The following is a 115,343-nucleotide window of genomic DNA, read 5'->3' as shown; positions in this document are numbered from 1 at the left end:
TTGCTCACAAATGGCAACTTTATAACCTTTTTGCACAAGTGTTTCTATATAATTTTTCGCCGAGTGATGTGGCACGCCACACATCGGAATACGCTCCTTGGCACCTGCATCTCGACTCGTTAATGTAATTTCTAATAGTTGTGATGCATTAATGGCATCCTCAAAAAACATTTCGTAAAAGTCACCTAATCTAAAAAATAAAAAAGCATCCTGATAATCTTCTTTGACTTGCAAATATTGTTGCATCATTGGTGTATAGGTTGTCATATATAAATTCCCTCGCTCTTGCACTAAAATCAAATATGCTTTGGCATATTTACGTCTAAATCATTTTATGTGTTGCCTCTATGTGCACACCGTTTTCGTTACTTCCTTCATTGTGATAGCGAACCTTGACGCATCAGTACGTCTTCACCAGCGCTTATGCTTGGGGCTAAGTGTTTGTTTAGCAACGATTCTGTACGATCCAAAGTTTCACCCTCAACGATTTTCTTCAAAGACAAGTAGACGTCATCCTCTGATTGTTAGTTTTATTATAACAAAAGATACATGCGAAACGCTTATTTCACCTTTGTAAAGATGCTAGCATTTCGCATGTATCAAAAAAATATCATCTTGTGATTTATCTTGGTCGTTCATCAGGAAACGATGAGGACTCTAAAACAAACCTACCGTCACTGCTTGAGCTTGACGAGCTGGAACTAGAGCTAGACGAGGATGAAGAGGAAGATGAGCTTTCATCATTAAAGTTCCATTCCTCTTCGAAATCTAGCGGATGTACACTAATGCAAATTGTCATTTCACCCATTACCTCAACAACAGTCTCACGCTCTACTACAATTTCAAATTTCGTGCCACATGGAGAAATTATCGCTTCCATGCAATTTGGTTCTTGTATTACACGCACACGTACATCATCGCCAACTGTTACTTCGCCATCTCTAAAGTGCAGCTTTACCTTATCTTTATAGTGAACCGTTTCTGAAAACACTGCTGTTTTCGAATGATTACTATAAGCATACCATACATTGACATCAAACTTTCCTGACACTTCTACAAATTTACCGACTTTTTTTGCTGAACAAGTATGGTTGATTACCCAGCAACCGAGAATGCTCGTCGGTTTATTTGTTGGACATAACGTTACACGTTCTTCTGTTCTCTTCTTCCCTTTGGCAACTACTGCTTTCGTCACGATTTGTCGTAAACGTTTCAGCGCAATTCCTCCTTCGACTCTTTTCACTCCATCATATGCAGGTAGCGCCCATTGGGTGAACAGATTTCATAGAATCTAATTGATTTACTTTCTCCATTTTTGCATTCAACAGTGTTAAGAGGGGCTCTAATTCAGTACCGACGCCATCCTAAATTTCGGCATAAAAATAGCCCGAATGCTGTCATTCGAGCTGTTTCTTCTATTATTTATGAGCAACTACCTGGCTGTGTATTTTGTACATACGAACCCGTTTCACCACGTAACACATCGCCACCTGTTGAGCGTACAATTTCGTTCGTCACATTGTTAGCAATGGTATTTGATACTAATTGTAATAAGTCGTTGACATCACCTTGTGATTCTTTAAATTGCTGCACAACAGGAATATCATTAATTTCTTCTTCAATTTTTGCAATTTTGTCTTCAATCATTTTTAACGCTTTTTCTTTGCCTAGGTGTTGAAAGTTTACTGCTTGCTTTTGTAAGCTTTTTAAACTAGCAATACGTTCACGAACAAGTTGATTTTCATTAATTTGTGCTTCAGCTTTTTTGAAAAACTCAACTTCTGGTGTATTGGCAATCATATGCGCAATTTCATGGGATTTCTTAATTAAATCTTCTTTTGTATACAATACTTGAGTCATTTACGCTTCCACCTTTTCATTTTTTACTACTTCCACAAATTCACCAGTTAATGAATAAGAAGTAGCCTCTATTATTTTCACTTTCACTAACTGACCAATCAACTCTGAAGGTGCTTTAAAATTGACGAGACGATTTTTACGCGTATAGCCAGCAAGCACATCATCACGACGTTTACTTGTTCCTTCAACTAACACTTCAACCACTTCGCCCTTCAAGCCCTCTAGCGCTTTTCTAGAATATTCTTGTACGACAGCATTTAAACGATGTAGACGTTCCTTTTTCACCTCTTCAGGAACATTATCAACCATCTTCGCGGCTGGTGTTCCTTCGCGTGGAGAGTAAATATACGTAAAGGCCATATCAAAGCCTACTTCACGATATAAAGATAACGTCTCTTCGAATTGCTCTTCCGTTTCGTTTGGGTAACCAACAATAATATCTGTTGTTAATGTAACACCTGGGATTGCGGCTTTAATCTTATCTACTAAGCTAAGGAAATGCTCACGACTATATTTGCGCGCCATAATTTTTAATACATCATTTGAGCCTGATTGTACCGGTAAGTGAATGTGTTCAACTAAATTGCCACCTTTCGCCAATACCTCGATTAAATGATCATCAAAATCACGCGGGTGACTTGTTGTAAAGCGAATCCGTGGAATATCTATTTTTCGCAATTCATTCATTAAATCACCCAGTCGATAATCCATGTCCTCAAAATCTTTGCCGTAAGCGTTGACATTTTGCCCTAATAGCATGATTTCTTTATAGCCTGCAGCAGCTAGCTCACGCACTTCTGCTATGATTTCTTCTGGACGGCGACTACGCTCTTTGCCACGTGTATAAGGTACAATGCAGTACGTACAAAACTTGTCACAGCCATACATAATATTGACCCAAGCTTTTATGGAACCTAGACGTTTTTTCGGCAAGTTTTCAATAACGTCGCCCTCTTTCGACCAAACCTCTACAACCATTTCTTTTGACATGTACGCTTCTTTTAAAATATTTGGCAGGCGATGAATATTGTGCGTTCCAAATACCATATCGACGTGTGGATACGTTTTTAAAATTTTATTGACGACGGATTCTTCCTGTGACATACAACCACAGACGCCAATCAACATTTCTGGATTTTTACGTTTATATTTTAGCAGGAAACCAAGCTCTCCAAATACTTTGTTTTCTGCATTTTCACGAATCGCACATGTATTCAGTAACACCACATCTGCTTCTTCGATAATGTCTGTTGAAGTATAGCCAAGTTGCATAAAAATACCAGCCATTACTTCTGTATCATGCTCATTCATCTGACAGCCATACGTACGGATATAAAACGTCCGCCCTTCACCCATGCCAGCGAATTGTTCAGCAATTTGGAAGTCTTTATGATATTTCACTTCTTCTTTGCCACGTTTTTTTGCATCTTTTAATGAAGGTGCCGTAAAGACCTTCTCAAAATATTTACTATAATCCTTTTCAGGCTTGTCTTCTTTTTTTGGTTGATTGACTTGTTGACTTGTTAAGCGTTGTTCCTCATTCATTGCAGGTCAGGTAACTCCTTTCAAACGAAATCCGTGCATTCGAATTCCCATTTTACTATTATACTGAATGATTACTACTTCCTACAAGGTTTGCGTACTAAATGTCGTGGTTTTGACTTAAATACACTTTCTTAACCAGAAGAATTCGACATGTCCCCGTTTGTAACATCTAGTTGCCACTGCTTGAAACAGAAAAAATCACCGATGACAGGTATCAACGGTGATCTTCGTTAAAGCTCGATATATTTCTTGGTGCGTTGTTGGAAGCCTAAAAGCTTCTTAACACTCAAAGTTTTTAGCAAATCTGTGTTGGCAAATGTATAGTTTCCTAAATCATCTGGGAAGTGGGCGTCTGAAGATACGGTAAACTCGACACCTCGTTTCACGAGAACTTGCAAAAACAGTGGACCGGGGCACATTTCCTTAACCGGATAGCGATAATATAACCCTGCGTTTATTTCTGTAGCAGTTTGTGTTGCGACAAGCGCCTGTGCAATCTGTTCATACCATAAAAGATTAAACGCCTCATCCTGCACATGATAATTAAAAACTTTAAAATTATCCAAATGAGCTACAAAATCAAACATATTAGACTGAATCATTTGCACAACCGTGGTATAAAACTGAGTATACTTCATCTGTAAAATTGACTGGTCCATCTTTTTAAATAGATGCTCCGTTTGTGGATTATCAAAACCCCAGCCATCTATAAAATGAACCGAGCCAATAACATAATCCCACGGATGCCCTTGTAGGAGCGCGGTCAATTCTTCTTCACCGCCTACAAAATAATCCGCTTCAATCCCTAGCCTTAACTCAACACCGTGCTGACGCCATTTGTCCTTTGCCTTGCCAATTGCCATTACGAAATCGTCCATACTTTCTGTCATCACACTATTTAGCCAGTATCGTTGGAGTTGACCGATTTCTGTTGATTCATCCAATTGCATATAACGCTCAAAATAGGGGCGTGTTTCCTTAAACCGATACAAATGATCCACAATGCCTACCTCTCGTAAACCAAGTTGCTTTGCCCGTTGTAAATATAAATCGAGCCATTCTTCACTATAACAGCCATTATGCAATCTTTTAGCAAGCGTTGCCACTTGCCACTCCATTAGAGCTTTCGAGCCATTGTCAACATTTTTTAGGTCATGAAAATTGGCTATGGCTTGTGATGTTCGCTCCAACCAACGAAAAGAATATGGGCCCTCCTCTAAATGTACATGGTAATCAATTGTCATCAACTCTTCCCTCCACTACATACTGTCCACTGTTCTTCGTACGCTTGCCATTCCTCAGGACAAGCCATATCACACATGATTTCCGTACATTGTGCCAAATCACAAATTTGATAAAATGATTTGCCATTAAGCTTTGATGCATCCGCTAGTAATATACAATTCTTACTTTGTTGAAGCATTTTTTGGGAAATCAAGGATTCATCTAAATCATAATCATAGACAATGCCATCCTGGATGCCCCCGCATGATAAAAAGGCCTTATCAAAGTTCATATGACTTAACCACTCCAACGTCATCGCACCCGCAACTGAAGCTTGCCTTGGATTTGTTGTACCGCCTAGTAAAATAACTTTCCCTGTCATCCGTCTTTCTTCAATGGCGAGATTAAACTGTGCGGCGGCGGCAATAGAATTAGTCACAACCGTAATATCATCAACTGCCATTAAGTAATCCGCTATATGGACTGTTGTCGTCCCTGTATCAACGGCAATCGTATCTCCATCACAAATACGCTGTGCGGCCTGACGTGCAATAGCACATTTCGCCTCTTTATGCATTTGCAGTTTTCGCAAAAATGCTGGCTCCGTTCGAACGTTGGTATATTTGATTGCCCCGCCATGCACTCGAGTCAATAAATGTTGTTGTTCTAGCTCATCCAAATCTCGACGAACAGTTTCAGGTGCTACGAGCAGTGTCTCAGCAATATTCGCTACAATAATTTTGCCATCAAGCTCTAACTGCTTTAAAATAAATTCAAAACGTTCAATTTTTGCATATGTCATGACAGTGCAATCACATCTTCCTTCGCTACATAACAGTTGTAGTTTTTACCCACTTCAAGCGTATGCCCACGTTGATGTAACTGTTCCATTGTAAACATACAGTCACCTTCAAGCGTTGTACGGATAATATTGCCACTCATAAGTGACTGTGTCGCTACACCGCGAAGGCAAAGGTCACCTTCCATCATCTCTAAATGAAGAGCTTCTGGTCGTATGGCAAACTTCTTATTATCTCCAGGTAATTTTTCTCCAATCATTGTCTCTAACACTTGTCTAGGAATAACATTATAATGACCAATGAAATTAGCGATAAATTCACTTTGTGGATTTGTATAAATTTCTGTCGGTGTACCACATTGCGCAATTTGCCCATTGCTCATCACAAATATTTTGTCTGACACAGCCATAGCTTCATCTTGATCATGTGTTACTAAAATCATCGTCATGCCAAGCTTGCGTTGTATTGCCCGTAAATCGGTCTGCAATTTTTTTCGTATTTGGGCATCAAGTGCACTAAGAGGTTCATCTAAAAGCAATACTTTCGGTCGCACAATAAGCGCACGTGCAAGCGCTACACGTTGCTGTTGCCCGCCTGATAACTCCTTTGGATAAGCATTCGCTTTTTCTGTCAAATGAACGATATGGAGCATATCTTGTACACGTTGTTCTAGCTCTGTATTATTAACTTTTTGCATCCGCAAACCAAATGCTATATTTTCTTTAACAGTCATATTAGGAAATAGCGCATAAGATTGAAAAACCATGCCCACTTGACGCTCTTTCGGTTGGACACCGTTCATGTTTTGTCCTTCCAATTGAATTTCTCCTGCTGTAGCATTTGTTAAGCCCGCAATAATGCGCAAAATGGTACTTTTCCCACAGCCACTCGGTCCTAAAAGCGTAATTAATTGACCTTTTTCAATTGTCATATCGATATTGGATAAGACCGTTGTTTGGTCATATTTTTTATGAAGTCCTTCAATCACAATATAGCTCATAAATTCGTCGCACCTTTCGAACGTTTCGTTAATATCGCAATAGCGAACGTTAATATACCCATCAGAACGATATAAATAAAGACAACTGCGCTAGCAATATGACCGCTCGTACTTAGCTTTTTCATTAAATAAATTTGTACCGTTTCAAAGCGTGAGCCGACGACTAAGTTAATAAGTACAAATTCTCCAAATAGCACGGAAAACGATAATAATGCGCCCGCAAACAAGCCTGGATAAACGGTAGGCAACAGTATTTTTGTAAAAGCCTGTGTTTTCGTTGCGCCTAATAATTGCGCAGCATCCAATAACTGTCTTGCATCTACATTACGCAAGCTATTGCGCGTGCCTTGATAAATATAAGGCAAAATACCGATTACATAGGCACCCAATACGACCAAGATCATAGGTACACCTATTGTTGAATACACCCGAATTAAGCCAACAGCTAAAATAATCCCTGGAAATGAATAGACCATTACAACGGCAACTTGAATCCATTTCTCATACTTTGGAAAATACAAAACGATGACAAAAATCGCAGGGACAATAACGATTAGTGCAATGATAACCGCCCCTCCCGCAAGAAGGACAGAGCGGCCAAATGCTTGCATAAATGCCGTATCTTGAAACAGTGTAGCAAGCCACTTGAATGTTAGCCCCTCGGGAAAAATACTTTTATGCCACTTTGACGAAAAAGCATACAGCATTGTCGCTACAATCGGTAATAGCAAATACAACATTAAAAAGAGGAAAACGATATTAGCTAAACTTCTTTTTTTCACTATAATTTCCCCCTCGTCTTTTTAATGCTCCATTCACTTATCAGCATGGCGGTTACCATTGTTACCGCTAGCAATACAGCGATCGCACTTGCCAACTCGGGTTGTGCAAATATATCTCCTTTAATAAGTGCTCCAATACGAATGGCCACTAAATTGTAATTACTATTTGTCAAAGCATAAGCAGATGCATAGGCACCCATTGCATTGGCAAACAACACACTAAAGGTTCCAACAATCCCTGGTAACATAACAGGTATCCCTACTTTCAGCCAAAACTGTAAAGTAGAAGCTCCTAAAAGAGCGGCTGCTTCCTTCCATTGCTGCTGAATACCATCATAAATTGGATACAATAGCATCAATGCTAATGGCAGTTGAAAATAAATATAAATGAGTAATAGACCACTCCAGCTATAAAGGGAAAACGACGATAAAGCGCCAATTTCCCACTTATCAAAAAGCAAAGTAAATAATCCACTATTCCCAAGCAAGACAATAAACGCAAAAGCTAAAGGAATACCTGAAAAATTTGATGTTAAATTGGTAAGTATTAAAATTTTCTCTCGTACCGGCTGCGAAAAGTGCATAATAGCATACACGGCAAACAATGTAACGACGAGCGCAATCACAGCCGAAATAACGGATAATGTCAAACTATTTTTAAAACCTTGTAAAATATACGTGTTTGTTAATACAGATTTATATTGTGCTAACGTAAATCCTTCGCTATTACTAAAGCTCGTTATCAGCATATACAGTAAAGGCACAAGGAAAAATAACAGAACAAGTAATAAGAAAGGTGTAAGCCAGGCAAACGATTGCCGCTTGGAAATCAAAACAATCACTACTTTCTAACTTAAAGATTTTGAAATTTATAATGAATATTGTTCAAAATTCCCTGATACTATTTATTGTTTTATTTTACTGTCTGGACGCCCTCTAATAGTAATGGCACCATTTCCTCTGAAGGCGCTATATTTAGCAGGTGACAGCAAAGAGGTGCCACTTGTAGCTGTGATACTACACCGTCTTTTATACCTGCCTTCACGGTTTGAGAGATGACAAACATCGGTACATGTCGATCCTCTATCGTTGTCCCACCATGATTGCCATCACTTGTCATCCCATGATCTGCTGTCACAATGACATCATATCCTTGCGCCATGCATTTAGGTATAAACAACGACAATAGTGCATCCACAGCTAATACACGATTACGATATTGCGCTGAATTTGCTGTAAATTTATGCCCATCGTCATCTACATTCATCGGATGAATATATAAGAAATCTGGTTGTTTTTGATCCATTAACCATGCGGCATCTGCAAACAAATGGCTGTCAGGATAATGATCCTCAAAGTAAAACAAGCCATTTTCAATCGGAAGCTGTTTATCGAATTGTAAACGATCCTCCATATGCTGAAAGGGTGCACGATTATAAAGTTCACTTACCCAATAATAAGCAGCCGCTGCAGTCGATAAACCATTTGACTGTGCTAAATGGAATAAACTATTTTGTGTTGATAGGCGCACCGTCATATTACTCGTGACTCCATGAACAATTGGTGGAGTGCCCGTTAAAATCGTTTCATATAATGGTCTCGATAATGATGGTACTTCCGAACGAACCTCAAAACGCGAGGCCATTTTACGTTCTACTAAATGTTGCATAAAGCCCATATGTGTACAGGCAGTATCAAAACGAAGTGCATCAACAACAATGAGGACAACTTTGTTATTATTTGGCATGTATTAATACCTGCTCTTGATACATTTGTGGAATTTGCTTTGTTGTTTCCTCCCACTGCTTTTGGTCGCTAACAGGTTGCGCATTTTTATACATATCTGCTGGTAATAATAAATCCTTTACTTCTTGAGGTAATTGCACATTTTCACGAATTGGTCGAGCATAACCCTTTGCTAAGTTCTCTTGTCCTGCATCCGATAAAATATATTCTCGTGTTAACATTGCAGCATGTGGATTTTTCGCATATTTATTAATAACAGTTGCGTAGCCTGATGTGACAGAGCCTTCCGATGGGATGACTACATCAAAACGTTGCTCATCGATTTGATGACGATAACCTAGTGCATTGAAATCCCATAAAATTGCAACATCAATCTCTCCTTTTTCTAAATTAGCGACTGTTGGATCACCTTGTAGGCGTCCTTGTTTTGCTAATTCCGCAAAAAAGTCGATGCCCGGCTGAATATTGGATTCATCTCCACCGAAAGCCATTGCTGCAGCTAATATCGCAAATTGTGCTTGGTTTGCAGTTAATGCATCTCCAATGCTGACATGATAGTCGCCATTTTTAAGATCTTCCCAAGACGTTGGTGGATTTTTCACATTGTTTTTATCTGTTAGAAATGCAATGGTCCCTGTATAACCAACAATCCAATGGCCCTCTTCATCTTTTGCCCAGTCAGGAATATCATCCCAATAGGAAGTTTTGTATGGCAATGTAAGACCTTTATCTTTAGCGATTGGACCAAAGGCAATTCCTACGTCGCCAATATCGGCTGTCGCATCGTCTTTTTCTGCTTCAAACTTCGCTAATTCCTCTGCACTCGACATATCTGTGTCCTGATGTTTGAGAGTGTACTCTGTTTCAAGCTCTTGCCATGTCTCTACCCAGTTTGCCCATGTATCTGGCATACCGACTGAATTGACAGTACCTTCTTGTTTTGCCTTTTCTGTAATTTCATCAAGCGTTAAATCACTTTTGATGTCATTTGCATTAGGCGAACTGTCAGAACATGCTGCTAACATAGATATTGCTAATACACCAACTAAACTTTTCTTCCATAGCTTTTGAATTGCCATGAGTTGGACCCTCCATTTGTTTATGTTTATTTTTATTTGCTTACAACAGTAATCTTATAAAACAAACATTAAGCAAGTATGGATGGATTTAAAATATTTAGTAAAAAATATTGATTGTTTATAAATTTATGTGAAGTTTTTTAAGTCGTAGGGGAGTTATTTAAAAGATGCTATTCTATCAAGAAGATAAGGAGGAATCCAGTTACGTATGCGCACGTTTGTTTAGTTTTCAGACGTGCACACACCCTAGATGAATCAAGAAAGTCCTAGAAAATCTGCATATGTATGCGGTTCATTTTCCTTTAAAATCGTTAAAAATGTAAAAGCAAGTTGAACAACAGACCACCATTTCATATTGTAGGCCATTTCAAAACGGATAGGTTCTAATGTAAAAACGTCCTGAAAGATATGTAGTGGCTCGATTTGTTCATCTTTTAATATAGATAGAAAACCTAAAAACAATGTATGATCTTTCACTTCAATCATTTTCCCATCAACGAGTGCATCGATATTTTCTGGCTGATGAAATTTACAATGTGTTGCAACATAGCGTTCTAAATCTTGCGCACGTTGTCGTTCTTCTCGTTCCTTTTTTTTCGCAATAAAATCAATGATATTATTCACGAACATCGCCTCTTTTTTTCTTTTATTGTATCATTTTTTCATTTAATTTTACCCGCGCACGCCCCCTATTAATCATTGATGCATTAATTTCAGAATTGTTTGGGTGCCTGACACTCAAACAAAAAGACAGAAGGCGTTAAGATATTCCATCTTAATGCCTTCTGTCTTCATTTTGAAAGCCACAATCGAGCATAGTGGCTTTCAATGTTTTTATTTACATAAATTCCTGCACAAGTGCATCGAATTCATTTTCGCTCATTTTAATGTCGATATCCGTTAATGGCAACTCAGCGTAGCCAGGTACTTTTTCTTGATAAGAAGTTTTTTCTTTATCCTGATAAATAATACCTGTTACTAAGCCTTCATGCTCCATTACTGTGCGCATTGCCATGCCACGGTCAGCATTATCATAACCTTCAATATCAGCTAGCTTTGTTAAGTTTTCTTTAAACCAATCGTACGTATTCACTTTGTTGTAAGTAACACATGGTGAAAATACGTTGATGAAAGAAAAGCCTTTATGGTTAATGCCCGCTTCAATTAAAGCTGTTAATTCTTTAATATCCGTTGAGAAGCCCTGTGCCACAAACGTTGCACCACTAGTTAAGGCTACTTCTAAAGGTTTTAATGATGGCTCAATTGCACCACCTGGCGTTGATTTTGTAATAAACCCAGCGGCCGAGCGTGGAGATGTTTGCCCTTTTGTTAAACCGTAAATTTGGTTATCCATCACAACATACGTAATATCAATATTTCGACGGATGGCATGGATTGTATGACCCATACCAATCGCAAAACCATCTCCGTCACCACCAGAGGCAATGACGTTTAAATCACGATTGGCCATTTTCAATCCTTGTGCAATTGGTAATGCACGACCATGGATACCGTGGAAACCATATGAATTAATGTAACCTGAAATACGACCTGAACAGCCAATCCCAGAAATAACAGCTAGCTCGTTTGGTTCGATGCCTACATTTGCTGCTGCACGTTGAATCGCAGCCTGTACAGAGAAGTCGCCACATCCTGGGCACCAGTTCGGTTTCACTGTATTACGAAAATCCTTAAACGTTGCCATTAGCGAGTCAACTCCTTCACTCTATTTTCTAGTTCACCTGGTAAAAATGGTGTACCGTTATATTTTGTAATCATCTCAATTTTATCGTGACCACCAATATTCATTTTCATGATATTAGCCAATTGACCTGTGTAGTTGTTTTCCACAACGATTACTTTTTTCGCTTTCGCTACAAGAGGTGCCATCTCAGCAGAAGGGAATGGGTGAATTAAACGGATATGCGCATGGTTCACCTTCATGCCTTGTGCGTTTAAACGCTCTTGTACTTCTTCAATTGCTCCACGAGTTGAGTTAAAGCCTACTAATAATACATCCGCTTCTTCATGTGGTGCATTTTTGTAAACTGGTGTATCAAACTTCAGGGCTTCTAGCTTGCGGAAACGTTTGTCCATTTGTGCACGTCGATTGCCCGTTGCTTCAGATGGTTTCCCTGTTTCATCATGCTCAACACCAGTAACATGGTGGATTCCATTTAAGTGACCTGGTAACACACGCGGTGAAATACCATCTTCTGTATCTTCATAACGTTTGAAGTAAGCTTTATCTGCTGAAGCTTCAATATCATCCGTGACAATTTTACCGCGACGAATTTCAATTTTATTGTAATCGAATGGTTCAACCGTTTGTTTACCAAGTGATAATTGTAAGTCTGTCATTAAAATAACTGGCAATTGTAATTCCTCTGCAATATTAAACGCTTGAATAGTATCAAAGAATGCTTCTTCCATTGTAGAAGGTGCAATCACCACTTTTGGAATTTCACCATGCGTACCATAAAGCATTGCCATTAAATCAGATTGCTCTTGTTTCGTTGGTAAGCCAGTAGATGGGCCCCCACGTTGTGTATCAATCACCACTAGAGGCTGCTCAGTCATACCTGAAAGACCGATTGCTTCCATCATAAGTGAAAGACCAGGACCTGCTGACGCTGTAAATGAACGAACACCACCGAAGTTTGCACCAATCGCCATCGTCGCTGCAGCAATTTCATCTTCTGTTTGAATCACAGCACCACCGAATTTTGGCAATTTTTTAATAAGGTATTCCATAATTTCAGATGCAGGTGTAATTGGATAAGCTGCCATAAAGCGTGTACCCGCAGCTAATGCCCCAAGTGCTACTGCATCATTACCGATCATAAACATACGGCGTTTACCATCAGCTGGCGCTAATGCCCACTCACCAACACGATCGCCTAATAATTCATTCATCATGTCATGACCACGCGCAATGGCCTCCATGTTTTTCTGAACAACCTCTTCACCTTTTTTACCAAAGATGTCATCCACAACATTTTGGAACACAGCGTCTTCTAAGTTTAGAAGTGAAGCAGTAGCTCCAATAGCAACCATGTTTTTCATTAACGTTGTACCTAGTTCAGCTGCCACTTCTGTGAATGGTACGGCAAATAATGGCGCTTTTGAATCCTCTGGCTTTACAGGTTCAAATTTTGCATCGGCTAAAATAATCCCTTTTTCTGTTAATTCTTTATAATTGACGTCGATTGTTTCTTGATCGAACGCCACTAAAATATCTAAATCATCCGCAATGGAACGTACTTCTGTTGGACGAACTGTAATTTTATTATTAGTGTGGCCACCTTTTATACGAGAAGAGAAGTGACGATAACCGTATAGGAAATAACCTAGACGATTCATTGCCATCGAGAAAATCTCACCTGTACTCTCAATCCCTTCACCCTGTTGCCCACCGACTTTCCACGAAAGCTGATGTAACATCTCAACAACTCCTTAAATCCAATGTATACTATTATTTTTTTCCTTCATAAGTTTAACACGAAGAAACGGTCTACACTATTGTTATTCAATGAATTAGACGAAATTCAGACCTTTGACTGAAAATGTTGTTCAAAAAGTTGTAATTTTCAAATCAATTAAGTATAAAAAATTAACTCACTAATTTCAAGTGTAGAATAATTGTATGAGTGACTGGCACGTAAAAAAATCCACTTCGCTTTTTGCGGGCACGATACAAGCCGCAACCCCCGATTTTACGAGGCTTGTTGCGTCATACGTTGTGTGTCCCACAGGAGCAATCGTGGATTTTTACTTTATTCGCCCTACTGACAGAGCGATAAAAATTCAGAATTGTTTCGGTGACTGGCACTAATAATCGGTGGAGGTTTCCCCCCACCGATTAAAGTTCTACTTTATTATCGAACTCGTTTTTCTACTAGCAGCTTTAAGGCTGTACGTTCTTCGCCCGCAATCAAAATATCGGCAAACGCCGGAGCGCAAATTAAATCTGTGCCACTTGGCGCTACAAATCCGCGTGCAATGGCCACTGCTTTCACGGCTTGGTTAAGTGCACCTGCCCCAACTGCCTGCATTTCTGCTTGCCCTTTTTCTCTTATTACCGCGACTAATGCACCTGCAACTGAATTTGGATTAGAGCGTGACGATACTTTTAATGAATCCACAATTATTCCTCCCCGTTTCGCGAATAGTGTTTACGCTCAACAACTCATGTCCCCCTTTTTGGTCCCCAAGTTATTGTCCGTAGCTCATTTTATGCTCGGCAATATGAAAATAGACTATTTTTCAATTCTTATATATTGTAAAGCCTTAAAAAAACGAGTTATTTTCTTTCGTTAAAATAGCTCAACACAACAAAAAAACTACTGCACATAAAAAAATGCACAGTAGTTTATCTTACGCCTGAAACGGATAGTCCTCATTAATATAAATTCTTTCACAACGCAATGCCTTCCCTGTCTTGTCATCAATCTCAACAAAAAAGCCACTTAACACATCACGGCCCTTTTTCGGTACTTCAAAACGAGACGGCATATTTGTTTGGAACTTGTAAATCACACTTTCCTTTGTCATGCCTAAAATTTCATCATAAGGACCAGTCATACCTACGTCTGTAATATAAGCAGTACCGTTAGGATAAATGCGCGCATCTGCTGTTTGCACATGCGTATGCGTTCCAACGACTGCCGATGCCTTGCCATCCAAGTGCCAACCAAGCGCTATTTTTTCGCTTGTCGCTTCAGCGTGGAAATCTACAAATACAAGCGGTGACGTTTTACGAGCTTCTTCAATCAATTGTTCAGCCATTGCAAACGGATCTTCATGCGGTGGCAAAAATACACGACCGTGTAAATTAATAACTGATAATGTAACGCCATTTTTCGCAATTTGCACCATGCCTTTACCCGGTGCCTCAGACGAAAAGTTCGCAGGGCGAATTAAATAATCAGCATCATCAATAAAATCAAAAATATCTTTATTATCCCAAGTGTGGTTACCCATAGTAATAACATCTACACCCATTTGTAATAAATCATTATAAATATTACGTGTAATCCCACGACCTGCTGCTGCATTTTCACCATTTGCAATAACAACATCTGGACTAAACTTCTTTTTTAATCGTGGTAAATATTTTTCTACCGCATCTCGGCCAATTGAACCGACGATATCTCCAATAAAAATTACTTTCATTTTACAAAACCACTCTTTCTATCAATAACACTCATTAGAGTTTACCATTTTTTCTTCATCAATCGCAAAATATAAAGAAAAACCATCACTAAATTATATCCCTTGTTTGCATTTGCTTGCTTTCATTTCTCTTTTAAGCCAAAAGCATCTCGTCTAACTGGCGTTCATTAACGTTGATGAAGTACCTGTTTTGTTTTACCGGCAATTTTTTTGTCGTTCGCTAAGCTTTCTTCTGCATGTACTTGCCCTACTAAATAAGGACCAAACCGCCATTTATTCAGCAAATACGTAGCACAGATAGAACATATCGTGCTGCATAAAAATGTTGTGATAATAACAGTAAATACACTTACATCATCTATAAATTTTATAAAAATAGTTTTTAGTAAAATAATAAAAAGAGGATGTAGTAAATAAATTCCAAATGAGTATCGGCTAATAAAAGTCACAAACTTAGGCATGTGCTTTACTTTATTTGCCATATAAAACAATAGAAAGGCTATGCTCAATGTATAGGGGATTACATCAATCCTCTTAGAGTGAACTTCAGTAATCAAGCCAGACCATTGACTGGCGAGTAATATACCGAGTGTAAGTATACCTACATTCGGTAAGAAATAACGCAATCGTTGGAGTAACAATAAAAACTGCTCATAGTTTTTACCGCAATAATAGGCGACGACAAAATAGGCAATCCAAGCGGGAAACGGCATCTTATTTAACACATTCCATTCCACTTCTAGATAAGGAAGGAACGATAAATACCGAAAAGGATCGAAAAAATTAAAGACTGCAAGGTAAGAAAAATTAACAAGACATGCCGTCATAATCACTTGGTAAGCACGGTATTTGGGTACAACAAATTTCACAAATAATGGATGTAAAAAATAAAACTGAAAGACGATCACGATAAAATACCCGTGGAAATCACCTTCAAAAAAATTTAAAATAATCTTCTTATCAAATTCAACATTAGTCATGCTTATTGAATGAAAAGCCGCATCCAAAAAACCGATAAAAATAAACGGAAGAAAAATATAGTTCAATCGTTTTTTATAAAATTTTTTTGGCAGTTGATGTGGATAGGAATAAGCAATAACAAACTCCGAAATAAAAATAAAGATAGGTGTTCCAAACATTAATGCTAATTGAAGCGATGTCAGCACAATAAATATTGTACTTTTCTCTATATCGAACAAGTCCAATCCTAAAGTGACACTATGCATTAAAACAATTCCTAAACAGGCGACAAACCTTAGTAAAAATATTTCCTTCACAACTGGCTTCATTTTTCCACCTGCCATTTCTAAACAATCTATCTTATTTTCTCTAGCTTGTATGCTTCCTCACTACTAGAAAGCGTTGCTAATCATTGGAAATTACACGTTTAAAATGCAGCAAAATTTCTCGCATCGTTGTCGGTTGAAACATAAAATTTCCCAGCACAACTACTAAAATGGTCCATAAAGCAATGCATATAGCTGCTAAAAACCATGCCTTTATGCTCACGATATGTAGTTCGATGAAAAATAGAAATGGGGATGCCGCGATAGATGCCAAAACAAAATTCAGCACTATTTTTTTAACCGTAATACGTACGGAATTTTTTAATATTTTTTTAGATGTATAAAAGATTAGGTCACAAGTACGATAGGCATACGAACAAAGCCCGCCTATTAAAATACCTTCCACCCCTAAAAATTGAACTAAAACAAAGGACACAGAAAGATTAATGGCCGCTTCCATAATCGCTCTATTTTTCGTCTCTTTAAAATGCCCAGCCGAATTTACTAATGTATTCGCAGGAATTCGTATTGCATTAGCAATACCTACTATGACAAAGAGTGTTGCTAACCATGGTCTTATATAGTTTGCATCCTCAACACCTGCTGTATAAATTGTTATAAAAGGCAAAATTAACAGGGCTGTGCATGTATAACCGAAAGCAACGACTGCAAAAAAAATACATTCAAAATGATGAAAATGTCGTTGCAATGCCTCTCGCTCTTCTTTTACAAGTATGTCTCCAAAGGCTGCTAACATCGCACCGGAGAAAGCGGAAATAAATAATGTAATCGCATTAAATACCATATTGTATACAGTAAATACACTAACCTCTGCAAGTCCAAGAAAAATAGTAATGAACATAAACGGTGTATTAAAAACAACAAGCGAGGCGATTTGATGGATTAAAGCATCCCATCTTTTATTTATGGCTGATGTATTTGGTGTTCCTTTACTATTAAAATATGGGTATTTTTTTTGGACATATACTTTTAAAAAAAGAATATCTAATAATAATAGAATGCTAGAACTGCCAACTACAATAATGATTGAAAACCCCAGTGTTAATAAAGTCAAAGAGAGCATTGTACTAACAACCAATAAGCATGTTTGAATACGGAACACAATATAGCTTTTTTGATCTGCTGTTAGCAAAACGTAATATTTCCCAATCAAAAAATATTCCCATACACCACTGATACCTAAAATCAGCACCATATAAAATGCGGTTAGAGGTGACACATCTTCCTTTACCAACAGCGGATAGAGCATAGCCAACAAGGCTACTAATACAACAAAAACCATACCCGAACGTCGATAAAAATAGTGCGTGGCTGAAAGGATGCCATTTATCTGTTCTTTGTCGTTCATAGCTAATGGTTTGTAAAGTGCTGCGACGGATGCACTACCGATACCCGCTTCTACAATTTTTAAATAACCTAAAAATTGCTTAATCGATGTCACAAGTCCATTCGTAGCAGAACCGTAAGTCGTCATAAATAATCGAGGCAAAATAAAATTAATCACGGCGGTCACAACTTGCAACATGACATTGGAAAATAAGTTTAATAAAATTTTCCTTGTTCTCATTTCGCTCCTTTTATAGCCTTGCGAAAATTAGTTTTTTGTTTCATCCTAGCCAATACATATAGTAAAAAAATAGATTGTCTCTTTAATAATACAGTGATAATTTTCACTTTGAATGGCAATGTATTTGGACAAATTGCCTGTAACACCTCGTTAATGTCGCGATGTTTAAGCATTTTTTTGAGAAAGACTCTTTTTTCTCGTAAGCTCTTCTTATTCTCTCGATGAAATTCATTATGGACTCCTGCAATCACTAAATAGGTCAAATAATACTGTAGTTGATTTGCAAAATAAGGAGCTGGGGATAAACCTCTCAAATGTTTATATAAGACGAGTGTTTTCTCAAAAAATTTCTGATCATAGCTAGCTGTCATGGAAGAAGGATTTTGGCGATAATGATAAAGATACTGTTTGTCTAATAGATAGATACTTTTCGCATTAAGTAAGCTTGGATATGTACAGGCAACATCTTCCCCCATGCGTATTTGATCATCGACACGAAATTGAAATTTTTCAAGAAGTGACTTTTTAAATAGTTTATTTGAAACAGAAGGAAATAATCCAAACTGATAGTATTGCCCCGCATACAACATCATCGGGTAAACTTCTTTTATCATTCTATCCTTTCGATATAATCCAGGTTTCACAATTTGCGTACTTCTCACTTCATAATCTAGATAATTTTCTATAATATCGCAAATCACAATATCTACATTAAAAGCTTGTGCTGCATCACATAGTGCTTGATACATGTCAGCTTCAATCCAATCATCACTATCCACATATCCAATATATTTTCCTTTTGCAATGCTTAGGCCCGCTTTGCGCGCACTAACAAGGCCACCATTTTCTTTATGCACGACAATAATTCTTGCATCGCGTGTAGCATAATCGTCACATATGTTGGGACTATTATCCGTTGAGCCATCATTGACCAGTATTAATTCAAAGTCCTCAAACGTTTGTCTTAAAATGCTATCTACACATTGTTGTAAATACAGCTCCACATTATAAATGGGCACAATAATACTTAATAATGGCACTGCATCACCCCCCAACCTCATGCTCCTGCGTTTTATTAAGTGTTAAGGCAAACATAATCATCAATATATGAAAAGGGAAATAATCCATAACGAACGAATCAAGTACAGTATTAGCGATTAACATAATATAGAGAGGAATTGCGTTGATGGTTAGGTATTGAAGGTTTGTTTTACGATTACTACTATTTTGACGGAGAACTTTATTTAAAGAGAAGATGTATAGTAATGCAAGTGTTATTCCTAGTACCCCAAGATAATATGGCGTGGATAGATACATTGTGTGTGCCATTTTTGCAGTAGAGAAACTCGTGCCAAACCCCGCTCCAAAAACTACGATTTTCGTACTTTGTAAAATTTCTGTCGCAAACATATTCCAGCTACTTACTCGACCAGTCGTAATAGCATCTGTCGATGTTCCTGCGCCAAAAAAGCGAACCCAATAAATTTCGAATAGTCTCTCGTAAAAAAAAAATAACGAAACACTTACCATTACTACAATAAATGAAGCAAATTTAATCGCTGTTTTGACATTGTTCTTTATAAACATTATGAACGTTAATAAAATCAATGTGATCAATGTGATAATAAACATTTTAGAATAAGTAAATACACCAAATATAGATAAGATTAGAATAAGCACAATCGGTGTAACCTCTAATTTGTTGTTGTAATAATAAAGAACGACTAGGCACGCAATGGCTATTAGAATTTGCAAACTAAAATAATTCGGATCTAAATCTAAACCTGTAAACCGCGTATTAATGGTACTTGTTGTTTTTACTGTATTAACGATTGTCATGGACTCAATAAAGTGATTAATCGCTGGAACAGAAAAACTTACCCACCGTACGATAGCAGCGCATAATAAACCTGCTGCATAAACATACGTATATCTTCTATAATAAACATTGGAATCGATAAACAGAACAGCAAAAAAGATTACACTATAATTTAATACAAAGCCAAACGCTTCGATGACATTGCCGCTACTAAAAAGTGTTGCCCCAACAGCAAAAAACACAAAAAGAACATATGTTAAAACAAGCTGTGTTGAAATCCTCTTTTTGTGTAGAAAAAGCGTTCCTATACTTAACACAATATAAAAAAAGCTTAGCACGACAAAAAGTGAGTGACCTGTTAATTCAAACTTTATGACATATACCCAAGAAATAAAGAACAGTAAATAATCTAGTCGATGTTGTTGTTTAGCCAACAGCATCGCTGTCATTACAAATAAGATAAAAAACCAAAGAAAAAGAGGATTATCTGTATACATTTTGAACACAACAAAAATACTGGAAACAACACAAAGCAATATACTATAATTTTTCCTTTTTTCGATCATTTGCGATCAAACTCCAATACTAATTGCTCTCGTGCCTTTCGATTTGTATAACTATTTTCTTCAATATACTTTTTCATCTTGTCGAGGCAATCCTTACTTTGGATGATATTAGCTATGACCGCGTACATATCCTCTATATCCCCATCTGTTATCAATCCATTGAATCCATGTTGTATTTGTTCACCTGCTGCTGCAAAATTCGTCGTAATCACAGGCGTTTCTAATATTAATGCCTCGCCAACTACCATCGGATAACCTTCATACGCTGAAGTTAATATAAGGACATCGCTTTCTTTAATAAACGGATATGGATTATGACATTCCCCAACAAATTCAACTACATCATCTACACCTAATTGTAATGCTAATTGTTTATTAAAAAGTAAGTCCGGTCCATCGCCTATAATTCGCCAATAAAATTGCTTGATAGAAGACTCCTTTAAAAGCTTACATATATATGGAATAAGGTCGAATCTTTTTGTGGCATTGTCCATTCTACCAACAGATAATAAATCCATTGTTCCTTTTTCAAATGGCATATAATCTGTTGCTAACTCTTTTATTTCCGTTATCGGAAAAAAATTGTAGACAACGTGTATTTTATGTTGATATAGCGGGAGAAATTTCAGGAAATTTCCCTTACATGCTTCAGAAACACATATTAATCTATCAAAATTTTTATAGGTTTTGACACAAACTTTATAATTAAAATTTGCTCTTAATGGATCGGTATGTATCCATGCAAGCTTTTTATGTGCCTGTACAAATTTATCGACGAATAAATTTGTACCTCGGTTAAAATAACTATTTGGTGCGTCATTAAAATAAGAAATAGCTGTATGATAATGTTTTTTAGGACGATGTTTTTTTAAAAGTAATGTATAAAAGTTGTTAGAGCCAATAATGCGTACAAGCAACATACATACTAAGCGCAGCATAATATGCCAGCCGTTTTTTCTCTGTTTCACGACATAAAAGGGGGTAGCGATTAGTTGTAATAGTAAGTTGCCGATATTTACATTGACGTTAGGAGGGATGTCCTTTAAAAGCTCACCTTCACCGAATGTAAAAATATCAATTTCATATTGTTCATCAACACTAAGTTCTTTCAATGTATTAATTAATGCCTTTTGAATACCGCCCATCTGAAAATTTTGCGCAACAAATAATATTTTCATATCGTCTGAAATCCCCCTTGAAATGTAATATTATGTGCTGCTATAAATGGCTGTATAATGTAATAATTCGCTTTTCCATTTCGCTCCAGCTATAGTGGTCTTCATATAACAGCTTCATTTTACGAGATATTTCTGGCCATTCTTTTTTGCGCTCAATTAACTTTTCAATAGCTTGTTGTAAACTATGTTGATTATAATCAATTAACTCTCCTAGATTATGTGCTGCTACTACTTCCGACATTCCTGTATTTTTCACCATAATTAAAGGTTTTCCCAGCATCAGTGCCTCGTAAAATTTATTCGGTGCTGCATAATAGTGATTAGAAACTTCGGGGTCGTAAATCGCAGTCATAATGTCACAACTATTTTCTAAAGCGAGTGTTTTGTCATATGGAATCTTCCCGTAATAGAGGATATTGTCATACTTTTGTGCGAGTTCGGCCAATTCATCTGCATACTCGCCAAATCCACCTATATGCAATTCATAGTTTCCATTCGCTTTTACTATTTCAACTAGTTCTTTAATAAGTCTTTCCTTTGCTAATATGCCAACATAGACTATTTTTACTTTCTCATTGTTCAAATGAAAGTCATGATTTAACGGCATAGGAAGTGGCGTATTATAAATCACCTCTATTTTTTTAGGTGATGCATTCGCTATTTGACCTTTTCGTTTTTCTGTACAAATAATGACAGCATCCACACGATTCAACAGAGCGATATCTATTTTTTCAACAACTTTCCCTATCATTGCTGGTCCATGAAAGGGTGCAGTAACGGAATCAAACATATCATAAATAACTTTTTTATGGAGTAACTTCCCACATATCGTGCCGATAAATGCTGTATCAAAGTCACAAGCATGTATAATATCATAGGTATTTTTATGTTGAAGTAGCCATTGAAATAGTTTTATTTGAAAACGCAATAGTGGAAATAAATTTTTTTTAAATCCTCCACCAAAGGTAGCAGGGATGCCAAACCTTGTGATTTTAATGGCCTGTGTACGCTTTAAAAATTGTACCTTTTCCTTATATTTGCGATCTCTATCCCAAGCTACTATTTGTACATGCCAGTTATTTTTTATAAGGCTGTCCACTTCCTTTTCAACTCTAGGATCTGGAGATATTGGATTACTTCTCATAAAAACAACTCTCATCCCTACGGTCCCCTTATTTATTTAATACCTTCAATTAGTCATACAAGTTTGTGCCTACTTAAAATAAACGCCAACCTTTTTTTGTGAATTGATGATCAGGTTCATCTACTATGATAGGCTGATTGTTGATGATTCGTGCATTATTGGCTAAAAAATCATCCACTGCATCTAATTGTTTGTGCTTTTCTAAAAAACGAAGACCTTTTTCAAATAACAATGGGCGTGTCGTTCCATTATGCACATCCGAACCATATGTATGAATGAGGTTCGAGCGAACTAATCTCAAAGAGAGCTGTTGAATTGATTTGCCAAATAGACCAGCTAAACTGCCTGCGGTTATTTGTGCGAGTGCCCCCTCTCGTATAAGTTGCTCCAAGCAACTTGGATCTTCTGCTATGGCTGTATTGCGTTCTGGATGTGCAATGATTGGCGTGATACCTGCTGTCAATAAATCGTAAATCATTGTTCGTGTATACGTCGGCATGTAACCTGATGGAAGCTCTAATAATAAGTAATTCGAATGGGCTAATGTGTGCAACTGCCCACTCTCAAACAACGCTAAAATATTCCCCGCCAGTCTCACCTCGTGCCCAGGATAAAGTGTTAACGGCATGTTTCGGTTGTTAATTTCCTGTTGTAATTGTGCAATTTGTTCATTCACTTCATGAAAATGAACATTATATAATGGATGCAGAACATGTGATGTCGCTATCATAGCTGTAATGCCTTGTGCAATAGATTGTTCAAATAATTGGAATGTCTCCTCTACTGTTTCGGGACCATCATCAACATTCACTAAAATATGGCTATGCATATCGACCATTACATTTCACTTCCCTATCTATGCCCAGATACTACCGGTAATAGTGATCATAATATTCACCAAGTGGTGTTTTATAATTGTTTAAAACGACACCTAAAATATTCGCCTTTGACGCCTCAAGACTTAATTTTGCTTTTAGTACGCTTGTATTTTCCACAACACCACTATTGACAATTAATAGTGTGCCATGGCATTTATTAGACAAAATTTGCGCATCCGTGACCGATAGCAATGGCGGAGCATCAAAAATAATAATGTCAAAATCTTTTATCAATTGAACAATGACGCTATCCATCGTTTTAGAAGCTAAAAGCTCTGCTGGATTAGGAGGAATTGGTCCGCTTGTCAGAACAAAAAGATTCGGAATATCTGTACTGTGTAACACGTCTGCCATTTCATATTGTCTAGTCAGTAAATTTGATAGTCCTCTTATATTTGGTAAGCGAAACGTATAATGCATGGTTGGCTTACGTAAATCTGCATCAACAATTACTATCTTTTTGCCTTCTTGTGCAAAGACAACGCCTAAATTAGCGACATTTGTGGACTTTCCTTCGCCCGGTGTGGCAGATGTCACTAAAATCGTTTTGATTTCTTGGTCGGGCATTGCAAAGGTAATGTTTGTTCGGATTGTACGAAATTGTTCTGAAACAAAGGAATTACTATTAGCTACTGTCACAAGCTTCCTGCCCATTTTGGCTAGTTTTTTTTTATTTGCTCTTTTATGTTGAAACATCGTTACTCCCTCCTTCTGGTACGGGATTCCATCATATATTTTTATAGGTTGCATCGTTGATTTTGCTAATGATACCCATAATCGGCAAGCCAATGATTTCTTCAATATCTTGCTCTGTCTTAACTGTTGTATCAAAGCATTCTATCAATACAGCAAAGCCAGCACTTACGATGAATCCTAGCATCGCAGCAGCTACAATATATAAATTTTTGTTTGGCGCTACTGGCTCAGGTTTGCCATCTAATGTCGCTACTGACAAAATATTAATATTGTCTATCGTCATTAACACTTGAATTTCCTCTTGAAATACCTCTGCTACTGTATTGGCAATATTAACTGCCATATCGGGTTGCTTGTCTTGAACGGCAATATTCACAACTTGGGAATTACTCGCACTCGATACAGTAATCTGTTCTTTTAATTTCTCTGGTGTACTATCTAAATCGAGCTGGCTAATCACTTTCGATAAAATAGCAGGACTTTGAATAATGACATTATACGTATTAATTAAACGCAAATCCGTTTCCACCTGTTGTACGCCTAAACGTGCTTGTTGGTCGATATTTTTTTGATTTACTAATAGCTGTGTTTGCGCTTCATAGGTAGGCTTTATTATAAAAAAACTAAAGAACGCAATGACTAATGCTAAAAAAAGTGCAAAGCTCATAATATACAGCAATTGCTTTCGTACTATTCTCAATACATCCTGCAAGGTGATAGATTCTTGCAACGCCCCTCACTCCTTGACATTACATATGCTAGCAATACTCATTTTCGTTATTTCCTCCGATAATTTTTTCGGCAAAAAGTTTTATTGCCTATTATATTATCGATTTCCCTCTTTTATTCATCTTGGAAAAGAGCTAATACGGCGGTTTTCTTATATAAAATTGGACACAAAAAAAGTGTTCCCATCTTTAGGAACACTGCACAATGCCAAATGTTGTTGTTCATTTCTTATTTGAGCTAAATGTTAGCTCTTTTGAAAAGACAAGACACTGCTTGATTCGTTCATACACATAAAAAAAGCCCCCCTTGCTTGTAGGCAAGAGGAGCCATTTATTTTATTATTTCGCGTACTCCACTGCACGTGTTTCGCGGATAACAGTTACTTTAATATGTCCTGGATAATCTAGTTCTTCTTCAATGCGCTTACGAATATCACGCGCAAGTCGATGAGAAGCTAAATCATCAATTTTTTCTGGTTGAACAATAATACGGATTTCACGCCCTGCTTGGATGGCATATGATTTTTCAACACCATCGTAACTTTCAGAAATCTCTTCTAATTTTTCTAGTCTGCGAATATAGTTTTCCAGTGTCTCACTTCGAGCACCAGGACGCGCTGCAGATAATGCATCAGCTGCAGCTACTAATACTGCAATGACAGATGTTGCTTCTGTATCACCATGGTGAGAAGCGATACTGTTAATAACAACAGGATGTTCTTTATACTTCGTTGCTAATTCCACGCCGATTTCAACATGGCTTCCTTCAACTTCGTGGTCGATTGCTTTACCTATATCATGCAATAAGCCAGCACGACGAGCTAACGCTACGTCTTCACCAAGTTCAGCAGCTAGTAAGCCTGCTAAATGTGCGACCTCCACCGAATGTTTTAGGACATTTTGCCCGTAGCTTGTACGATATTTCATACGGCCCAAAATCTTCATTAAGTCAGGATGTAGATTGTGGATGCCGATTTCAAATGTCGTTTGTTCCCCTGTTTCACGAATTTGTTCATCTACCTCGCGACGAGATTTTTCAACCATTTCCTCGATGCGAGCAGGGTGAATACGACCATCCTGTACCAGCTTTTCAAGTGCAAGTCGAGCCGTTTCACGACGAATTGGATCAAAACCAGATAAAATAACGGCTTCTGGCGTATCATCGATAATTAAATCGATACCTGTTAACGTTTCGAGTGTACGAATATTTCGACCCTCTCTACCAATAATACGACCCTTCATTTCATCATTTGGCAAGTTCACAACAGAAACAGTTGTTTCTGCTACGTGATCTGCTGCAAAGCGTTGTAGTGCCAATGATAAAATTTCACGCGCTTTTTTATCAGATTCCTCTTTCACGCGCGTCTCAGATTCCTTCGTCATCACAGCAATATCAGTTGCTAGCTCTTTTTCTACTTCACTTAAGATAATAGTCTTAGCTTCATCTCTTGTTAATGCAGAAATGCGCTCTAGCTCTGTTTTTTGCGCTGCAACGAGCTCGTCCACTTTGCTTTCCATCTGTTCAATATGCTGTTGTCTTTCAGCTAGAGCTTGTTCCTTACGCTCTAAGCCGGCTTCTCTCTTATTTAGAGCATCATCCTTGCGATCAAGATTCTCTTCTCTTTGCAATAAACGGTTCTCTTGTTTTTGAAGTTCTAAACGACGGTCACGAATGTCATTTTCTGCTTCAGTGCGAAATTTGTGAGTTTCATCTTTGGCTTCAAGTAGTGCTTCTTTCTTTAATGCCTCCGCTTCTCGTTTTCCTTCTTCAACGATTGTTTCAGCGACATGTTTAGCACCAGTGATTTTTGAGTCATTCACTTTTTTCATGTAGATATAGCTAACAGCGGCACCAACGATGAGTCCAAGCAAAGCGGAGATGATAGTAATTCCATCCATATGAACACCTCCTCTTGCTATTTGGGTAATACAGTTTCAGTCGGCGCATACAAAAATTGTACTGCCTATTTTAAAGTCATAATTCAGAAATTATACATATTTAATTGTATAGCTAGCCCCAAGCTCTGTCAAGGATAGACGGGCATCTGTTCGCCTATCTGACAGAAAAAAAGTAAGTCATATCCATAAGGTCTATAAATTTACTGCACCTTTTGTGCTAGATAAAATACCTGTGCTCCTTAAAAATTTATTTATTCGGGACAAAGGTTATAATACAATTATTACCACAATTGCGTACATCTTAATACAATTATTTTCACTTTCTTTGACAAAACGAAGACTTCTTTCTTACTGGCTATATTTTGCAGACGGTCAATCGTAATTCATACCTATCAATGAAAACAAAAAAATCGTCCTCACCCCTTTAGAGTGAGAACGATGCATTATTATTTTTCATCTTCAAGAAGAAGCATTAACTCTTCATCCATTTCCTCGTCATCATGTGCAGCAATTGTATACGATTGTGCAGCAATGCCGTAAGACGAACGAATTTTATTTGCGATTTCATCTAAAACAGCAGGGTTTTCTTTTAAATATTGTTTTGCGTTTTCACGACCTTGGCCTAGACGCTCATCGCCATACGCATACCAAGATCCACTTTTTTGAACGATATCTAATTCTACACCTAAATCAACCGTTTCGCCTTCTTTAGAAATCCCTTCACCATACATAATATCAACTTCAGCAGTACGGAATGGTGGTGCCACTTTATTTTTAACAATTTTAATTTTCGTACGGTTACCCATAATGTCATTACCTTGTTTGATTGCTTCAGCACGACGTACTTCTAAACGGACGGAACTATAGAATTTTAGCGCACGACCACCAGGAGTTGTTTCTGGGTTACCGAACATAACACCAATTTTTTCACGAATTTGGTTAATGAAAATAGCAATTGTTTTTGATTTATTGATAGCACCTGAAAGCTTACGTAATGCTTGAGACATTAAACGAGCTTGTAAACCAACGTGAGAGTCACCCATATCGCCTTCGATTTCAGCTTTTGGTACGAGCGCTGCAACAGAGTCAATAACGATAATATCAATCGCACCACTACGCACTAATGCTTCTGCAATTTCCAGCGCTTGCTCACCTGTATCTGGTTGAGATAATAATAGTTCATCAATATTTACGCCTAATTTTTGTGCGTAAATTGGATCTAATGCATGCTCAGCATCGATAAATGCAGCTTGTCCGCCCTTAGCTTGTACTTCCGCAATAGCATGAAGCGCAACGGTTGTTTTACCTGATGATTCCGGACCATATACTTCAATAATACGTCCACGTGGATAGCCACCAACACCTAATGCTGCATCAAGTGCTAGCGAACCACTTGAAGATGTAGCGATTTCTAAATCTGTTTTTTCGCCCAGCTTCATGATAGAGCCTTTACCGAAATTCTTCTCAATTTGTTTTAACGCCTGTTCTAAGGCTGCTTTACGATCACTCATTATTTTTCCTCCTTCGAAACTGTTCACTGTTTTTGTCTATCTCTACTATACTTGTTTTTGAGAGAACACGCAAGAAAAAAGCGAACATTTATTCGATTTTTGTGCAAAATAAAAATTTGGATAAGTTTTTCCTACCCAAATTCCCATTTTGAACTATTGTAATCTATCTATCCTATTTCAGCGTAATAGCTTCACAACCTATGCGTCTTAGCATTCCTCTTACACTTTTAGAAGTGATAGACTTGTGAAGCAAGTTACATACGTTTCTTGTAACCTCGTACTTCCAATTGCTGCATTAAATAGTGACAAGTAAACTTCACGGCACGCAATCGGTTTGTATTGCGCATACCGGATAAGTGAAGTAAATACGTAATTGGCTCTTCGTCACCTATTGCAATACCAATCCATACCGTTCCTACCGGCTGATGGTCATGTGCCGTAGGACCAGCCGCACCTGTTAGCCCGATACCGATACTTGTACCAAATTTTTGACGTACTGCACTAGCCATTGCCGCTGCACATTCACTGCTCACAATACCATGCGTATCTAGTAATTGTTGAGAAATGCCAAGCTGCTTGACCTTCGCATCTTCGGTATAGGTCACTACTCCTCCAATGAGCACATTGCCTACCCCTGGTATTTCAGCCAGCTCTGATTGAAATAAACCAGCTGTTAAACTTTCTGCCGCAGCAATCGTTAAATTATTGTCCTGCAACATTTCCACCGTTTTTGAGGCAAGTGAGTCATCATTTACGCCATATTGATAGTCGCCAACAATAGCACGAATTTCTGCCACTTTTGCAGCAATCAACTGATGCGCTTCGTGCTCTGATTGAGCCTTTGCTGTTACGCGTAAAGTGACCTCTCCATCAGCTGCTAGCGGGGCAACCGTTGGATTGGTTTGTGTATCTAAAATATCCTGCACACGCACTTCTAACTCTGCTTCTCCAATACCATAAAAACGCATTACGTGAGACACAATCACTCCGCCATCGTTGAGCATTTTACCAAGCTTTGGCTTCGCTTCAAATTGGAACATCGGCTCTAATTCTTTTGGTGGGCCCGGAAGTAAAATATAAGTGCAATTATCTTTTGTTAAAATCATTCCCGGTGCCATACCATGATGATTAGCAAGCACCTCACTACCTGCTAATACTAGCGCCTGCTTGCGATTATTTTCCGTCATTGAACGGCCTCGTTTAGCAAAAAACTCCTCAATGTATGTTAATGCAACTTGATCGAATACAAGGTCTACCCCAAGATGACGAGCAATCGTCTCCTTCGTCAAATCATCCTTCGTTGGACCTAAGCCTCCTGAAAAAATAATGAGATTAGCGCGCGCTTCCGCTATGCTAATGGCTTCTTCTAACCGTTTTGAATTGTCACCAACAACGGTATGATAAAACACATTAATTCCTAATTCAGATAGCTGATTTGAAATAAATTTTGCATTTGTATTTGTAATCTGTCCAAGTAATAACTCTGAGCCAACTGCAAGGATTTCAGCATTCATACTCCACAAGACCTTTCTTATTTAGACTCAAGTAACACACGTCGATTTAGATAGAAATAATCCCATCCAGACCAAAGTGTAAAGAATAATGCAATATATAACATTATTTTATCAAACGGAATTCCAAAATACACAAATATTGTATTGTGTAAAAGGGCTGCTGCAATCGCAACAATTTGTGCCCATGTTTTAATCTTACCAAGCTGATTGGCTGCTACCACTTCTCCACCGCCTGCAAGAATTAAACGTAAGCCAGTTACAGCAAATTCACGGCTAATAATAACAATAATAATCCAAGCTGGTGCCATACCAAGCTCTACCATTAGAATAAATGCTGCAGAAACAAGTAATTTATCTGCTAATGGGTCTAAAAATTTACCAAACGTCGTTACAAGATTATACTTTCTCGCATAGTAACCATCTACCCAATCCGTAGTCGATGCAATAATAAAAATAAGAGCTCCAACAAAATGATGGACTGGCATCTCTGCACTAAATAAGGTCATTGTTCCCCAGCCGAAATCAAACATCATAACAATGACAAAAAACGGAATAAGTAAGATACGTGAAATGGTAATTTTATTTGGAATGTTCATTTTTCTAACACCTTTCATGATGAAAGAAAGTAGTCATCATAGGATGACTACTGTTCTTTATTGAAATTGACGACAATATTTTGCGTTACGATTTGCTGTGCATACGTTAAAAGCTCGTCATTAATATAGACCTTAGCTTGCGTAGAATTACCTAAACGAATACGTGCATAGCTTTGTGCTGTTGCATCAAACTCTACAATTTCCCCGGCTTTATACACACGAGTATCAGTCAGTAATTCTTGCTGCTGTTGGTTACGAATACCAATAAATGTAGGTCCTGATACTTCAATTCGTATTTTAAATGTATCAGTACCCGTTAAAGTGTAAGATGTTGTAGCGCCATCTGCTTCGATTGTACCTGCTGAAATCGTTTGCTTAACCTCTTCGGTTTTACTATCATCTGGTGTTACATCTTCTGTCTGCTCTTTTTCTGTATTAGCTTGAGCTTTTTTATCTTCTTCCTCTTTTTCTTTTTCATTATCTATTGGTTTTGGTTTTTTATCGTACTCCACCATTGGTGTCGAATCATCAAATTCACTTGATCCTGTTTTACTTTTTGATTGTAACAGAACCCAAATTGCAACAATAATAACGATAATAAATAAAGCAACAATGACTTTTGGCATGGCCTCCATCATTTTGTTTGAAGGGCTTTTTGAAACCTTTCTTCTGGTTGAAGTTTGAGTCAATGATTGGCTAACTTGGTCGTTCGGTGTCCCTGGCAATTCGCTTTTAAATGTCTCTAAAATTTCCTCTGGATTTAACCCAACAGCCTCTGCATATTGTTTAATAAAAGCTCGTACATAAAACGAACCTGGCATAATTGAATAATTGCCTTCTTCAATACCTACTAAATAACGTTTTTGAATTTTCGTTATTTCTTGTAAATCGTCTAAGCTGTAGCCTTTAGACAGTCTCGCCTCTTTCAGTCGAGTCCCTAATTCCGCCACTAATAACACCTACTTTAATATCAAATTAAAAATTAAATCCTCCAAATGAATCGGATTCGGACATCATCTGATTTTTTTCCATTATTTCATAAGTAATTTCTTCATCTGGGTGATGCCGTAGTTCAATAATATAATCAAAATCCTCAATCTTATATTCAGAATGCTGAACAAACATATCCGGATGCTCTACAACTTTAATCGAAGGCATATTCATCATTTCACGCACTAATTGTAAATGTCGCTCATCAGCTGAACGACGCGTTACAATGCCGTCCAATATAAAAATATTATTGTCACTGAATTCATCGCCTGCAAGCTTATTACGAATAGTTTGTTTAATCATTGTAGATGATAAAAAAATCCACTTTTTATTGGCACAAACACTTGCCGCAACAATAGATTCCGTTTTACCAACCCGAGGCATCCCACGTATTCCAATGAGTTTATGACCTTCCTTTTTAAAGAGTTCTGCCATAAAATCCACTAAAATACCTAGTTCATCTCGGACGAAGCGAAAGGTATTTTTTTCATCTGCATCTCGAGGAATATAATGACCATGCCTAATAGCTAAACGATCACGGAGTTTTGGTTGTCGAAATTTAGTAACGTGGATATGTTCCATTGTCGAAACAATTGTACGAAAACGCTCAATTGCTTCATCATTGTCTGTATGCACTAACATACCACGCCTGTCTTCATCGACACCATTTATTGATATAATATTGACACGAAGCATCCCTAAAAGTGAAGCAATATCTCCTAATAATCCAGGGCGATTCACCTGAATTTCATATTCAAAGTACCAATCGCTCAAACACACTCGTTCCCTTCCTATTAGTTAACGTAAAAAATCTTTTATAAGTTCCATCATAGCTGATTTTTTATGTAATGGAAAGTTAGAATACATGGAATTATAGCGTTATTTTTAAATTCTTACTAAAATTTATTGTCCTACTGGAAATAGACTTACATACGTTCCCTTTTCCACGCAAATATCGATTTTTAATATAGAAAAAAGAGGAGAGTAGCTCTCCTCTTTTTTTACTGTACATGTTTATTTTGCACAAGTTTTACGACACAATTCGCCAACGCTTGCTTTTCATCATCAGAGGCAACGCCCCATAAATCCGACAGCACTCGTTCTTGTTCATTTTTAGGGTCGATATTTGTCGCCAAATATTCGCCAATTTGTACAGCAGCTTGTTGAATCATTTTCTTTGGCATACCACTTGATTCAGCCTGCATAACATTTTGTCCTAAAAAAGATGTCCATTTTTGCCAGTTTTCTAAAATGGTCATATGTTTCCTCCTCCTTTACACATGTAGTATGTGCAAAAAGAAGAGATATTATATGTACCAACCACCATTTAATCGAATTATTTGTCCTGTCACATAATTTGCTTTTCCTGACAGATAAAAACGAACCATTTCAGCTACATCTGTTGTATGACCGACTGAACCTAATGGAATATCTTCTAAAATGTATTGCAGTTCTTCATTACTTAAATGGTTATTCATCGAAGTATTGATAAAGCCTGGGGCAATGGCATTAACACGAATTCCAGATAATGCGGCTTCTTTGGCATAGGACTTCACAAAAGCATGCTGCGCACCTTTCACCGTAGCATAAAGCGCTTCTCCAGCAGATCCTGCTTCGCCCCAAATAGAACCGATAAAAAGCACATAACTGACATCATGAGTCCGTAGTTTTGAAGATAATAAAGCAGTTAATTGCATCGGGTTTTGCACATGAACACGCCATAATGCATCCATTTCCTCCGCTGTTGTATCCTCCAACAAGGCATAATGTGCTTGCCCGTTCGCAAAAACAATTGCTTGGACACTAAATATTTGTGAAGCCAATTTTTGCGCTGCATGTATATTTGTAAAATCTCCTTGTACAAGCATAAATTCCTGCGCTGGAAAATCGCCTGAAAGCGTATCACATAAAACTTGAGCCATTTGCTTGTTATGAGCATAATGCACATAGAGAGACCAGCCGTCTTGTGCCAAACTTCGACAAATAGCACGACCGATCTCACCCGATGCACCTACTATTAGGGCAAACTTTTTCATTATGCGCCCTTCTCTGTTGGTAACACTTTGAATACAGTTTGTTGCGATTCACCTTGGATAGAAGCAAACGCTTTAGTTAAATCTTCAATTGTTAATTCTTCTAAGACAGGGACAACATCGAATAAATTCATCTCATTAAAAGAATAACGTGTAAATTGATTCGCAATAAATTCGATTGAATTTAATGCACGTAAGAAAAAGCCAATTTTTTTACGCTTGATGCGTTCTAAATCTGCACTGGCAAATTGCGCACCTTGTTCGTATTTTTCTAATTCCGCTTTAATAGCTTTTGCTAATGCATCAGGTTCTGTAGAATCAGAGCCAATCAATGCAAAGCCAAAACCTTTTTCTAACGTAAAGTCAAACGCATACGATTCATCAATCAAGCCTTCATCATAAACGCGTTCATAAAAGCTTGAAGTTCGCCCAAAAATAAGCTCTAATGCAATTTGTACGGATAGCTCATGTTGTAACATTTCACGGCCAGACAAATTCGTGTCTTTCGCTTTTAAGCCCATGTAGACCTTTGGTTTTTGCACATCCATGTGCAATGTGCGTTCTTTTACAGCAACATCTGTTGGCTCTTCCTCAAAGAAACGCTGAATTGGTGTAGGCTCTGGGAACTCTTTTTTACCTTGATTTTCACGTATAAACGCCATCATTTCTTCAGGCTCCACGGCTCCAATAGCAAATAATAACATATTAGATGGATGATAAAACGTATTGTAGCACGTATATAGATGGTCAGCTGTAATGCCATCAATCGATTCGATTGTCCCCGCAATATCAATTTTCACTGGGTGAGTATGATACATGTTTTCAATTGTGCCAAAGTATAGGCGCCAATCCGGTTGGTCATCATACATTGTAATTTCCTGACCAATGATCCCTTTTTCTTTATTAACCGTAGCCTCTGTAAAGTATGGCTCTTGAACAAAATTCAATAAAGTTTCAGTGCTTTTATAAATATTATCTGTTGATGAAAATAAATACGCAGTCCGTGTGAAAGAAGTAAAAGCATTGGCTGAAGCACCATATTCGCTAAATTTTTGGAACACATCGCCATCTTCTTTTTCAAACATCTTATGCTCTAAAAAGTGCGCAATGCCATCCGGTACTGTAATGCTTTGCGATTCTCCAAGCGGTACAAATGTGCGGTCAACAGAACCGTACTTTGTTGTGAACGTTACAAATGTTTTTGAGAATCCTTTTTTCGGTAAAATATAGACATCTAAACCATTTTCTAGTTTTTCATAGTAAAGTGTTTCATCTAATTGTTTGAATTCAATTGTTTTCATTGTGCGGCTTGCTCCTTTCCACTTAAGAAATAGACCGCTTCTAACTTCACTTGCTTCGCCATGTCGACAACATCTTCTTTTGTCACAGCTTGCCACTTCGTTGCCCAAGCTTCGACAGAAAATTCCTCTGGTAAATCTTTGTATTGGTCAAAAATTTCAATTTGACCACGCGCAGAATCAAGCGATTCCTTTAACTGATTTGTCAGCATCGCTTTCGTTTGGTCTAATTCTAAATCGGTAATATTCCCTGCTTGTATTGCCACAAGTTGTTCTTTAATCAAATTTAGTGCTTTTTCTTCATTTTTCGCCTCAATGCCAGACACCACAAATAATAAGCCATAATGTGATGCATATGAGCTTGAAGCATAGTAGGCCAAACTTTCCTTTTCACGAACATTCATAAATAATTTGGCATGTGGATAGCCACCGAAAACACCATTAAAGATTTGCATTTTAGCAAAATCCGCATCACCAAATCGCACTGGTGTACTAAAGCCAATATGCAATTTCCCTTGCTTCATTTCCTGTTGTTCGCGTACATAATCATTTTGTGGGTGTTTTTGAGGCACAACAGTTGGAATTTCTTCAGGTATACGATCTTTAAAAGGCAGTGCCTTTTTCAGTTTTGCAACAAGCTCTTCTTCATTGATATCGCCTGCAACATAAATATCGATTTTGTCAGTAGTTAGCATTGATTCGTACGCTGCCACTAAAGATGCTGGTGTAATACTTTGTATGTCTTCCACTGTCCCATTTGCTGAAATAGAGGCAGGCTCATTTGGACGTAAAATTTCTTGAAGACGCATCTGTGCAAAGCGAGACTTATCATCAAAAATAGATTCAATACGTTGAATGACCATTTTCTTTTCGCGTTCTACAATGGATTCCTTAAATACACCGTTTTCAAAATTCGGCTCAAAAATAGCTGTATGCATGATACCTAGCACTTCATTTAATACACTTGTATTCGCCAAAAATTGATCATTTACGGTTTCCATATTCATCAATACCGTATGCTCGTTACCACGCTTTGATGTATCAAAATACAACACTGTCCCATAAAGGTCATCTAAAAAACTACGAAAAGCGGCAGTTGTTGTATATTTTGCATTGCTATGTTGCAACACATTGGTTAACACCGTACGTTCAGACGCACATTTGGCTGTTAATGCTCTTCTCCATTTTATCGAGAAATTTACTGTTTTAAATTGGGTCGTTTGTCGGATATGCAAATTGACACCTTTTGCAAAAGGTATTGTTTTAAACATATGAAACCCTCCTATCTTTCTTAATATAACAATGTACTACAAATACTATACATGTCTATTGTCTATAATTGCAAAAAGAATCCAAAGTATGTATGTGGAAAGTGAAAAAATTTACTGTATAAGGCAAAAGACTGGGCTTGGTTTGCCCAGTCTTTTTATTCGCTTCATTTCTTTCCAACCTCGTCCAGTCATTCAACGAATAAAACCTGTTGCCTGATACTTATCGTTTGCCTTTAATGTAAGGTTGACCACTTGCTTTTGGTGCATTCGCTTTCCCAATAAATCCGGCTAACGCTAAAATCGTTAAGACATAAGGTAAAATTTGTAAATATACTGCTGGAATATCTTGCACATACGGAATTTGATTCCCTGCAATACTTAATGTTTGGGCTAAACCAAAGAATAACGCTGCCCCTAACGCTCCGATTGGATGCCATTTACCAAAGATCATCGCCGCAAGTGCCATGAACCCTTGCCCAGCAATCGTTGCATGTGAGAAATTCCCTGTAATTGTTTGTGCATAAACCGCACCACCAAGACCACCAAGTGCACCTGAAAGAACAACAGCGATATAGCGCATTTTATTAACGTTTACACCCATTGTATCAGCTGCCATTGGGTGTTCTCCTACTGCACGTAAACGTAAACCAAATGGTGTTTTATAAATGATAAACCAAGCACCTATTGCCACAGCAAAGGCTAAAATCGAAGTACTATATACGTTATGGAATAATAATGGTCCAAAGAACGGAATATCCTCTAAGTAAGGAACAGCAAAACGACGAATTGGTTGTTCAATCATATCTGTCTGACCTTTATCATAAATCATTTTCACTAAGAATACTGTAACCGCTAAACCTAGTAAGTTAATAGCTACCCCAGAAACCGTTTGATCGGCACGGAATGAGATTGCCGCGACGGCATGTAGTAAGGAGAAAATTCCTCCGATAATCACTGCTACAAGCATTGCCACCCATACTGTTGCGGAACCTAATTGTGATGCATATTCTAAATTGACAAAAATACCAACAAATGCGCCGACAATCATTAAACCTTCTAGCCCGATGTTAACAACACCTGAACGTTCAGAGAATACACCACCGATTGCAGTGAAAATTAATGGTGTCGCATAAAGGATTGCAGAAGGGATGATGAAATATAACATTTCTAAAAAGCTCATGTTATTGTCCCTCCTTTTTCTTACTTAACTTTTGTAATCCTACTCGAATAACGTAGCCTGAAGCTACAAAGAAAATAATCAAGGCGATAATAATTGATACGATTTCCTCTGGAATCCCTGCAGCATTCGGCATATTAAGAGCACCATATTTTAACGAACCAAATAAAGAAGCCCCGAATACTACGCCAAGTGGTGTATTTGCCCCAAGTAAGGCAACAGCGATACCATCAAAACCAATCCCTGTGAAGCCTGCTTTAATGGATGCATTTTGGAAAGTACCAAGTGCCTCCATCGCGCCACCGAGACCAGCAAACATACCTGAAATCGTCATGGCTAAAATAACGTTTTTATTGACACTCATACCAGCATATTCTGCCGCGTGTTGGTTAAAACCAACTGCTTTTAACTCATAACCACGTGTTGTTTTTTCTAAAATAAACCACATTACCACTACCATCAGAAGTGCTATCAGAATCCCATAGTGAAGACTTGAGTTGTCTGTAAGCTCTCTTAAAAACGGAGAACGTAATGAAGCCGATTCAAGTACACGTTCTGTTTTAAAGCTACCATCTGACAATTTTTTAATAACAGCGTTCGCAATATAAAGCGCTGTATAGTTTAGCATAATTGTCGCAATTACTTCATGAACTTTAAATTTCGCTTTTAAGAAACCTGCAATAAAGGCCCAAAATGCACCTGCTGCTGCTGCAGCGAGTAATGCCAATGGCAAGTGAATAATTTTTGGTAGTTCAAAAGCATAGCCTACCCATGCTGCTGCAAGCCAACCTAAAATTAACTGACCTTCAACCCCGATGTTGAATAAGCCAGTACGGAAGGCAAATGCTACCGCTAGACCTGCTAAAATATACGGTGTTATTTGACGAATTGTGTTCCCGATTGAATATGAATCTCCAAAAATACCTGTCCAAAGAGCACTATAACCTTGGATTGGGTCATAGCCGCTGACTACCATTACGATAGCACCAACAATTAAACCGATAATGATTGAGATGATAGGAACGAGTATATTAATGACACGATTTGACATTAGTCGTTCCCCTCCTTCGCTATATTTGTGCTATTTTTTTTACTTTGTCCCGCCATTAATAGACCAAGCTCTTGCTCTGTTGTTTCTTTTGGATTTAGCTCATCCACAATTTGACCGTCATAAATAACAGCGATTCGGTCTGAAACATTCATTACTTCATCTAATTCAAACGAAATTAATAATACGGCTTTCCCTTTATCACGCTGCTCGATTAGTCGAGAGTGAATAAATTCAATTGCCCCTACGTCTAGCCCACGTGTCGGAAGTGCTGCAATCAGTAGATCTGGATCTCGGTCAATTTCACGACCAATAATCGCTTTTTGCTGGTTACCACCCGAAAGTGCTCGTGCAGGCGTCATCTCGCCATTCCCTGTTCGCACATCATATTCTTGAATAACTTGTTTCGCTTTTTCCGATACCTTTTTATAATCCATTACAAAGCCTTTAGCAATCGGTGGTTGATAATATGTTTGGAATGCAATATTGTGACCGATTGGGAAATCTAACACTAGTCCATGCTTATGACGGTCTTGTGGAATATGCCCTACACCTTGTTCTGTAATTTTACGTGGTTTCATGTTTGTTACATCTTTGCCGTTAAGCTTTACCGTACCGCTTTTCACTTTACGTAAACCCGTAATTGCCTCGATTAACTCTGATTGACCATTACCATCAATACCAGCAATTCCGACAATTTCACCTTTACGAACATTAAGGTTAAGACCTTTTACTTTATCGATATTACGGTAGTCTGTTACGACTAACTGTTCAATCGTTAGTACTTCCTCGGTTGGATTAGCATCTATTTTTTCTGTTTTAAACTCAACCTGACGACCAACCATTAATTCAGCTAATTGGTCAGGGTTTGTTTCAGCCGTTACAACTGTACCAATCCCTTCCCCTTTACGAATAATTGTCACTCGATCAGATACATCCATAATTTCTTTCAGCTTATGTGTAATTAAAATAATCGATTTACCTTCAGCGATTAATCGGCGCATAATTTGAATAAGCTCTGTAATTTCTTGTGGCGTTAAAGAAGCAGTCGGTTCATCGAAAATTAAAATTTCTGCGCCACGATATAGCGTTTTTAAAATCTCAACACGTTGCTGCATTCCTACAGTGATGTCTTCGATTTTTGCATTTGGATCTACATCGAGCCCATACTTCTCAGAAAGCGCTTGCACCTTTTTCGCTGCATCTTTAATATTGACTACACCCATTTTTGTAGGTTCTGAGCCTAAAATAATGTTTTCTGTTACTGTAAAGTTTTCCACCAACATAAAGTGTTGATGCACCATGCCAATCCCCAAATCATTGGCAACATTCGGGTTTGTAATTTTAACAGCTTTCCCACGAACACGAATTTCTCCACCCTCTGGCTGATACAGACCAAAAAGGACGTTCATTAAAGTCGATTTACCTGCACCATTTTCTCCTAGCAGTGCATGAATCTCGCCTTTTTTTAGTTGGAGGGTGATGTTATTATTTGCTACGAATCCACCAAACTCTTTGCGGATTCCAAGCATCTCAATCACGTATTCCAATATTGTCACTCCCTTATTAGGCAATTTTCTCTAAAATAATTTTTATTCACTGGTGTATTTCTTCCTGCCTCTATTGCAATACAGCACAACCCTCACCTAAAGATAAGGCATTTTCTAAATGAAAAATAAATTAATACAGGAAAGGTCATCGTTAGAAACCTTTCTTCTATTAACTTGTTACCATCATATATTAAACTTACGATAATCTAATATAATAATTCTATTTATATATAGAAAAAATATATAAAAATAAAATGTATCCAAACAGAGTATTACAAATAGTCGAAATATAACGATAGATTGAAAAATCATCATAAGGGCAGTTGTAAAGCCCTTATGATGATTAAGAGATGAATTATTTTTCCACTTTTTCTGGAACTACGATTTCACCGCTAGCAATTTTTTCTTTATATTCGTCAATAACAGCTTGTACATCTGCTGGGATTGCACCGCGAGAATCAGCCAGTTTTACACCGTCTTCAGCAAGACCGTAAACAACTGTTGTACCGCCTGGGAATTCACCATTTTTCGCTTTGTTTGAGAAATCTACTACTGCAGCGTTAACACCTTTTAACATAGAAGTTAAAGTCACGTTTGTTTTATCATCTACTTTACCTTCATCATATTGGTCAGCATCTACACCGATTACCCATACGTTTGCCTTAGGGTCTTTTGCTTTACGCTCTTTTGCTTCAGAGAATACACCGTTACCAGTTGCACCAGCAGCGTGGAAAATAATATCTACGCCTGAAGAGTACATGCTGTTAGCAGCAATTTTACCAAGGTCCGCTTTATCAAATGCACCTGTATAGTTGCGTTGAATTTCGATATCAGGGTTAACAGCTTTAGCACCTTCAACGAAACCAGCTTCAAAACGATTGATAACTGGGATATCTACGCCACCTACGAAGCCGATTTTACCTGTTTTAGACATTTTAGCAGCCGCTACACCTGCTAAAAATGCACCTTCTTGTTCTTTGAAAAGAATAGAAACAACGTTGTCAGCTTTTACTTCAGCATCGATTAATGCGAAGTGTTTGTCTGGGTTGTCAGCAGCTACCGCTTCAACAGCATCAGCCATCATGAAACCAATACCAAATACTAGGTCAAAGTTACGACGTAGTAAATTGTTTAAGTTCGTTTCGTAGTCAGCGTCAGATGATGATTGTAAGTAGTCGAAACCACCCTCACCTTTTTTAAGGTTGTGTTCTTTACCATAAGCTTGAACACCTTCCCATGCTGATTGGTTGAATGATTTATCGTCAACGCCACCAACGTCAGTAACCATTGCTACTGAGAAAGTTTCTTCTGTGTTGTTATCACCTGATGAAGCATTGTCTTTTGCAGGTTTTTCTTCGTCTTTCGTACCACATGCACCTAAAATTGCACTTGCAGCTAAAACTGATGATAATACTAAACCAAATTTACGTTTTTTCATTTTGTTAACCCCCCAAGGTATTGTAATTAGCAGGAAAATAATTTAGAAATGTTCTACACCCGTTTACGTACTACATGGAAGCTGAATTTATCAGCTCGGAAATAATTTTTTGAATACAGCACTACTTGATCATTGTCATCGTAATGGAGCTGTTTCAATACTAAAAGAGCTGTTTCACGACCACAATTTAAAATCGGTGATGCTTGTTCATGATACCCAACCGGATCAATATACGTTACAGCATAGGCAACATGAATTTTACCCGATTGCTCAAGTGCCGAGAAAAGGGAAACTTCTTTTTTGTCAACAAAGTCAGTAGGCAGGAAGCTAGCTGGTAATTTATCTATACAATAAACTACTGGCTCACCATCTGCTGTTCTGACGCGTTCAATCGTGAGTATTTTATCTTCGCCATCACATTGGAAGCGTTTTAAATCTTCATCAGAAGGGATATTCTCAGTTGCCTTTAAAAACTTAGACCCTGGTTCCATACCTGCTGTTTCGATCATAGAAGAAATACTGGATAAATGCTCGATGCCTGATGTAAACAACGGCTTAGGATTGACAAATGTACCAACCCCATGTCGACGCACTATCACATTTTCCTCTTCCAACAGTCGAAGCGCCTCTCTAAGTGTTGCTCGACTTACTCCTAGTGATTTCGATAATTCAAATTCTGATGGAAGTTTTTCATTTTCTTTGAAAACGCCCGTCTCGATGTCAGATTTTAAACGATCAATTACTTGAAGATAGAGATGACGATGATCTGCTTTAATAGTCACATAAATCACCACCAAAATCAGAGATCAGACATCTGATGTACAACATTCCTACTAATCGTTCATAAATATAACATTTTTGCAGAATGAAATAAACTATTTTGAGCAAAATCAGTAATAGAAATCATCCTTTCCTTACTTTCAGCGCAAACATTTGGACATAAATTCCGCAATGACCCCATGTTTTTTCCTTAATTATCATATTGATGAATTAACACCTGTCGAGGCTTACTTCCCTCTGGAGGCCCTACAATACCGCGTTGTTCCATCTGATCGACAATGCGCGCAGCACGAGAATAACCAATACGGAAGCGACGTTGTAGCATTGATACCGAAGCAGTCTGCATATTTACTACTAATTGCACAGCCTCGTCAAATAATTCATCCGTTTCTTCTAAAACAGTCTCTTCTTCACTTGGAATCATCTCTTCCTGGTACTGTGCTTTTTGTTGTTCTATAACAAAGTTAACAACCGCTTCTACTTCCTGATCAGATAAAAAGGCACCTTGCACGCGCTTCGGCTTCGATGCACCAGCAGGTAAAAATAACATATCGCCACGTCCAAGCAGACGCTCTGCTCCACCCATATCTAAAATCGTTCTCGAATCGATTGCAGATGATACTGCAAATGCGATACGGGATGGGATATTCGCCTTAATAACACCCGTTAGAACATCTACACTTGGTCTTTGTGTCGCTAATATTAAATGGATGCCCGCTGCTCGTGCCATTTGTGCTAAACGTGTAATGGAATCCTCGACGTCATTTGAGGCAACCATCATTAAATCTGCTAACTCATCTACAATAACTACGATGTATGGCAATTTAGGGTGCTTTTCCTCTGTTTGTTCGTTGACCTTTTGGACATGCCCATTGTAACCTTCAATATTTCTTGTGCCTGTATGTGAAAATAAATCGTAACGTCGTTCCATTTCCGAAACGACCTTTTTCAAAGCTTGCGACGCTTTGCGTGCATCGGTTACAACCGGTGCTAACAGATGAGGAATTCCATTATAAACATTCAATTCCACCATTTTCGGGTCAATCATCATCAGCTTGACTTCATGTGGCTTTGTACGCATTAGTATGGATACGACAATGCCATTTATACACACACTTTTCCCGCTGCCCGTTGAACCTGCAACAAGTAAATGGGGCATTTTATTAAGTTCTGCTAACACAGCTTGTCCTGTAATATCACGCCCTAAAGCTACTTGTAATAGCGATTCAGGCTTTGCTCCGTCTTTTGACTCTAGTACTTCTCGCAATGTAACGATTGCTACCTCACTATTTGGAACTTCAATACCAATGGCAGACTTTCCAGGAATCGGTGCCTCCATCCGAATATCTTTCGCTGCAAGTGCCAATGCAAGATCATCTTGTAGGTTGACAATTTTACTGACTTTTACACCAATATCCGGTAAAATTTCATACTTTGTTACAGCAGGTCCTAAATGAACTTGTGTCACTTTTGCTTTTACGCCAAAGCTTTGCAATGTTTGCTCTAGCTTTTTCGCATTTGCCTGAATAACGGAATATTCACCACTTTGGTCATGTTGTGGAGGCATTTGTAATAGATTGAACGAAGGAAGCTGATAATCGGCATTTTCCACAGCATCTGCACTACCAATATGAACATCATCAACAAGCTCTCCATCTTCAATATCCACAGGCTCAACAGTTTGCAACGGTTCTACTCGCTCATGTGAAACGTTTTGCGTAAAGGCAGAAATAATTGGCTCATGAGGAACTTCCTCTTCTTCCTCATAGGCTGCTGGCGCGTGATTGACCGCTGCAACCTCGTCCGTGCTTTCCGCTCTGGAACGACGACTTTTCGGTTTCTTAGGCTTATTTTTTTTCTTTTCTTGCTGTTTTTTTTGCCATTTTCCAAAGAGCACAGGCATTTTTTCAGCTAAATATGGAACGAGTGCTTTTCCTGTTACTAAAATTAAGCCAATAAAGAAAAGGACCCAAGCTACCACTTTAGCTCCTGTGGCTTCAAATAATACATGAAGACCGCTAAATAACAGTGCACCTACCATACCACCACCAAGTGCATTGCTTCGATGAACTACGCCATCCGTATCGATTAATATTCGCCATGACTCCCTCAAAACAGACTCCGATAATAAACCACCTGATTTTGTTAATTGCTCGAATAAAATGCCATGACTAAAAATAGTCAAGCTCATAACAATGAGCACCATCCCTAACATAAGCCGGTCCTTCATGCTTACTTTTTTCTGTCCAATCATAAGAAGCAATGCGACAAAGATAAGCATAAATGGCACTGCAAAATGTAAATTCCCTAAAAGAAACATGGCAATGGTTTGTAAAATACGCCCAATCATGCCATATTCAAAAATCATAATGACCGCAATCGCGATTAAGATGAGCCCTAAAATTTCGTACATGAGCGGATGCACTTCTTTTTTATCGGATGTAGGTTTTGCTTTCGTGACTTTTTTCCTTTTACTACTTGCCATCTTTTTCACCTTCTTTTGCAATCCATTCTATATATGTAGCGAATAATATCATGTAGAACTCGAATATTTCAAAAAAAGGATTTTCCACCGTTTTATCGGCTAGAAAATCCTTCCTCCTTCGCTACTTCTTCAAAGCTTACTCTACATTCGACTTCTATCAAAAAACAAGCTTATTTTGAAGTGCTTGACTATGTCATGTCACATTTTCATGTTAGACAATGACATACTTTTTGACATTCAATCGGTAACGCAACAAAATGTGGCGTCACTCATTAGCAACATGCGTTAAAGAAATCTTTTAAAATTTTAATACTCCATAATGATTGGGATAATCATTGGGCGGCGCTTCGTTTTTTGGAATAAATAAGTATTTAATGTATCACGAATTTCTTGTTTAATGTTTGTCCATTCGAAAGTATCTTTCCCTACATATTTTTCAATCACGTTTTTCGCAATTTCAGATGCTTCCACCATTAGCTGCTCTGACTCACGCACATAGACGAAACCACGCGATAATATTTCGGGACCTGAAGCAATTTTCTTTTGTGCACGGTTTAAAGTGACAACAACAATGAATATACCATCTTGCGAAAGTAATTTACGATCACGTAAAACAATATTTCCAACATCGCCTACACCAATACCGTCTATTAATACATTACCAGCTTGTACACGACCACTCATACGCATTTTGCCATTTTTGTATTCGACAATATCACCTTTATCAGCGATAAAAATTTGTGATTTTTGCATACCAAGCTGTTGTGCTAACTTAGAGTGTGCAATCAGCATACGGTATTCCCCTTGAACTGGAATAAAGTATTTCGGCTGCATTAAATTCAACATTAGCTTTAAATCTTCTTGGCTACCGTGACCCGATACATGGACATTTTTACTTGATGTCAAAATTTCAGCTCCAGCTTTCGCAATGGAATTCATCGTATTTGCCATTTGTACTTCCATACCAGGAGATGGCGTAAACGTAATGAGTACTGTATCATTTTGTTTAATTTTAATGTCTCGATGATGCTTACGAACAATTTTCTCTAATGCATCTAACGGTTCGCCTCTATTACCCGTTGTGATAATAATAATTTCTTCTTCTTGATATTTTTGCATTTCAGAGATTGGAATAATCGTATCTTCTTCTACCGTTAAATATCCTAACTGTACACCTAAATCAACAGCTTTTTCTAAAGGTTTCCCCACAATAACCACTTTGCGGAACGATTTTTGCGCTTGCGTTAGGACTTGTTGAATACGAATGAAATTAGACGCATAGACAGCTACTAAAATACGACCTGGTGCCGAATGGAATGTTTTTGATAATTGCTCTTCAATCACAATTTCAGATGTCGTATAGCCTGGTCGCTCTGCTTCACAAGACTCAGATAGTAAAATAAATACGCCTTCTTCACCTAATTGTGCCATTTTGGCTAAATCCGGTTTAAACTTACCTGTTGCCGATTGGTCGAATTTAAACTCTCCCGTATGAACAATCGCTCCTTCAGAAGTATGGAACACAACCCCTAACGAATCGGGAATACTATGTGTTGTATGGAAGAATGTCACATACGTAGAGTTGAAATTCATACGGCTACGATTTGTTACTTCAAAGAATTTTACCTGATGTGGTGCAGGTAATTCTTTTAAATGTTCTTTTGCAAGTGCAATCGTTAATTTTGATCCATACACTGGTGCCTTCACTTTTTGTAAAATATAAGCGATTGACCCAATGGCATCCTCATGACCATGTGTTAAGAAAATCCCTTTCACACGCTCTTTGTTTTCTTCTAAATACGTAATATCCGGTATTACGATGTCAATGCCCAACATCTCGTCTTCTGGGAACATTAAACCGCTATCAACTACAAATAGCTCTTCGTCAATTTCTACTACGCACATTGCTTTTCCAATTTCGCCCACACCACCTAGTGGAATGATGCGAATTAATTCATTTTTCTTTTTTGTCAATTTGTTTCCTCCTAAAAAATATCCCGAACAGCAACCACTTATTTTCATTATACGGTTTGCAAGGCTTTTGCACAAATTATTTTAAGTGCCTGACACCCAAACAATTCTAGCGTAAAAAACCATTGCGTTTTCCGCAGGCATGTTGTAAGCCGAAACTCCTCGCCAACGCGTGGTTTATTGCGGCTTACACTCTGCGCGTTCCCGCTGGAGTCTGCTTGGATTTTTACTTAGCTTGTTATGAAATTGTTTGAGTGCCTGACACCGCAACAATAAAAAAACTATAGATAAACTCTTATTGGCGAGTTTATCTATAGTTTCACTTATTATCTAAAATTTTTAGCTTTTTCTTGGTACGTTTCCCATATTTGGTCGAAGTTGGCTTTTTCTTCATCTGTCATTTCCACCATTGGTAGTCGAACATTTAATGTATCAAAGCCTAGTTTTGTCATCGCATATTTGATCGGTGAAGGATTCGGTTGTGCAAATAGCGCACGCACTAAAGGTAATAATGCTCGATGAATTTTTGCAGCCTGTTCATGCTTTCCTTCTTCAAATAATCTTATCATTAACTGCATATCATTTCCGACAACGTGTGAAGCAACTGAAATGACACCAGCCCCACCAATTGCCAGCAACGGTAATGTTAATCCGTCATCCCCGCTATAAACTAAAAAATCATCTGCAGCTTCAACATTTTCAATAATATCGCCCATTTGATCTAAATTCCCGCTCGCCTCTTTAATCCATGAGATATTAGGAATTTTACTTAAATCAACAGACGTCTCATAGGCCACGTTTATACCTGTGCGTCCTGGTACATTATAAAGCATCACAGGCAACTTTGTTTCTTTTGCAATCGTCTCAAAGTGCGCGTAAATACCTCGTTGATTTGGCTTATTATAATAAGGTGCTACTAACATAATACCATCCGCACCATTTTCTTCAGCCTTATGCGTCATCGCAATTGAATAGGCTGTTTCATTGTCCCCTGTACCTGCAATTACCGGTACACGGCCCGCTACTTTTTCTACTGTAAATCGTACAACTTCAATTTTTTCTTCTGTGGTCATAGTTGGGTTTTCAGAGGTTGTGCCACATGCAACAATGCAATCAGTACCATTATCAATTAAATGATTAATAATACGTTCTAGTTCTGGATAATTAATCGTACCATCTTCTTTAAACGGCGTTATCATTGCCGTTCCAATTCGACCTAAATTCATCCTTACACCCCTCTTATAGTAAGTTATCCTCAAGCATTGCTTCTGCAATTTGAATAGAGTTCAATGCAGCGCCTTTTAATAAATTATCTGATACGATCCATAGGTGGAATCCTTTTTTATTGTCTAAGTCTTGACGGATACGTCCTACAAAGGTAGCATCTTCCCCTTCTGCGTAAATCGGCATTGGGTAAGTTTGTGTTGCGATATCATCTTGTAATACAATTCCAGGTGCATTTCGTAATACTTCGAAAATGCCTTCTACTGTTGTCTCTTTTTCTACTTCAATATAAACAGATTCAGAGTGTCCTGAAACAACTGGTACACGTACACATGTAGCAGCTACTTTTAACTCTGGTGCATGCATAATTTTCTTCGTTTCATTAATCATTTTCATTTCTTCATATGTAAAGCCATTGTCAGTAAATTTATCAATTTGTGGAATGACATTACGGGCAATTGGGAAATGACGTTTGTCGCCACCACTCGGTAAAATATTTGCTTCTACATCTTTACCTGCATCCCAGTTTGCGCTTTGTGCTTTTAGTTCTTCAATTGCTGAAATCCCTGCACCAGAAACTGCTTGGTACGTCGATACCAATACTTTTGTTAAACCAAATGTTGCACGGATTGGTTCAAGCGCTGCAACCATTTGGATTGTTGAGCAGTTTGGATTGGCGATAATCCCCTTATGTTTAGCAAGATCGCCGCGATTCACCTCAGGTACTACTAGGGGCACCTCTGGATCCATACGGAAATGGCTCGTATTGTCAATGACTACTGCCCCGCGTTTAGCCGCTTCTGGCGCCAGCACTGCCGATACAGAACCACCCGCAGAGAATAAAGCGACATTGACGCCTTCAAAAGCTTCAGGTGTCGCTTCTTCAATTGTATACGTCTCACCATTAAATTCGATTGGTTTTCCTGCGGAACGTGCAGAAGCTAAAAACTTAATATGTCCGATTGGAAATTTTCGTTTAATTAGCTGTTCCATCATTTTTGAACCTACTGCTCCTGTTGCACCTACAACCGCAACTGTTAACTGCTTAGTCATCTGTCATCTCTCCTTGAATACAAGTTCCATAATGTGTGCTATTGTATCATAAAAATACTGAAAATTGTGTGCAATTAATGATTTATTTGAAATATTGTATCAACAGTGGTTGTAATTGCTTTTTCTGCGTAATTGCTGCATGAACCGTGTCGACCATTTGGTCAAAATCAGCAATTAATGAATTAGGTTTTCCATGTGGTGAATCCTGACCGAATGGAATAAAGTAGATGTTTTTCGCATTGAGCAGTTTCATAATATTGATGCCATTTAAGCCCAGTGCATCATTTGTGGAAATACCTAGAACAACTGGGGAGCCATTTCGTAAAGTTGCCTTTGCAGCCATGAGAACAGGGCTATCCGTCGCGGCATTGGCAAACTTACTAATACTATTGCCAGTCATCGGTGCTATGACCATTGCATCCAACGGATTGGAAGGCCCAAATGGTTCCGCTTCTTTTATAGAAGAAATAACTTTTTCCCCTGTTAATGCCTCAATTTTCGCAATCCATTCTTCCCCTGTTCCAAAACGTGTTGCAGCATGTAATACTGAATGCGTAATGATGGGGATAACGGTCGCCCCTGCATCAATAAAATTTTGAATTTTTGGTACAACATCTTCATACGTACAATGTGAAGCCGTAATGCCTAAACCAACTCGTTTACCCGTCAGCAATTTTCTTCCTCCTCTATTGCCTTGCACAAAATATCTGCCGCATCATGTGCAAAGTATTTCCCAGGTAATGATGGCAATAGTACATATGTCTGCAATTGGTCCGCATCAATATCTAAACAGCCTGGCTCCGAAGCTAAATCATATAACACGGCTGGCACATGATCCTGAAACGATTCTGTAATCCACTTCGCTGGAATCGTATTAATGAAAATCCCATCATGTATGGACCATTTTCGATCGTCTAAATTCGAAGCTTTATAGCCATATGCTTTTGCTTCACTCACTTGTACCACCGAACGCGCAACAATATGCACATTAGCGCCCATCTTTACGAGTAAAGAAGCGAGCATTTTGGCGATGCGCCCAAAGCCTGCGATCGTAAAGTTTTGTCCGTAAATACATTTCTGCTCGAGTCCGTAAAACGTGGCGATAAATCCCTCCGCCGTCAACCTTGCATTTTGCCAAATAAAAGACTCCTGCTGTAAATAACAGTTTGTGTCATTTTTTTCTAGCAACTGCTTCCAATGCATTGTCAATCGACCTGTATAAAACTTCACTTGTGATATGCCATACAATTGCTCAACTTCTATCTTCAACGGAAGTATAGGGAGAACAATTTTATTCGGCTGGAACTCTAAAACAAGTTTATTTAACTCCTCATTCCAAACAGAAGTTCTTTTATAAAATACTGTACGTGAAGGACTTCGCAGCATCGTCGCTAATTCTTTTAATCTTGAGTCCTCGCCGATTACCAGCCATTTTTCGTTTTCCAAAAGCTCACCTCACTGTAAAAATTCAGACTGTACTGTCATCGTTTTGTTAAATAAAATACGATCTTCTCCAATTAATATAATTTCATGCCACGGAATCATTTCACTAACTTTTACTTTCTTCTTTTGGAATGGCATTTTTTCTTTAATAATCTCAAATCCATGTATCTTTCCTGTCTGCACATCTAATAGGCATTCTGTGTGTGCCAGTATGCCAAAATGTACACCACCTTCAACTTGAATCAATTCTTTATCCACCATTTCAGATAATAGCATGCCTCATCTCCCTCCTTGAGCCGTTAACCCAATATATGCCGAGTTTTTGCAATTCGTGCCCCATACGAAAGTACTTCTAGGTTGCAACTTTTATACATGCTGTGTATAGTGTGTATATACAGTTTTAATCGTGAGGTGAAAATAAGTGCGTATCCATTTAAGCAATGCGAGTGATAAACCAATCTATGAACAAATAACTGTTCAACTAAAAGAAGCCATTTTAGCAAATAAGCTTCACGCCGGCGATGCACTACCCTCTATACGTGCACTCGCCAAGGATCTTAAAATTAGCGTGATGACAACCAAACGAGCTTATGCGGATTTGGAGCGAGACGGCTTTATTGAAACGGTAGCGGGAAAAGGTAGCTTTGTTACTGAACGTAACCAAGATTTTTTACGGGAGGAGTTATTGCGTCAAGTAGAGGAGCATTTGCAAAAAGCCGTAAGAACAGCCAAAACTGCAGGACTTGCAAAAGAGGAATTAATAGACTTACTTTCATTAATTGTAGAGGAGGACAACTAAATTGAATGCCATTGAAATCCATGATTTACACAAAGGCTTTGAAGGCTTTTCACTAAAAGATATTAGTTTTTCAGTACCTCAAGGTACAGTAATGGGCTTTGTGGGTGAAAACGGTGCAGGTAAATCCACTACCATAAAATGCATGCTTAATTTATTGAAAAAAGAATATGGCGAAATTTTGCTATTCGGTAAAGATATTGTCGAATATGAGCTTGCGATAAAAAACGACATCGGTGTCGTTTTCGACGAGTTACATGTACCTGAAACGCTGAATGCGACGCAACTCGACAAATTTATGAAAAAGGTATTTAAAACATGGGATTCTAATTATTATTTTGAGCGATTGACGCAATTTAAGGTGCCTAAACGAAAAAAGGTAAAAGAGTTGTCTCGAGGAATGAGTATGAAGCTATCGATAGCGTTAGCATTGTCCCATCATCCAAAATTATTAATTTTAGATGAACCAACAAGTGGATTAGATCCAATTATACGTGATGAAATTCTCGACTTATTTTTAACGTTTATGCAGGATGAAACTCATAGCATATTATTTTCATCACATATAACAAGTGATTTAGAAAAGATAGCTGACTACATTACATTTATTCATAACGGCGAAATATTATTTAGTGAAAGCAAGGATGTCTTACTGTATGACTACGGTATTTTTAAAGGGACGAATGAGGAAGTAAGCGAACTACCTGAGCAAGCAATTATTCAAAAACGCGAAGGTACTTTCGGGCTTGAAGTACTTGTGTTAAAAAATGAAATAAGCGAAGCATTTACCGTTGAAAGACCGACTATTGAGGATATCATGCTATTTTTCGTGAAAGGTAGTGTTCAGTCATGACTGCTCTTCTAGTAAAAGATTTAATGACGATACAGCGTCAGCTAAAGACCCAAGCTTTTATACTTATCCCCATGCTACTTTTTTCCATAATGATGGGGCAAGGATCTATTATTTTTTCCTTTATATTATTTATCCTTGTTATTCAAGCCATTACTGCCCTTACCTACGATGAACTTTGTAGTTGGGATAAATATGTCAATACTTTACCCATTAGGAAGAGCGAAATTGTCCTTAGTAAATACATGCTTAGCCTTGTATTAATGTTAATTGGTCTGATTATTGCATTACCTGTAGTTTTTATCATAAGTCATTTCACAAACGATTGGGAAACCGCTAATTTTTTCCTTACATTTAATCTGCTAATTGCTGCGGCATTTTGTTTGCTTGCTTTAATCTTACCGATTTATATTAAATACGGCTCTATTAAAGGTCGAATCGTTCTAATTGTTTTATGCTTTATTCCTGGTTTACTCGTTGGACTGTTAGAGGAGTATTTTGCGGATTTTTTGATCACGATTTCCAAGCTACAACAGTTCAGCTATTTAGCACCATTTATTGGACTATTAATTTTATGGTTATCTTCTCTTATTGCAACAGCAATCTATAAACGCAAGGATTTTTAGAGGGGGATGCACAATGAAAGCTTTCTTGTGGCATAGATTGTCCATGCAAAAAGGGCATATTTTTATAGTTATTATTAGCTTAATTATAACTTTAACCAACTTACGTTATTTTAGTAACGCTTCTATCGCCATGAAGAGGAAACTAAAGGGACCCGTTCCTTTAGAATGTTCATTTATATAGTAGGTATTTTTTTATTAATTTTCCAATTCATTATTACTTAGCAATGGTGGCCGCCAATTTGTCCGTCATACTAATACCAACAGTAATTAGTGCCATAATTAGTGTTGTCGTTTTTGGAAAATGCCATGCGTTTTATAGAGCAAAAGAGATTTGTTAATCATACCGGCAATAAGCAAAGCCCCATCCGAAGTATCGTGATGGGGCTTTGCTCATTAGTTCAATTGAGGGTCAATTTCCATTCCATCGTTTTCTGAAAGAAAGGCATCCAATGTTTGAATCGATGGATGCCTCGCACTAAAAGATGAAATTTTATGATCGTTATCCGCTTTATGTTAAGCTTCAGGTCCGATGATGGAAATCGCTGGCTCAGCTTTTAATATTTTCGCAATAAGGCGATCCACTGACTCCATCGTTACCGCATCAATGGACGCAAGTACTTCATCTACTGACCGGTGTCTTCGGTGTACTAATTCACTGGTACCATTTCGGTTCATGCGTGCCCCTGTTCCTTCAAGGCCAAGCACAAAGCTTCCTTTTAACTGTTCCTTGGCATTATCTAACTCTTCCTCCGTCACGCCCCCCGCTACGATATCAAGCAATGTGGCATCAATGGTATGTTGCAATTGTGATAGCTGTTGACGGCTTGCACTACCGTAAATTGTAAATGCCCCAACATCTGCGTAGCAAGATTGATAAGAGAAAATTGTATATGCTAAGCCACGCTCTTCCCGTACTTCTTGAAATAGTCGGGAACTCATATTGCCACCAATAATATTATTTAAGGCAATAAAGCTATACATATCCGGATCTTTGACGCCAATTGCTGGGTAAGAAAGAGCTAAATGTACCTGCTCCGTATCTCGTGTTTTCGTTATTTCTCCAGGATGGAACTGGGGATTTGTTAGAACAGGCACAACAGCAAGGGGTGATGCCTCATAATGTCCGAATAAATCTTCAATCGTTGTTAATAGTGTTGGAGAAATATTGCCTGCCACAGAAATAACAATGGATGCTGGTCCATAATGTTTCGCCATATAATGGCGAATCATATCTGCTGTAAATGTTTTTAACGTAGCGGCGGTCCCTAAAATCGGGCGACCAAGGGCATCATTTGGATACATGACTTCCCAAAGCTTTTCATGCACATCATCATCTGGAGCATCTTCACTCATTAATATTTCCTCTAATACGACTTGACGTTCCTTTTCTAATTCCTCTTCTGCAAATGTCGAATGAAAGAACATATCTGCTAGGATGGTAATAGCCAGCTCTGCATGATGGTCTAAAACTTTCGCATAATAGCAAGTATTTTCTTTTGAAGTAAAGGCATTTAGTTCGCCACCAATACGGTCAAACTCTTCAGCGATTTGGCGGGCACTTCGCGTTGTTGTACCTTTAAAAAGCATATGTTCGATAAAGTGCGTAATCCCATTTTCCTCTGGTAATTCAAAGCGTGAACCAGCATTGACAAATATGCCAAGAGCAACAGATCTAACATGATCAATTTGCTCTGACACAATACGCACTCCGTTTTGACATGTATGTACTTGTACCAAATAGTTTCCTCCTCGTATACATCCGTTTTATTTAAAAAAGGCTGCGCATCATACGCAGCCTTTTTTTATCAAATTATTTACCTTGTTCTGCGCGTTCTTTTTCTTCTTGAATAACCACTTTACGAGATAAATTCACACGACCTTGTTTGTCGATTTCAATTACTTTTACAAGTAATTGATCGCCTAGTTTTAACACATCTTCCACTTGCTTTGTACGTTCTTCTTGAATTTCAGAGATGTGTAATAAGCCATCTTTACCTGGGAAGATTTCACAGAATGCACCGAATTTTTCGATACGTTTTACAGTGGATAAGTAGTATTCGCCCACTTTTGCTTCACGTACGATGTCTTCGATAATTTGTTTTGCACGAGCGTTCATTTCTTCGTCTGCTGAAGAGATGTAAATTGTACCATCTTGTTCTGTATCAATTTTTACGCCAGTTTCTTCAATTATTTTATTGATTTGCTTACCGCCTGGTCCAATAACATCGCGGATTTTATCTGGATTGATACGTACAATCACGATTTTTGGTGCATAAGCAGATAATTTTTCACGTGGTTGAGCCAATGTTGCAAGCATTGATTCTAAAATATGCATACGGCCAATTTTAGCTTGAGTCAATGCTTCTTCTAAAATATTACGTGATAGACCGTCAATTTTAATATCCATTTGAAGTGCTGTTACGCCTTTAGCAGTACCTGCTACTTTAAAGTCCATATCGCCTAAATGGTCTTCCATACCTTGGATATCTGTTAAAATGGAATAATGCTCGCCTTTTTTAATCAGCCCCATCGCGATACCTGCAACAGGTGCTTTTAACGGAACACCAGCATCCATCATAGCTAATGTAGATGCACAAATTGAAGCTTGTGATGTTGAACCATTCGATTCAAGTACTTCTGATACACAACGGATTGTGTATGGGAATACTGATTCATCAGGAATGACCGCTTCTAGTGCACGCTCACCTAGAGCACCGTGACCGATTTCACGACGACCTGGTCCACGAATTGGGCCAGTTTCCCCGACAGAGAATTGTGGGAAATTGTAGTGATGCATAAAGCGTTTCGATTCCTCAACACCTAAGCCGTCAATAATTTGAACATCACCAAGTGCACCTAATGTACAAATTGATAAGGCTTGAGTTTGTCCACGTGTAAATAATGCTGAACCATGCGTACGTTGTAATAGCCCTGTTTCAGAAGAAAGTGGACGAATTTCATCCAACTTACGACCATCTGGACGGATTTTATCTTCTGTAATTTGACGACGTACTTCGTCTTTTACCATTTTATCTAAAATAGTATGAACTTGTTTCATTGTTGTTTCATCGGCTTCTTGCTCTTCATAAGAAGCAATAATACGATCTTTTACCGCAGTGATTGCTTCATCACGGGCATGCTTTTCAGCTGTTTGAATAGCGTCATGCATGTCAGTTTCACAAGCTGCTTTAATATCTGCTTGAATTGCTTCATCAATTTCAAATAATGTGACAGGTAATTTTTCTTTCCCTACTTCAGCAACAATTTGTTCTTGGAAAGCAATTATTTTTTTAATTTCTTCATGACCGAACATAATTGCTTCTAACATTACTTCTTCAGGCACTTCTAAAGCGCCTGCTTCAACCATGTTAATAGCATCCTTGTTACCCGCTACAGATAAATGGATTGTTGACATGTTCGCTTGCTCGACAGTTGGATTCACGATGAATTCACCGTCAATATAACCAACTTGTACACCGGCAATTGGTCCATCGAAAGGAATATCAGAAATTGCTAATGCTAATGATGAACCTACCATTGCGGCCATTTCAGATGTGCAATCAGGGTCATTAGACATAACCATTGAAATAACTTGTACTTCATTACGGAAACCGTCTGGGAACATCGGACGAATTGGACGGTCAATTAAACGGCTTGCTAGAATTGCTTTTTCAGATGGGCGTCCTTCACGTTTAATAAAGCCGCCAGGAATTTTACCTGCTGCATATAAACGTTCTTCGTAGTTTACTGTTAATGGGAAGAAATCAAGTGGTTTTGGTGATTTTGACATTGTTGCTGTTGCAAGTACAGAAGTATCACCGTAGCGTACTAATGCTGCTCCATTTGCTTGTTTTGCTAACTGTCCTACTTCAATTACTAGTGGACGGCCAGCCCATTCGTAGGAATAGACTTTCTTTTCGTTCATTCAATGAACCCCTCTCTATTATAAAAACACTTACTCGTCTGTATGTACTAATAGTAAGTGTACCAAAAATGCTTGTTCTATGCTAAATATTTCATGAAATAATCATACATTTAAATTCAGTTATTGCCAATTTATTTAGGATTTATTGCTTTATTTGGTTTTAATGGCGTTTTTGCTTGTTTTCTTCTTATATTTTTACTTATCTTGTTGCGATTCGTCGTTAGCTAGAAAGTTTATAAACATAAAGAAAAAGCGGGAATAATCCCGCTTTTCGATTGTCAATTAGCGACGTAAGCCTAAACGATTGATTAGTTCACGGTAACGTTGAACGTCAGTTTCACGAAGATATTTAAGTAAGTGACGACGACGACCTACCATTTTAAGAAGACCACGCTCAGAGTGGAAATCTTTTTTGTGTGTACGTAAGTGAGTGTTTAAAGCGTTGATTTCAGCTGTTAAAACTGCAACTTGTACTTCTGGAGAACCAGTGTCACTTTCGTGAGTACGGTACTCAGCGATAATTTCGTTTTTACGTTCTTTTGTAATAGCCATTTGTATTGACCTCCTAAATAATTGTTAAATCCCCATTAGCACAGTAAACGTTGGAGTCATCGGTATACCGAGCTAAGGTTAAGCACTTTATGCACTTATGAATGTTACCATAAAACAATGGGGCAAGCAAGTAATAACATAGCTCATACCATGTGGTGCTGCGGACAGCGCTATTTCATAACATAAAAAAATTGTATAGCCTCTTGCTTATCTTTCTCTATTTGCATTTTTAGCGCTTCAATTCCGTCAAACTTCCGCTCGCTTCGAATACGTTTATACCAAGCAACATGTACTTCTTCCCCATAGATGTTTTTCTCGAAGTTTAAAATATGTACTTCGATTGATAATTGCTTGTCGTTTGGATCTTTAAATGTTGGTTTATAACCTACATTGCATACTCCATCATACCAATTATTTTGTACAAGCAGTCGTACTGCATACACACCACTTGCTGGAATGTAAGTACCCTCTAGTGCTTGTACATTTGCAGTAGGAAAGCCGATTGTACGTCCACGTTTATCGCCATGCACCACAATACCCTTTATTTCAAATGGACGTCCTAGAAGCATACGAGCAGCCTCCATATCGCCCTCTTGTAATAATTTACGAATGCGTGTTGAGCTGATTTTCTCAAGCGAGTCAGCTTTCTTATCGACCACCGTTACACCATATTCGCCATTGCTTAAGACACGCATATCTTCCATCGTGCCTTTACCAAATGCACCAAATGAAAAATCAAATCCTGCTGTAACATGTTGAATATTTAACCCTCGAATAAAGGTATCAATAAAAGCAGCCGGTGACAGCTTCGCAAAGTCTGATGTGAAGTGTACAACAAATACCTTATCCACACCTAGTTCTTTAAACAGCTGCAATTTTTGCTGTAGTAATGTAATATAAAATACTTTTTCATTGCGTCCGCCTAGTACTAATGATGGATGCGGATCAAATGTCATAACGGCAGTCGGGATTTGTCGCTTGTCCCCCTCTTGCTTGGCCGCTTCAATAACCGCCTGATGTCCAATATGTACACCATCAAAAAAGCCAATTGCCAATGAGTACGGCTGGATACTTTCTCGCTGTTGTAATTGGTGTGGGTATTTTAAATGAATGACCTCCATACAAAAAATCCTCCTACTCTATCGTTGGGAACATTTTATGTGGCTTCATCAACCCTTCTTTTGTCGGATGGGCTTGATAAACCGCAAATGCTTTCCCTTTGATTCCAAACACAATTTTATCATGCACCTTTAATAATGCATCTGCTGGAAGCACTTGTCCATTGAAAATTTCTTTTTCAATCGATGATGTTATTTCAATATATGGATAGTCTGATAAGGCATATTCTACTGGAAGAATGCATGTATGAATTTGTTCATTTTCCATTAATTCGGCAACTTGTGCTAGTGTAAAACAATTGTCTTGTGTAAATGTGCCCGATGCAGTTCGCACAAGCTCTTGCATATGTGCAGGATAGCCAAGCGCTTCCCCAATTTGTACAGCTAATGTACGAATATATGTGCCTTTGCTACATGAGATCCTTACAGGAAATGTAATTTCATGCCCTTCGTAAATTTCCTTATCATCAAGTAACTCTAAAGCATAAATTGTCACCTGTCTTGTCGGTCTTTCCACCGTTTCGCCTTTACGTGCATATTCATATAACCGTTTCCCATTGACTTTAACAGCTGAAAACATCGGTGGTGTCTGATTAATCACACCCGTTAAGGAAGCTAAGACATCCAGCAACTTCGCACGCGTAAACGCCTTATTTGTAGTATCTTCCGTAACCGTTTCCCCTTCTGCATCTTCAGTCGTCGTTGTGCGCCCAATGGAAATGACTGCCTCATAAGTCTTCCCTGCATCCGTTAAATATTCGGCAATACGTGTTGCCTGTCCGATACAGATAGGCAGAACCCCTTCCACTCCTGGATCTAAAGTGCCCGTATGGCCAACTTTTTTTGTTCGCAATATTTTTCGTAATTTAAAGACGCAATCATGACTCGTCATGCCACGTTCTTTCCAAAGCGGTAAAATACCGTTCATCTAAATCCCCCTTTTGCACCATCACATGAAAAAAGCCTGCCTGCATGAAGATGCATGTGGCAGACTTTTACTGTTGTTATTCTTTGTGTAAACCACGTAGTAATGAATCAATGCGATTACCATACTCAATCGATGAGTCAAATTCAAAGATTAATTCCGGTGTTCGACGTAAACGAATACGAGAACCGATTTCAGAACGGATAAAACCAGCAGCTTTTACTAAAGCTTTTAGCGTTTCCTCACGTTCACGTTCATTGCCTAATGATGTAATATAAATTGTCGCTTGTTGTAAATCACCTGTTACATCTACACCAGTAACAGTAACGAAGCCAACACGCGGATCCTTAATTTTACGGCCAATAATATCACCAAGCTCTTTTTTCATTTGCTCAGCAACACGGTTTGAGCGTAGAGACATAATTAGTCACCTCTATTTCGATGTTCAGCTATTTGCGTTAAGGGAATGACTGTGTCAATAAATGGTTTTAAACAAGCCTTTTATTGACAATAACCATCCAATCTCTCAAATAACCTTTGCTGCTTATAAATAATCTCGCCACACATTAAGTTGTTCCCAAGACGGGTTTGACTGCAAATAATGAAGGGCGTGATTGATTTCACGCTCTGCTGCGTCCTTCGAAGAAGAAACAGCAACAAGCGCTAATTTCGTACGTTGCCATACATTTTGATGGTCAATTTCGGCAATGGATACATTAAACTTCTGTTTTGTGCGCGTAATCATACGCTGTAAGACAGCGCGTTTTTCCTTTAACGAATGGGCAGTTTGGATAATAAATTCTACCTCAACGTATACAATCATTATGCACGTTTAACTTCTTCCATAATGTAGGCTTCAATGATGTCGCCTTCTTTAATGTCATTGAAGTTTGTAATCGTAATACCACATTCGTATCCTCTTGCCACTTCTTTTACTTCATCTTTGAAACGTTTTAATGTATCTAATTCGCCTTCGAAGATTACCACGTTGTCACGGATAACACGGACACCTGAATCACGTGTTACTTTACCTTCTGTCACGTAAGAACCTGCAATTGTACCAACTTTAGATACTTTAATTGTTTGACGAACTTCTGCTTGACCGATGATTTTTTCTTCAAATTCTGGGTCTAGCATACCTTTCATCGCTTGTTCGATTTCTTCAATTACTTTATAAATAACACGGTGTAGACGAATATCTACGCCTTCTTCCTCTGCTGCACGTTTTGCATTTGTATCTGGTCGTACGTTGAAACCAATTACAATTGCATTCGATGCTGCGGCAAGAGAAATATCTGATTCTGTAATTGCGCCAGCGCCAGTATGAATAATTTTCACATTTACGCCTTCTACATCAATTTTCATTAATGAAGCAGCCATTGCTTCTACAGTACCTTGAACGTCAGCTTTAACGATTAAGTTTAACTCTTTCATTTCGCCTTGACTCATTTGTTCAAATAAGTTATCAAGCGTGACACGTTGTTTTTCAGAACGTTGTGCTTGAATAGCTGTCATTGCACGAGTTTCCCCAACTTGACGAGCTGTTTTTTCGTCTTCGAAGACAACGAAGCGGTCCCCAGCTTGCGGTACATCGTTTAAACCTGTAATTTCTACTGGTGTTGATGGGCCAGCTTCTTTTACACGGCGCCCTTTATCGTTAACCATCGCACGAACACGGCCATAAGCGTGACCAACTACGATTGGATCACCGACTTTTAATGTACCGTCTTGTACTAATAGTGTTGCAACAGAACCACGGCCTTTATCAAGCTGTGCTTCAATTACAGTACCAAGTGCTAAACGATCTGGATTTGCTTTTAGCTCTCCCACTTCGGCAACAAGTAATACCATTTCTAGCAATGTATCAATACCTTCACCTTTTAATGCTGAAATTGGCACGAAAATCGTATCGCCACCCCAAGCTTCAGGTACTAAACCATGCTCGGTTAATTCTTGCATTACACGATCAGGGTTTGCTGAAGGTTTATCCATTTTGTTGACAGCAACAATAATTGGTACTTCTGCAGCTTTGGCATGGTTAATGGCTTCAACTGTTTGAGGCATCACACCGTCGTCAGCTGCCACTACTAGAATTGTTAAGTCCGTTACTTTTGCACCGCGCGCACGCATTGTTGTAAATGCAGCGTGCCCTGGTGTATCAAGGAACGTAATCTTTTTGTCGCCTTCTGTTACTTGGTAAGCACCGATATGCTGTGTAATACCACCAGCTTCTCCAGCTGTTACTTTTGTATGACGGATGGAGTCAAGTAAAGTCGTTTTACCATGGTCAACGTGACCCATAATTGTTACTACAGGTGGACGTTCTGATAATTCAGCTTCATTGACTTCTTCTGTTTGCTCGAAGTGAGTTTCTAAATCCGTAATATCTACACGAATTTCTTCTTCAACTTCTACACCGTAGTCTGCGCAAATTAACTCAATTGCATCCTTATCTAATTCTTGGTTAATTGTCGCCATTACGCCAAGCATAAATAATTTTTTAATGATTTCAGATGGTTCACGGTATAATTTTTTTGCTAATTCAGCTACTGAAAGCGATTCAACAAAAGTAATTTTTTCTGGTAATTCTTTTTGTTTGATTGGTAATGTTGGTTGATGCGTTTTTGGATGACGGCGTTTACCACCGTGGATTCCTGGTTTTGGACGTTGGTTGTATCCGCCGCCTCTGCGATTATTATTATTATTGTTATTATTATTATTTTGTGTCATATTTCTATTTTGATTACCTTTAGTATTCTTAGATTTTTCGTTAGACGAATTTGAGTTTTGTTGCGTATTATAATGATTTGCTTTCGGCGTCGATGTAGCAGATTGCTGCTTTTGTCCATCTTGCTTTTTCACCGATTGCTGTGGTTTTTGTTGTCCATTCGCTTGTGAACGTTGTGTTACATTTTGAGTAGCTTGCTTTGCCTCTCTTTTCTCTGTCGGTGCTTTAAATGATTGATTTAACTTTGCCACAGTATCTTTTTCCAACATAGACATATGGTTCGTTACACTCACATTTAATTTACTTAGCGCTTCAATAACCTCTTTACTCGATTTATTCACTTGTTTGGCATATTCATGAACTCTGATTTTGGTCATCTGCTCACCCCCGATTATTTTTCGTTGAGTAGACTAGACAATTTACTTGCAAAACCTTTATCGGTAATAGCTAAAGCCACTCGGGCCTCCTTACCTGTAGCATGTCCTAGATCATAACGATCGCCAATTACATGATACTCAACGTTGTAATAAGTGCATTTATCTTGAATTTTTTTACTAGAGTTTTTAGAAGCGTCGTTTGCAAGCAGTACAAGCTTAGCATTACCATTGCGGACTTCCTTTACTACTAACTCTTCTCCTGAAATAACTTTACGAGCTCTTGCAGCTATACCAAGCAAATTAAACACTGCTTGATTGGTCATAAAATAGCCTCCCTACGAATGAGCAATAGTAGCTCTTCGTATATCTCTTCAGGAATTTTTGCATCAAGTTGGTGCCCTAAAACATTTTTCTTACGCGCGATGTCAACCGCCTGTTCAGACTTTGAAACATAAGCGCCTCGTCCAGGCTTTTTCCCTGAAACATCTACGCTTACCTCGCCCTCTTTCGAGCGAACAACACGAATCATTGCTTTTTTCGGTAGCATTTCTCCAGTAGCTACGCATTTTCGAAGTGGTACTTTTTTATTTACCGCCATAAGAATCACCTTTCCTCTCTGAAGCTTCGTAAGAGGTGGACCAGCCATAACCAAAACGCAAAGGTAGAATTTTGTGATTTGAACATTGCGGAGTACAATCTCGTCTCTCAACACTCAAGACCTTCGCCACAGTTCCTGGCTTTATTCAGTCGGCCCAGGACGCCCACTGAATAAAGCCAGGTGACCAGTCACACGGGCTTTCTTACTTATTCTTCGTCGTCTTGATATAAGTCAACTGTAGCTTCTTCGTAGTCACTATCATCAGCAGGTACGAAAGTGCTTGTTGCAGATGGATAAATCCCTAACTCACGTGCATCTGTCTCACTTTTAATATCGATTTTCCAACCAGTCAATTTTGCAGCTAGACGAGCATTTTGACCACGTTTACCAATTGCAAGAGATAATTGGTAATCCGGTACTACAACAGTTGTTGATTTTTCTTCTTCATTTACTTGCACATCTAAAACTTTTGAAGGGCTTAATGCATTTGCTACAAATACAACAGGGTCTTCTGACCATTCAACGATATCAATTTTTTCACCATTTAATTCATTGACGATTGTTTGAACACGTGCACCTTTCGCACCTACACATGAGCCTACAGGATCAACTTCTTCGTTATGTGCATGGACTGAAATTTTAGAACGGTCTCCCGCTTCACGAGCAATTGACTTGATTTCTACAATGCCTTCATAAATTTCAGGCACTTCCATCTCAAATAATCGACGTAATAAGCCTGGATGTGTTCGTGAAACGATTACTTGTGGACCACGTGTCGTACGTTCAACCTTTGTAATATATACTTTAATACGATCATGTGGATGATACGTTTCACCTTGGATTTGTTCATTTTGTGGTAATGCAGCTTCTACTTTACCAAGACCAACGTAAATATTTCGCGCATCTAAACGCTCAACTACACCCGTTACAATGTCATCTTCACGATCTACGTATTGCTCATAAATTAAGCCACGTTCTGCTTCACGTACACGTTGTGTAACGACTTGCTTCGCTGTTTGTGCAGCGATACGCCCAAAATTACGAGGCGTTACTTCCTGTTCAACAATATCTTCTAATTGGTAAGCCGGGTTGATGGCCTTCGCATCTTCTAAAGCAATTTGTAAACGGTCATCTTCTACTTCTTCAACAACATCTTTACGTGAAAATACACGAATTGAGCCTTTGTCTAAGTTTAAGTCAACACGAACATTTTGAGCTTGGTTAAAGTTGCGCTTGTAAGCTGTAACTAATGCCGCCTCTATCGCTTCAATTAACACATCTCTTGAAATTCCTTTTTGTTCTTCCAGCGCCGTTAGCGCATCTAACAAATCACTACTCATTTTATTTTCACTCCTAAATATGCATTATGCTGAAAAATCGATGGCAAGTCGTGCCAAAGCGATTTTTTCCTGTTCAATTGTTACTGTAATTTTGCGTGTTTTAATAGGTACTTCCATCACTAATGTATGTTCATCGTATGACGTTAAGTAGCCTTGGAATTCCTTCATGTCCTTAATGGGCTCATAGGTTTTCACATAAATAAATTTGCCAACGGCTTTTTTAAAATCAGTATCTTTTTTTAATGGACGTTCTGCACCTGGTGAAGATACCTCTAAATAATAATTTTGTGTAATAGGATCTTTTTCATCCAACAGTAAACAAAGTCGTTCACTAACTTGAGCACATTGGCCAATGTCAATTCCACCCTCAGGTGTATCTACATAAACACGTAAAAACCAGTTACGTCCTTCTTTCACAAACTCAACATTCACCAATTCAAGATTTAACTCTTCGACAATCGGTGTAGCAAGTTCTTCAATTAAAGATGGTACTTTGCTCATTGTTTCCTCCTGCATTTTCAATTTCAGGCGTAATAAAACAGAAATTCCACCAGTAATGTTGGTGAAATTTGACGGTCTTACCTGCTGTTAGTCTAAAAAATTTGTTTTGCTTCGGTATAACAACAGAAAAGAGCGGGAATGCCCCACTCTTTTGCTGGAAAACTATCAACAAATTATTACCATAAGGATAGCACAATTTACGTCACAATGCAAACTTCCTTATTTTAGACATTAGAAGAGCGATAACTGGTTTGCATCAGGCATACCTTCTAAACAACCTAATTGATCCATATACTCAATTAATGTTTTCGATACACGTCCACGTTGCTGTAAATCTTCTTTCGATAAGAACTCGCCATTTTCACGTGCAGCTACAATCGTTTTGGCAACGTTTGTGCCAAGCCCAGGAATCGCATCGAATGGCGGTATTAAAGAATTGCCATCAATAATAAACTCACTAGCCTGTGAACGATATAAGTCCACCTTTTGGAAGCTCATGCCACGCTCGCACATCTCCAGTGCAAGTTCCATTACTGTCAGTAAGTTTTTTTCTTTCGTTGACGCATCTAAGCCCTTCATGTTAATTTCATCGATTCTTGCACGAATCATTTGGGAACCTTGCGTCATCGCGATTAAATCAAAATCATCTGCCCTTACGGTAAAGTAGGCAGCATAATACAAGATTGGGAAATGCACTTTAAACCAAGCAATACGTACTGCCATTAAAACGTAGGCAGCGGCATGGGCTTTAGGGAACATATATTTAATCTTTTTACATGATTCGATATACCAACCAGGCACCTTATTTGCTAACATCTCTGCTTCAAATTCCTCTGATAAGCCCTTACCTTTACGCACTGACTCCATAATTTTGAAGGCTAAAGATGGTTCAAGTCCTTGGTAGATTAAATACACCATAATGTCATCGCGACAGCCGATTACTTCTTTTAACACACATGTACCATTTTGTATCAGCTCCTGTGCATTACCAAGCCATACATCTGTTCCGTGTGATAGACCAGAAATTTGCACTAGCTCCGAAAATGTTGATGGTTTCGTATCTTCTAGCATTTGGCGAACAAATCGTGTACCAAATTCCGGAATGCCTAGTGTTCCTGTCTTACACCCAATTTGCTTTTCTGTCACACCTAGCGATTCAGGTGAACTAAAAATTTTCATAACAACCGGATCATCGGTTGGAATTGTTTTCGGATCAATGCCAGATAAATCTTGTAACATACGAATAACAGTCGGATCATCGTGTCCAAGAATATCGAGTTTTAAAATATTGTCATGAATGGAGTGGAAATCAAAGTGTGTTGTTCGCCACTCCGAATCTTGTGCATCCGCTGGGAACTGCACTGGTGAAAAATCATAAATATCCATATAATCTGGTACAACGATAATCCCACCTGGATGTTGACCTGTTGTTCGTTTAACACCTGTACAACCCTGTACTAAACGGTCTACTTCAGCACCTCGGAAATGAAGATTATTGTCACTCGCATAGCCTTTAACGTAACCATATGCTGTTTTCTCTGCAACAGTACCAATTGTTCCAGCACGGAACACATAATCTTCACCAAACAGTACTTTTGTATAGTTGTGGGCTTGTGGTTGGTATTCACCCGAGAAATTCAAATCGATATCAGGTACTTTATCTCCTTTAAAACCAAGGAAAGTTTCGAACGGAATATCTTGTCCGTCTTTTTTATAAGGTGTGCCACATTCCGTACAATCTTTGTTCGGTAGGTCATAACCTGAGCTAACAGAACCGTCATTAAAAAACTCGGAGTGCTTACAATTTGGACAAATATAATGCGGTGGTAATGGGTTTACCTCCGTAATTTCCATAAAGGTTGCCACTAATGAAGACCCAACCGAACCACGAGAACCTACTAAATAGCCATCAGCAAGTGACTTTTTCACAAGCTTTGCAGAAATTAAGTAAATTACACCGAATCCATGCCCTAAAATTGACTTTAGCTCTTTCTCGATACGAGCTTTAACGATTTCCGGTAACTCTTCACCATAGATACGATGGGCCATCTCATACGTTAAATTGGTTACTTCATCATCAGAACCTTCAATTTTAGGTGTATATAAATCATCCTTAATCGGCTTTACATCGTCAATCATAGCCGCAATTTTTTGCGTGTTGGTAACGACGATTTCTTTTGCAAGATCAGGACCTAAAAAATCAAACTCTTGCAACATCTCGTCCGTAGTTCGAAAATGAACCGCTGGCAGCTTAGATCTATTTAAAATATTGGCGCCACCTTGAGAACCAATCAGTATTTGTCTAAACATAGCATCGTTCGGATCTAGATAATGAACATTTCCTGTAGCGACTACAGGCTTATCCATCTTCTTGCCAAGTTTCACTAGCTTGCGAATAATATCCTCAATGGTCCATTCATCGCGCACGACATTACGTTCAATTAACGGTGCATATACAGCCTTCGGTTGCACTTCAATATAATCGTAAAACCTTGCGATTTGTTCGGCTTCCTCGGGTGATTTATTCATCATCGTCTCAAACAATTCACCATTACTACAGCCTGAACCCACTAGCAGTCCTTGTCGGTATTGTTCCAACGTCGCACGTGTTACACGCGGGACACGATAGAAAGTCTTTGTATGCGAATGAGACACAAGCTTAAATAGATTTTTTAAACCGTCATTATTGACTGCTAAAATCGTACAATGCATCGGACGCGCTTTTTTATAGGCATCGCCACCGCCGATATGCTTATTAAAATCATCGTGATATTTAATGCCGAGTTCATCCGCTTCTTTTAATAGATACAATAATAAATAACCTGTTGCTTCCGTATCATAAATGGCACGGTGATGTTGTGTTAATTCAATGCCGAATTTTTTACATAATGTATTTAAACGATGATTTTTCATCGTAGGATGGAGCAAACGGGCAAGTTCTAATGTATCAATAACTGGGTGAATGGTATTTTCCAAACCGTATTTTTTATAACCTGTATAGAGGAAGCCCATATCAAAAGAGGCATTGTGTGCCACGACGATAGCGTCCTCTATAAAGGCATGGAACTCATGAATCACTTGCTCCACTTCTGGCGCATTGCGAACCATCTCATCTGTGATGCCGGTCAGTTCGATCGTCGTTGCGGACAATGCATGATGTGGATTGGCAAAACTTTCGTATTTGTCAATCACATGTCCGCCTTTAATTTTTACTGCTGCAAGCTCTATGATGGTATCGTATGCAGTAGAAAGCCCTGTCGTTTCGACGTCAAACACCACATAGGTAGCATCATCTAATGCACGATGCTCAGAAGCATACGCAATCGGTACACCGTCATCGACTAAATTAGCTTCTAAACCGTAAATCACTTTTATGCCATGTTTTTTGCCCGCACTATAAGCCTCTGGAAACGACTGCACGACCGCATGATCTGTTATCGCAATCGCTGGATGACCCCATTTCGCCGCTTGAGCCACTAACCTATCTACTGGTGTAACTGCATCCATTTGACTCATCGGTGTGTGCAAATGGAGCTCTACTCGTTTTTCACCTTCTGGTGCCTTGTCTTGTCGTGTTTCTTTTTTAATTTCATTAATATCATTTGCCATCACAATTAAATCACGAATAAAAGTATCGGTTTGAACCGAGCCACGTACTTTCACCCACATACCCTTTTTCAAATGCTGCATCAATTCTGCATCGTCGTTATCCCGTGAGAACATTTTTACAACAATTGAATCTGTATAGTCGGTAATTTTAATTTGTAGAAGTGAGCGGCCACTTTTTAATTCTTTAATTTCGGTATCGAACACAAATCCTTCAATAATGACGCGGCGTTCTTCTTCGACTATGCGCTTAATTTCCATAATTTCATCGTCTTTAATTTGCATACCAAGCTGAAATGGACGATCGCCAAGGGCCGCCAATGCTGGATTATCCTTTTTGTCCTGCTCACGTTTTTGGAAGTCTTGCATTGCTTGTTGAGCCATCGCTGCTTCTTCTAAACGTTTTTGCTCGATGAATGCTTCTTGGGCTTCACGCATTTCTTCTGTTTCCTCTTGCAGCATAAAATCAAAGGCGATATGTGGAAATCCAAATTGACTGTAGCTAAGAGCTAGCTTTTCCGCATATTTCGTTTTCAGCATCATCAGTTCCATTTCCTGCACGCAGGATAACGTAATTTTTTGCCCATTCCACATCGGTATTTGCGATACAAGGCAATTTTTTAAGGTTGGTGCCATATCGTCGATTTGCTCAACAATGGTTAACCAATACGCTTGAATCAGCTCTTCCGTAACATTTTTTTCAATTGTTTCAAAAGTTGTTTCGATTTGAGCTATAGCAGCGAATTTTTCAGCTAGATGTGTACGAAATAGTTGATATAACGGAAATGGAAGTATGCCACGTAATTTAATATTAAAATGCCAGAGTCTATTTTTTTTATGCACAGTAAGACGGGCTAATTCACCTTCTTCAAAAAAGGACATATAAACATCTTCTGTTAACTCTAGTTGTTGCAAGAGCATTTGAAATCTTTGTCTTGCTTCTTGTTGCTGTTCCAATCAATGACACCTACTTTCACTTTAATGGCAAGAGGCAATCTAATCACCTCTTGCTCATTGTTATCTAGCAAATACGTTTTCAACTATGATGCAAAAAAATTCGCTCCCTTTCCACGGGCTATTCCAGCAAGCCTCACTTTGCTTTTATAGCAGTGAGATTTGCTTGGTTTCCCGTAGGCGTGTCGCGAATTCGTTTGCTTGTCCTCATTCATCTTCCAAAAGATGTTACTAGTAAGAACATCTATATCTTTTGGCTATTATGTTACCAAAGGATATTAATTTTTGCGGAAAAATTCATTTAAACAATCAATGACTTCTTCTTTTTTCCATTCAAATGTTTCGCCTGTTTGACGGAATTTCACTTCGACAACACCTTCTGTTGCCTTTTTACCGACTGTTACACGAACTGGTAAACCTATTAAATCTGCATCTGCAAACTTCACACCTGCACGTTCAGCACGATCATCTAATAGTACATCATAGCGATATGATTTTAATAAGCCATATAACTCATTTGCTAATGAAACTTGTGTTTCATCTTTCGTATTAACAGGGACAACATGAATGTCATACGGAGCGAGTTGTATTGGCCAAGTAAAACCATTTTCATCTTGGAAATGTTCAGCTACGGCAGCTAAAATACGTGACACTCCAATACCATAGCAACCCATAATAAACGGCTGAGCCTTTCCTTGCTCATCTAAAAATGTTCCATTCATTTTTTCAGAATAGGTAGTACCTAATTTGAAAATATGACCAACCTCGATACCTTCTGCAAATTTAATGATGCCTTGTCCATCAGGAGATGGGTCTCCTTCTTGAATAAAGCGAATATCTAAGTATTCATTGACAGCAAAATCTCGCTCTGGGTTAACATTTACTAAGTGGAAGCCGTCGTCATTGGCACCCGCTACCCCGTTACGAATTGATTTAATTGCATGATCTGCGACAACTTTGACCTCTACAGGTAATTTCACAGGGCCGATTGAACCTACGCCACAGCCTAGCAATTGACGAATAGCTGCTTCGTCAGCAAGTTCTACAGAACCAGCATCTAGCGCATTTTTTAGTTTAATATCGTTAATTTCGTGATCGCCACGAGCAAGCACTACCACTAATTCACCATCAACATTAAATACTAATGATTTAATAACATTTGAAGGTGCTACTTGTAAAAATACAGATACTTCTTCAATTGTTTTTTGATCTGGTGTTGCTACTTTCTCAAGATCTTTTAACGCTTCATTGGCTGGTTGATATTCTACAGTGACCTCTGCCATCTCAATGTTTGCCGCATAGTCCGATGTATCAGAGTAAGCAATTGTATCTTCCCCAATTTCAGAAAGCACCATAAATTCATGTGTACCTTTACCACCAATTGAACCAGCATCGGCAATAACTGCACGATAGTTTAAACCAAGACGCGAGAAAATATTAGAATAAGCACGGTACATATCCTCATATGTTTCATCTAAGCTTTCCCGTGAAGCATGGAAAGAATAAGCATCTTTCATAATAAACTCTCTTCCTCGTAATAAGCCAAAACGAGGGCGTTTTTCATCGCGGAATTTTGTTTGAATTTGATAGAGTGTTAATGGTAGTTTTTTATATGATTTAATTTCATCACGAACTAAAGTCGTAATGACCTCTTCATGTGTTGGTCCTAAGGCAAAGTCACGATCATGGCGATCTTTTAATCGCATTAGTTCTGGACCGTATTTTTCCCAACGGCCGGATTCTTGCCATAGTTCAGCAGATTGCAATGCAGGCATTAATAATTCGATAGAATTGATGGCTTCCATCTCTTCGCGAATAATATTTTCGATTTTTGTTAACACACGTTTTGCAAGCGGTAAATACGAATATACCCCACTTGTATTTTGACGAATAAACCCTGCACGTAATAATTGCTTATGTGATTTTACATCTGCATCAGCAGGTACTTCACGTAACGTTGGGATAAATGTTTTACTTTGCTTCATTCAGTGTTCCACCTTTTTAATAAATAAATTTATACTCTAATTAGCATAAACAAATTTAGCTTTGAACGCAATGTTTCAAAATAATTGCGCTCAAAGCTATTTTCCATTTTATTTTTACTTTAGCATAACCATATTTCAATTTTACGTTCTAATAGTTACGCATTATCTAAATATTGGAAACGTAAAAGTCGATTGTCATTACGTACTTGCTAGAAGAAGAAACGTTGGATATCGTTCCACGTCACCACTACCATTAATATCATCAGCAAGACGATACCTACAAAGTGCACCATACCTTCTTTTTGACGATCAATTGGTTTGCCTCTTAAAGCCTCAAAGCCAAAGAATAATAATCGGCCTCCATCTAATGCTGGAAGAGGTAATAAGTTCATAATACCAAGGTTGATACTTAGCATGGCAGCAAAATTCATTAATGCGAAAATTCCCCATGTCGCAACTTCTTCCGTTGTTTTATAAATCCCTACAGGTCCTGATAATACTTCAATAGAGAATTCCCCTGTAATAAGCAGACCTAGTAATTCAAAGATTTTAACCGTCATATTATACGTTTCTTGAGCTCCGTATACTACTGCTTTTAATGGGTTATAAACACGCGGACTTTCATACTTTACACCAATTTGTCCAAGCTTTTCGCCGTTCTGCTCCACTGCTTTCACTGTCATATTGAGGTTTTCGATTTGTCCACCACGCTCAACCGTTACATTAATCTCTTGGTTAGGGCGCTTCTGTACAATGGCAGCTAAATCTTGCCACTTTTCAACTGCTTGTCCATCAATCGAAGTCACCTTATCCCCTGCAAGCATTCCAGCTTGTGCTGCTGGATCATTTGCTACTACTTCTGTAATAATCGGCTCATATGTCGGTACACCGTTTAGTAAACCAATAAGCATATAGATGAAAAAGGCTAATATAAAGTTAAATAATGGTCCAGCAAAAATGGTCATCGCACGTTGCCCAACTGTTTTTGCGTTAAATTGACGATCATATGGCGCGATCACTGTTTCTCTGCCATTTTCTACAACAACACAATCTCTTGCAACACTGTAACGGACTAATTTTTCTTCCTCATCATAGCCTTCAATAAATAATTCTCGTTCTAAATCAGCACGTTCCACCTCTAAAAATAATAAATCTGGTAATTGTCTATTATTTTGATTGAAGATAATTTTTTTAGCGATATTATCTTCATCGACAATAAGCCCTACACGGTAGCCAGGCTGTAATTCAATACCATCCATATCTTCGCCTGCCATGCGGACATATCCACCGATTGGCAATAAACGGACTGTATAAATTGTTTCCCCATGCGTCTTGCCATAAATTTTCGGACCCATACCGATTGCAAATTCACGCACCATAATTCCTGCACGCTTTGCAAATAGGAAGTGACCAAGTTCATGGAAGAACACGAGCAAGCCAAATATTAAAATAAATGCAATGGCTGTTTGCATAATACCCCACCTTTAAAAGCGAATAGTTAACAAAAGCTTCCTGTTGTTATTTTACCATGTCTAACACTATTTTTCTTGTTTCTCTGTCCACATGTAAAATTGTTTGCAAATCTGGCACGAATACATTTTTGTGTGCCTGCATGACACGTTCAATTGTTTCATCAATTTCAAGGAACGTTATTTTCCCTTGTAAAAATGCTGCTACTGCCGCTTCATTCGCAGCATTCATTGCCGTTAAAATGGTTCCTCCTGTACGCCCTGCTTCAAATGCTAATCGCAACGCTGGGTATCGCTCAAAATCCATTTCTTTAAAATGCAGTTGACCAATTTGCGCTAAATTAAGGCGTTGACCATTTTGAAGCGGCATACGGTCTGGATAGCTTAAGGCATACTGAATTGGTACACGCATGTCCGGCGTACCAAGCTGAGCAATTACGCTAGTATCATGATACTCAACTAGAGAGTGAATAATACTTTCTCTGTGTAAAAGTACATCAATTTTATCATAAGGCATATCAAATAAAACATGTGCTTCGATTACTTCAAGCCCTTTATTCATCATAGTAGCTGAATCTATCGTAATTTTTGCACCCATTGACCAGTTCGGATGATTAAGTGCATCTGCAACCGTGACATATTTTAACTCCTCACGTGTTTTGTCGCGGAAACTTCCTCCAGAAGCAGTAATGATTAAACGCTCAATATTTTTCGGATTTTCGCCATTCATCGATTGGAAAATAGCCGAATGCTCACTATCCACTGGTAAAATTGTAGCATTGTATTTCTTTGACTCTGCCATAACTAAATGACCTGCTGTGACAAGCGTTTCTTTATTGGCAATCGCAATCGTTTTGCCCATGCGAATAGCAGCTAGTGTCGATTCAAGCCCAACGCTACCAAGCACTGCATTCACGAGCACCGTCGAATCAGGATGTGTAGCAACCTCTACAAGCCCTTTTTCACCAAATGTAAAGTGTACTTGCGGGTAGTCTTTTGCGAGAATAAGTGCATCTTCCTCAAGCTGAACCGATACCAGTTCAGGCTTTAAAGTCTCTATCATTTCACGTGTTTTTTCTATGTTTTTTCCTGAAGAAAACGCTACAAGATGAAATGCATCACGTTGTTCTTTTAAAATATCATAGGTTTGCCAACCGATAGAACCAGTTGCACCCAATAAACTAATTTTTTTCACGACAAAACGTCCCCTTTTTCTATCTAAGCGATCAATTTCATAATTCGCATTTTCATCCATCATTCATCATTGCGTCCAGATTTTATTTCGAGCTTGCTCGACAAGCAACTGGCGGACGTCTTTTGTATTAAGTCGAGCTAATTACGGCTCGCTTTCCAAAGTGAAATCGTCCGCCTTGCCCATTAAAATATCTTTTCCTAAAACTATTGGCAACCGGCGCTTACTAACAAGGTCTTGCTATACTTAGCTACCAAATAAATGTAAAAAATGCAATAGTGGCACGACAAATAATAAACTATCAAAGCGGTCTAGAATCCCGCCATGTCCTGGTAAAATATTGCCTGAATCTTTTACGTCAAAATGGCGCTTGATAGCTGATTCCACTAAATCGCCCATCTGACCAATTATCGAAGCAAAAATCGTGATAACAATAAGTGAAACATAACCGTTAGCAAATGGATAAATCGCTTGCATAGCTATAGCAAAAATAACCGCTATAACAATCCCACCAACAAAGCCTTCAATCGTTTTTTTCGGCGATATTTCAGGCCAAAGCTTATTTTTACCTAGTTTTCTACCTACAAAATAGGCTCCTGAATCTGTTGTCCAAACAACAAGTAAACAATACACAACAAATTCAAGACCATAGTTTCGCGTTTCGATTAAATAATGGAAACCTAATCCTACATAAAACGCCCCAAGCAAAATAAAGCCAACTTCATCAAATGTAATTTTATTTTTTACTAGGACTACATAGATAAGTAACAGCATGACCAGTCCGTAAATAACCATTAGAACCGAAGAATAGCCTATTGCATGTACTACCTCATTTGCCCAATCTTTTGGTATGACAAGCATAATAAGCGTTAGCAAACCGATAATACCAGGTACTGAAAAAATCGAAATACCTTTCATCTTCAGTATTTCATAAAAGCCTACAACAGCCATTGCTAGTACAAGTAGTGTAAAGGGCACTTTTCCATAAATAACAAATGGAATAAACAGTGCCGCGGCAATGATTGCTGTGATGATTCGTTGTTTCAAGATGTTTCTTCTCCCTTCAACCCACCGTAACGGCGATTACGTTTTTGATAGTTTTCCACCGCTTCCAGAAAGTTTTCCTCGCTAAAATCTGGCCACAATGTATCTGTAAACCAAAATTCTGTATAGGCGAGCTGCCATAACATAAAGTTACTTAATCGCACTTCACCACTTGTACGAATGAGTAAGTCTGGCTCTGGTAGATGAGCTGTCATTAAATGAGCTGTCATACATTCCTCATTTATGTCTTGTATAGTTAATTGACCGTCCTGTACTTTTTGAAGCATCGTTTTCATGGCACTTACCATTTCTGAACGACTACCATAATTTAAAGCAAAGTTTAAAATTAACCCTGTATTATGCTTCGTCTCTTCCATCGCCTCATACAATGCTTTTTGTGTATGTGCTGGCAAGAGTGTCGGATCTCCAATCATTTCAACTCGCACATTACGCTCCATCATTTCCGGTAAAAAAGATCCTAAAAATTCTACAGGTAGACGCATCAGAAAATCGACTTCAGGCTTTGGCCGTTTCCAATTTTCTGTAGAGAACGCATACACTGTTAATACTTTTATGCCAAGATCAGATGCAAATCTAGTTACCTTCCGTACCGTCTTCATACCTTCATGGTGCCCAGCAACACGTGGCATGGCACGTTTTTTAGCCCAACGTCCATTTCCGTCCATAATAATCGCTACATGGGCAGGAATCGGCTCGCTTTTCGCAAGGGCAACACGTTCCTCCAATGATAGTGTATCCATATTTACTTGTTTACCTAATAGCTTCTTAAACATGCTAACTCCCCCACTACAACTAATCGGACGTATACTAACCTATCATAACAAACAAAAGTGCCTTTTGTCTTTTTTTTCCCTCTAATTGACTATGTATGAACTAGCTTATTTTAGAACAACACACATCTCAAAGAAAAATCTTGTCTTGCTACATTCCGCAACTGCTAGTAAGCCAGAACAATGTAAATCATATACTACGTGTAAACGAGTTAACCATTACGGCTGTAAATAGCAGGTGAAAATTGTAACACCGATAAGAAATGAATACTTTTACAATAAAAGAGAAAAGACGTCCTGTTATGTATAGGACGCCTTCATCTCATCAAAAAGTTCCATCATAGAAATGCAAAGCGCCTGCTTACACTTCTAGAATTTCTTTTTCTTTTTCTTTCGCTACTTGGTCTACTTTCACGATGAACTCATCTGTTAATTTTTGAATATCGTCACCGTATCCACGTAAATCGTCTTCTGTGATTTCGCCTGCTTTTTCAAGTTTTTTAAGATCATCATTAGCATCACGACGAACATTACGTACTGCGATTTTTGCATCTTCAGCTTCTTTTTTCACTTGTTTTACAAGGTCTTTACGACGTTCTTCTGTTAACGCTGGAATCATTAAACGAATAACAGAACCATCATTTGTCGGTGTAATACCGATATCTGACTTCATAATCGCTTTTTCAATTTCACCTAAAATGGATTTATCATAAGGTGTAATCACGAGTAAACGAGCTTCTGGTACTGCAACACCTGCAAGTTGATTGATTGGTGTTGGCGCACCATAGTACTCTACAGAAATACGGTCTAGTAGAGATGCGTTTGCACGGCCTGCTCGGATTGATGCTAATTCACGTGAAAAAGCAGCAATTGATTTGTTCATTTTTTCTTTCGCTTGGTCTAATACTTGTTTAGTCATTGTGCATTCCTCCTAACAACAGTTCCAATTTTCTCGCCCAGTACGGCACGTTTAATATTACCTTGCTCCGTAATTGAGAAGACAATTAACGGAATATCGTTATCCATACATAAAGTTGAAGCAGTTGAATCCATTACTTGTAACCCTTGCTGAATAACGTCTAAGTATGTGAGTGTATCATATTTGATAGCAGTAGTATCGACCTTTGGATCTGCAGAATAGACACCATCTACATTATTTTTCGCCATTAAAATCGCATCGGCGTCAATTTCCGCTGCACGTAATGCAGCTGTTGTATCTGTAGAGAAGAACGGGTTACCTGTACCTGCAGCAAAAATAACTACACGTTTTTTCTCTAAATGACGAACTGCTTTACGACGAATATATGGCTCTGCTACTTGTGTCATCACAATAGAAGATTGCACGCGTGTTTCGATACCTAATTTTTCAAGAGCATCTTGTAATGCTAATGAATTCATAACCGTTGCTAGCATACCCATATAGTCAGCGGCTGCACGATCCATACCCATTTCACTACCGATTTTCCCACGCCATATATTACCGCCACCTACAACTACAGCAACTTCTACATCAAGATCTACTACTTCTTTCACTTCTTCAGCAACAGACTTGATAATTTTTGGTGATAAACCGAAGCCAGCCTCTCCTGCTAACGCTTCACCACTTAGTTTAATAACTACTCGTTTATATTGTGGCACACTCATTGTAAACCTCCGTCAGACATTTATTTAAAACTTTTCTTTTCCTTTACCATTATAGTATATCTAACAATAATTGCTAGTTGTGAATAATGGTAATAGAAAATTCTATCCTTTTTTAGCTCATCTCGGAAAAATAGGGAACACGTTATGTTGTGTTCCCCATTTTTGTCTAGAAAATCTAGTTATTATTTGATTAGGATCAAATGCAAGCCAATCCATCAACTGAACTAGTCTACAAATTAGTTACCTTTAACTTGGTTCATTACTTCTTCAGCAAAGTTATCTTCGCGTTTTTCAATACCTTCACCAACAGCGTAGCGTACAAAACCAGTTACATTACCGCCAGTTGAAGCAACGAAGTCGCGAACTTTTTGATCTGAATTTTTAACGAATGATTGGTCAAGTAAGCAAACGTCTTCGAAGTATTTACCAAGACGACCTTCAACCATTTTTGCAACGATGTTTTCTGGTTTACCTTCGTTAAGTGCTTGTTCAGTTAACACTTTACGCTCACGATCAACTTCTTCAGCAGAAACTTCTTCACGAGAAACGTAAGTTGGGTTAATCGCTGCGATATGCATAGCGATATCTTTAGCAGCAGAAGCATCTGTAGAACCTTCTAAAGATACTAATACACCAATACGGCCACCCATGTGTAGGTAAGAACCGAAAGCATCTGCATCCGTTTTTGTTTTCACTTCAAAACGACGAAGTGTAATTTTTTCACCGATAGTTGCTACAGCTGTTGAAATTTGGTCAGCGATTTTTACGCCTTCTGCATTTTCAAGCTCTACTGCAGCTTCTACTGATGCTGGTTTAGCAGCAAGTAATTGCTCAGCTAAAGAAGAAACTAATACTTGGAATTTATCGTTTTTCGCAACGAAGTCAGTTTCAGCGTTTACTTCAAGAATAATTGCTTCGTTACCTTTTTCTAAAATATAAGTTGTACCTTCTGCAGCGATACGGTCAGCTTTTTTAGCAGCTGAAGAAAGACCTTTTTCACGTAGGAAATCGATTGCAGCTTCTAAATCACCATCAGTTTGTACTAACGCTTTTTTACAATCCATCATACCAGCGCCAGTTTTTTCACGTAATTCTTTTACTAATTGTGCAGTAATGTTTGCCATTTAGTGTTGCCTCCTCAAATTGGTTAAACTATTTATAGTGGTAGGTTCTAAAAAAGGTGATAAGGGTTCTGAGCCACTTATCACCTTTTTGTAAACGTGAATTACTCAGCAGCAGCTTCAGTAGCTGGAGCTTCTTCTTCACCTTGTTTTGACTCGATTAAAGCGTCAGCCATTTTAGCAGTTAAAAGTTTAACAGCGCGAATAGCATCGTCATTAGCAGGGATAACATAGTCGATTTCATCTGGATCACAGTTAGTATCAACAATACCTACTAGAGGGATGTTTAATTTACGAGCTTCAGCAACAGCGATACGTTCTTTGCGTGGGTCAACCACGAACATAACGTCTGGAAGATCGTGCATATCACGGATACCGCCTAAGAATTTAACTAGACGTTCGTGTTCTTTTTTAAGTTGGATTACTTCTTTTTTAGGTAGAACTTCGAAAGTTCCTTCTTCTTCCATTTTTTCGATAGCTTTCATACGTGCAACACGTTTTTGGATTGTACCGAAGTTAGTAAGAGTACCACCTAACCAACGTTGGTTGATATAGTAGTTGCCTGAACGTTCAGCTTCGTCTTTGATCGCTTCTTGTGCTTGTTTTTTCGTACCAACGAAAAGAACTTTACCACCGTCTTGACCAACTTGACGCATGAAGTCATAAGCTTCCTCTAATTTTTTAACAGTTTTTTGTAAGTCGATGATGTAGATCCCGTTACGCTCAACGAAGATAAATTTCTTCATTTTTGGGTTCCAACGACGAGTTTGGTGACCGAAATGTACACCAGCTTCAAGTAATTGTTTCATAGAAATTACTGACATGTGAATTTCCTCCTAGAATGTTTGGTTTTTTTCCTCCGCATTTATCGCCTGCAACAAGCTACCCTAATCTTAGAGCACCACTTACTGCATCAAAATGCGTGTGTAGTAATAACACCATTTGCTACTATATCACAGCTTTATGGCATTCGCAACTGTTTTAGCTATGAAACTTCAATAAAAGCTCGATTTCTGTCTTTCCTTTTTGCAGCTTTTTCGCAATTTCTTCAGCCGTTTTTCCCTGCTCAGCCATTTGAACAATTTGTTGTTCCATCGTTAACGGCTTTGATTCTTCTTTTTGTAGACTATCAACCTTTGGCGCAGCCGTTTGCACAGCCGTCGTTCCTCCCTGTTGTTGACGAGAATAGGCATTCGCTACGATATTTTTCGGCATTAAAATACGTGGCTCACTATTAACTGTCACTGCCTTCTTCTCACTATCGGTTTGTGACAAAGGCTGTCCTTGACTTTTAGGCACAGCTATTGGTTGTGCCTGTTGCCCAGTATCAGCTGTCATAGTAGATTTTGGTACCACTTGCAAAGCTTGAATTAGACGATTATTTTCATCCTTCATTTCGGCTAAATAGAGGCTAATCGTATCATCCATTTCTCGCATTAAGCGTTCCTGTTTTACTTCTAAATCTTTGAATTTTGCTAATTTCGTATTTAATATAATAATGAAATAAAATGATAGTAGCTGCAAAACAAAGAGAACAGCAATTAATATGGTTGTCATAGTAAACTCCTATCCACTAAAGTCCACGAAATTACCTTTGAACGGATGCTGCGCCTGTTTTTCTGGTTTTTCGTTATGGTTCTTTTTCTTTTTACGCGTTCCTTTTATATACTCGCCACCCGCTTCTTCCTCTTCGCTAATCTCCGTCATACCTTCTGAAGTATTTACAGCTTTTTGCTTGCGCTCTAATTCCTTTTTTAACGCTTCATTTGCATGTACTTGTTGAGCTAAAGTTTGTTGTTGTGCCTGATCTGCCATTTTACCCGCTTCAAACGTTTTTGGAATAGCTATTTGTAATTCGACACCTTTTAAACTCATTAAAATTCCTCCCTCAACAATCCGTTAGATACTAGACATTAATCATTTCATTCGACAATAGCTTTCGCAACTTAAATAATGCTTTTGAGTGAATTTGAGAAATACGTGATGTTGATAATTCGAGCATTTCACCTATTTCAGTTAGTGTCAACTCTTCTGTATAAAATAAACTCAGTACGAGCTGCTCTTTATCATTAAGCTTTTGTATATTTACCGCTAAATCATCGAGTAACTCCGATTTTATTACGACTTGCTCCGGAGTCTTTGTCGTATCATCTCGGATTACAAATGACTTCCCTTCTGCTTCTTCCTGATCTTGTTGCTCATTAATGGAGAGTACATTTGAGAAGAAATGCTCTTGCACCGTTTGGTAAACCTCTTCCACAGGTAACTCCATATGCTGTGCAAGCTCCTCAGGCGTCGCATGGCGCATTAACTGTTGTTCTAATTGTTCAATTTTGGCGTCCATCTTTTTGGCCTTTTCTCGTGCAGAACGAGGTAGCCAATCCTCTTTACGTAAGCCATCAATTATAGCGCCTCTCACCCTAAAAGAAGCATATGTATCAAACTTTAAGTCTCGATTTATATCAAATTTATTTAAAGCATCAAATAGACCTAGCATGCCTAAGCTTGTTAAATCGTCACGCGATACACTCTTAGGTAAACCTGCACCAATTCGCTGCACATGGTACGTCACAAGAGAAGTATATTTTTTTATTAATAAATCACCCGCATCAGGATCACGTTCATTCACCCATCGATTCCACAGCTTTTGTTCATCGTTTAGAATTGGTTGTGTCATAAAATCCACCTCTCTACTTTGCGCCTGTTTGCACGGACTTTTTGCGCTTTCCTCTCAAATGCTCAAGGAAAAGTTCTGTCGCTTTGTTAACGCTGTACGCTTGAAAACTAAAAACATACACATGTCTATCAAAAAAAAGACTCACTTATCACATTTTGAGTATTGTGCTTACAATGACTGACAGATTTAGATACAAACCTATGCCATTCTTTCCTTTTATTATAACAACATTCGACTATAATTTCATATGATTCTCTAACACTATTCTATTATTAATAGCTGTTCTATTTTAGGCAGAAGAAAACTGCCTAAAATAATTAGTCGACAGCTAACATTAGAGGCAGTTTAAAGTGTTCTGGCTTATGCATTTACTTGTTGTTCATCTTCACGATGCATCATCGTTCGAACGGCTTGTGCAATATCTTCTGTGCTTTCATCTTGAAACTCAACCGTTGAATTAGTTGTAGCAGTTTCTTTCCCCTTCTCATCGACGACAGAAGTACTATTTTCTTCAAGTCCACTGTCATCTTCCGACGGGTCGGCAGTTGGTGTAAATAACACATACGCAATTAAAAACCTTACGATATACATAACAAAAAATACGATAATTGCTGCTACAAATGAACCGATGATAATACGTAATGGTGTATAGGGCTGTTGCAGTGTCATAAAGAAATAAAGGGAAAAGGCAATCAATGCCCCCCATAGGTTATAAAAAATAGAACCAAACATTATATTTCACTCACTCCTTGGTTAACCGTTCGAATATGTAACATCGACGTAGCAGGGTTAAATTCAATTGTTCGACCGCTATTACCGCCCGTATTTTCGGCTACTAAAGGAATTCCATGACGTTTTAATTCAAACTTTACAGCCTCCACATTACGAGGGCCGATGCGCATGGAATCTTTGTCTGACGTAAATTGAAACATTTGCGCACCCCCCGCAATTTTTGCCTTCAGTTTAAATTTTTGAACACCCTCTAGCTTTAATAAATCAATCATAGCTGAAATGCCCGTATCTGCAAATTTCGCTACATTTATTGACTCTGCTCTACCTAAACTTGAATCTGGTAGCATGACATGTATTAAACCAGCTATTTTCTTTGACTCATCGTATAAAATAACACCTACACAAGAACCAAGTCCTGAAGTTCTAATCGTATTCGGAAATTTCGCTACATCCATTTGAGCAATTCCAACTTTTATAACTTGTCCATTATTATTGTTGTTAAGCATAGGCTATGAAACTCCCAATGCTTTAAAAATAGCATCAAAAGAATCTGGATCAGGCAGTAAGAAGAAATGTCCCCTCACTGTTTCATGATCCTCCACACCGTCTTCAAAAATGGATGTATTAATTACGATGACATTATCACTCACGTGCGATAATTCAATTAAGCCAATACTAATAATAGCACCAAACATATCTACACTTAGACCAGGCACAGTTGGATAAATTTTTAAATTTGTAAAATCTGATAACGCGGATAAATATGAACCAGATAAAATATTCCCCATTTCCTGCATGGCGGATAAACCTAACTCCGAAACAGGTGGGTTTTTAAAGTCGAATGATTCATCCTGTATTAGACGACGGATAAAGCGATTTGCTTGTTCAATCGGAAGTATGAAAAACATGCTTCCTTCAGCATCTCCCTCGATGCGTAAAAAAATCCCAACTACAACGTTTTCAGAGCCACCAGCAAGCTCCATCATGTCATTAAACGACACCATTTCAACCTTTGGGACACGCATATCGATTTTTTTACCAAGTAAATTGGAAAGAGCTGTTGCAGCATGAGCAGCTCCAATATTCCCAATTTCCTTTAATACGTCTAAATGTAGTGATGTAATCTTTTGATTAAGTGTCATAATCGAATCCCTACTTTAGTGGATTTAATACTTTCTCTAAATGTAATAATATTAATAATCGTTTACCTATTTTGGCTACGCCAGAAATAAACTCTTCTTCAAGAGATCCTACTACCTCTGGTTGAGGTTCGATTGAGCTTGCTGGAATATCCAACACATCGTTCGCTGAATCTACAACAAAGCCTACTTCCATGTCTTCTAAAGAGATAATGATAATACGAGTCGTTTCTTCGTGCTCAGAGATTGGTAATTCAAAACGTTCGCGTAAATCAATAATTGGTGTTACGACACCTCGTAAGTTGATGACACCTTTTACATATTTCTCCGTTTTAGGTACACGTGTAATATGCATAAGTTTCTCGATACCTTGGACGTGTGATACTGGAATCGCATATTCCTTATCTGCTAATTGGAAGACAATTACTTTAATATTTTCTTGTTCAACTGCATTTGTCATAGTAAACACCTCTCTTATTCATTGACCTTATTTTATAAGTGCATTGCAATCCACAATTAGGGCTACTTTACCATTACCTAAAATTGTTGCACCGGAAATTGCAAAGATATTCGTTAAGTAGTTTCCTAATGATTTCAGTACAATTTCTTGTTGGCCAATGAATGAATCTACAACTAAACCAGCAAGTTTCTCGCCTTTACGAACAATTACTACTGAATGGAATTCATCATCTTGTAGCTCTTTACGAGGTACTTCGAAGATTTCTTCTAAGAATACAAGTGGAACCACTTTACCACGGAAGTCAATCACCTTTTGGTTATGCGCATTCATAATATCTGATGAACGGATAATCGAAGTTTCAATAATTGATGATAGTGGTATCGCATAAATTTCTTTTTCTATTTCTACAAGCATTACCGAAATAATAGATAGTGTTAACGGCAATTGAATGGAGAAAATAGAGCCTACATCTTGTGTAGATTCAATCGAAATGTTACCACCTAACGATTCAATCGTTGTTTTGACAACGTCTAGCCCTACACCACGACCTGATACATCTGAAATAACATCTGCCGTTGAGAAACCAGAAGCTAAAATAAGCTCATTAATTTGATTGTCTGACATGGCAAGAGATTGTTCACGCGTAACAACTCCTTTTGAAATCGCTTTTGCCAACACTTTTTCGCGATTAATGCCTGCTCCGTCATCTTCAATTTCGATAAAGACATAGTTACCACTGTGATAAGCACGTAACACCACTGTGCCTTCTTCTGGCTTTCCTTTTGCACGGCGTGTAGTAGGGTTTTCAATACCGTGATCGACAGAGTTACGGATTAAGTGAACGAGTGGATCGCCAATTTCGTCGATGACTGTTCGATCTAGCTCTGTTTCTGCGCCAATAATCTCAAGGTTTATTTTCTTATTAAGGTCACGAGATAACTGACGAATCATTTTAGGGAAGCGGTTGAATACTGTTTCCACAGGAACCATACGCATTGTTAAAATAATTGTTTGTAGGTCACCCATAACACGGCTCATTCGTTCAACAGTTTCGTTTAACTCCCCGTGATTCACTTCAGTTGCAATGGATTGTAAACGTCCACGATCAATAACAAGCTCCTCAAAGAGATTCATTAAAATATCGAGACGTTCAATATTTACTCGAATCGTTTTGTTTCCTACAGGTGCATGACTTTTATCTGCTTTGGCAGGTGTTGATTTTGCTGGTGTAGGCTTAGCTGAAGCTTCAACTGGTGTATCTACTACCTCTACCGGTGTTGCTGTAGCCGTTGCAGTAGCGGCTACTTCTTTATTTGCTTCATATTGTTTTTCACTGAATTGCTCTTGATTAATCTTTGCAACACTTACTTCATCAACTTCGGAAACCTTCATTAACTTCTTCTGCATATCTTCGGCAGATTCTTTCGTTACGAACGCTACATAAAATAGTTGATCGAATTGCTCATCTTCAAGCTTCTCAACAGATGGCGTTGATTTAATAACATCCCCATCTTTTTCAAGAATCTCGAATACCATAAATACGCGAGCTGCTTTTAATAGACAATCTTCACGCAGTCTGACTGAAATTTCAAAAGCATTAAATCCTTGTTCAGCCGATTGCGTTATAACTGTTTGCTCGAAGCTGTCATATTCTAATACACTTGGTACTTCTGGTGTAGCTGCAGTTGCTACTACTTCCGGAAGTGCTTCCTCACCAGATTCAATGCGCTTCAACTGTGCGACAGTGGAAGAAACATCTCTTTTACCGTCTCCACCATTAGCAATATCCATGACCATTTCTTCTAAATGATCCACAGATTCAAATACAATATCTAAAATTTCTGGTGACACATGAATTTTTTCATTTCGAATTGCATCAAGGACATTTTCCATTTTATGCGTTAAATCTGCTAAGTCTTCGAAGCCCATAGTCGCTGACATACCTTTTAATGTATGAGCCGAACGGAAAATTTCTCCAACGATAGCCAAATCATCTGGGTTTTTTTCTAGTTCTAATAAATGCTCACTACAAGCTTGTAAATGCTCTTTACTTTCTTCGATAAACATCTCTAAATATTGATTGACTTCCATTAAGAGGACACCCCTTTTAAGGCAAATATTTCATAATTGTTTGTGCAATATCATCTACATCAGCGACTTCATCGACAAGCTGCGTTTCCACCGCAGCTTTCGGCATACCATACACTATGCAAGTTTCAGCTGACTCTGCAATAGCAACCACATTTCCGGTATTTTTTAATGCTTTCAGTCCCTTCGAACCATCATAGCCCATACCTGTCATAATGACTGCTACCTTATCAAAATCTTTAAATTGACTTACATCTTCAAACATCACATCTACAGATGGGCGATGGCCAGAACGTGGTGGTTCGTGATTATCTAGCACGATGCCAAATGAGGTACCAACTTTTCTTAACCTTAAATGGTATCCTCCAGGGGCGATATAGGCCACGCCATTTTGTAAAATATCGCCTTGCTCTGCTTCTTTTACCGTAATCTCGCTCAATTGGTCTAAGCGGGAAGCCAGCGATTTTGTAAAGCCCGCTGGCATATGTTGAACAATAAGAATTGGCGCTTGAATTGTTTTTGGAATTTTAGTAATTACTTCTTGTAGTGCACGCGGTCCACCAGTAGATGTCCCAATCAACACAATTTTTTTACTAACTTTACTCCATTCAATATGTCCCTTAGTGACATTCGTACCTGTTGCGTTCACATTGACTGGAGGTATAACTTTACGTTCCTTCGACAATTCTTTTCTTACTGAAGTAGGCGATACAATTGGTTCTTGTTGTCTTTTGCTAATTGATGGTTTTTTCAATTTAGAAATAGGTACCAACGAAGCTTGTTCAACTTTATGGACAAGTTCAGATTGGATTTTATGTAAATCAAGAGAAATTGTTCCGCTAGGTTTCGCAACAAAATCAACCGCTCCATACTCGATCGCAGTTAGTGCATTTTCAGCCCCTCGCTGGGTTGTACTCGAAAGCATGACGACAGGCACTGGACAAATTGTCATAATTTCATTTAATGCATCGAGTCCATTCATTTCAGGCATTTCAATATCCATTGTCACGACTGTTGGTTTTAATGTTTGGATTTTCTTAATCGCATCTTTTCCATTTCGTGCTGTTCCAACTACTTCAACCCTCGAGTTTCCAACAAAAAAGTCACTAATTAGCTTTCTCATAAAAGCAGAATCATCAACGACTAAAAGCTTGCTTTTATGTACAAAGTCCAATTAATCACGCCCTTTCGAAAAAATACTTCTAAGTTTAGATAAGAATTTACTTCCTGACTGTTCATGTGCATGCACTTCCTCCATACGTTGTTCCATAAACCGAGCCACTATCAGTTGAAGTGTTTTAGAAATAAGTGCTTCTGGATATGCGATTGAAAATGGTACTTGTTCGCGCACAGCATTACGCACAACAGGGTCCTCAGGTAAGGAACCCAATACTATAACCTCTTTGTCTAGAAAACGTTTCATTGTAAGCTTTAAACGTTCAATCGTTTCAATACCTTCTTCTTTAGAAAAAGCACGATTACAAAGTAAATAAAATTGCTTATCCATATCACGAACATGAATATATTTCATCATCGAATAGGCATCTGTAATAGAGGTTGGTTCAGCTGTTGTAATAACTATAATTTCATCAATAGATGTTAATAACTCTAATGACCATTTTGTCGCGCCTGCTCCCATATCAAATAGGATATAGTCGAAGTTTTTTTGGAGTTGTTCAAAAGCATGAATCAGTCTCTCAAACATGGCCTCCGACCATTCCAGCACACTCGACATACCAGAGCCACCAGCAATACATTGTAAACCATGTGGCCCTTCAAATATTACCTCATCTAGTGATTTATTTCCTTCTAAGTAATCTTTTAAACTATAAGAAACATTTTTTCCAATTAATATATTGATATTCCCCATCCCAATATCCATATCTACAATTGCTACTTTTTTGTCCTTACTCGCTAAATTAATTGCAAAGTTCATTGAAAAGTTACTTTTACCAACTCCACCCTTACCGCTAACAACGGCAATTGTTTTACCTAATTCACCTTGCCGTTTCAGCATTTTCAAGCGTAATGTTTCTGCTTGATCTCTCATTTTTCTTCACCTTGGAAAAACATATTAAGCACTGCTTCTAAATCAGCTTCTTCAATATCTTCTGGTACTTCTTGACCATTGGTATAGTAAGCAAGTCCTTTATTATATTTAATCATTAAATTAATCATTGTGCCAATAGAATTTGTTTCATCAATCTTCGTAAAAATCAATTTTTCAATTGGAACACTTTTAAATTGCTCAATAATATTGGTCATATCCCTTTCTTTTGCTGTCATAGCAAGTACTAGAAAGGATTCAGCTTGATCATCAAACTTAATAAGGCGCTGTAAATCGTCTACATATTTTGCTTCCTTATAATTGCGGCCCGCAGTATCAATAAAGACTAAATCTAAATGGGACAATCGTTGCACAGCTTGTTCGTAATCTGTCGAATTATAAGCAATTTCAACAGGCGCTTGTAATAGGCCCGCATACGTTTTTAACTGCTCAATGGCAGCAATTCGGTATGTATCTGTAGTAATAAAGCCTATTTTTTTCTTTTTCTCTAAAACTGCTCGAGCTGCCATTTTAGCAATTGTCGTTGTCTTGCCGACACCCGTTGGTCCTAGCACATTAATATATTTCCGTTCATAGGATAGGCCTGCAATCGGCAACCCTTCTAGTTTTTTACGCAACAAGTTTTTGGCAATTAGCTTGCATTGTGAAAAATTGATTTCTGAAGCTTCTTTGAAATGCGCAAAAAGCTCATCACCAATCGTTGTGATGAGCTCCTCATTTAGCTCTTGCTGTCTTAAGTATTCAATGAAGGATAAGAGTTCATCGGGATATTGAGCTTGGGTAGCCTTCTTGTGCATTGATTGCATTAATGATTTTAAATCTGCAATTTCCTTCCTCAGTTCTTCAGACATACCTGACTCATCTTGCAAAGTTATTTCTTGCTTAGGCTGAGCATGTTGAATAGCTTGCACAGCATTCGTAATCTCTAGTAAACTAGCATTTTCTTTTTTAGCAGGAATCATAGGCATACTTGCAGGTGCTGTTGGAGCCGTATTGCTTGGCTCCATCGTGTCAATCCCTGCAACAACTTCAAAACTTTTCTTTTTAACAAGCCCAAAAAGTTTCTTTGTTACGACTACTTTTGAATTCAAAATGACAGCATCGTCGCCTAAATCAGCACGCACAAGCTTCATTGCTTCTGGTATGGAAGATGCATAATATTTTTTCATTTTCACTCAACATTCACCACCCCAACACTTTGAATTTCAATAGAAGCATCAAGTTCATTATAAGATAATACCGGAATCTGCGGGAAATAGCGTTCTGTCAGCTGACGTAAATACATACGAACAGCTGGTGAGCACAATATAATAGCAGATTGTTCCATAAAGGACACACGCTCAACCTCTGATGCAATGGTCTCTAGTACCGTTTGAGAATCTTGAGGATCCATCGCTAAATAATTGCCGTGATCCGTTTGCTGAATGCTATCTGCAATCATTTTCTCTACTTTACCCGATACAGTAATGACTTTCAATGATGAGCTGTCTCCTACATATTGAGAGGTAATTTGACGAGCTAATGACTGACGAACATACTCTGTTAATATATCGGTATCACTTGTTAGTTTTGCATAGTCTGCTAATGTTTCGAAAATAATTGGCAAGTTACGTACAGAAACATTTTCTCGAAGAAGCTTGCCCAGTACTTTTTGGATTTCTCCTGTAGATAATGGTGCAGGTGTTAATTCTTCAACTAAAATTGGATGTGTTTCACGTAAATGGTCAATTAATTGTTTCGTTTCCTGACGTCCTAATAATTCATGCGCATTTGCTCGAATCATTTCTGTTAGGTGTGTTGACACAACACTCGGTGGATCAACAACTGTATAACCAGACATCTCGGCGTCCTCTTTCACTTGCTCTGTAATCCATTTTGCAGGAAGACCAAATGACGGTTCAACAGTATCAATACCCTCGATTGAATCATCATCTCCAGGGCTCATCGCTAAATAATGATCGAGTAGGAGCTCCCCACGAGCCATTTCATTACCTTTAATTTTTATGCGGTATTCATTTGGCTGAAGTTGAATATTATCACGAATACGAACAACTGGAATGACAATCCCTAGTTCCAATGCTAGTTGGCGTCGAATCATGATGACGCGATCCAATAAGTCCCCACCTTGGGCTGCATCTACTAGTGGAATTAAGCCATAGCCAAATTCAAATTCAATTGGGTCCACATTTAATAAATTCACAACATTTTCAGGGCTCTTCATGCCGTCTGTTGCCACTTCTTCCTCAATTTCAAGTAATTCTTCCTCATCCTCTGGTTTCTTACGTTCCATCATGTAAGCACCTGCAATAAGTGAAATACCAATTGGTAACGTTACCCAGTTAGGAATTGGTGTGAATAAACCAAGTAAAACAATAGTACCCCCAGCAACATAAAGAAGCTTTGCTTGAGCGAATAGTTGTCCTGTAATATCTTCTCCTAGACTTCCTTTAGAGGATGCGCGTGTTACTACAATCCCTGTTGCTGTTGAAATAAGAAGTGCAGGGATTTGTGATACAATACCATCACCAACCGTTAGCTTTGAGAAATGGGTTGCTGCTTCCGCAAATGGTAAGCCCATTTGTACAACACCGATAATAATACCAAATAATAAGTTGATAATTACCATCACCATGGAGGCGATTGCATCCCCTTTTACGAATTTCGTAGCACCATCCATCGCTCCGTAGAAATCCGCTTCTCCCGCAACTTTGTCACGTCGTTCACGTGCTTCTCGCTCAGATATTACACCTGCGTTTAAATCCGCATCAATACTCATTTGTTTACCAGGCATCGCATCGAGTGTGAAACGAGCAGCTACTTCTGCAACACGTTCCGCCCCTTTTGTAATAACGATAAACTGAATCAATACAAGAATTAAAAACACTACTAAACCTACGAGAACATTCCCGCCAACTACGAAATCCCCGAAGGTTTCAACAACTGATCCAGCATCTCCATTTGCTAAAATTGCACGCGTTGTGGAAACACTTAAGCCAAGTCGAAACAGGGTTAACAGAAGTATAACGGAAGGGAAAATAGAGAAATCTAATGCTTCCTTCATACTCATTGCTGTTAAAAGTACTATTAATCCTAACGTAATATTAATGACGATTAAGAAACTTAGCATCCACGGAGGAAGAGGGATGATGAGCATCGCAACGATTAAAATAACCGCACCTAAAACCCCTATATCGCGAACCTTCATTTGTGTCCCTCCTACATAAAAGCTTTAAATTTTCCGCTTAATACGATAAACATAAGCGAGTACTTCAGCTATTGCTTTGAAAAATTGTTCTGGTACCTGATCGCCTATTTCTACCTGATCATACATGGCTCTGGCTAATGGTCTGTTTTCTACCATTACGACATCATGTTCTTTCGCAATCAGTTTAATTTTTTGAGCAACAAAGTCTGTCCCCTTCGCCACTACACGAGGGGCATCCATACTGTCCTCATCATACTTTAGAGCGATCGCATAGTGAGTTGGGTTAGTGATCACGACATCAGCATTTGGCACTTCTGACATCATTCGACGCATTGCCATTTCGCGCTGACGTTGCTTGATTTTTGATTTAATCAGCGGGTCACCCTCACTATTTTTATATTCATCTTTAATATCTTGTTTAGACATTTTCAGATTTTTTTCATACTCATGTTTTTGATACATCCAGTCCAATAAGGATACACACAGTAACACAAGAGAAGCCGCAATTCCCATAATGCCAACAAGTTTACCAACTGTAACAAGGGTCACCCACGGACTTTTAAATGATAGTGCTAAAACTTCATGTAAATTTGACCATATGATAATTGTTGTAACTCCACCAATAAAGGAAATCTTTAAGATTGACTTTATAAGTTCAACAATTGCTTTTACAGAAAAGATTTTTTTTAAGCCTTTAATTGGATCCATCTTTTTTAAATCAAATTTCATCGGCTCTAATGTGAATAAGAAACCAAATTGTAGAAAATTACCTGCCAAGGCTCCTACAAACGCAATTGCCATTATCGGAACAATGACATAAGCCATTTCTACTAATGTTTCGGTAAATAAATGCATTACACTGTCAATCGTAAGTGTTTCTACACGTACGTTATGGATAAATGTTTGCCTAAAAAAAGCTAACAGATCGTCTCGCAATGATCCTGCAAAGAATAATAGAAAGATAAACACCATGAGCATTACAATCGCACTGGATATGTCCTGACTCTTTACGACCTGCCCTTTTTTTCTAGCATCTTGTCGTTTTTTAGGTGTCGCCTTTTCTGTTTTTTCACCTGCAAAAAACTGTAAGTCTAAGTCCAGTAGTAGCAACATCTTATCCACCACCTAATATCGCCATTAAATCGCGCATTCCGTAAATCATAATCGTAATCAACTTTTGAATGACTTGTATCATAACCGCCATCATTGTGAAGAGCACTAAAAAACTGACACCAATTTTAATTGGAAAACCAACCACAAAGATATTTAATTGTGGCACCGTTTTTGCCGTTATACCAAGTGCTAAATCCACTAAAAACAACGTTGCTACAACAGGTGCTGCCATTTGAAACGCAATGGCAAAGACGGCAGTAAATGTTGTCATGACAAACTGGATATAATCATCTTGTGCGAAATTAGGAAATCCCTGATCTATAGGTAAAAACTGATAACTATAGAAAATTCCATCTAAAATCATATGATGACCATCAATCGCCAATAAGAACAGCAACGCCAATGTATTGAAAAATTGACCGATTAATGGACTTTGCGCCCCTGTTTGTGGGTCTATAATATTGGCAATGGCAAATCCCATTTGGAAATCGATAAAGCTTCCGGCAATTTGAATTGCCGACATGATGATATAGCCTATTAGACCTAATAACAATCCAATAACAGCTTCTTTCATCACTAAAAGTATGTAATCACCATTAAAAAGAAATGGCTCTACGTCTATTGTATAATACATCATCCAAGCTAAAACGAATGCGAGGGAAATTCGTACTTTCTGCGGAATCGTCCTATATGAAAAGAAAGGTACCGTAACAAAAAAAGCTGTTACGCGCACTAGTACTAATAAGAATACCGTTATTTGAGGGACTAGTTCATTCATGTACTCACCCTATATAACGCGTTAAATTCTCAAAAATGTCTCTCGCATAGCTCGTAACTTGTGATAACATCCACGGACCAAAGAAAACGATGGCCACTAATACTGCGACGATTTTTGGAACGAATGCTAATGTTTGCTCTTGAATCGAAGTGGTTGCTTGAAATATACTTACCGCTAAACCAGAGATTAAAGCAACTAATAATAGCGGTCCGCTTGTTAGAAGGATAATCATAATGGCACGCTCTGCTATTGAAATAACCATTTCACCTGTCATACTGTATCATCCCCTAAAAACTTTGTAGTAATGATTTCATTACAAGGTACCAGCCATCGACGAGTACAAATAATAAAATCTTAAACGGCAATGAAATCATAACCGGTGGTAACATCATCATCCCCATCGACATTAACGTACTTGCAACAATCATATCGATTACAAGGAATGGAATAAATATCATAAAACCAATTTGGAAAGCGGTTTTAATTTCGCTAAGTGCGAAAGCAGGTACTAGCATAGTAAGTGGAATTTCCTCTACAGATGCTGGCTTTTCTGCCTTATTATATTGTAAAAACAAATCTAAATCTTTTTGCCTTGTGTGCTTACTCATAAACTCTTTAAATGGCACACTTGCCTTCTCATATGCTTCTTCTAGCCCAATTTCTTCAGCAAATAGTGGCTGTAATGCCTCTTTATTGACCTCTTGAAATGTAGGAGCCATGATAAAGAAGGTTAAAAATAAGGCAAGTCCAACAATAACCTGATTAGGAGGCATTTGTTGTGTCGCCAACGCTGTACGCACAAATGAGAGCACAATGACAATCCGCGCAAATGATGTCATTAAAATTAAAATGCTCGGGGCAAGTGACAATACAGTTAATAATAAAAGGAGCTTAATAGAAGTTGAGACATTGGTTGGGTCGCTGTTGGAAAAATAATTGACTATATCATTCATTTATCATCATTCTCCTTTTGCTTCCATCTCTCTAATTCTTCACTACGCTCCTGTTTAATTTCAGAGATTTTTTTTCCAAAAAGTTCACCAAACGAATCTTGTTGTGTATTTGTTGATGAATTTTGTTTATTTTTTCTCTTAAACTTAGAAATTACTTCTGCTATATAAGGTGATGTTGCCGCAAATTCCTGTTTTTCGTTATAGAGCGCTAACAACTCTTCAACTTCCTGCGGATCGGTAATTTCACGTATCAGTTGGACATCTTCACCGACACCTACTAAATAAATCGTTTTACCTATTTGCAACAGTTGAACAGACTTTTGCGCACCTAACGATAAACCGCCTAAATTTTGTACCATTTGATTTCGTTGAAAAGTTAAATTTCTTTTATTTAAAAACTTCATCAACCCATAAAATAAAGCTACAACAAAAATAAGCGCCAAAACCATTTTTATGTATTCCCATGCAGAAACATCTCCAGCTGCTGAAACAACTGTATCTTCTTTCGCAGCTGGGTCTGAATTATCCTTACATTCCTCTGGTTTTTTCATACAATACTCAATGCTATTTGTATCGGTATCTGCATGAACAGAAACTGTTGGTGGGTACACAAATAGGAAGGTTACAAGAAATGCGAAAATCATCGTGACACGAAATGATTTTAACATTTGCATGAAATCATCCTAGTGCTTTTTGAATCGCTTCAATTACACGATCAGCTTGGAAAGGCTTAACAATAAAGTCTTTCGCGCCAGCTTGAATTGCATCGATTACCATCGCTTGTTGTCCCATTGCTGAACACATGATTACTGTTGCGCTTGGATCAGTACCTTTAATCGCTTTAAGAGCCGCAATACCATCCATTTCAGGCATTGTAATATCCATTGTTACTAAATCTGGCTTTAATTCGTTGTATTTTTCAACAGCCTGTAGACCATCGGCAGCTTCCCCTACAACTTCAAATCCGTTTTTGGATAAAATATCCTTGATCATCATGCGCATAAATGCAGCATCGTCTACAATCAAAATTCTTTTAGACATGGTTAACTCCTCCAATTGAAACTATCTTAAATTATTTAAACGCTCTGCTTGACTTAAAACATCTGTAATGCGGACACCGAAGTTTTCATCAATAACAACAACTTCGCCTTTGGCAATTAGACGACTATTTACTAGAATATCAACTGGTTCCCCTGCTAATTTATCTAATTCTATAATCGATCCACTAGCTAGTTCTAAAATCTCTTTAACAGAACGTTTCGTACGTCCTAACTCTACAGTAACTTGCAATGGAATATCAAGTAGCATATTTAAATTTCTAGCCTCAGATTGAGAGATTACATTTGGATCAAAGCTAGCAAACTGTGCTTGCTGAACATTTACAGGTTGAACTGGTCTTTGTTGCGTATGAATTTGTTGTTGTTCTTGATACATTGGTGGTTGCTCTTGATACATCGGCTGTTGCACTGGTGCAGCGGGTTGTTGATATGCCGGTTGCTGTGCTGGTGGCGGTGTATGTTGAACTGGTGGTGGCGCAATTGGCGCTTCCGGTGCAATTGTAGCTGCAACTGGCTCTGCAATCGCCTCTGTTTCACCTAATAATGATTTGACAATATTTTGACTAAACTTAAGTGGTAATAATTGCATTAAGTTCGAATCAATTAAATTACCAATACGAAGTCGGAATGAAACTTTTACTAGTAAATCGTCCTCTGGAATATTGTCTCGACCTTCATTTTTAGAAATATTCATTAGATCGATTGTCGGTGGCGAAATATCCACCTTTTTGTTGAATACTGTCGACATGGATGTTGCCGCAGAACCCATCATTTGATTCATCGCTTCTTGTACTGCACTTAGTTGAATCTCACCTAGGTCAGGCTTAGGGTTTAAACCGTCCCCACCTAACATTAAATCAGCTATAATGGCAGCATCTGATTGTTTAATAACAAGTAAGTTCATACCTGTTAAACCAATCGTATATTCTACCTGTACTGCTACATACGGATGAGGAAATTCCTCTTCTAACTTATTGCGGTTAATCATTGAAATACTAGGGGTAGTAATGTCTACTTTTTGTCCTAATAACGCAGAAAGAGCAGTAGCTGAACTACCAAAAGATATATTGCCAACTTCACCGAGTGCATCTTGAGCAAACGAATCAAGGTAATCCTCTACTCTTACCTCATTTTGTTCTTCTTTTGTAGAAGCTTCGCTGTCGTTCATTCTATCGTCCAACGTTTCGCCCCTTAATAACGCTTCAATTTCTTCTTGGGAGAGCATTTCATCACTCATCTTCGTCTCCTCCTTTCAAAGGGTCGATAATCTGGATTGCTAATTTTTTACCCTGTTTTCCGGGTTGTACTGTGAATTTAGGCAATGTACCTACTTTCAGCAGCAGTGGATCATCAATTTTTTGTTCTAATTGAATGACATCACCGACTTGCATCATTAAGAAGTCTTCAATGGTGATGTCGCTAATGCCTAGCTCAACAGAAAGAGGCAATTTAGCTTGTTTAACACGTGTTTCAAGCATTTTTGTTTGCTCTGGTGACATCTCTTTTGTATTAGTTTGCATCCAATAGCGAACAGATAGATTTGGTACAATTGGCTCTAAAACAACATGCGGAATACAAATATTAATCATACCGCTTGTCTCACCAATAATCGTATTTAACGAAATTACGACTACCGTTTCATTTGGTGAAATCATTTGTAAAAACTGAGGATTTACCTCAAGCTCTACTAAAATCGGGTCGATTTCAGCAACATTTTCCCATGCTTCGCGTAAATTGTCGAATGAGCGTTCAAAGAGATTTGTCATAATTTTTGTTTCAATTTCTGTTAAGTTATCAACATTACTATGACTTGCTCCACTACCACCCATTAAACGATCTAACATCGAATAAGCAATGTTCGGGTTTATTTCCATCAATATATTACCATCAAGTGGTGGCACTTCAAACACATTAATGAGCGTCATATTCGGAATTGAACGAACAAACTCTTCAAAGGGTATTTGGTCTACTGATGCTACTGTAATTTGTACATAGCTTCTTAACTGTGCAGAAAAGAAGGTAGTCAGTAGTCGTGCAAAATTCTCATGTATTCGGGTCAAACTTCGGATTTGATCTTTTGAGAAGCGCAATGCTCGCTTAAAGTCATAAACTTTAACCTTTCGTCCCTCGTCCTCTTTTTTAATGTCATCCGCTGACATTTCTCCGGTCGAGATTGCGGATAGTAGCGCATCTATCTCAGATTGGGATAACACATCTCCTGCCATTTGCCCACCTCCATTTCAAGCAGTTTCTAATTTTTATTGAAAGATGTAGGAGGTAATATATACTTGTTGAATTTCTCCCTCTTGCATCAATTCATTTAACTGTGTTTTTATTGCCTTTTCAAACATTATTTTACCTTGCTTGCCATCTAAATCTTTTTGTTCCATTTCTGAAAGCTCTTGAATAATTAAATTATTCGTTTGGAAATCACGCTTCTTTAACTCTTCTGCAGCGTCCTTGCTAGAAGTTTGGATTTTTAGCGTCATGCGCACAACCCTTTTATCAGCAAGATTGGTCATAATTTCAGGAACATCAACAGAGGCTTCTACAATATCGTCTATTGATGGTTCAAGTGATGCTGCCGGCTTATTGAATTGAGTAAATAATACAAACGCAATAACGCCAATAAGTATAATTGCCACTAGTACGATGATAATCATCGTTAACACTTTATTATTCTTCATCTTCTTCACCTCGTAGATGCGGGTTTGATAGTACTTGTATATTGTTATAAAAAGCTGCTGCCTTTTGTCGCACCTCATCTTCACTCTGTAACACTATAATTTTTGTTCCTGTTGTTAAAGTAATAGTCGTATCTGGGAAAGATTCGACTGTTTCTATGTATAAAGCATTCAGTGTAAATGCTTTGCCATTTAGTCGTGTTAGTTCAATCATTGAAATAGGGCCGGTCTAGCGCAAGAGCCGGCCCGACCCTCCCTCATATTGAAAATTATGTTTTATAGCTCGAACGCCATCTACGCATAGCCTCTTGTTCCATCATCCAAAGGTCTGCTAAATTACTAGCATCTATTTGGCTATTGCATACTTGAAGGCTTAAAAACTATGAGATAGCAGCTTTCGAAACTAGAAGTAACTAATTTCTAAACTATCGTTTTAAGTTAACTAATTCTTGAAGAACCTCATCCGATGTAGTAATAATACGCGTATTCGCTTGGAAGCCACGTTGCGCTACAATCATTTCAGTAAATTCTTCAGATAAGTCTACGTTGGACATTTCAAGTGCACCTGCCGTAATTGACCCCATACCTGCTACTGTAGCAATTTGTCCATAAGGTGCTCCAGAGTTAGCAGTTGCTTGGAAGTAGTTACTACCTACTTTTTCAAGACCACCTGCATTAGGGAATTTAACCATAACAATTTGACCTGCATATTGTCTATATCCATTTGCATCCACATATTCAACCGTTCCATCTGGACCGATGCTTATAGATTTAGCAGTTGTTGGGATTTTAATTGGGTTATTACCGTCAAAAGTAAATGTATCGTTTTCTCCAAGTAAATCCTCCGTTATCCCATTAAGCGGGCTGGCTTCTTTATCTGCTTCTGCATTACTTTCAGTTGAGTCAGTTTCATACAATGTATCATTGGCATGACCCACTAAATATTTCCCTTCTGCATTCACTAAATAACCTGCATTATCCATGTAGAAGTTACCTGCACGTGTATAAACAACGTTTGTATAGTTTTCTGCCACACCATCCGTATTTGACACAGAGTCAGCTACCATAAAGAAGCCTTCACCTTGAATGGCAAGATCCAATGGGCGGTCTGTCGTTTGACGTGAGCCAGAACCGTGAACTGTATCAATTGCTGCAAGTGTTGAACCAAGCCCTACTTGTAAAGGGTTTGTACCACCACGAGTAGGCGTTGCAGCTGAAGCACCTCCGCTTGTTTGAGATAGGATGTCTTTGAAAATCACGCGACCTTTTTTAAATCCATACGTGTTTACATTGGCAATATTATTGCCAATAACATCTAGCTTTGTTTGGAAGTTTTTAAGACCTGAAATACCTGAATACATAGAACGTAACATAAGTTGTCGTTCTCCCTTCATTTTTTGAATTGTGCGCCTCTGTCAGTCAGCAACACATAGGCTTCCTTACTAAAGAAGGTCCAGCCTTAAAGCACGATTGTGCCATCAATATTAGTAAACAGTTGTTGCTTTGCTTCCGTGCGATCCATTGCTGTAATAACAGTAGCATTTTTAGCACTGACAATTAAAGCTGCTTGATCCATCAAGACTAATGGTTGTTTGACACCTTTGGATTGTGCCTCAAATACCTTGTCAGATACAACCTGCCATTCCTGTTCAGTAATCGCGATATTACGCTCTTTAATGCGTTCATGAGCATGCTTACTGACTTTTAGCTCCTGTTGATTCGTCGCCTCATGTAAATGCGCACTAAACGATTGCTGTGTATTGGTAGGTGTAGGTTGCTTTTGGCGAATAGTTGGATACAATGGGACACGATGAATTGAAAATTTATCCATCTTTCTCCACCACCTTTATTCGCTTATTACTGTAAATTCTTTCCCTGCTAGTTTTTTGCCATTTGCTAATTCGTAATAAATAATGCCATCTTTATTAGATACAGAAGTGATTCTACCTTGTGCATCTTGTTCCCCGTCTTTGTACGTAACATTTTTGCCGATTAGCATACTCGCTTGCACAAGCGGTGATTCAGTTGATGTATTGTTTTCACCTGTGCTCGTTTCTTTATTACCAAGAATAGCAGAGATGTTTCCAGGATAGATTTCCTTACCATCTGCTAATACAAACACGGCTTCCCCATCAACAAATTTTAAAGATTGGATAACGCCAGAACCTTCTTTTACAATCGGCTTTTTATCTTCATCCACTTCTTCTGTGATTTCATGCCATTTTACTTCTTTCCCAACAAATGATGTATAGTTCATAAGCTGTGATTGTTGTTGAGACATCAGTAATGATTCCATCGCCTTTGTCATATTTTGCATTTGCTCTAAAGATGAGAACTGCGCCATTTGAGCAATAAATTCTCGGTCATCCATAGGATTTGTTGGATCTTGATGCTGTAATTGTGTAATTAATAACTTTAAAAATGCATCTTTACCGAGCTCACTACTACCCGTTTGTTTAGTTGGTGCACTATAGTTTGAATAGTAAAGATCATTTGTAATTTTCGTTTCAGCCACTGTTTACACCTCCTCAATTTCTAAATAATCATGGAAGGACATACTCTCTTCGTTATCCTCATTTTGTTGCTCTTGTTCTTCTTGCTGTTGTCGCTTAAAGAAGTTGTTAAAGAAGTGTTGATCTCGCTGTTGTCTATCAGCATCCTGCAACGACTGTGCAATATCGAGTCGCTCCACTTGGATATTTTGCTGAACAAACGCTTGCTTTAACTGATGTGCTTGACTGTCAAGCAGTTCACGCCCGTGCGCAGTAGATGCTAGTAGACGAGCAGTTAAAACACCGTCATTTTGGACAAGCTCGATTCGAATTGTACCAAGATTTTCAGGATATAATTTTAATGTTAAACGTGTAATTCCTTGCGCATTAGAAATTTGAGCTTTATTGATGATTGCCTGCATTTCTTTCAGTAATGCTTCCGATTGAGCTGGCTTAGCTGTTGGCAAAGTTACTTGGAATGTATCTGCTTTTGTTTGTACTGTATTTGCTGTCACCATTTCACTAGCATTTGTATCGCTTTGTTTCGTCACTTGTACTTGCTGAATGACTTGTTGGAAACCTTGCAACGGCAATGTAACGGTTGTTTTTGTGGTAACTTGTTGTGCAGTTTGAATCGTTTCAATTTGCGTTTGCAACGTTGTTAAAAATTGTTGAACGTTTGACAAGCTATTTTCTTGAGACATTGTTAAATCTGTTTTTTGTCCAACCAATTGTGTTAGTTTTAATACTTGAAGTAGGGTTGTAGCCTCTTCGGGCGTTACTTGTCCTTCCCCTTGTAAAGCAGCTACCAACTGTGTCTGTAACACAGGTGCTTGAGCGTCTACTAAAGTGAGTAGCTCCCATACATCGCTCGCTTGCTGTTCTTCCCCTAGAAGTTGTTGAACCAATTTCTGAAGTTGCTCTTTATCTACATTCAATGCAGCCATTAAATTGTCTAAATTCAACATCTCATCCATAGCTACTGCTTTGCCATCTTCCCCTATTTGAAGCATTAACAAGCCTTCGTCATGCGGGATTTCTAACAAATCTAACAATTCCTCGATAGATTGAGTATTTAATAATTCCTCTAGTTCAGCTAGCTTATCGTTGTCTTGTGTTTCACTGCTCTGTGATATGTTATTTTGCTGGTTCGTTGAAGCTACTACTTGTCCAAATACAGAACCAAATCTTGATACTTTATCTTGAGCTGTCCCTGCATTTGTTTTTACTTCAGCATTACTAGCTGACACAGCTTTCGGCGAAGCAGTATTTACTTTAGAAGCCGTCATATTCAACATTGCAATATTCATGTTTTTTCACCTCCTTTTCAATTGTTTTTTTATTGTTTAGCCATCAGTTCAGTATATTTCGCAGCATCTTGTGGTTCCATTTTTTCTAGAATAGCTGCTAACTTATCCGGTTTTAAGCTTGATAAAATGCGCAACGCCTGTGCATCGCTCATTTTTATAAGCACCGGTGCTGCTGCTTTAGGTGACATCTTATCAAAAGTAGACAAAATATCATTGAAATCACGTTTCACATCATCTTGTTCTCGATTTAATTTTTCTATTTCAAACTGTAATTTCTCTTGTTCCGTCAACAATTTTTCTTTCTCAGTTGTCGTGTCATCTAATTTTTTTTGCAATTGAGCTATTTCGGCTTCTTTTTCTTGTAATTCTGCCTGTAAACTTACAACTTTGGAATCATCAATTACAACAGCATCTTTCGCTTGCTGTGCCTCTGATTCAACAAAAGGTAAGCTACTTACTGCTTTTTTTCCTAAATCAAAGACGTTCGTATTCATTAACGTTGCTACAACAAGTAACACCGCTACTACGAACATAACAGGTATTAATATCCATATAAAAAACTTTTGGAAACCTCCTGATTTACGTGGTGGCTGTTGTACTTCTAATTCAGTTTTAATACGGTTTTCTTTTTTCGCCATGAAATCACCTGATTTCTTTCTTGAAATACGTAAGTGAAGAAATTTCATCTAAAAATATGCTCTCAATGCGATCTTGTTCTTGTTGAAAAGACTTATAATCTTTTTCACGCATTTTTTCAAATTTACGTACTTCCAAGTTTTTTTCTAATAGTTTTTCTTCGTACCAATTCATTTTAGAACGTGCCTGTACAACTTTTTGTTGCACGTCGGCAATAGTCTTTTCAAGGCTATCAATAAAACGAGCATAGTGATGAATTTCCTCTATTGATGATCCTACAACTAAACGTTCTTGCTGAAATTCTATTAAATTCTCTTTCTTTTTCAGCAAGTCATACAACTTTGTTGCAACCTCTTCAAAAGAACGAACAGATTCTTTATAGGCAATTTCAGTTTCATTTTTTTCTTGTTCTCGAATGGTTAGCACTTTTTCAAAACGATACATATAACTTACCAACCTACTTGCCACCACCGTTCGATAATGTAATCAACTCATTCATACTTTCCTCAAGCGTCACCTTATCTAAATACCCTTGCTTTAAATAAGCCGTAATGAGCGGTTCATAATGAATGGCCTCATCAATCTCTTTGGATGTCCCACGCTTATATGCACCGATATTAATTAAGTCCTCTGATTTGTCATATGTATAATAAAGCTCACGTAAACGCTCGGCCGCTTTTTTATGCGCTGGCTCTGCCACATGATTCATTAAACGACTGACACTTTTCAGCACATTAATAGCAGGATATTGGCCCTTATTAGCGAGGTTTCGGTCAAGTACAATATGTCCGTCTAAAATACCTCGCACAGTATCAGCAATAGGCTCGTTCATATCATCACCGTCAACTAATACTGTGTAAAAGGCAGTAATCGAACCTTTTTCATTTGTCCCAGTGCGCTCTAATAATTTTGGTAAAATCGCAAATACAGATGGCGTATAGCCTTTTTGAGCAGGGGGTTCACCTGTTGCAAGCCCTATTTCCCGCTGTGCCATTGCAACACGCGTCACGGAGTCCATCATCAACATGACATTTAAGCCACGATTTCTAAAGTACTCTGCAATGGCCGTTGCAGTAAATGCTCCTTTAATACGCATTAGCGCAGGTTGATCTGACGTAGCTGCCACAACGATTGAACGGCTTAACCCTTCAGATCCTAAATCTCTTTCAATAAATTCGCGCACCTCACGGCCACGCTCTCCAACTAACGCAATGACATTTAAATCAGCTTGTGTATTGCGCGCAATCATACCTAGTAATGTACTTTTACCTACCCCAGAGCCGGCGAAGATACCTACACGTTGTCCGTTGCCGACAGTTAACATTCCATCAATTGCTTTTACTCCAACCTCAAGTCTTTCGTTAATAGGCGGACGAGTAAGGGGATTGGGTGGGTCTTGTTCAGTCGGTACAGACATTAATCCTTTCGGTAACAAAGTGCCATCAATAGGATTCCCCATTGAATCTAGAACTTTGCCAATTAACTCTGGTCCAACTTTAATTTCAAGCGGTGCCCCTGTTCCTTCTACTAAGCAACCAATCGATATTTCTCGAAGCGAGGTATAAGGCATCAAAACAACAATTTCATCTTTGAAGCCAACAACCTCTGCTAAAATGATTTGATGACCGTTCTTCGACGTTTCAACATGAATTTTACACACATCACCGATGGAACTATCGGGACCTTGCGACTCAATCATTAAGCCGACAACTCTCGTTACTCTACCAAACTTTTTGAAAGTCGGTATATTTGGAATATGTTCGATTAATTGAGCCGTTTTCATGTCGATCATTCCTTACTTTCTAATATTTCAAGTAGCTTGATTCTTAATTCATTTAATTGCTCGTCAATACTGACAACTATCCGACCATGATTTGTTTCGATATAGCAATCTGTTTCGTTTGCAAAATCCTCATTAACAAAAATCATAAATGGTACGTCCGTCGGGAACATTTCTGCCAATTCATCACGATTAGATGTAATTAAGCCATAATATGTAGGAGAAACGTAGATTTTAATTTCTTTCATTTCTCTCGCTTCTTTAAGACCTCTATGAACAATGGATAGATATAGTTCATTGTTTTGCTCTAATGAAGTCCCTATAATACGTTCTGCAGCAGTTAAGCCTAGTTCCAAAATAATTGCTTCTTGATCTTGGATATATTTTTTTGCATTTTCCCCAGCTTGTGCAATGATTTCATTCGCTGTTTGAAGGGATTGCGCCATTGCTTCTGTGGCTCTGTTTGTACCATCCTCATAGCCTTGACCATACCCTTCATCATACGCTTCTTGTACACGATTTGGGCGTTCTTCTTCCCAGCTTTGTTTCATATGCTCAATTTCTTGGAAGTGCATTTGCTTCTCTTGTTCAAAGGCTTGTCGTGCCGCTTGAATTTCAGCTCGAGCCTCTGCAAGTAAGCGATCACGTTCGGCAAATACATCTTCCATGGTCATTTGATGATGAGATGTTTCATCTGTTTCCATTTCGGGTATATCAAACATATCACGAATTTGTATCTTCTTTACATTATCGCCATTGGACTGTGTGTATACAGAACGGATGATTCTAGACAATGACGTCATCTCCTCCACCACGTGCAATAATAATCTCACCAGCATCCTCTAAGCGACGAATAACAGCAACAATTCGCGATTGAGCTTCTTCTACGTCACGCAAACGAACTGGCCCCATAATTTCCATTTCTTCTTTGAAAGTATCTGCCATTCGTTGTGACATATTTCGGAAGATAATATCTTTTACTTCTTCGCTTGACACTTTCATTGAAAGGAGTAAATCTTCGTTTTCACAATCACGGATAACACGCTGAATCGAACGGTTGTCAAGCGTAACGATATCTTCGAATACAAACATGCGTTTTTTGATTTCTTCTGCAAGCTCTGGGTCTTGAATTTCGAGTGCATCGAGAATCGTTTTTTCCGTTTGTCGGTCTACACCATTTAATACTTCAACGACTGCATCTATACCACCTGTTTCTGTGTAGTCTTGCGTCACAGTTGAAGATAGTTTACGTTCTAAGACAGACTCGATTTCACTAATTACTTCTGGTGAAGTTGACTCCATCATTGCGATACGCTTAGCTATATCAGCTTGTACTTCTTGTGGTAATGAAGATAAAATAACACCCGCCTGTCCTGCTTCTAAATAAGAAAGAATAAGGGCAATTGTTTGTGGATGTTCATTTTGAATAAAGTTAAAAATTTGTGCAGGATCTGCTCTACGTGCAAAGTCGAATGGGCGCACTTGTAAGGAAGAAGTCAAACGATTAATGATTGTTTGAGCTTGTTCAATACCTAGTGCTTTCTCTAATACCGTCTTCGCGTAGCCAATACCGCCTTGTGTAATATAATCTTGCGCAAGTGCAATATTGTGGAATTCTTCAATAATTTCTTCTTTTACATTTGCTTCTACTTTTTTAACACTTGAAATTTCTAACGTTAAACGTTCAATTTCTTCCTCAGTTAAATGTTTATAGACAGAAGCTGAAACCTCAGGCCCTAGTGAAATTAACAAGAGTGCGGCCTTTTGTTTTCCGGTTAATTCCTTATCTTTCTTGGACACAGCAGAACCTCCTAGTTAGTCTTCCGCAATCCAACTACGCAGTAACTTTGCAAAATCATCAGGCTTTTCTTTCGCCATTTTTTCAAGTTGCTTACGACGCATTGTAGCTTCCGTTTCAATTTCTTCATTAATATCATCAATCATCAATTCTTCTTGTTCTTCTAGGATACTTAACTCTTCTTCTTCCTTCGCACGTTTACGTGAACGGATAATAAAGAATGCAAGTAATAGAATAACAGCTAGTAAAATACCTCCAACTACCCAAACCCACCATGGGATAACAGGTGTTTCATCAGCAGTATCAGCTACCTTACCATTTAACGCTTGGACAGAAACAGCCACTTTTTCATCAATTTGCTCTTGAGTAAGTTCCGCTGCTACATCCTTTGAAATTGTCGTACGAACAATAGTACTTAAAATTTTCTCAATGTCTTGTTGTACACCATCAGGTAGTGATGCTGCGTCTGTAGCTGTTGGTGGCTCCACAATTACTTGGATGCCAATGTCTTGAATTTTATATGGTGCTTCTTGAATATCTTTACGAATACGGTTGACGTCATTATTGATCGTTTCTTCCGTACGTTCGTAATCACCATTTCCTGTTGCACCCTCATTGTATGTTGTGAAATTATCTGTTGTTGTTTCAGCTTCAGGTGTACCCATTGCTGCATTACCAGTACCAGAATATTGCTCTGAAATACGTTGGGCACTAATCGCAATCCCTGCCATATTCTCTTCATCAACTGGTGTTACTAAGTTTTCTTCACGATTTTCCTTTTTAAAGTCAATGTCTGTTGTAACCGAAACAATTACTTTATCTTGTCCCATCAGTGTCCCTAGCATATTTTGCACTTGACGTTGTAAGTCACGTTCAACCAATTTCTTCATTTGTAATTGACCTTCAGCTGTCGTTGTCGATGTACCATCTGTTGTTGCAGCGTTTAAATCAAAGTACTCTGAGAATTGATTCGAGATTACAATGTTATCTGTTTTTAAATTCGGAATACTTTTTGAAACTAAGTTGTACATTGTTGCAATTTGTTGTTCTGTAAACTTATAGCCAGGATCTGTGTTCAATACAATGGATGCAGTTGCATCTTCTTTTACATCCTGTATGAAAACTCCTTCTTCAGGAAGAGTAATCATCACTTTTGCATCTTTTACGCCCTCTAGATTTTTGATTAGCTTAGCGATTTCTGTTTCAGTTGCAGCTTTTTTCAATAAATTGAATTCATTGTCCGTCATACCGAAGCCAGAACTATTAGCAAAAGAGTAATCAATTGTTCCAGTCTGTGGATATCCTTCTGATGCTAGTTGCACCAATAATGAATCTACCTGTTCTTGGGGCACTAATATAGATGTGCCTCCTGGGGCAATTTCATATTTTACACCTTGAGAATCCAAAGCTTCTTTTACTTGCCCGATTTCTCTTGTGGATAAATCTTTATAGAGCGGAACATATGTAGTTTTTGTTGCAAAAAACGTAATGATAGCTGCAAGTGCTATCACACCTACTACAGAACTAAGCATTACTATTTTTTGTGTTTTACTCCGACTTTTCCAAAATTGGCTGGTGTCGGTTTTTATTTTCGTCAATCGTTCATTCATTATGAATCCTCCGGTTATAGTGAATAACCTAGCAATCAATAATTCGCGATAACAGTGGAATCTCATGGAAGTATGAATATAAAATATTTAGTTCCATGAGAAGCCTAATTAATTGGATTGGTGTCTTTTCTTCACCAACGCAATTAAATTAGACACTCATTCGCATTATTTCTTGGTAAGCTTCAATCACCTTATTGCGAACTTCAAGTGTTGCGTTTAATGTAATGCTCGCCTTTTGAGATGCAATCATTACTTCGTGCAACTCCACATCTCCACCAGTTATTAGCTTTTGTGTTAAATTATCAGAAGTGATTTGCTGATCATTCACTTTCGCTATTGCCTCTTTTAACGAATTCGCAAAGCTTTGTTGCGCTTCGTAAGGTGTCGTATTTAGTTTATTTGTTTCATTTACAACCTGAGTAGGTGTCATTAGTGAAACGGACGAAATTGCCATTATGTATCCATCCTTTCTTTATGTTTATTTACCAATCTCCAACGCCTTTGTCAGCATTGACTTATTTGCATTTAAAACCGTAATGTTCGCCTCGTAAGAACGCGTAGCAGACATTAAATCTACCATTTCTTTTAACGGGTCAACATTTGGCATGTTGACATAGCCTTCTGCATTAGCATCTGGATGTGTCGGATCATACACTAATTTGAAAGGTGTTTCTGTATCTTCCTTAATTCGTGATACTTTCACACCATTCCCCACGCCACCTTTAGCATTTTTTCCGATTGCTACATTAAGAAACTTTGAAAATTGCCCTTCTTGCGCGGAAAAAGTGACAGACTTCCGTCGGTAAGGCTCCCATTCCCCATTTACTTGCTTAGCACGGGTAGTATCCATGTTTGCCATATTGGAAGAAATAACATCCATGCGCAACCTTTGTGCTGTTAAAGCAGAGGCAGTGGTATTCATTCCATGAAAAATAGACATTTATTACTTACCTCCTTTAATAACTGTATTGAGTGTATTTAACTTACCATTTACACGGTCGATTAAAGCATTGTAGTAGATTTGATTTTCTGCTAATTTCGTTTGTTCAGCATCCATATCTACAGCATTTCCGTTATTTCGATATCGTAAGCCAGCAATATTATGAACACCTGGTGTCGATTGTTTTATTTCGAAATCATAATGTCTAATATCTGTGCGATATGCCGAAATAGATGTTTGTTTCTCATTCTCCAACATATCCTTAAAACTTACACTTTTCGCCTTATAATTTGGTGTATCGACATTCGCAATGTTATTTGCGATTGTTTTATGATTCAAAGTTGCATAGGAAAGTCCGTTTTCCAGGCTACTAATAGTTCCTCCAAATAAGTTCAAAACCATTCACCTCATTTTAATTCAATCTATGTACTTCTTATTTTATCCAATAATACAATTGTAATTAAGATGATACGTAGTGTCTATTGTCTTTTGTCATTTTTTAATAGTAGATACGCCCTATTTTTTTAGAAGTTTAACCAGGACAAATATGCCCCATCCCTTGGGGCACTAAGCATCGATGCGTTTCGTCTTATTTCTAGTTATTTTACACTATTTCGACAGTGTTTACTGTATTAGTATCAATTATCTCCCTGTTTATTACTAGATAGGGTTGGATAAAAATTACAAATTGTGATTTTTCGGTAAAAAAAAGTCCCTTTTTACTATATTTAATATGATTATATAAGTAACCTTCTAGAATTGTAATTATGAAATTTTTCACGTATCGACAAAAAAAGGCTACTTAAATGACTATCTTATGTACAGATGTACTTTCAGCGAACTGATTACTTTTCAGGCGCTTCCCTGAAAAATTCTCTAAATGTAAAGATTAGATTCCTTCCAAATAAGCACATTATTCTCGGATAAGCATTAATTCTTTGCTTAACGAATTTGAATTGTACCTTCGTTTTAGTAAAAACAACTCCCCATTTCCACAATAAACAGACCATAGGATGCAGTTACAATACTTACAAAAGATGGATTTTAAATTTCTCTACTAAAAAAGCCCTACCATATTTTTCCCTATTAGAAATACAAGATTGGACCCATTCACAAAAATGACACATATACCATTTGGTGACATACCACTTGCACGTAAAGAAAAGCTAAGTAAGGCTTAACAAATTAACAATCTATAGTTGAGATAACTAAAACAACACTTAGTTACAGTGAAAAAGCTCCCTCAAATGATTTCGAGGGAGCTTTTTTAATTATTTCATTTTAATTTCAGCTAGCGCATTTAAGAACTTATCGTTTAATACTTTAATGTAAGTTCCCTTCATACCTAGAGAGCGTGATTCAATGACACCCGCAGATTCTAGTTTACGTAATGCATTGACGATTACTGAACGTGTAATACCTACGCGGTCAGCAATTTTTGAAGCAACTAATAAACCTTCGTTACCGTCTAGCTCTTCAAAAATATGTTCAATCGCTTCTAATTCACTATATGAAAGTGAGTTAATCGCCATTTGTACAACAGCTTTGCTACGTGCTTCTTCTTCAATCTCTTCTGATTTCTCACGTAAAATTTCCATACCAACTACTGTTGCACCGTATTCAGCTAAAATTAAATCATCATCTTCAAATTGAGCGGATAAACGCGCTAAAATTAAAGTACCTAAACGTTCACCACCACCAACGATTGGAACGATTGTTGTTAAAGCGCTTTGGAATAAATCTTTATTTTCTACAGGGAACGCAGTATGTTCATTGTTTATATCTAAGTTTGAAGATGTTTCTGAAATTGTAAATAAGCTATGTGTATATTCTTCTGGGAATTGACGCTCTTCGAACATTTTTTTCATACGCTCATTTTCAATTTGTTGGTGAATTGAAATACCTAGAAGCTTCCCTTTACGGCTGACAATATAAACATTGCTGTCAATAATATCACCTAGTGTGTCGGCCATTTCTTTAAAGTTTACTGGCTTACCTGCAGATGCTTGGAGCATCGAGTTAATTTTACGTGTTTTTTCTAATAAGTTCATTATGTGTTCCTCCTATAAATAATCCATACCGTATTTAGTTAATATTCTAAAGTTTTTTACAATTGAATGATACTAACAAGCCTTGCCTACAGTATAAACTGTGACAAATCTTTGTTTTTTACAATACCTGCTAGCTTTTGATCAACATAAGCAGCAGTTATTTCGATTTGCGCCGGTGCAATTTCAGACGCTTCAAACGATAATTCTTCTAACAAACGTTCTAAAATGGTATGCAAACGACGTGCACCAATATTATCGGTTTCTTGGTTAACCTCTGTAGCAATTTCTGCAATTCGTTCAATTGCATTTTCTGCAAAATCAATTGCTACACCTTCTGTTTCTAACAATGCTTTATATTGCAAAATAAGTGATTGATCTGGTTCCTTTAAAATACGAACAAAATCTTGCTTCGTTAATTTTTCTAATTCAACACGGATAGGGAATCGCCCTTGTAATTCTGGAATTAAATCGGATGGCTTTGACATATGGAAAGCACCTGCTGCAATGAAAAGCATGTAGTCTGTTTTGACCGCCCCATACTTTGTCGTCACAGTAGAACCTTCGACAATCGGCAAAATGTCGCGCTGAACACCCTCGCGTGAAACACTAGCAGAAGAGTTCGTATCTTTGCTTGCGATTTTATCAATTTCATCAATAAATATAATCCCAGATTGTTCTGCTCTAGCAATCGCTTCTTGTGACACTTCATCTGCGTCAATCAGCTTATTTGCTTCCTCTATAGTTAAAATACGACGTGCATCTTTTACTTGCACTCTGCGTTTTTTCTGTTTTTTAGGCATTAAGCTAGACAACATATCTTGCATACCACTATTTGCAGACATATCCATTCCTGTTCCTTGCAATGCATCAAAAATCGACGGACTTTGCTCCGTTACTTCAACTGTAACCCACTCATTTTCTAATTTGCCATTGCGTAAATCAATTGCGATTTGCGCACGTTTTGAACGCACTTCCGTTTCTTCAGAAGATGTATCATCATGCGTTTGTTGTTCTTTGCCACCAAATAACATTTCAAACGGATTTTGCATAGCCTGTTTTTTACGTAAAGAAGGGACAAGTAATTTTACAATGGCTTCATTTGCCAACTCTTCCGCTTGCTCCTTCACAGACTCCATCATTTCTTCTTTCACTAAACGATGAGAAGCCTCTACAACATCGCGTACCATAGACTCCACATCACGTCCAACATAGCCCACTTCGGTAAATTTCGTTGCTTCAACCTTTACGAACGGTGCATTCGTTAGCTTTGCAATTCTTCTTGCAATTTCAGTTTTCCCAACTCCAGTTGGTCCAATCATTAAAATATTTTTTGGAATAACTTCAGCCTTCATATCATCCGCTAGAAGAGAACGACGATAGCGATTTCGTAATGCAATAGCTACCGCTCTTTTCGCCTCATTTTGCCCTACGATAAAACGATCCAAATGCTCAGTAATTTGTCTTGGCGTTAAGTTTTGTGGTGTCATTAGTTAAGTGCCTCCACGATAATATTATGGTTTGTAAATACACAAATTTCAGCGGCAGTTTCTAACGCTGCCTCCGCAATCTCTCGGGCAGTCATTGTTTCACCTGCGTATTTTTTTAGAGCACGACCTGCCGATAATGCATAATTCCCACCAGAACCGATCGCTAAAATACCATCATCCGGTTCGATTACTTCTCCCGTTCCAGATACAAGGAGTAGTGTACTTTTATCCATCACAAGTAACATCGCCTCTAATTGGCGTAGCATTTTATCACCGCGCCATTGTTTTGCTACTTCTACAGCAGCTCGCTGTAAATTCCCATTATATTCGTTTAACTTCGCTTCAAACATTTCAAAAAGTGTAAATGCATCAGCTACCGATCCTGCAAAGCCTGCTAACACCTGACCATTAAACAGACGTCTGACCTTCCTTGCAGTGCCTTTCATGACAACCGCATTGCCAAGTGTCACTTGACCATCGCCAGCCATAGCGCACCCGCCGTTGTGATGTACCGCAAATATCGTAGTCGCATGGATTTGTCCCATTTGCCTTCCTCCTTAGCCTCTATTATGCCCTTGGATGGGCATTCATATATGTTTGACGAAGATGCTCATTTGTTACATGCGTATAAACCTGTGTTGAAGTTAAATGCGCGTGGCCCAGTAACTCCTGCACCGTCCGTAAATCCGCGCCATGATTCAGTAAATGTGTAGCAAAAGTATGGCGAAGCATATGTGGGTATATTTTCGTATGGAGTGAGGTCTTGTCAATCATTTCATTTAAAATATGACGTACCCCTCGTGGTGTAAGTTCCCCACCACGCATGTTGACAAATAATTGCTCATGACTTGTTTGTTTCATCAAACGTGGACGAGCCTGCTCTATGTAGTGCTGTATAGCCACACTCGCAAATTGACCAAATGGTATAATACGTTCTTTTCTTCCTTTACCCATTACCCGAACAATAGAATAACGGAAATCTATATCCCCTACCATAATGGATGTAAGCTCACTCACACGAATGCCCGTTGCATATAATAACTCTAAAATCGCCATATTGCGCAACGATTTCAAATCATCGCCTACATTCGCATCAAAAAGCTGCATCAATTCTTGTTCGTAGAAAAAGCTTGGTAAACGTGATTCTTTTTTCGGATGATAGAGCGATCGAAAAGCGCCATCATCCAAGCCGTGCTGTTTATTTAGAAAGCGAAAAAAGGAGCGGATTGATGAAATCTTCCTTGATACAGAAGTTCTTGCTTTCTTTTCATCGTACAACTTCGTTACATATAGACGTGCATGTATATACTCAACACTAGCTAAATCATTAACGCCCTCTGCCTGTAAAAACGCTAAAAAATCTAGTAGGTCTGATTCATATTCTCGCACAGTATGAACAGAGAAGTTTTTTTCTACCTGGATGTAAAGCATAAACTGTTCAAGTGCTTCTTGGGACGAAACTAACATGAAAGATTCACCACCAATGAATTATTCGTAACCTTCTCTCATTACTATTACCAACAAATTCAAATGGTAAAACAATTGTGGCCATCTAAATTAATTTGTCGCTTTAGTAATCTTTAAAAAACATACATATTGACACTATACCTATCTTCGTAATATAGCAAGTGAAAATGGTTATATTTTGAGAAAATCTCTATACAAAATAATAAAATACGTGTAAATAAGCATTTTGTCTACATAAAAGAAAAAGCCTCTAAGAGTATATCAACTTTTAGAGGCTTTTGGCAATTAAATTGTTTGTGAATTCACAAAATTTTGAATTGTGCTCATTGCACGAGCAGCATGCATTTCTGCACGTTCAGGTTTTGAACGACGTCCAGGTGGTAATTCAGGGAATATGCCGAAATTGACATTCATCGGTTGGAAGTTTTTCGATTGTGCTTCTGTTATATAACGCGCCATACTGCCCAATGCCGTTTCAAATGGGAAAATAATTGGCTCTTGTCCCAATGCTAAACGTGCCGCATTGATACCAGCAATTAAACCGCTTCCTGCTGATTCTACATAACCTTCGACACCCGTCATTTGACCAGCAAAGAAAATATTTTTTTGTTCACGTAACTGATATGTTTTCTCTAAAACTTTTGGAGAATTAATGAAAGTATTTCTGTGCATAACACCATATCGTACGATTTCAACATTTTCTAGTCCAGGAATTAGTTGTAGTACTTCCTTTTGCGGCCCCCATTTTAAGTGGGTTTGGAAACCTACGATATTGTAAAGGGTACCTGCAGCGTCATCTTGGCGCAATTGAACAACCGCATATGGTCGTTTACCTGTTTTTGGATCTTCAAGCCCTACTGGCTTCATCGGTCCAAATAACATTGTTTTTTCACCACGAGCTGCCATTACTTCGATTGGCATGCAGCCTTCAAAATAAATTTCTTTTTCAAATTCTTTTAATGGCACAACTTCTGCTTCAATCAATGCTTGGCGGAAACGATCAAATTCTTCTTTTGTCATAGGACAGTTTAAATAAGCCGCTTCCCCTTTGTCATAACGAGATTTTAAATACACTTTATCCATATCGATGCTATCTTTTTCAATAATTGGTGCTGCTGCATCATAGAAATATAAATAGTCGAGACCTGTTAATCCTTGAATTTTTTCAGCTAACGCTTTTGAAGTAAGTGGACCTGTTGCAATAACCGTAATGCCCTCTGGAATTTCTGTAACTTCTTCATGTATTACTTCCACTAGAGGGTGATTTTTTACCGCTTCTGTTACATAGCCTGCAAACTCATGACGGTCAACTGCAAGTGCACCACCTGCTGGTACTGAGCATGCATCGGCTGCTTTTAAAATAACAGAGTCTAATAAACGCATTTCTTCTTTAATAACACCTACTGCATTTGTTAGTGTATTAGCACGTAGTGAGTTTGAACAAACAAGCTCTGCAAATTTATCAGTATGGTGGGCAGGTGTTTGTTTAACAGGACGCATTTCATAAAGTTTAACTTTTACCCCACGTTTAGCAATTTGCCAAGCCGCTTCACTTCCTGCAAGGCCAGCACCTATTACATTTACAACTAGTTCAGTCATGTTCTTACCATCTTCCTATCATTGTGTTGGTGTCTCTTCATAGTCACATTTCGTACACTGAATTTGGACACCTTTTTTTAATTTTTTCTCTACTAATAATGCACTACATTTCGGGCATGGTCTACTAATTGGTTTATCCCATGATACAAATTCGCATTCTGGATATTGATTACATCCATAAAATAAACGCTTTGTTTTACTTTTACGCTCAACAATTTCTCCTGTTTCACAAGAAGGGCATTTCACTCCAATTGGCTTCATAATTGCTTTTGTATTTCGGCAATCGGGGAAGTTCGAGCAAGCCATAAATTTTCCATAGCGACCCAGTTTGAATACCATTGGTGAACCACATTTTTCGCAATCCTCACCAGCTGGTTCATCTTTAATTACTACTTTCTCCATTTCAGCATCCGCATGCTTTACATGAACTTCAAAGTCTTTATAAAAATCATCGATTACTTCAACCCATTTACGACTACCTTCTTCAACATCATCGAGATCTTGTTCCATTTTTGCTGTAAATTCGATATTGATGATATCAGGGAAAAATTCCAGCATTTGTTGGTGGACAATTTCACCTAGCTCTGTCGGCATAAATCTTTTTGCATCAAGCACAACATAGCCGCGGCGTTGAATTGTATCGAGGGTCGGTGCATATGTCGACGGTCGTCCTATTCCTAACTCTTCCATTGTTTTTACAA

At 38.2% G+C, this 115,343-nt stretch carries 114 protein-coding genes (2 of these 114 cut by a window edge); 3 read left to right on the top strand and 111 right to left on the bottom strand.

What is annotated here, in order from left to right:
* The 48 genes from mutS to MHH88_RS05460 all read right to left on the bottom strand — a co-directional run.
* Positions 1-267, bottom strand: the 5' end (the start) of a protein-coding gene (gene mutS / locus MHH88_RS05695; protein WP_339261772.1) for a DNA mismatch repair protein MutS. It extends 2,301 nt beyond the left edge of the window; the window shows 267 of its 2,568 coding nt (coding positions 1-267); it begins with the start codon at positions 265-267; its stop codon lies beyond the left edge, outside the window.
* 107 nt (positions 268-374) lie between these two features.
* Positions 375-503, bottom strand: coding sequence for a hypothetical protein (locus MHH88_RS05690; protein ID WP_256093136.1), 129 nt, complete (start codon positions 501-503; stop codon positions 375-377).
* A gap of 119 nt (positions 504-622) precedes the next feature.
* Positions 623-1,243 carry an outer spore coat protein CotE gene (gene cotE / locus MHH88_RS05685; RefSeq protein WP_176723146.1) on the bottom strand — a complete coding sequence of 207 codons (621 nt, stop codon included), beginning with the start codon at positions 1,241-1,243 and terminating at the stop codon, positions 623-625.
* 179 nt (positions 1,244-1,422) lie between these two features.
* A complete protein-coding gene (locus MHH88_RS05680) occupies positions 1,423-1,860 on the bottom strand; it encodes a RicAFT regulatory complex protein RicA family protein (protein ID WP_069510014.1) in 438 nt (145 codons plus the stop codon).
* Entirely contained in the window at positions 1,861-3,405 is a 1,545-nt protein-coding gene (gene miaB / locus MHH88_RS05675; RefSeq protein WP_069510016.1) for a tRNA (N6-isopentenyl adenosine(37)-C2)-methylthiotransferase MiaB, read from the bottom strand. It lies immediately after the preceding gene.
* A gap of 230 nt (positions 3,406-3,635) precedes the next feature.
* Entirely contained in the window at positions 3,636-4,649 is a 1,014-nt protein-coding gene (locus tag MHH88_RS05670; protein ID WP_339261771.1) for a histidinol phosphate phosphatase domain-containing protein, read from the bottom strand.
* The gene (locus MHH88_RS05665; protein WP_024361942.1) at positions 4,649-5,431 is read right to left on the bottom strand and encodes a DeoR/GlpR family DNA-binding transcription regulator; all 783 of its coding nucleotides are present in this window, start codon (positions 5,429-5,431) and stop codon (positions 4,649-4,651) included. The genes MHH88_RS05670 and MHH88_RS05665 overlap by 1 nt, the downstream gene beginning before the upstream one ends.
* Complete coding sequence (locus tag MHH88_RS05660; RefSeq protein WP_339261770.1) at positions 5,428-6,429, bottom strand: ABC transporter ATP-binding protein; 1,002 nt, start codon at positions 6,427-6,429, stop codon at positions 5,428-5,430. The genes MHH88_RS05665 and MHH88_RS05660 overlap by 4 nt, the downstream gene beginning before the upstream one ends.
* A complete protein-coding gene (locus MHH88_RS05655; RefSeq protein ID WP_339261769.1) occupies positions 6,426-7,211 on the bottom strand; it encodes an ABC transporter permease subunit in 786 nt (261 codons plus the stop codon). The genes MHH88_RS05660 and MHH88_RS05655 overlap by 4 nt, the downstream gene beginning before the upstream one ends.
* Positions 7,211-8,053: an ABC transporter permease subunit gene (locus MHH88_RS05650; protein ID WP_339261768.1), complete on the bottom strand. Its 843-nt coding sequence runs from the start codon at positions 8,051-8,053 to the stop codon at positions 7,211-7,213. Before MHH88_RS05650 ends, MHH88_RS05655 begins: the two co-directional genes overlap by 1 nt.
* Positions 8,054-8,124: 71 nt before the next feature.
* On the bottom strand, positions 8,125-8,958 hold the full coding sequence (locus MHH88_RS05645) for an alkaline phosphatase family protein (protein WP_107894632.1): 834 nt from the start codon (positions 8,956-8,958) through the stop codon (positions 8,125-8,127).
* Positions 8,948-10,036, bottom strand: a complete 1,089-nt coding sequence (locus MHH88_RS05640) for an extracellular solute-binding protein (protein ID WP_339261767.1) — start codon at positions 10,034-10,036, stop codon at positions 8,948-8,950. Before MHH88_RS05640 ends, MHH88_RS05645 begins: the two co-directional genes overlap by 11 nt.
* 255 nt (positions 10,037-10,291) lie before the next feature.
* Positions 10,292-10,666, bottom strand: a complete 375-nt coding sequence (locus tag MHH88_RS05635) for a 2-oxoglutarate ferredoxin oxidoreductase subunit beta (RefSeq protein WP_256093137.1) — start codon at positions 10,664-10,666, stop codon at positions 10,292-10,294.
* Positions 10,667-10,874: 208 nt separating this feature from the next.
* Positions 10,875-11,741: a 2-oxoacid:ferredoxin oxidoreductase subunit beta gene (locus tag MHH88_RS05630; RefSeq protein WP_339261766.1), complete on the bottom strand. Its 867-nt coding sequence runs from the start codon at positions 11,739-11,741 to the stop codon at positions 10,875-10,877.
* On the bottom strand, positions 11,741-13,480 hold the full coding sequence (locus tag MHH88_RS05625; RefSeq protein ID WP_024361950.1) for a 2-oxoacid:acceptor oxidoreductase subunit alpha: 1,740 nt from the start codon (positions 13,478-13,480) through the stop codon (positions 11,741-11,743). Before MHH88_RS05625 ends, MHH88_RS05630 begins: the two co-directional genes overlap by 1 nt.
* 434 nt (positions 13,481-13,914) lie before the next feature.
* Positions 13,915-14,181, bottom strand: coding sequence for a stage V sporulation protein S (locus MHH88_RS05620; protein ID WP_010858535.1), 267 nt, complete (start codon positions 14,179-14,181; stop codon positions 13,915-13,917).
* A gap of 232 nt (positions 14,182-14,413) precedes the next feature.
* Positions 14,414-15,211, bottom strand: coding sequence for a TIGR00282 family metallophosphoesterase (locus tag MHH88_RS05615; RefSeq protein WP_024361951.1), 798 nt, complete (start codon positions 15,209-15,211; stop codon positions 14,414-14,416).
* 167 nt (positions 15,212-15,378) lie between these two features.
* Positions 15,379-16,515 carry an acyltransferase family protein gene (locus MHH88_RS05610; RefSeq protein ID WP_339261765.1) on the bottom strand — a complete coding sequence of 379 codons (1,137 nt, stop codon included), beginning with the start codon at positions 16,513-16,515 and terminating at the stop codon, positions 15,379-15,381.
* A 61-nt stretch (positions 16,516-16,576) separates the two neighbouring features.
* On the bottom strand, positions 16,577-18,085 hold the full coding sequence (locus MHH88_RS05605; protein ID WP_339261764.1) for a polysaccharide transport protein: 1,509 nt from the start codon (positions 18,083-18,085) through the stop codon (positions 16,577-16,579).
* Positions 18,082-19,125, bottom strand: a complete 1,044-nt coding sequence (locus tag MHH88_RS05600) for a glycosyltransferase (protein ID WP_339261763.1) — start codon at positions 19,123-19,125, stop codon at positions 18,082-18,084. Before MHH88_RS05600 ends, MHH88_RS05605 begins: the two co-directional genes overlap by 4 nt.
* Positions 19,126-19,129: 4 nt before the next feature.
* Positions 19,130-20,470 (bottom strand): hypothetical protein, encoded by a 1,341-nt coding sequence (locus MHH88_RS05595; protein WP_339261762.1) that lies wholly within the window; start codon positions 20,468-20,470, stop codon positions 19,130-19,132.
* Complete coding sequence (locus MHH88_RS05590; protein ID WP_339261761.1) at positions 20,467-21,648, bottom strand: glycosyltransferase; 1,182 nt, start codon at positions 21,646-21,648, stop codon at positions 20,467-20,469. The genes MHH88_RS05595 and MHH88_RS05590 overlap by 4 nt, the downstream gene beginning before the upstream one ends.
* A 40-nt stretch (positions 21,649-21,688) precedes the next feature.
* Positions 21,689-22,807, bottom strand: coding sequence for a glycosyltransferase family 4 protein (locus MHH88_RS05585; protein ID WP_339261760.1), 1,119 nt, complete (start codon positions 22,805-22,807; stop codon positions 21,689-21,691).
* Positions 22,808-22,865: 58 nt separating this feature from the next.
* Positions 22,866-23,630 carry a CpsB/CapC family capsule biosynthesis tyrosine phosphatase gene (locus MHH88_RS05580; protein WP_339261759.1) on the bottom strand — a complete coding sequence of 255 codons (765 nt, stop codon included), beginning with the start codon at positions 23,628-23,630 and terminating at the stop codon, positions 22,866-22,868.
* Positions 23,631-23,661: 31 nt separating this feature from the next.
* Entirely contained in the window at positions 23,662-24,366 is a 705-nt protein-coding gene (locus MHH88_RS05575) for a CpsD/CapB family tyrosine-protein kinase (protein ID WP_339261758.1), read from the bottom strand.
* Positions 24,367-24,397: 31 nt separating this feature from the next.
* Positions 24,398-25,096 carry a Wzz/FepE/Etk N-terminal domain-containing protein gene (locus MHH88_RS05570; RefSeq protein WP_339261757.1) on the bottom strand — a complete coding sequence of 233 codons (699 nt, stop codon included), beginning with the start codon at positions 25,094-25,096 and terminating at the stop codon, positions 24,398-24,400.
* A 337-nt stretch (positions 25,097-25,433) separates the two neighbouring features.
* A complete protein-coding gene (gene rny, locus MHH88_RS05565) occupies positions 25,434-26,993 on the bottom strand; it encodes a ribonuclease Y (RefSeq protein WP_069510052.1) in 1,560 nt (519 codons plus the stop codon).
* A 446-nt stretch (positions 26,994-27,439) separates the two neighbouring features.
* A complete protein-coding gene (gene recA, locus MHH88_RS05560) occupies positions 27,440-28,504 on the bottom strand; it encodes a recombinase RecA (RefSeq protein WP_069510054.1) in 1,065 nt (354 codons plus the stop codon).
* 254 nt (positions 28,505-28,758) lie between these two features.
* Entirely contained in the window at positions 28,759-30,018 is a 1,260-nt protein-coding gene (locus tag MHH88_RS05555) for a competence/damage-inducible protein A (RefSeq protein ID WP_339261756.1), read from the bottom strand.
* A gap of 17 nt (positions 30,019-30,035) precedes the next feature.
* Complete coding sequence (gene pgsA / locus MHH88_RS05550) at positions 30,036-30,614, bottom strand: CDP-diacylglycerol--glycerol-3-phosphate 3-phosphatidyltransferase (protein ID WP_024361963.1); 579 nt, start codon at positions 30,612-30,614, stop codon at positions 30,036-30,038.
* A 47-nt stretch (positions 30,615-30,661) separates the two neighbouring features.
* Positions 30,662-31,573, bottom strand: a complete 912-nt coding sequence (locus tag MHH88_RS05545; RefSeq protein WP_172583013.1) for a RodZ domain-containing protein — start codon at positions 31,571-31,573, stop codon at positions 30,662-30,664.
* Positions 31,574-31,589: 16 nt separating this feature from the next.
* Positions 31,590-32,378 (bottom strand): DUF3388 domain-containing protein, encoded by a 789-nt coding sequence (locus MHH88_RS05540; RefSeq protein WP_103977636.1) that lies wholly within the window; start codon positions 32,376-32,378, stop codon positions 31,590-31,592.
* A 227-nt stretch (positions 32,379-32,605) separates the two neighbouring features.
* Positions 32,606-32,863, bottom strand: a complete 258-nt coding sequence (locus tag MHH88_RS05535) for a DUF3243 domain-containing protein (RefSeq protein WP_024361966.1) — start codon at positions 32,861-32,863, stop codon at positions 32,606-32,608.
* A gap of 48 nt (positions 32,864-32,911) precedes the next feature.
* The gene (locus MHH88_RS05530) at positions 32,912-33,640 is read right to left on the bottom strand and encodes an SDR family oxidoreductase (RefSeq protein WP_339261755.1); all 729 of its coding nucleotides are present in this window, start codon (positions 33,638-33,640) and stop codon (positions 32,912-32,914) included.
* Positions 33,640-34,938, bottom strand: a complete 1,299-nt coding sequence (locus tag MHH88_RS05525) for a pitrilysin family protein (protein ID WP_069510059.1) — start codon at positions 34,936-34,938, stop codon at positions 33,640-33,642. Before MHH88_RS05525 ends, MHH88_RS05530 begins: the two co-directional genes overlap by 1 nt.
* On the bottom strand, positions 34,935-36,206 hold the full coding sequence (locus tag MHH88_RS05520; protein ID WP_339261754.1) for a pitrilysin family protein: 1,272 nt from the start codon (positions 36,204-36,206) through the stop codon (positions 34,935-34,937). The genes MHH88_RS05525 and MHH88_RS05520 overlap by 4 nt, the downstream gene beginning before the upstream one ends.
* A gap of 220 nt (positions 36,207-36,426) precedes the next feature.
* Positions 36,427-37,386: an ABC transporter permease gene (locus MHH88_RS05515; RefSeq protein ID WP_339261753.1), complete on the bottom strand. Its 960-nt coding sequence runs from the start codon at positions 37,384-37,386 to the stop codon at positions 36,427-36,429.
* A gap of 1 nt (position 37,387) precedes the next feature.
* Positions 37,388-38,434 carry an ABC transporter permease gene (locus MHH88_RS05510; RefSeq protein ID WP_069510065.1) on the bottom strand — a complete coding sequence of 349 codons (1,047 nt, stop codon included), beginning with the start codon at positions 38,432-38,434 and terminating at the stop codon, positions 37,388-37,390.
* Entirely contained in the window at positions 38,434-39,981 is a 1,548-nt protein-coding gene (locus tag MHH88_RS05505; protein WP_339261752.1) for an ABC transporter ATP-binding protein, read from the bottom strand. The genes MHH88_RS05510 and MHH88_RS05505 overlap by 1 nt, the downstream gene beginning before the upstream one ends.
* Positions 39,982-40,336: 355 nt before the next feature.
* The gene (locus MHH88_RS05500) at positions 40,337-41,419 is read right to left on the bottom strand and encodes a BMP family protein (RefSeq protein WP_069510069.1); all 1,083 of its coding nucleotides are present in this window, start codon (positions 41,417-41,419) and stop codon (positions 40,337-40,339) included.
* Positions 41,420-41,472: 53 nt separating this feature from the next.
* A complete protein-coding gene (locus MHH88_RS05495) occupies positions 41,473-42,201 on the bottom strand; it encodes a GntR family transcriptional regulator (protein WP_024361974.1) in 729 nt (242 codons plus the stop codon).
* Positions 42,202-42,389: 188 nt separating this feature from the next.
* Positions 42,390-44,684, bottom strand: a complete 2,295-nt coding sequence (locus MHH88_RS05490; RefSeq protein WP_339261751.1) for a DNA translocase FtsK — start codon at positions 44,682-44,684, stop codon at positions 42,390-42,392.
* A gap of 306 nt (positions 44,685-44,990) precedes the next feature.
* Positions 44,991-46,658 carry a ribonuclease J gene (locus MHH88_RS05485; RefSeq protein ID WP_024361976.1) on the bottom strand — a complete coding sequence of 556 codons (1,668 nt, stop codon included), beginning with the start codon at positions 46,656-46,658 and terminating at the stop codon, positions 44,991-44,993.
* Positions 46,659-46,981: 323 nt separating this feature from the next.
* A complete protein-coding gene (gene dapA, locus MHH88_RS05480; RefSeq protein WP_024361977.1) occupies positions 46,982-47,881 on the bottom strand; it encodes a 4-hydroxy-tetrahydrodipicolinate synthase in 900 nt (299 codons plus the stop codon).
* Positions 47,882-47,894: 13 nt separating this feature from the next.
* Positions 47,895-48,932, bottom strand: a complete 1,038-nt coding sequence (locus tag MHH88_RS05475) for an aspartate-semialdehyde dehydrogenase (protein WP_339261750.1) — start codon at positions 48,930-48,932, stop codon at positions 47,895-47,897.
* An 82-nt stretch (positions 48,933-49,014) separates the two neighbouring features.
* On the bottom strand, positions 49,015-49,605 hold the full coding sequence (locus tag MHH88_RS05470; RefSeq protein ID WP_069510077.1) for a dipicolinate synthase subunit B: 591 nt from the start codon (positions 49,603-49,605) through the stop codon (positions 49,015-49,017).
* A complete protein-coding gene (locus MHH88_RS05465; RefSeq protein ID WP_103977283.1) occupies positions 49,599-50,378 on the bottom strand; it encodes a dipicolinate synthase in 780 nt (259 codons plus the stop codon). The genes MHH88_RS05470 and MHH88_RS05465 overlap by 7 nt, the downstream gene beginning before the upstream one ends.
* Before the next feature lie 9 nt (positions 50,379-50,387).
* Complete coding sequence (locus tag MHH88_RS05460; RefSeq protein WP_339261749.1) at positions 50,388-50,651, bottom strand: YlmC/YmxH family sporulation protein; 264 nt, start codon at positions 50,649-50,651, stop codon at positions 50,388-50,390.
* 145 nt (positions 50,652-50,796) lie between these two features.
* Between MHH88_RS05460 and MHH88_RS05455 the strand changes: the two genes are divergently transcribed.
* From MHH88_RS05455 to MHH88_RS05445, 3 genes are read left to right on the top strand one after another with little or no spacing between them, the layout of a single operon-like run.
* Positions 50,797-51,174, top strand: a complete 378-nt coding sequence (locus tag MHH88_RS05455; protein WP_069510080.1) for a GntR family transcriptional regulator — start codon at positions 50,797-50,799, stop codon at positions 51,172-51,174.
* Position 51,175: 1 nt separating this feature from the next.
* Entirely contained in the window at positions 51,176-52,024 is an 849-nt protein-coding gene (locus MHH88_RS05450) for an ABC transporter ATP-binding protein (RefSeq protein WP_339261748.1), read from the top strand.
* Complete coding sequence (locus MHH88_RS05445) at positions 52,021-52,647, top strand: ABC-2 transporter permease (RefSeq protein ID WP_339261747.1); 627 nt, start codon at positions 52,021-52,023, stop codon at positions 52,645-52,647. The genes MHH88_RS05450 and MHH88_RS05445 overlap by 4 nt, the downstream gene beginning before the upstream one ends.
* Positions 52,648-53,160: 513 nt before the next feature.
* On the opposite strand, the gene MHH88_RS05440 is transcribed toward MHH88_RS05445, so the two are convergent.
* From MHH88_RS05440 to topA, 63 genes are all read right to left on the bottom strand, one after another.
* The gene (locus MHH88_RS05440; protein WP_069510086.1) at positions 53,161-54,384 is read right to left on the bottom strand and encodes a pitrilysin family protein; all 1,224 of its coding nucleotides are present in this window, start codon (positions 54,382-54,384) and stop codon (positions 53,161-53,163) included.
* A gap of 73 nt (positions 54,385-54,457) precedes the next feature.
* Complete coding sequence (gene pnp / locus MHH88_RS05435) at positions 54,458-56,572, bottom strand: polyribonucleotide nucleotidyltransferase (RefSeq protein ID WP_024361987.1); 2,115 nt, start codon at positions 56,570-56,572, stop codon at positions 54,458-54,460.
* 282 nt (positions 56,573-56,854) lie between these two features.
* Positions 56,855-57,124 (bottom strand): 30S ribosomal protein S15, encoded by a 270-nt coding sequence (gene rpsO / locus MHH88_RS05430; RefSeq protein ID WP_008178982.1) that lies wholly within the window; start codon positions 57,122-57,124, stop codon positions 56,855-56,857.
* 170 nt (positions 57,125-57,294) lie between these two features.
* Positions 57,295-58,245 (bottom strand): riboflavin biosynthesis protein RibF, encoded by a 951-nt coding sequence (gene ribF / locus MHH88_RS05425; protein ID WP_339261746.1) that lies wholly within the window; start codon positions 58,243-58,245, stop codon positions 57,295-57,297.
* 13 nt (positions 58,246-58,258) lie between these two features.
* Complete coding sequence (gene truB / locus MHH88_RS05420; RefSeq protein ID WP_339261745.1) at positions 58,259-59,170, bottom strand: tRNA pseudouridine(55) synthase TruB; 912 nt, start codon at positions 59,168-59,170, stop codon at positions 58,259-58,261.
* 76 nt (positions 59,171-59,246) lie between these two features.
* On the bottom strand, positions 59,247-59,588 hold the full coding sequence (rbfA, locus tag MHH88_RS05415; RefSeq protein ID WP_024361990.1) for a 30S ribosome-binding factor RbfA: 342 nt from the start codon (positions 59,586-59,588) through the stop codon (positions 59,247-59,249).
* A gap of 123 nt (positions 59,589-59,711) precedes the next feature.
* Positions 59,712-59,990, bottom strand: coding sequence for a DUF503 domain-containing protein (locus MHH88_RS05410; protein WP_024361991.1), 279 nt, complete (start codon positions 59,988-59,990; stop codon positions 59,712-59,714).
* Positions 59,990-62,272, bottom strand: a complete 2,283-nt coding sequence (gene infB, locus MHH88_RS05405) for a translation initiation factor IF-2 (protein WP_103977287.1) — start codon at positions 62,270-62,272, stop codon at positions 59,990-59,992. The genes MHH88_RS05410 and infB overlap by 1 nt, the downstream gene beginning before the upstream one ends.
* Before the next feature lie 14 nt (positions 62,273-62,286).
* Positions 62,287-62,595 (bottom strand): YlxQ family RNA-binding protein, encoded by a 309-nt coding sequence (locus MHH88_RS05400; protein WP_024361993.1) that lies wholly within the window; start codon positions 62,593-62,595, stop codon positions 62,287-62,289.
* Positions 62,592-62,870, bottom strand: a complete 279-nt coding sequence (locus tag MHH88_RS05395; RefSeq protein WP_024361994.1) for a YlxR family protein — start codon at positions 62,868-62,870, stop codon at positions 62,592-62,594. Before MHH88_RS05395 ends, MHH88_RS05400 begins: the two co-directional genes overlap by 4 nt.
* Positions 62,871-63,076: 206 nt before the next feature.
* Positions 63,077-64,210 carry a transcription termination factor NusA gene (nusA, locus tag MHH88_RS05390; RefSeq protein WP_024361995.1) on the bottom strand — a complete coding sequence of 378 codons (1,134 nt, stop codon included), beginning with the start codon at positions 64,208-64,210 and terminating at the stop codon, positions 63,077-63,079.
* A gap of 24 nt (positions 64,211-64,234) precedes the next feature.
* On the bottom strand, positions 64,235-64,711 hold the full coding sequence (gene rimP, locus MHH88_RS05385) for a ribosome maturation factor RimP (RefSeq protein WP_024361996.1): 477 nt from the start codon (positions 64,709-64,711) through the stop codon (positions 64,235-64,237).
* A gap of 231 nt (positions 64,712-64,942) precedes the next feature.
* Entirely contained in the window at positions 64,943-69,274 is a 4,332-nt protein-coding gene (locus tag MHH88_RS05380) for a PolC-type DNA polymerase III (RefSeq protein WP_339261744.1), read from the bottom strand.
* Between the two features lie 275 nt (positions 69,275-69,549).
* Positions 69,550-71,256, bottom strand: coding sequence for a proline--tRNA ligase (locus MHH88_RS05375; RefSeq protein WP_339261743.1), 1,707 nt, complete (start codon positions 71,254-71,256; stop codon positions 69,550-69,552).
* 209 nt (positions 71,257-71,465) lie between these two features.
* Entirely contained in the window at positions 71,466-72,728 is a 1,263-nt protein-coding gene (rseP, locus tag MHH88_RS05370) for an RIP metalloprotease RseP (RefSeq protein ID WP_339261742.1), read from the bottom strand.
* Between the two features lie 46 nt (positions 72,729-72,774).
* Complete coding sequence (dxr, locus tag MHH88_RS05365) at positions 72,775-73,920, bottom strand: 1-deoxy-D-xylulose-5-phosphate reductoisomerase (protein WP_339262999.1); 1,146 nt, start codon at positions 73,918-73,920, stop codon at positions 72,775-72,777.
* A gap of 243 nt (positions 73,921-74,163) precedes the next feature.
* Complete coding sequence (locus MHH88_RS05360) at positions 74,164-74,964, bottom strand: phosphatidate cytidylyltransferase (RefSeq protein WP_069510098.1); 801 nt, start codon at positions 74,962-74,964, stop codon at positions 74,164-74,166.
* Complete coding sequence (locus tag MHH88_RS05355; RefSeq protein WP_069510100.1) at positions 74,961-75,755, bottom strand: isoprenyl transferase; 795 nt, start codon at positions 75,753-75,755, stop codon at positions 74,961-74,963. Before MHH88_RS05355 ends, MHH88_RS05360 begins: the two co-directional genes overlap by 4 nt.
* 358 nt (positions 75,756-76,113) lie before the next feature.
* Positions 76,114-76,671, bottom strand: coding sequence for a ribosome recycling factor (gene frr / locus MHH88_RS05350; RefSeq protein ID WP_024362003.1), 558 nt, complete (start codon positions 76,669-76,671; stop codon positions 76,114-76,116).
* The gene (pyrH, locus tag MHH88_RS05345) at positions 76,668-77,396 is read right to left on the bottom strand and encodes a UMP kinase (RefSeq protein WP_024362004.1); all 729 of its coding nucleotides are present in this window, start codon (positions 77,394-77,396) and stop codon (positions 76,668-76,670) included. Before pyrH ends, frr begins: the two co-directional genes overlap by 4 nt.
* Positions 77,397-77,632: 236 nt before the next feature.
* The gene (tsf, locus tag MHH88_RS05340) at positions 77,633-78,520 is read right to left on the bottom strand and encodes a translation elongation factor Ts (RefSeq protein WP_069510104.1); all 888 of its coding nucleotides are present in this window, start codon (positions 78,518-78,520) and stop codon (positions 77,633-77,635) included.
* A 101-nt stretch (positions 78,521-78,621) separates the two neighbouring features.
* Positions 78,622-79,341 carry a 30S ribosomal protein S2 gene (gene rpsB / locus MHH88_RS05335; protein WP_024362006.1) on the bottom strand — a complete coding sequence of 240 codons (720 nt, stop codon included), beginning with the start codon at positions 79,339-79,341 and terminating at the stop codon, positions 78,622-78,624.
* A 157-nt stretch (positions 79,342-79,498) separates the two neighbouring features.
* Positions 79,499-80,074 (bottom strand): hypothetical protein, encoded by a 576-nt coding sequence (locus MHH88_RS05330; RefSeq protein ID WP_069510106.1) that lies wholly within the window; start codon positions 80,072-80,074, stop codon positions 79,499-79,501.
* A gap of 9 nt (positions 80,075-80,083) precedes the next feature.
* A complete protein-coding gene (locus MHH88_RS05325; RefSeq protein WP_024362008.1) occupies positions 80,084-80,392 on the bottom strand; it encodes a hypothetical protein in 309 nt (102 codons plus the stop codon).
* Positions 80,393-80,423: 31 nt separating this feature from the next.
* Positions 80,424-81,194, bottom strand: a complete 771-nt coding sequence (locus MHH88_RS05320; protein ID WP_069510108.1) for a FliA/WhiG family RNA polymerase sigma factor — start codon at positions 81,192-81,194, stop codon at positions 80,424-80,426.
* A gap of 360 nt (positions 81,195-81,554) precedes the next feature.
* A complete protein-coding gene (locus MHH88_RS05315; protein WP_339261741.1) occupies positions 81,555-81,926 on the bottom strand; it encodes a hypothetical protein in 372 nt (123 codons plus the stop codon).
* Positions 81,926-82,432 (bottom strand): chemotaxis protein CheD, encoded by a 507-nt coding sequence (locus MHH88_RS05310; RefSeq protein ID WP_024362011.1) that lies wholly within the window; start codon positions 82,430-82,432, stop codon positions 81,926-81,928. Before MHH88_RS05310 ends, MHH88_RS05315 begins: the two co-directional genes overlap by 1 nt.
* Positions 82,433-82,435: 3 nt before the next feature.
* Positions 82,436-83,068 (bottom strand): chemotaxis protein CheC, encoded by a 633-nt coding sequence (locus tag MHH88_RS05305; protein WP_024362012.1) that lies wholly within the window; start codon positions 83,066-83,068, stop codon positions 82,436-82,438.
* A 10-nt stretch (positions 83,069-83,078) separates the two neighbouring features.
* On the bottom strand, positions 83,079-83,525 hold the full coding sequence (locus MHH88_RS05300) for a chemotaxis protein CheW (RefSeq protein ID WP_024362013.1): 447 nt from the start codon (positions 83,523-83,525) through the stop codon (positions 83,079-83,081).
* A 27-nt stretch (positions 83,526-83,552) separates the two neighbouring features.
* Entirely contained in the window at positions 83,553-85,616 is a 2,064-nt protein-coding gene (locus MHH88_RS05295; protein WP_069510113.1) for a chemotaxis protein CheA, read from the bottom strand.
* Positions 85,617-85,632: 16 nt separating this feature from the next.
* A complete protein-coding gene (locus tag MHH88_RS05290; protein ID WP_081327891.1) occupies positions 85,633-86,787 on the bottom strand; it encodes a chemotaxis response regulator protein-glutamate methylesterase in 1,155 nt (384 codons plus the stop codon).
* Positions 86,788-87,663, bottom strand: a complete 876-nt coding sequence (locus MHH88_RS05285; protein WP_339261740.1) for a MinD/ParA family protein — start codon at positions 87,661-87,663, stop codon at positions 86,788-86,790.
* Positions 87,660-88,856 carry a flagellar biosynthesis protein FlhF gene (gene flhF, locus MHH88_RS05280; RefSeq protein WP_339261739.1) on the bottom strand — a complete coding sequence of 399 codons (1,197 nt, stop codon included), beginning with the start codon at positions 88,854-88,856 and terminating at the stop codon, positions 87,660-87,662. Before flhF ends, MHH88_RS05285 begins: the two co-directional genes overlap by 4 nt.
* Positions 88,853-90,886: a flagellar biosynthesis protein FlhA gene (gene flhA / locus MHH88_RS05275; protein ID WP_069510118.1), complete on the bottom strand. Its 2,034-nt coding sequence runs from the start codon at positions 90,884-90,886 to the stop codon at positions 88,853-88,855. The genes flhF and flhA overlap by 4 nt, the downstream gene beginning before the upstream one ends.
* Positions 90,887-90,910: 24 nt before the next feature.
* Positions 90,911-91,999: a flagellar biosynthesis protein FlhB gene (gene flhB, locus MHH88_RS05270; protein WP_069510119.1), complete on the bottom strand. Its 1,089-nt coding sequence runs from the start codon at positions 91,997-91,999 to the stop codon at positions 90,911-90,913.
* A 1-nt stretch (position 92,000) separates the two neighbouring features.
* The gene (gene fliR / locus MHH88_RS05265; protein ID WP_024362020.1) at positions 92,001-92,777 is read right to left on the bottom strand and encodes a flagellar biosynthetic protein FliR; all 777 of its coding nucleotides are present in this window, start codon (positions 92,775-92,777) and stop codon (positions 92,001-92,003) included.
* Between the two features lie 4 nt (positions 92,778-92,781).
* Positions 92,782-93,051 (bottom strand): flagellar biosynthesis protein FliQ, encoded by a 270-nt coding sequence (gene fliQ, locus MHH88_RS05260; RefSeq protein WP_024362021.1) that lies wholly within the window; start codon positions 93,049-93,051, stop codon positions 92,782-92,784.
* A gap of 13 nt (positions 93,052-93,064) precedes the next feature.
* On the bottom strand, positions 93,065-93,730 hold the full coding sequence (fliP, locus tag MHH88_RS05255; protein WP_024362022.1) for a flagellar type III secretion system pore protein FliP: 666 nt from the start codon (positions 93,728-93,730) through the stop codon (positions 93,065-93,067).
* Positions 93,727-94,398 carry a flagellar biosynthetic protein FliO gene (locus tag MHH88_RS05250; RefSeq protein WP_256093138.1) on the bottom strand — a complete coding sequence of 224 codons (672 nt, stop codon included), beginning with the start codon at positions 94,396-94,398 and terminating at the stop codon, positions 93,727-93,729. Before MHH88_RS05250 ends, fliP begins: the two co-directional genes overlap by 4 nt.
* A 10-nt stretch (positions 94,399-94,408) precedes the next feature.
* Complete coding sequence (locus tag MHH88_RS05245) at positions 94,409-94,771, bottom strand: response regulator (RefSeq protein ID WP_004269288.1); 363 nt, start codon at positions 94,769-94,771, stop codon at positions 94,409-94,411.
* A gap of 21 nt (positions 94,772-94,792) precedes the next feature.
* Positions 94,793-96,025, bottom strand: a complete 1,233-nt coding sequence (gene fliY, locus MHH88_RS05240; RefSeq protein ID WP_069510123.1) for a flagellar motor switch phosphatase FliY — start codon at positions 96,023-96,025, stop codon at positions 94,793-94,795.
* A complete protein-coding gene (gene fliM, locus MHH88_RS05235; RefSeq protein ID WP_069510125.1) occupies positions 96,018-97,013 on the bottom strand; it encodes a flagellar motor switch protein FliM in 996 nt (331 codons plus the stop codon). Before fliM ends, fliY begins: the two co-directional genes overlap by 8 nt.
* A 33-nt stretch (positions 97,014-97,046) precedes the next feature.
* Positions 97,047-97,475 (bottom strand): flagellar basal body-associated protein FliL, encoded by a 429-nt coding sequence (gene fliL, locus MHH88_RS05230; protein WP_069510127.1) that lies wholly within the window; start codon positions 97,473-97,475, stop codon positions 97,047-97,049.
* Positions 97,465-97,686 carry a flagellar FlbD family protein gene (locus MHH88_RS05225; protein ID WP_069510129.1) on the bottom strand — a complete coding sequence of 74 codons (222 nt, stop codon included), beginning with the start codon at positions 97,684-97,686 and terminating at the stop codon, positions 97,465-97,467. Before MHH88_RS05225 ends, fliL begins: the two co-directional genes overlap by 11 nt.
* Before the next feature lie 211 nt (positions 97,687-97,897).
* The gene (gene flgG, locus MHH88_RS05220; RefSeq protein WP_339261738.1) at positions 97,898-98,845 is read right to left on the bottom strand and encodes a flagellar basal body rod protein FlgG; all 948 of its coding nucleotides are present in this window, start codon (positions 98,843-98,845) and stop codon (positions 97,898-97,900) included.
* Positions 98,846-98,931: 86 nt separating this feature from the next.
* Positions 98,932-99,303, bottom strand: coding sequence for a TIGR02530 family flagellar biosynthesis protein (locus tag MHH88_RS05215; RefSeq protein WP_339261737.1), 372 nt, complete (start codon positions 99,301-99,303; stop codon positions 98,932-98,934).
* A gap of 15 nt (positions 99,304-99,318) precedes the next feature.
* On the bottom strand, positions 99,319-99,987 hold the full coding sequence (gene flgD, locus MHH88_RS05210; RefSeq protein ID WP_339261736.1) for a flagellar hook assembly protein FlgD: 669 nt from the start codon (positions 99,985-99,987) through the stop codon (positions 99,319-99,321).
* A gap of 3 nt (positions 99,988-99,990) precedes the next feature.
* Positions 99,991-101,274 carry a flagellar hook-length control protein FliK gene (locus MHH88_RS05205; protein ID WP_339261735.1) on the bottom strand — a complete coding sequence of 428 codons (1,284 nt, stop codon included), beginning with the start codon at positions 101,272-101,274 and terminating at the stop codon, positions 99,991-99,993.
* A gap of 29 nt (positions 101,275-101,303) precedes the next feature.
* A complete protein-coding gene (locus MHH88_RS05200; protein WP_069510136.1) occupies positions 101,304-101,912 on the bottom strand; it encodes a hypothetical protein in 609 nt (202 codons plus the stop codon).
* Positions 101,913-101,916: 4 nt separating this feature from the next.
* Complete coding sequence (gene fliJ, locus MHH88_RS05195; RefSeq protein ID WP_081327892.1) at positions 101,917-102,366, bottom strand: flagellar export protein FliJ; 450 nt, start codon at positions 102,364-102,366, stop codon at positions 101,917-101,919.
* A gap of 1 nt (position 102,367) precedes the next feature.
* A complete protein-coding gene (gene fliI, locus MHH88_RS05190; RefSeq protein ID WP_069510775.1) occupies positions 102,368-103,693 on the bottom strand; it encodes a flagellar protein export ATPase FliI in 1,326 nt (441 codons plus the stop codon).
* Between the two features lie 5 nt (positions 103,694-103,698).
* Complete coding sequence (gene fliH / locus MHH88_RS05185) at positions 103,699-104,493, bottom strand: flagellar assembly protein FliH (protein WP_339261734.1); 795 nt, start codon at positions 104,491-104,493, stop codon at positions 103,699-103,701.
* Entirely contained in the window at positions 104,477-105,490 is a 1,014-nt protein-coding gene (fliG, locus tag MHH88_RS05180) for a flagellar motor switch protein FliG (RefSeq protein ID WP_024362036.1), read from the bottom strand. Before fliG ends, fliH begins: the two co-directional genes overlap by 17 nt.
* Positions 105,491-105,505: 15 nt before the next feature.
* Positions 105,506-107,098: a flagellar basal-body MS-ring/collar protein FliF gene (fliF, locus tag MHH88_RS05175; protein WP_069510138.1), complete on the bottom strand. Its 1,593-nt coding sequence runs from the start codon at positions 107,096-107,098 to the stop codon at positions 105,506-105,508.
* A gap of 148 nt (positions 107,099-107,246) precedes the next feature.
* Positions 107,247-107,552, bottom strand: coding sequence for a flagellar hook-basal body complex protein FliE (fliE, locus tag MHH88_RS05170; RefSeq protein WP_069510140.1), 306 nt, complete (start codon positions 107,550-107,552; stop codon positions 107,247-107,249).
* Positions 107,553-107,576: 24 nt separating this feature from the next.
* Positions 107,577-108,038, bottom strand: a complete 462-nt coding sequence (flgC, locus tag MHH88_RS05165; protein ID WP_069510141.1) for a flagellar basal body rod protein FlgC — start codon at positions 108,036-108,038, stop codon at positions 107,577-107,579.
* A gap of 3 nt (positions 108,039-108,041) precedes the next feature.
* Complete coding sequence (gene flgB, locus MHH88_RS05160; protein ID WP_069510142.1) at positions 108,042-108,434, bottom strand: flagellar basal body rod protein FlgB; 393 nt, start codon at positions 108,432-108,434, stop codon at positions 108,042-108,044.
* A gap of 875 nt (positions 108,435-109,309) precedes the next feature.
* Entirely contained in the window at positions 109,310-110,089 is a 780-nt protein-coding gene (gene codY, locus MHH88_RS05155) for a GTP-sensing pleiotropic transcriptional regulator CodY (RefSeq protein WP_024362040.1), read from the bottom strand.
* An 86-nt stretch (positions 110,090-110,175) separates the two neighbouring features.
* Positions 110,176-111,576 carry an ATP-dependent protease ATPase subunit HslU gene (gene hslU, locus MHH88_RS05150; protein ID WP_069510143.1) on the bottom strand — a complete coding sequence of 467 codons (1,401 nt, stop codon included), beginning with the start codon at positions 111,574-111,576 and terminating at the stop codon, positions 110,176-110,178.
* Positions 111,576-112,121, bottom strand: coding sequence for an ATP-dependent protease subunit HslV (hslV, locus tag MHH88_RS05145; RefSeq protein WP_024362042.1), 546 nt, complete (start codon positions 112,119-112,121; stop codon positions 111,576-111,578). The genes hslU and hslV overlap by 1 nt, the downstream gene beginning before the upstream one ends.
* Before the next feature lie 22 nt (positions 112,122-112,143).
* Entirely contained in the window at positions 112,144-113,043 is a 900-nt protein-coding gene (gene xerC / locus MHH88_RS05140) for a tyrosine recombinase XerC (RefSeq protein WP_069510145.1), read from the bottom strand.
* Between the two features lie 285 nt (positions 113,044-113,328).
* Complete coding sequence (trmFO, locus tag MHH88_RS05135) at positions 113,329-114,642, bottom strand: FADH(2)-oxidizing methylenetetrahydrofolate--tRNA-(uracil(54)-C(5))-methyltransferase TrmFO (RefSeq protein WP_024362044.1); 1,314 nt, start codon at positions 114,640-114,642, stop codon at positions 113,329-113,331.
* Positions 114,643-114,660: 18 nt separating this feature from the next.
* Positions 114,661-115,343: the end of a type I DNA topoisomerase gene (topA, locus tag MHH88_RS05130; RefSeq protein ID WP_069510146.1), read on the bottom strand. Its footprint extends 1,396 nt past the window's final position; the window shows 683 of its 2,079 coding nt (coding positions 1,397-2,079); the start codon falls outside the window, past its right edge — the gene reads right to left on this strand; it ends in the stop codon at positions 114,661-114,663.

The organism is Lysinibacillus sp. FSL K6-3209, assembly GCF_037976175.1.
GTDB classification, from domain to species: domain Bacteria; phylum Bacillota; class Bacilli; order Bacillales_A; family Planococcaceae; genus Lysinibacillus; species Lysinibacillus sphaericus_D.
Note: the sequence above shows the minus strand (reverse complement) of the source record. Positions and strands in the feature narration are given on the sequence as shown.

Bases quoted from the DNA above. Each gene is read 5' to 3' on its own strand.
- truB (WP_339261745.1), bottom strand. From the start codon at position 59,170: ATGAACGGTATTTTACCGCTTTGGAAAGAACGTGGCATGACGAGTCAT.
- rbfA (WP_024361990.1), bottom strand. From the start codon at position 59,588: ATGTCTCTACGCTCAAACCGTGTTGCTGAGCAAATGAAAAAAGAGCTT.
- MHH88_RS05295 (WP_069510113.1), bottom strand. From the start codon at position 85,616: ATGGAAGTCAATCAATATTTAGAGATGTTTATCGAAGAAAGTAAAGAG.
- MHH88_RS05625 (WP_024361950.1), bottom strand. From the start codon at position 13,480: ATGTTACATCAGCTTTCGTGGAAAGTCGGTGGGCAACAGGGTGAAGGG.
- MHH88_RS05515 (WP_339261753.1), bottom strand. From the start codon at position 37,386: ATGAGCTTTTTAGAAATGTTATATTTCATCATCCCTTCTGCAATCCTT.
- rimP (WP_024361996.1), bottom strand. From the start codon at position 64,711: ATGAGCAAAGTACCATCTTTAATTGAAGAACTTGCTACACCGATTGTC.
- rny (WP_069510052.1), bottom strand. From the start codon at position 26,993: ATGGATGGAATTACTATCATCTCCGCTTTGCTTGGACTCATCGTTGGT.
- xerC (WP_069510145.1), bottom strand. From the start codon at position 113,043: ATGTTAGTTTCGTCCCAAGAAGCACTTGAACAGTTTATGCTTTACATC.
- MHH88_RS05535 (WP_024361966.1), bottom strand. From the start codon at position 32,863: ATGACCATTTTAGAAAACTGGCAAAAATGGACATCTTTTTTAGGACAA.
- MHH88_RS05320 (WP_069510108.1), bottom strand. From the start codon at position 81,194: ATGACACAACCAATTCTAAACGATGAACAAAAGCTGTGGAATCGATGG.
- MHH88_RS05595 (WP_339261762.1), bottom strand. From the start codon at position 20,470: ATGATCGAAAAAAGGAAAAATTATAGTATATTGCTTTGTGTTGTTTCC.
- MHH88_RS05475 (WP_339261750.1), bottom strand. From the start codon at position 48,932: ATGACTAAGCAGTTAACAGTTGCGGTTGTAGGTGCAACAGGAGCAGTA.
- MHH88_RS05645 (WP_107894632.1), bottom strand. From the start codon at position 8,958: ATGCCAAATAATAACAAAGTTGTCCTCATTGTTGTTGATGCACTTCGT.
- flhB (WP_069510119.1), bottom strand. From the start codon at position 91,999: ATGTTGCTACTACTGGACTTAGACTTACAGTTTTTTGCAGGTGAAAAA.
- MHH88_RS05665 (WP_024361942.1), bottom strand. From the start codon at position 5,431: ATGACATATGCAAAAATTGAACGTTTTGAATTTATTTTAAAGCAGTTA.
- fliF (WP_069510138.1), bottom strand. From the start codon at position 107,098: ATGAATGAACGATTGACGAAAATAAAAACCGACACCAGCCAATTTTGG.
- fliI (WP_069510775.1), bottom strand. From the start codon at position 103,693: ATGAAAACGGCTCAATTAATCGAACATATTCCAAATATACCGACTTTC.
- MHH88_RS05490 (WP_339261751.1), bottom strand. From the start codon at position 44,684: ATGGCAAGTAGTAAAAGGAAAAAAGTCACGAAAGCAAAACCTACATCC.
- fliL (WP_069510127.1), bottom strand. From the start codon at position 97,475: ATGAAGAATAATAAAGTGTTAACGATGATTATCATCGTACTAGTGGCA.
- fliR (WP_024362020.1), bottom strand. From the start codon at position 92,777: ATGAATGAACTAGTCCCTCAAATAACGGTATTCTTATTAGTACTAGTG.
- tsf (WP_069510104.1), bottom strand. From the start codon at position 78,520: ATGGCAAACATTACTGCACAATTAGTAAAAGAATTACGTGAAAAAACT.
- MHH88_RS05225 (WP_069510129.1), bottom strand. From the start codon at position 97,686: ATGATTGAACTAACACGACTAAATGGCAAAGCATTTACACTGAATGCT.
- MHH88_RS05410 (WP_024361991.1), bottom strand. From the start codon at position 59,990: ATGATTGTATACGTTGAGGTAGAATTTATTATCCAAACTGCCCATTCG.
- MHH88_RS05610 (WP_339261765.1), bottom strand. From the start codon at position 16,515: ATGGCAGGTGGAAAAATGAAGCCAGTTGTGAAGGAAATATTTTTACTA.
- MHH88_RS05585 (WP_339261760.1), bottom strand. From the start codon at position 22,807: ATGAGAGTTGTTTTTATGAGAAGTAATCCAATATCTCCAGATCCTAGA.
- MHH88_RS05555 (WP_339261756.1), bottom strand. From the start codon at position 30,018: ATGAATGCTGAAATCCTTGCAGTTGGCTCAGAGTTATTACTTGGACAG.
- MHH88_RS05285 (WP_339261740.1), bottom strand. From the start codon at position 87,663: ATGAGAGATCAAGCAGAAACATTACGCTTGAAAATGCTGAAACGGCAA.
- MHH88_RS05680 (WP_069510014.1), bottom strand. From the start codon at position 1,860: ATGACTCAAGTATTGTATACAAAAGAAGATTTAATTAAGAAATCCCAT.
- dapA (WP_024361977.1), bottom strand. From the start codon at position 47,881: ATGAATTTAGGTCGAATTGGAACGGCAATGATAACGCCGTTTAAAGAA.
- MHH88_RS05670 (WP_339261771.1), bottom strand. From the start codon at position 4,649: ATGACAATTGATTACCATGTACATTTAGAGGAGGGCCCATATTCTTTT.
- MHH88_RS05310 (WP_024362011.1), bottom strand. From the start codon at position 82,432: ATGCTTAACAACAATAATAATGGACAAGTTATAAAAGTTGGAATTGCT.
- MHH88_RS05605 (WP_339261764.1), bottom strand. From the start codon at position 18,085: ATGAGAACAAGGAAAATTTTATTAAACTTATTTTCCAATGTCATGTTG.
- nusA (WP_024361995.1), bottom strand. From the start codon at position 64,210: ATGAGTAGTGATTTGTTAGATGCGCTAACGGCGCTGGAAGAACAAAAA.
- flhA (WP_069510118.1), bottom strand. From the start codon at position 90,886: ATGAAGGTTCGCGATATAGGGGTTTTAGGTGCGGTTATTTTAATCGTT.
- MHH88_RS05205 (WP_339261735.1), bottom strand. From the start codon at position 101,274: ATGAATATTGCAATGTTGAATATGACGGCTTCTAAAGTAAATACTGCT.
- codY (WP_024362040.1), bottom strand. From the start codon at position 110,089: ATGAACTTATTAGAAAAAACACGTAAAATTAACTCGATGCTCCAAGCA.
- fliE (WP_069510140.1), bottom strand. From the start codon at position 107,552: ATGGCAATTTCGTCCGTTTCACTAATGACACCTACTCAGGTTGTAAAT.
- ribF (WP_339261746.1), bottom strand. From the start codon at position 58,245: ATGGAGGTCATTCATTTAAAATACCCACACCAATTACAACAGCGAGAA.
- rpsO (WP_008178982.1), bottom strand. From the start codon at position 57,124: ATGGCTATTACAAAAGAACGTAAAAACGAAATTATCGCTGAGTACCGT.
- MHH88_RS05245 (WP_004269288.1), bottom strand. From the start codon at position 94,771: ATGTCTAAAAGAATTTTGATTGTAGACGATGCTGCATTTATGCGCATG.
- MHH88_RS05355 (WP_069510100.1), bottom strand. From the start codon at position 75,755: ATGTTTAAGAAGCTATTAGGTAAACAAGTAAATATGGATACACTATCA.
- MHH88_RS05630 (WP_339261766.1), bottom strand. From the start codon at position 11,741: ATGGCAACGTTTAAGGATTTTCGTAATACAGTGAAACCGAACTGGTGC.
- MHH88_RS05510 (WP_069510065.1), bottom strand. From the start codon at position 38,434: ATGTCAAATCGTGTCATTAATATACTCGTTCCTATCATCTCAATCATT.
- MHH88_RS05395 (WP_024361994.1), bottom strand. From the start codon at position 62,870: ATGGCGGTAAATAAAAAAGTACCACTTCGAAAATGCGTAGCTACTGGA.
- flgC (WP_069510141.1), bottom strand. From the start codon at position 108,038: ATGTCTATTTTTCATGGAATGAATACCACTGCCTCTGCTTTAACAGCA.
- MHH88_RS05660 (WP_339261770.1), bottom strand. From the start codon at position 6,429: ATGAGCTATATTGTGATTGAAGGACTTCATAAAAAATATGACCAAACA.
- miaB (WP_069510016.1), bottom strand. From the start codon at position 3,405: ATGAATGAGGAACAACGCTTAACAAGTCAACAAGTCAATCAACCAAAA.
- infB (WP_103977287.1), bottom strand. From the start codon at position 62,272: ATGACCAAAATCAGAGTTCATGAATATGCCAAACAAGTGAATAAATCG.
- MHH88_RS05590 (WP_339261761.1), bottom strand. From the start codon at position 21,648: ATGAAAATATTATTTGTTGCGCAAAATTTTCAGATGGGCGGTATTCAA.
- pnp (WP_024361987.1), bottom strand. From the start codon at position 56,572: ATGAACGAAAAGAAAGTCTATTCCTACGAATGGGCTGGCCGTCCACTA.
- fliP (WP_024362022.1), bottom strand. From the start codon at position 93,730: ATGAATGATATAGTCAATTATTTTTCCAACAGCGACCCAACCAATGTC.
- MHH88_RS05615 (WP_024361951.1), bottom strand. From the start codon at position 15,211: ATGAAAGTAATTTTTATTGGAGATATCGTCGGTTCAATTGGCCGAGAT.
- pyrH (WP_024362004.1), bottom strand. From the start codon at position 77,396: ATGAGTGTGCCACAATATAAACGAGTAGTTATTAAACTAAGTGGTGAA.
- MHH88_RS05640 (WP_339261767.1), bottom strand. From the start codon at position 10,036: ATGGCAATTCAAAAGCTATGGAAGAAAAGTTTAGTTGGTGTATTAGCA.
- MHH88_RS05250 (WP_256093138.1), bottom strand. From the start codon at position 94,398: ATGTTAAAATCATTTCGTGTCACGATGATTTTCGCATTTCTTGTAACC.
- hslV (WP_024362042.1), bottom strand. From the start codon at position 112,121: ATGGGACAAATCCATGCGACTACGATATTTGCGGTACATCACAACGGC.
- MHH88_RS05330 (WP_069510106.1), bottom strand. From the start codon at position 80,074: ATGACAACCATATTAATTGCTGTTCTCTTTGTTTTGCAGCTACTATCA.
- MHH88_RS05400 (WP_024361993.1), bottom strand. From the start codon at position 62,595: ATGACCAATCAAGCAGTGTTTAATTTGCTTGGTATAGCTGCAAGAGCT.
- flgG (WP_339261738.1), bottom strand. From the start codon at position 98,845: ATGTTACGTTCTATGTATTCAGGTATTTCAGGTCTTAAAAACTTCCAA.
- MHH88_RS05500 (WP_069510069.1), bottom strand. From the start codon at position 41,419: ATGAAAAAACGTAAATTTGGTTTAGTATTATCATCAGTTTTAGCTGCA.
- pgsA (WP_024361963.1), bottom strand. From the start codon at position 30,614: ATGAACATTCCAAATAAAATTACCATTTCACGTATCTTACTTATTCCG.
- frr (WP_024362003.1), bottom strand. From the start codon at position 76,671: ATGACTAAACAAGTATTAGACCAAGCGAAAGAAAAAATGAACAAATCA.
- MHH88_RS05325 (WP_024362008.1), bottom strand. From the start codon at position 80,392: ATGAGTTTAAAAGGTGTCGAATTACAAATAGCTATTCCAAAAACGTTT.
- MHH88_RS05305 (WP_024362012.1), bottom strand. From the start codon at position 83,068: ATGACACTTAATCAAAAGATTACATCACTACATTTAGACGTATTAAAG.
- fliQ (WP_024362021.1), bottom strand. From the start codon at position 93,051: ATGACAGGTGAAATGGTTATTTCAATAGCAGAGCGTGCCATTATGATT.
- MHH88_RS05375 (WP_339261743.1), bottom strand. From the start codon at position 71,256: ATGAAGCAAAGTAAAACATTTATCCCAACGTTACGTGAAGTACCTGCT.
- fliY (WP_069510123.1), bottom strand. From the start codon at position 96,025: ATGAGTGATGAAATGCTCTCCCAAGAAGAAATTGAAGCGTTATTAAGG.
- fliM (WP_069510125.1), bottom strand. From the start codon at position 97,013: ATGGCAGGAGATGTGTTATCCCAATCTGAGATAGATGCGCTACTATCC.
- MHH88_RS05520 (WP_339261754.1), bottom strand. From the start codon at position 36,206: ATGTTTAAAACAATACCTTTTGCAAAAGGTGTCAATTTGCATATCCGA.
- MHH88_RS05530 (WP_339261755.1), bottom strand. From the start codon at position 33,640: ATGAAAAAGTTTGCCCTAATAGTAGGTGCATCGGGTGAGATCGGTCGT.
- recA (WP_069510054.1), bottom strand. From the start codon at position 28,504: ATGAGTGATCGTAAAGCAGCCTTAGAACAGGCGTTAAAACAAATTGAG.
- MHH88_RS05200 (WP_069510136.1), bottom strand. From the start codon at position 101,912: ATGGCGAAAAAAGAAAACCGTATTAAAACTGAATTAGAAGTACAACAG.
- fliH (WP_339261734.1), bottom strand. From the start codon at position 104,493: ATGACGTCATTGTCTAGAATCATCCGTTCTGTATACACACAGTCCAAT.
- MHH88_RS05445 (WP_339261747.1), top strand. From the start codon at position 52,021: ATGACTGCTCTTCTAGTAAAAGATTTAATGACGATACAGCGTCAGCTA.
- MHH88_RS05575 (WP_339261758.1), bottom strand. From the start codon at position 24,366: ATGTTTCAACATAAAAGAGCAAATAAAAAAAAACTAGCCAAAATGGGC.
- rseP (WP_339261742.1), bottom strand. From the start codon at position 72,728: ATGCAAACAGCCATTGCATTTATTTTAATATTTGGCTTGCTCGTGTTC.
- MHH88_RS05525 (WP_069510059.1), bottom strand. From the start codon at position 34,938: ATGAAAACAATTGAATTCAAACAATTAGATGAAACACTTTACTATGAA.
- MHH88_RS05315 (WP_339261741.1), bottom strand. From the start codon at position 81,926: ATGTTTGGTTCTATTTTTTATAACCTATGGGGGGCATTGATTGCCTTT.
- trmFO (WP_024362044.1), bottom strand. From the start codon at position 114,642: ATGACTGAACTAGTTGTAAATGTAATAGGTGCTGGCCTTGCAGGAAGT.
- MHH88_RS05300 (WP_024362013.1), bottom strand. From the start codon at position 83,525: ATGACAAATGCAGTTGAACAAGAAAATATTAAAGTAATTGTCTTCCAA.
- MHH88_RS05215 (WP_339261737.1), bottom strand. From the start codon at position 99,303: ATGGATAAATTTTCAATTCATCGTGTCCCATTGTATCCAACTATTCGC.
- hslU (WP_069510143.1), bottom strand. From the start codon at position 111,576: ATGACACCACAAAACTTAACGCCAAGACAAATTACTGAGCATTTGGAT.
- rpsB (WP_024362006.1), bottom strand. From the start codon at position 79,341: ATGTCAGTAATTTCTATGAAACAATTACTTGAAGCTGGTGTACATTTC.
- MHH88_RS05635 (WP_256093137.1), bottom strand. From the start codon at position 10,666: ATGTTCGTGAATAATATCATTGATTTTATTGCGAAAAAAAAGGAACGA.
- MHH88_RS05580 (WP_339261759.1), bottom strand. From the start codon at position 23,630: ATGGTCGATATGCATAGCCATATTTTAGTGAATGTTGATGATGGTCCC.
- MHH88_RS05460 (WP_339261749.1), bottom strand. From the start codon at position 50,651: ATGCTATTATCTGAAATGGTGGATAAAGAATTGATTCAAGTTGAAGGT.